The following is a 115343-nucleotide window of genomic DNA, read 5'->3' on the forward strand; positions in this document are numbered from 1 at the left end:
ATGCACCAGTTTTTCTTCCACCAATGCAATCAAATCATCATCGGTGATTTCTTTTTTGCGGTCGGCCAACTCTTTAAAGCGTTCAAACAACGGGTTGACTTGCTCCTCTTTCAGCTCAAACCCCAATTCCACCATCTTCGTTTTGAAGGCATGGCGGCCGGAATGTTTGCCCAACACCAGACGGCTTTCATTTAACCCGACGCTTTCCGGAGTCATGATTTCATAAGTTTCGCGGTGTTTCAGCATGCCATCCTGATGAATGCCCGACTCATGGGCAAACGCATTGGTTCCCACCACCGCTTTGTTTCCCGGAACCGGCATGCCGGTCAATTTGCTTACCATCCGGCTGGTGCGGTGAATTTCTTTTAAATTGAGTGTCGTTTGCACGCGGTAATAAGCTTCTCTTGTTTTCACAGCCATGGCGATTTCCTCCAAAGCTGCATTTCCCGCCCTTTCACCGATCCCGTTGATGGTGCATTCCACTTGGGACACACCGGCCTCAATCGCTGCCAGACTGTTGGCCACCGCCATCCCCAAATCATCATGGCAGTGCGCGCTCAACCGCACTTGATCCACCCGCGGCACCCGGTTGATCACTTCGCGGAACATATCCGCATATTCTTGCGGCGTCAGATAACCGACCGTGTCCGGCAGGTTAATCACCGTGGCCCCGGCTGAGATGGCAGTGTCAACCACTTCGCACAAAAAGTCGATTTCGGTTCTTCCCGCATCTTCTGCCGAGAACTCAATCTGTGAAAAATACTTTTTTGCATAGGTGATCGCTTCACGGATCCTGGTTTTCACCTGTTCTTTATCCATCTGCAACTTGTATTCCCGATGGATTGGAGAGGTTGCCAGAAATAGATGGAGATATGGGGATTCCGCCGCTTGTAACGCTTCCTTTGCAAAGTCGATGTCCCTTTTCACCGCCCGGGACAAACTGCAGACAGACGCATTTTTCACCACTTGTGCCACTTCTTTGACAGCATTCAGATCTCCTTTGGAGGAAGCGGCAAATCCGGCTTCAATCACATTCACCCCTAACTTTTCCAACTGAATCGCAATCTCCACTTTCTCCCGGGTGCTCAAATTGACACCCGGTGACTGTTCTCCATCGCGCAATGTCGTGTCAAAAATCATGACTGTACGCATACCCGCTTCCTCTCCTTTAAACTCTATTGTTTCACAGGCTCAGCTTTCGTCCAGACCATCAACTTTCTCAACTGACTCCCCACTTGCTCAATCGGATGCTCTTTCCCAGCTCTTCTCAACTCTGCAAACTCTTTTCGTCCATTCTCGTTCTCTTGGATCCACCGGCGGGCAAAGGAACCGTCTTGAATTTCTTTTAAAATTTCTTTCATGGCTTCCCGGCTGGATTCTGCAACCACCCGTTTTCCGCTGACATAATCGCCGAACTCAGCCGTGTCACTGACCGAGTAGCGCATCTGGCTCAAGCCGCCTTCATACATCAAATCGACAATCAATTTCAATTCATGCAAACATTCGAAATAGGCGATTTCCGGTTGGTATCCGGCTTCCACCAGGGTTTCGAACCCGCTTTGGACCAGGCGGCTGACCCCGCCGCACAAAACGGCTTGTTCCCCGAACAGGTCGGTTTCGGTTTCTTCCTTGAAGGTGGTTTCAATCACGCCGGCTTTGGTGGAACCGATGCCTTTACAGTAAGCCAAGGCCATGTCTTTGGCTCTTCCGCTTGCATCCTGATAAACCGCGATCAGGGACGGAACACCAAATCCTTCTTCAAAAACTCTTCTTAACAGATGGCCCGGCGATTTGGGGGCAACCAGGATGACATCCACCTTTTCGGGCGGAACAATTTGTTTAAAATGAATATTGAATCCGTGTGAGAACATCAATACATTTCCCGGTTGCAAATAAGGGGCAATCTGTTCTTCATACACCTTTTTCTGAAGCTCGTCGGGAATCAGCACTTGCACAACATCGGCACGTTTGACGGCTTCATCCACCTCCAGCACTTCAAATCCGTCCGCGGCCGCCTGTTCCCAAGATTTCCCCTTCCGGAGTCCGATCACCACGTTCACTCCGCTGTCCCGCAAGTTTTGTGCCTGGGCATGCCCTTGGCTTCCGTATCCAATCACCGCAACCGTTTTCCCTTGCAACAAAGACAAATCCGCATCTTGCTCATAATACATTTTCGCCATTGTTCCATTCCTCCTTAATTAAAGTGAAACCATTTTGTTTTCAGACACACTGCCTCTGGAAATCGCCGTCACTCCGGTTCGGGCCACTTCCTGAATCCCGTAGGGACGAAGCAGTTCAATCATGGCTTCCAGTTTGAGCGGGTCACCCGTCACCTGGATCACCAGCGATTTTTGACCGACATCCACGATGTTTGCCCGAAAGGGTTCGATCACTCCGGTGATCTCGGCTCTGACCGACGGCGGTGCCGCCACCTTGATCAGGAGAAGCTCCCGTTCAACCGACTGGTCTTTTTCCAACTGTTCCACCTGGATCACGTCGATCAATTTGTTTAATTGTTTTGAAATTTGCGCGATGGTCGACGGGTTTCCCCTGGTGACGATCACCATGCGGGAGTAGGCCGGATTCTCAGTCTCCCCCACACTGATGCTTTCAATGTTGAAGTTCCTCTGCCCGATCATACTGGCCACCCGCGCCAAGACCCTGGGTTGATTGTTGACCAACACGGATAAAACTCTTCTCATCTCAACTCATCTCCCATCACCATCTCATCCAGACTCGATCCCGGAGCCACCATCGGATAAACATTTTCATCCGGTTCGACCCAGAAATCGACCAACGCCGGTCCGGGATGATTCAGGGCCTCATTCCAGGCGGAGACGGCTTCTTCCCTGTTTTTAGCCCGCCAGGCCTTGACTCCGTAGGCATCCGCCAGTTTGACAAAATCCGGACCGCCTGAAAGATCAACGTCACAATAACGTTGCTCATAAAACACTTCCTGCCATTGCCGGACCATCCCCAAACACTGGTTGTTGATGATGGCGATTTTCACCGGAAGATTCAAAAGAGGAAGAAGCGCCAGTTCTTGGGCGGTCATTTGAAATCCCCCGTCCCCTGTCACGGCGATCACCGGGCGGTCCGGCACTCCCAATTGGGCCCCGATGGCTGCCGGAAAACCGAATCCCATCGTGCCAAGACCGCCGGAACTTAACAGCGAGCGGGGATGGTGGAACCGGTAAAACTGTGCGACCCACATTTGGTGTTGTCCCACATCCGTGGTTATGATCGCTTCCCCTTTGGTCGAGCGGTAGATTTCTTCAATCACCCACTGGGGCTTTAATGAACAGCCGTCGTCGCGGTAAGTTAACGGATATTCTTTCTTCCAAAAATCCAACTTCTCCATCCACGCTTTTGAATTGCTCCGCGGCACGTTTCGGTTCACCTTTTGCAAAACGGTTTTGACATCTCCGACCAGCGGGATCCAAGTCTCCACATTTTTTCCGATCTCCGCCGGATCGATGTCGATATGCACGATTTTGGCCCGTTTTGCAAATGTGTCGATGCGCCCCATGGTGACCCGGTCATCAAAACGGACGCCGATGCCGATCAGCAAATCACACTCCAACAAAGCGTGATTGGCGGTGTACGTTCCATGCATCCCCGGCATCCCCAGCCAATACGGATGGGTGCCGGGAAATCCCCCGATTCCCATCAAGGTTGTGGTCACCGGGATCTCCGATTGCTCGGCTAACTCCCTCAGCTCGTCGGCCGCACCGGATGTGACCACGCCTCCTCCTGCCAAAATCAATGGTTTTTCGGCTTTGGAAATGGCGTCGTAAAGTTGTTCAATCCGGGCTTGCTCAGGCTCTTCCGGAATTTTTAACCCGGGGATGTGGACTTCTTCCGGATAGGAAAGCGTTGTTTTCGCATTGGAAACATCCTTCGGAATGTCAATCAACACCGGTCCGGGACGCCCCGTTGTGGCAATTTTGAACGCCTCTTTCACAATCCTCGGCAACTGGGAAACATCCCGGACCAAATAGTTATGCTTGGTGATCGGCATCGTGATTCCCGTGATGTCTGCTTCTTGGAAAGCATCCGTCCCCAGCAAATCCTGGGCCACATTCCCTGTGATACAAACCAAAGGGACGGAATCCATCATGGCTGTTGCAATGCCTGTGACAAGGTTGGTTGCTCCCGGTCCCGAAGTGGCAATGACCACCCCGGGCTTTCCGGTTGCTCGCGCGTATCCGTCCGCGGCATGAATGGCTCCTTGCTCGTGGCGAGCGAGCAGATGTTGAACTTTTTCGTGATATAACGTGTCATAGATCGGCAGTACTGCTCCGCCCGGATAACCGAATATCACCTCTACTCCTTCCCGGATCAAACTGCGAAGCAAAATCTCGGATCCAGTCAGTTCCTCCCTCTTCTCTGCTTCTGACTCAACTGCCTCCGTCGTTCTGGTTTCCACTTGGGGAGCCAACGCTTGTTCCTCCTTTTCGGATGTAAATAAAAAAACCCGATTCACCCCACACGACAAGTGCATGCCGTCATTGGGACGAATCAGGTTCGTGGTACCACCCAATTTTACCGACTTTTCGCAAAGCCGGTCTCAATGGGTACAGACAAAACACCATGACCTGTACCCTGTCGATAACGGGACAACCGGGAATGTACTACTCGATGCAAGCACATTGCATCTTTGGCCACCCGACTCCGAGGTGAGAGAATCATAAGCTCATGGTTCCGGTCTCAGCAAAATCCGGACTCTCTGTAACGCACTCGCTTATGTTCATTCCTCTTCATCGTCTCAATATACTGAATTATCAGGCTTGTTGTTGTTTTAAAACAGCCGCTTGAAAAACGGCAGAAATTTAGGAGACATCAGCGGTGAAGTTTTTTAAGAATTACAATTTCGACTATTTAGATGCTATTATAATCACCCTCTTCACAGGGTGTCAACCGGTTTTTCCGGGAAAATTCATTACAAATTTGTAATCGTTTGCAAATTTTTTAAATAAGTTGAATCACCTCTTTTTTCAGAAAGTGATTCAACCGTTTAAAAATTCCTATACTTTTTTTAAAACAGCCCCGGTATTGGCGGAAGTCACCATATGGGCATAACGTCTTAAAAAACGTCCCTCCACTTCGATGGAAGGTGCTTTCCATGCCGCTTTCCTTTTTTTCATCTCCTCATCGGAAACCAAAAGCTGAAGCGTTCCCTTATCCAAATCGATTTCAATTTCGTCTCCCGGCTCGACCCATCCAATGGGGCCTCCTTCTGCCGCCTCGGGAGAAATATGACCGATGCAAATTCCTCTCGTCGCCCCGGAAAAACGGCCGTCGGTGATCAACGCCACCTCTTTTCCGAGCCCCATTCCCATGATGGCGGAAGTCGGCGACAACATTTCCGGCATTCCCGGGCCGCCTTTGGGGCCTTCATACCGGATGACGACAACATGTCCGGACTTCACTTTTCCCATGGCAATTCCGGCAATGGCCGAATCCTGGGAATCAAACACAATGGCTTTTCCCTTAAACCGGCGAATCGAAGGATCCACCGCCCCGGTTTTAATCACTGCACCGTCGGGGGCGAGGTTCCCGTATAAAATCTGCAGTCCTCCCGTTTCACTGTATGGCTTGTCAACCGATTTGATGACCGCGCGGTCTTTCACTTCCGTTTCTGCAATATTTTCACCCAGTGTTTTCAAGGTCACCGTCGGTCGATCCAGATTCAGCAACCCCCCGATTTTACTCAACTCATGGAGAATGGCCGAAATGCCTCCCGCCCGGTCCACATCTTCCATGTGCCAATTTCCCGCCGGGCTGACTTTACATAAGTATGGGACTTTTTTCGAAAGTTCATTGATGGACTCCAGTGGATAATCGATTCCTGCTTCGTATGCAATCGCCATGGTGTGAAGAATCGTATTGGTGGAACCTCCCATGGCCATATCCAACACCAGTGCATTATCCACCGATTCCTTGGTAACAATATCCCGCGGCTTCAGGTCCGCTTCGATTAAACGGAGAATTTGGCGGGCCGCTTTTCTCGCCAATTCATTTCGTTCCTCCGTACCGGCAAGGATGCTTCCGTTTCCCGGCAAAGCCAATCCCAGTGCTTCCGCCAGACAGTTCATCGAATTGGCCGTAAACATACCGGAACAAGACCCGCAGCTTGGACACCCAAACTGTTCCAACGTTTGCAATTCCCGTTCGTCCATTTTCCCGGCGTGATAAGCCCCTACTCCTTCAAAAACCGAAACCAGATCCACTTTTTCTCCCTGCGGTGTCACCCCGGCCCGCATCGGTCCGCCGCTGACGAAAATGGTCGGGATATTCACCCTCAAAGCCCCCATCATCATGCCGGGCGTAATTTTGTCACAATTAGGAATACAAATAAGCCCGTCAAACCAATGGGCCAACGCCACCGTCTCCACCGAATCGGCAATGATCTCCCGGCTGGGCAACGAATAGCGCATGCCGATATGCCCCATGGCAATACCATCGTCCACACCGATCGCATTAAATTCAAAAGGAACTCCGCCCGCCTCCCGGACGGCTTCTTTCACCACTTCGGCAAATCTATTTAAATGCATATGCCCCGGAATGATTTCAACAAATGAATTGCATATGCCGATAAAAGGCTTGTCAAAATCTTCATCTTTCAATCCGGCTGCCCGCAACAATGCGCGGTGCGGCGCCCGGTCGATCCCTTTTTTAATTTTGTCACTTCGCATTGTTCTCCCCCTTTTTTGATTTTTCATATCAGTTTATAACAAAACGGGACGGATGTCACGACTAAAAAAGGGACCAAAAAACAAAAACAACAGAAATTTATGTTGTAAAATTGAAAGAGAATGGTTTATAATCATGACTAATATTTCACTTCATAAAACAAAATGGGGAATCCCATGAAGGAGAAAGTGATGTTGGACAGAATTGAAATGTCAATGGAATTGGAACAAGTGTTTCGCCTCATTTTACGACAAATCCGTAAAGATTTAACGGAAATTTGGGGAGATCAAATTAACGGGGCTGAATTCGGCGTGCTCAAAAAGCTCCATAAAAGCCCTCAAATCATCACAGCACTGGCCCAGGAATTTGATGTGTCCGTCAGCCACATCACCCATGTGGCGGATCAGTTGGAGAAAAAAAATCTGGTGTACCGGCAACGGTCGCAATTGGACAAACGCGTGGTCGAACTTCACCTGACGGATCAAGGCAAGGAGATGATTCAAAAACTTGCCGACCAAAAATCAGAATACTTTCGGAAAAAGTTTGAAAACTTGTCCACGGAAGAGTTGAAAACCTTGCTTTCCCTGTTGCATAAAGTCATTTAAAAAAACCCCCGGCATCCGGGGGTTTCTCCATCGATCAGTCCGTTATTTTGCGTTTTTGGCAACATTGACCAATTCAGCAAACGCTTTTTGGTCTGTCACGGCCAATTCCGCAAGAACTTTTCGGTTGATGTCCACGCCTGCCACTTTCAGGCCATGGATAAATTTGTTATAAGAAATGCCGTTCATGCGTGCGGCCGCATTAATGCGTGTAATCCACAATTTACGGAAGTCACGCTTACGTTGACGGCGGTCACGGTATGCATACATCAACGATTTCATGACTTGTTGTTTTGCCGTACGGAACAACGCATGTTTGGAACCAAAATAACCTCTAGCCAATTTCAGTACCTTTTTGCGACGTGCACGCGTCACGGTACCACCTTTCACTCTTGCCACAATAAATCCCTCCTGAAGTCTCTTTCTTTAGGCGTTTCTTACAGATAGGAAATCAACTGTCTGATCCGTTTTTCATCACCGGAGTGCATGATTGCACTTTTACGCAATTTGCGTTTGCGCTTCGGGCTTTTTGCCTCAAACAAGTGGCTTGTATACGCATGGGAGCGTTTCACTTTGCCGGTTCCGGTTTTCTTAAAGCGCTTTGCCGCAGCTTTTTTGGTTTTCATTTTTGGCATAACATTGTCCTCCTTCTACTGTTTCGGTGCTAAAATCATGATCATCTGACGGCCTTCCAATTTCGGAGCCCGTTCGATTTCCGAAAGGTCTTCCACTTCCTTTGCCATCCGGTCCAAAATACTGCGTCCCAATTCCTGGTGAGTGATTTCCCGGCCGCGGAATCGAATGGTCAACTTCACTTTGTTTCCTTTTTTAAGGAATTTTTTCACATTGCTTAATTTGGTTTTGATGTCGTTCTCTTCAATCGTCGGGCTGAGGCGCACCTCTTTGATTTGAATCGTTTTTTGATTCTTGCGTGCTTCTTTTTCGCGTTTGCTTTGTTCGTAACGGTACTTTCCGTAATCCATGATACGGCAAACCGGCGGTTTTGCCTGCGGGGCAACATTCACGAGATCGAGATTGGCTTCTTGTGCAAGCTGCAAAGCCTCACGGATGGGTTTGATTCCCAATTGCGTACCGTCAACACCGATCAGGCGAACTTCCCGAGCACGAATCGACTCATTGACTTGGTGCTGATGTTCCTTGCTGATACCTGCCACCTCCGGAAAAAAATTGAAAAATAAAAAAGTGTAAGCGCAGAAAACGCCCACACTTTGCTTCCAATATCCAACAGGAAAATCAGTTGCATCAGAACCTGCCAACTCCGCGTTGACCAGGTGAGAAGCGGGCGCTTCTTCTTGCATGACAAAAATATACTATCACAGAAATAAAACCCGTGTCAAACGTGACGCACGATTTCAAAACGGCCACTTTGAATATATTCTTTTCTCCGGGATCCGTCAAACGGAAAATAAAGGGAAAAGTTTTGTCCGTTTTGTCACCTTTTTTACAGGAGTTTGTCAGTAAAAAAATGTATACTGAAGTTGAGTTCATTGCAATGAAAGGGTGAAACCATGGCTGACCAAACCAGGCAAATTCCGGCGGACGAAAAGAAGACCACAGCATGGATCGTCGCATTGACCATCATCATCAATGCCATCATCGTCGTCCTCTTTTTCATGCCGAAATACCAAGGGTTCGATCATGTGGATTTAACGTTTTTGCCCATGTTAAACGCGATTTTCAACAGCTTTACGACGGTGTTCCTCATTACCGCATTATATTTCATCAAGAAAAAAAATATACGCATGCACCGTCGTTTTATCTTTGCCGCCTTTGGTTCGACTGCTCTTTTTTTGATCACTTATCTGGTTTATCATTCGTTGGCGCCTTCCACTTCTTACGGCGGCGAAGGGTGGATCAAAATTATATATTACTTCATCTTGATCACCCATATCGTTCTGGCCGCCCCCACCGTGTTTCTGGCCCTTTTCACGATGGTTCGCGGCCTGAAGATGCAGGTGGAAAGGCACCGGAAAATCGCACGCTGGACCATGCCGATTTGGCTGTATGTCAGCATCACCGGCGTGCTGGTGTATTTGATGATTTCCCCTTATTATTAAAAAAAGCACCCCTTCACCAAACGGGGTGCTTTTTTCATTGTCATTTTTTCTCTTTGATTTCGGACACCAATTGTTCTATCACTTCATCCAGCAGCTTGGCCCCGAGGTCTCCTTCGGTCCGCTTCCGGACAGCCACGGCGTCGGCATTCATTTCTTTTTCACCGATCACCAGCATGTAGGGAACTTTTTGCACCTGGGCTTCCCGGATTTTATAACCCACTTTTTCATCACGGCCGTCCAGTTCCGCGCGAATTCCCGCATCCCGTAACCGGGCCGTCACTTGTTCAGCGTAGTCATTGAACGCGCGGGAAATCGGAATCACCTTGGCTTGAACCGGAGCCAGCCATAACGGGAAAGCACCGCCATAGTGCTCGACCAATATCCCGATAAAGCGGTCAATTGATCCGTAAATGGCTCGGTGAATCACCACCGGGCGATGCCGCTCATTGTCTTCCCCGACATAGGAGAGATCAAATTTCTCGGGCATTTGGAAATCCAATTGGATGGTGGCGCATTGATGGCTCCGCTTCAAAGCATCCCGGATATGGAAATCGATCTTCGGACCGTAAAACGCACCGTCCCCCTCATTGATCCGGTATTTGATGCCGGACTTATCCAACACGTTCTGCAGCGCGGATTCGGCTTTTTCCCACAGTTCGTCCGAACCCATTGAATCTTCGGGACGGGTGGAAAGCTCGATGGAATAGGGGAAACCAAAAGTGCTGTAAATCTGATCCACCAGTTGAAGCGCGGCGGTCACTTCTTCTTCGATCTGATCCGGCCGCACAAAGATATGTGCATCATCCTGGGTGAAAGTCCGGACCCGGAGCATGCCGTTTAAGGCTCCCGACAACTCGTGGCGATGCACTTGCCCGAATTCAGCCAGGCGAAGCGGCAAATCCCGGTATGAGCGGATATCATGTTTAAATATCAGCATATGTCCGGGACAGTTCATCGGTTTGACGGCAAAAGCGGATTCATCCACATTGGTGAAGTACATGTTTTCCTTGTAATGGTCCCAGTGTCCCGATTGTTCCCACAAGCGCTGGTTCATGATGAGCGGAGTGCTGACTTCTTTGTAACCGGCTTTGATTTGCAAATCACGCGAGTATTGTTCCAATTCATTGCGCAAAATCATCCCGTTCGGCAAATAAAACGGCATGCCGGGGGCTTCCTCCGAAAACATGTATAAGCCGAGTTCTCTTCCCAGTTTCCGGTGATCCCGCTTTTTCGCTTCTTCCAGGAAGTTCAGATGTTCCTCCAACTGGGATTGTTTCGGCCAGGCCGTCCCGTAAATCCTCTGCAACATCTGGTTGTCCGAATCCCCGCGCCAATAAGCTCCGGCAATGCTTAATAATTTAAACGCTTTGATCTTTCCGGTGGACGGCAAATGGGGACCGCGGCACAGATCAAAAAACTCGCCTTGATGATACATGGTGATCACTGCATCTTCCGGCAGGTCACGAATGATCTCCAATTTCAGATGATCCCCGGTTTCTTCATAAATCCGGATGGCTTCCTCCCGGGAAACGACTTTTCGCTCAATCGGCAAATTTTCTTTGACGATTTTTCTCATCTCTTCTTCGATCTTGGGCAGGTCCTCCGGCGTCAAACGAACCGGCAAATCCACGTCATAATAAAATCCGTCTTCAATCACCGGGCCGATCCCCAGTTTCACATCCGGATACAATCGTTTCAACGCCTGCGCCATCAAGTGAGCGGTGCTGTGGCGGTAAACTTCCAAGCCTTCCTCATCTTCCAACGTCAGAACTTGGATTTCGGCACCGTCCGGCACTTCTCTGGACAAATCCACCACTTGGCCGTTGATTTTGCCGGCAACAGCCTTTTTGGACAAGCTCCGGCTGATGGAGTCGGCAATCTCCCCAACCGTGACGGACGATTTATACTCACGAACGGAACCGTCCGGGAATTTGACACTGATGCTCATTTCCATCTCTCCTTTTTTCATCTTCAATAAAAAAAGCCCCTCCCATAAAGGGACGAGCTGGTCGTCGCGGTTCCACCCTTTTTCAACCTGAAACAGCCGGACCAGGCTGTTCAAGGTTCTCTCATCTCAATAACGGCGAGTCCCGGCAACAATTACTGGCATCCAAGATGCGTTCCTTGTTGCAGCTCTGAGGTGGTAAGCATTTTCCGATTGGGTTATGGAGGCTTCCAGCCGCTGACCCCCACTCTCTGAAACCGTCGGAGATGCCCGTGTCCTCATCATTGCTTTCGGATAAAATTTGTTATGTATTATACTCATTCCGTCACGGGTTCGTCAAGCATCTTCCAAAAACGGCCGGGCGGAAGGCTGACATTGGCTGCAGCCGTCACAAGTCATCACTCTTCCTTCAAAAATTTGCATCAGGGTCTTGATCACATTTTCATCCGGACAGGTGGTATGAATGATGATTCGCTCCGGCGTCATGCTTAACAAAATGCTCATCAGGTGATCTTTTTGGGATGCCGTTTGATCGGCCATTTCCATAAAAACCGGCTCCAGGTCTTTGTCCAAAACCGGGGTGCCGTCCGATTTCAGCACATGAAATTGTTGGTTGTCATGGATGACATGCACCAGCCCGATTTTCGGGGGCCGGGACTCGATGAACATGCGCAACAATTCAATAAATTCATGGTATTGCCTTTTCAAACGGTAAGCTCGAATGGCTTCCTCCACACAAGCCATCAGCGTTTTCCGGTATGCCTTCAAGCGAAAGGAAACAAAACCGTCCAAAGCAATGTGATGATTTTCTTTCAAAAATCCGGTGATTTGTTTCTCCAATTTCTCCCGCCGGCTGCGGTATATCACCTGTTGGCATTCCCATGCGCTGGTCTCCAATTGCTCCAACACCTGCTGCTGAATCTGCCTGATTTCCTGCTTTGTGAAATAATGGTGACTGGATTGAATCATTTTGCTGATCCATTTCGGTTCCAGATGGTCACAAATGTAACGGGTCAGGATTTTGCCCACTTGCCATACAATCCGATCCCTTTGTTTCTCATCCATCCACTTTCTCAACCGGATGAGGATGACAAAACGTTCTCCCATCCCCATCTCTTTCATGTCAAAAACCGGGCAGACGGAGCGGATGCCCTCCCGCAAGTCTTGCAAACAGGAACGAAATGGCTCATCTCTCTGATCAAACGAAATCAGATATTTCAACCGTCTCCCCTCCCATCCACGGATATTCTCAGAACCACTTTCCATACCAATATATGTTGCAACCAATAACGGTATACAAAAAAACAAAAGGACCCACAAGAAATAAAAAAGACTTGGTCAAAAAACCAAGCCTTCTCTTCAGAACCATCCGGCCATTTTTACTTCGTTATAAAGAATCAGTCCGATCAAATAAACAAACCCCAGCGCAGCCAACAAAATGGACAGCCTTCCGATCAATTTTTCTTCGCTCCCGCCCGTTTTCACTTTGATTCCAAAAGCTTTCATTGAAAATTTCTTTTTATAAGGCCACAAATAAGGAACACCCGCACTGGTTAACGTATCTGCAAAAAGATGGGACAAATAACCGACCAACACCGGTACGGACATCCACGGTTGAATCGTGTAAAACATCCAAGTAACATAAGCGCAGGTAAGAATCGAATGGGTAACCGACCGGTGAGGGGCATAAGCGACGCCGGCGGCAAAAACCCCCATCAGTAACACCCAAAGAGGCAGGCTTTTGATGAAAAACAACAGAATCATGACCAATCCCAAAGCCGCCAGCGCAAATGACCGGTAGGTCCTGCTCAGCGAAGGAAACAAAAAGTTGTTGATCAGGCTGCCGTCTTCATCGATGTCCGGGAGCAAAGAAGCAATTCCCGCCAAAACAATGGTTAAAGCAAGTTCTCCTACATCATCCGTATTTCCGGAGGCCACGGCCAGTCCGACACCCGATGCCACGCCGATGGCAAAATGTGTTTTTCCTGTCAAACCCTCTCCTCCTATCTCTCTGTATCTGAGGGCAAATGAAGGATTTGCCATAAGAAAACCTTTTTGATCACATATTTAAAATAGCAAATATATAAAGTAAAATCTATTTATTTTCTTAAATTATAAAATGACACCCCGGTACCGGAGTGCCATTGCATCCAAAACCCCAATCAGTTTTGCATCACGAAATCCTTTTCGGTATACTCTCCCTCTTGAAAAACACGCAAGATCTCATATTTCGTGTTCCGTTGCGCCGGAATTTTCCCGGCTTCCCGGATCAGGCGCAAAATGAGATGGTTGTTTACTTTATGAGTGGTGCCGGCAGCCGAAACCACATTTTCTTCGATCATGGTGCTTCCAAAGTCATTGCAGCCGAAGTGCAGTGATTTTTTCCCGATTTCCGGTCCCATGGTTACCCAGGAGGATTGGAGATTGGGGATATTATCCAGCATCAAACGGGCGATCGCCACCGCTTTCAAATATTCTTCAGGCGGCAATTTTTCCCGTTTCAAATTGGTGTTGTCCGGCTGGAACGTCCATACGATGAAAGCGAGGAAACCTTTCGTCTCGTCTTGGGCCTGCCGGATCCGGAGCAAATGATTCACCCGGTGTTCATTCGTTTCGCCAAAACCGATCACCATGGTTGCCGTGGTATGCATCCCCACGCGATGGGCCGTTTGCATGACATCCATCCAGTCCCGCCAAGAACCTTTCAACCGGCTGATTTTCCGGCGAATTTCATCATCCAGGATTTCCGCTCCGCCACCAGGCAGGGAATCCAACCCCGCTTCATGCAACCGGCGGACCACCTCTTCCAGGGAAAGGCCGGAAACTACTTTCATTTTCAGGATTTCAGCGGGCGAAAAAGAATGCATGGTGATATCGGGAAAGCGTTTTTTAATTTCCCGTAACAGATTCGTATAATATTCAAACGGCAAATCCGGATTGGTGCCGCCTTGCATCAGAATTTCCGTCCCGCCCACATCCACGGTTTCCTGGATTTTTTGGAAGATCACTTCATTCGGCAGGACATATCCTTCTTCCGACCCCGGCCGGCGGTAAAACGCACAAAACCGGCAATACGTATCACAGATATTGGTATAATTGATATTGCGACCGATGACAAACGTTGTGATCGGCTCCGGATGCCATTTTTTCATGATCTGGTCCGCTGCCCATCCCATTTTTTCTATCTCATCACTTTCCCACAGAGCCAGCCCGTCTTCAAACCCCAGGCGTTCTCCGGCAAGCGCCCTTTCGATTATGGAATCAATCTTCGACATATCTATTCAACCTCCTAAAGAGTCAGATCGACCGCCAACCCAATCATGTCCATCGTATCACAAATCAAAACGGATGGGGCGGGAATACTGCACAAAAAATCCTCCTGTTTTCAGGCGATGTGAATTCACCCATTGAAAACAGGAGGATTTTTTTTGTTGTGGTGCCGAGGGTCGGACTCGAACCGACACGGTGGTACACCCACCGCAGGATTTTAAGTCCTGTGCGTCTGCCAATTCCGCCACCCCGGCAAAAAAATGGTGGTTCGGGACGGAATCGAACCGCCGACACGAGGATTTTCAGTCCTCTGCTCTACCGACTGAGCTACCGAACCTTATGTAACAAATTGTTGGCGACAAATGATATTATATCATGCAAGCATCAAACATGCAAGATGAATCAGGAAATTTTTTTCTTCTGACACCCCCTGCAACCATTCGTTGATTCAGGGGGTGTTTTTTTTCTCCTTGTTGCCGGCCACAAAGCGCTCATTCATCAACCGAAGTTTCGCGCGAATCTGTTCCTGCTGGTCAGCCCATTCATCTTTTGCCTCTTGTTCGGATTTTGACCGTTTGGATTGTTCCATTTGCATTTGCAACGTCCGGGGCAATGCTTCCGGCTTGTTGCGGGGACTTTTCGGATGGAAAGAACGCGGCTGCTGCTTTTTCCTTTTCGTTTCCCATTCTTCTTTTTTCGCCTGCTCCACGGCCTCTTCCACCGTGGAAATCCCCAGCCGCTTCCAATGGCCCGCAATTTTTTCCACCAAATTCCGCGGCAGTTTATAATCATATTTCAACAAGACATATTCCAAGAGCACATTGACAACCCCCGGCGGCAATCCGTAATGGCGAATCAACGACTCCACGATTTCCACATCGCTGGCCGGGATTCGCCCGCCTTTCTGGTAAAATGCCAAAAGTTGCATGGGGGAAATTTGCGCCAACTGCCGAATGTGCTTTTCTTCTTCGGAAAGCGGCTTATCCGGATCCGTCGGCATCTTTTTCTCCTCTTTTGCCTGTTCCGCATCCGCCTTCTTGGCCACCACGGGCGTGCTGCCAAACTGCATGCAATATTCACTTCGGACAAAAGAACGCAAGCGGTCCAGACGGATTTGCCCGTGACTGGTCACATAAGGATTCTGCAACGCTTTTAAAATCGCCCATTCATCCAGCTGATACAAAAAACCAAGCTCTCTGATTTCTTGTTTTAAATCCTCCGTCCAAACATCTTTTCCCAATAAATGCGCCAAGCGCAACTCCAGCATGGAAAAATCAATGTCCTGCTTAAAATCCGGCCTTTTTCCCTGATGCAGGCTTTCGTCGATTTTGGCCACCGGCACGGTCATTTCTTTTTCCCGTTCAGCTTGTTTGGCCAGTTCTGCCGGCGAAATGCTGTCAAACACATCCTGAAACGAGCGGGTGATGTTTTTCTTTTTTTCTTCCTTCCGGCCAGGTTGAAAACGGGTGTCCCCGGTCAGCCAGTCTTTTAATGCAATGTACCTTTCTTTGCCCAATGAGTTGTAAAGCGTGACACTTAAAATATCACTTTGAAAAAACTTTGCCGGCGTCAGTGGGGGAAGCATTTCGTATTCATAATAAACATGATCTTCTTCCTCTTCGATCTCATACGTATTGATCAGTCCGACACCTTCCAGCAAATGTCTGGCTTCCAACAGTTGATCAAACGTAAAAGAACATAATTGCAATAAATACGAATGAGCATACAACTTGGAAACACCGGCACGGTGAAGGGGAACTTGACAGGCCAGCGTCATGTATAATGAGATGGCAGAAGCTCCGACAATGGGTTGATACAGATGAATCAGCCCAATGAGATCTGCTTGATGGATCGGACGATGGGTGCGGCAACGCCAACCCGCGTCTTTCCAAAACATAGCCATGGTTTGGCCTCCTCTGCACTTCGCATTCGCTAGCATTGGAATATCATTGTAACATAAGAGCCTGCCGGATCATCAAATCCCATTTACCACCAATTCTTACTCAGACCCTTGTTTTTTTTCTTTATCAAAGGCCATTTGCGACCGTTGCAGCAGTTCTTCCAATTCATTGACAAAAACGTTGATGTCTTTAAATTGCCGGTAGACCGAGGCAAACCGCACATACGAAACTTCATCAATGTCAACCAGCCGCTCCATCACCATTTCACCGATTTCTTTGGACGGAACTTCTGCCGCTCCGCCTTGACGCAACTTTCTTTCAATATCCACGACAAGGTCTTCCAGCTTGGCCAACGGAACCGGCCTTTTTTCGCAGGCACGAATCAGGCCGCGAAGCAGCTTTTCCCGGCTGAATTCTTCGCGGCTCCCGTCTTTTTTGATCACGATGAGCGGTTGTTCTTCAATCATTTCAAAAGTGGTGAAGCGCTGTTCGCACTTTTCGCATTCCCTGCGCCGGCGAATCGCCCTTCCTTCATGAACCGGGCGGGAGTCCAGGACACGGCTGCCATGATTTCCGCAAAACGGGCATCTCAACGTTTCATCATCTCCTCCTGACTTCGTCTGCTTTTGCGTCTCTGTGCGAACCACCCTCATTCTGAGCGCAAATGTCATATTTCCATTTTAAATATTTGTTGACAGGATTCAACCCATATTTTGTCACCGGTCCGGACTCACTTCTGATCCAACAAGGCTTCGATCCGGGGGGCAATCTTCTTGGGCGAGGTGGTCGGAGCAAAGCGTTTGACCACATTTCCTTGCCGGTCAACCAGGAATTTGGTGAAGTTCCATTTGATCTCTTTGTTTAACAATCCTTGTGCCGATTGGGTCAGGTATTTGAAAAGCGGATGTTGATTTTCCCCCTTCACATCCACTTTTTGAAACAAGGGAAAGGTGACGCGGTAGTTTATTTCGCAAAAATTGCGGATTTCTTCGTCCGTTCCCGGTTCTTGGTTTCCAAATTGGTTGCACGGGAAGCCCAGCACATAGAAGCCGCGGCTGTGGTATTTTTCATACAGTTCTTGCAACTCTTTGAATTGCGGGGCAAATCCGCACCGGCTCGCCGTATTGACGATCAACAGGACGTTCCCTTCATATTCTCCAAGAGATTGTTCCTTCCCTTGATTGGTGACAACGGTATATTCATAAACACTCATGGTTCAACCTTCCTTTCAAGGATCATGTCACAGCTTCAGCGGCGTTCATCAGACCTTGTAAGCTGTTACAAATTTATTTTCCCAAAAGTGAAAAACCCTAAATAGAGAACATACATTCTATTTGTTTCATTAAATAAACAATCCGTCGAACGCCCGGCAAAAACATCCTATAAAAGGAAAAAGCTTGCAGAATCATTTTCCACAAGCTTTTCATCCCGTCACACTGTCACTTTCGTGTTCATTTTTTCCCCGACATATTTGGCCAAGTCGACGACACGGCAGGAATATCCCCACTCATTGTCATACCAGGCCAGGATTTTCACTTGCCGGTTGCCCATGACCATGGTCGACAAGGCATCCACAATGGATGAATGTTCGTTTCCGTTGAAATCGGAAGAAACCAGCGGCGCTTCACAAACATCCAAAATCCCTTTGAAACGGGTTTGGGCTGCATGTTTCAACGCTTGGTTGACCTCTTCTTTGGTCACCGGTTTTTCCGTATCCACCACCAAATCAATGACCGAAACGTTCGGCGTGGGAACCCGAAGGGCAAATCCGTTCAACTTCCCTTGCAGTTCGGGAATCACCAACCCCAATGCTTTGGCCGCCCCGGTTTTGGTCGGAATGATGGATTGCGCACAAGCACGGGCCCTGCGCAAATCTTTATGCGGATTATCCAGGTTCTTCTGGTCATTGGTGTACGCGTGAACCGTGGTCATCAACCCGTGGACAATCCCGAACGATTCATGCAACACTTTGGCCACCGGTGCCAAGCCGTTGGTGGTGCAGGATGCATTCGAAATAATGTGATGCCGGTCCGGATCGTAATCGCTTTCATTAACTCCCATGACAACCGTGATATCCTCATCTTTTCCGGGAGCGGTGATCACCACTTTTTTGGCGCCGGCGTTCAAATGTTTTTGCGCCCCTTCGCGGTCCCGGAATTTTCCCGTCGCTTCTACTACAATGTCAATATCCAATTCGCGCCAGGGCAACTCTTCGGGATTGCGGTTGGAAACCAGACGGACTTCATGTCCATCGACACGAAAACCGTGATCGGATACCGTCACATCTTTATGATATAACCCGTGAATTGTGTCATACTTAATCAAATGCGCCAAGGTTTCAGCCGGATAACTCGCATTCACGGCAACCACTTCGATTCCCGGAACTTCCATAGCTTTGCGGAAAACCATTCTTCCAATGCGCCCAAATCCGTTAATTGCGATACGAACTGCCATAATGGTATACCCCTTCCCATTTGTCACACGCTAATATTCACTTTTATTATAATAAGTATGTCACATTTTGCAACCAGCAGAAACAAAAAAACCTGTTCCTGTACGGGAACAGGTTTCAAACCGTATTCATTTTTCTTGTTTTCTTTTGTATTCCTCGAATTCCCCTTGGTACAATTGTTTGTACTTCTCATAATAATAACTGACCCTGGTCACATAATGGCGGGTCTCCCCGAAATTCTCCGGAATTTGTGTGACATTTTGCCGTGTGCCGTCCCAAACCCCTTGCTCCAACCATTTGTCGACACGGCCATGACCGGCATTGTAAGCGGCCATGACCGCCACTTTATTTCCTTTGTACCGTTCGGTCAAGTAAGCAATATACCAGCTTCCCAATTGTATGTTGATAGCCGGGTCATACACGTAATCTTTCAACGCTGGTGAAAAGTTTCCGTTTTTGATGATAAAATCCGCAGTATCCGGCATAATTTGCATCAAACCCTGTGCCCCGACATGCGATTCCCTTTTCGGTTGAAACTTGGTTTCCACCCGGATAATCGCCATGATCAAAAAGGGATCGGCGTTGGTTTCAATCGCACTGTTAAAAATATATTCTTCATATTTCAACGGATAGATCATCATGTTAAAAAGCGGGATGGCCACGATGACAAACACCAGCAACAGGATTAAGGCGATCATGATCGTGCGCTTGGGAGGCAGTGCATCCACTGCCGGCTTTACCCACTTTTTGAGATTAGTTGTTTCCATAACTGATCAACCTGTCTTTCCGTCTCTGACAAAGTTCCCCGATTGTCAATCACATAATCGGCATGCTTCTTTTTCTCTTCGATATCCATCTGTGCGAGAATCCGTTTTTCCGCTTCCTCTCTGGAAAGTGCGTTTCGTTTCATTAATCGTTCCAATTGGATTTCTTTCGGTGTATATACTAAAATAACGGCTTCCACCCATTGCGTCAAATTCCCTTCAATCAGCAACGGGACATCCCAAATCAACAAATCCGGATCTTTCTCTTTTTTTATTTTTTCCGTTTTGTCACGCATGGAATCCACGATCAACGGATGCAACAACCGATTCAACTTTTCCCGTTCGGCAGGGTTATGAAAAATTCTTGCTCCCAACCGTTCGCGATTCAGTTTCCCTTCATCATCCAGTATTCCGGGGCCGAATTCCCGGGCAATCCGCTCCAACCCTTCGGTTCCCGGCTCAACCACTTCGCGGGCAATTTGGTCTGCATCGATGATTTCCGCTCCCTTTCGGCGAAACATCTCTGAAACCGTGCTTTTTCCGGTTGCGATGCTTCCCGTCAATCCCACCAACAACGTCCTTCACCACCTTTTCACATGAATCGCATCACTCCGAGCAAAATCAAAATAACCCCCGGCATATATGCCCAGAAACGATTTTTTAAGTTCTTGGCACAGGAAAACCCGATCCACATCCCCAACCGTAAAAACAAGGCACTCATCAAAGCAATCAAAAAGGCTGTGGGAACAGGCGGGAACCCCATCATCGCCGCCCCGATGCCGGCGCCAAAAGCATCCAGGGACAAAGCCGTTCCCAACAAAAACGCTTCGGCGGAAGAAATCGATCCGGAATTATCCATATCTGCCATCACGGGGGTTTTTAACACCTTGACCACCAAGCCAAGGCGTTTGATTTGAAAGGTCCAGGTTTTTATCGATAAACAGGATGGACTCTGCGAACGGATTTCATCCTCATTCGTTTCTTTTAAATTCTTTTCCCCCTGAAAAATGATCCACAAGCCGAGGACGATCAATAAAACGGCTCCGAGTGCTTGGGTAAATACGGGGGAAAACAAAGCAGAAAAAAATTTCCCCATGCACATCCCCATGTATAGCACGGCGCCTGAGCATCCGGCAATGATGACGGTAGATACCAGGGGGATACGAATTTTTCTCAGCCCATAGGTTGTTCCCACTCCAAAACTGTCCAAACTGACCGCAAAAGCCAACGCGATGATCAACCAACCATGCAACATCACTGATCCCCCTCATAAGATAGGCATTTGTTACCCTATCTTATGAAGGAACCATCCATGAGGTCACCGTTGGCAATGGGAACACACATGCGTTCCCCGCCCGGCCACAACCATCCGTTCAATCGGCCTTCCGCATTTGGGACAAGGTTCATGTTTCCGGCCATAAACCTGGATTCTCAACTGGAACATTCCCATTTCGCCTTCCCCGTTCAAATAAGAACGGACGGAAGACCCTCCCAGTTCAATGGCTTCTTTCAGGGTTTGTTGAATGCTGTGGTACAAACGTTCCACTTCTTCTTCCTTTAATGACGAAGCCGTCCGGGTCGGATGAATCGCCGCCCGGAACAAAGACTCGTCCACATAAATATTTCCAAGCCCCGCGATATATTCCTGATTTAAAAGAACCGCTTTGATATTGGTTTTCCGTTTGGCGAGCAACGCCTGAAACCAGGAAAGCTGAAACTCATCCGTAAGCGGCTCCGGCCCCAGTTTCTTCAACGGCAACTGCTCATCTTCTTCCCCGTATGGAAACAAGTGCATGGTGCCAAATTGCCGCACATCCCGGTAGCGGAGCTCGGTACCGTCCGTAAAGTGAAAGATGACATGGGTATGCTTCTCGCAAGGCTCCCCTTGTTCCGCCAGACGATACTTTCCTTCCATGCGCAGATGAGAAACCAGCACCAGCGGATCGCAGACGATTTTCAAAAACTTTCCCCGCCGGCCGATCCCGATGATGGTGGTCCCGGCCAACATGCGCCGAAAGGCCTCTGTGTCATCCGGACGTTTGATGATTCTGGGCAAACGGACCGTCACATCTTCGATCTGTTTGCCGATGACCAATTTTTGCAAAGTTTTTCTGACTGTTTCAACCTCAGGTAATTCCGGCAATCGTTTCTCCTCCTATTTTGCTTCGTACCAGTTGCTCCCGACACTCACTTGCACTTTCAGTGGAACCGATAACCGGACAGCTTGTTCCATCGTATTCTGAACCAATTCTTTCATGACCGTCAATTCTTCTTCGGGAACTTCAAAGATCAATTCGTCATGCACTTGCAAAAGCAACCGGCTTTTCAACCCTTTTTCACGCATCAACCGGTCCACTTTCACCATCGCATGCTTGATGATATCCGCCGCCGTTCCCTGAATCGGAGTGTTCATGGCCGTCCGTTCGGCAAAACTTCTTTCCCCGAAGTTGCGGGCATTGATTTTGGGCAAATAACGGCGCCGGCCCAACATGGTGGTGACATAACCTTCTTTTTTGGCCTTTTCAATCGTGCTGTCCATATACTGCTTGATACCGGGATACGTTTCAAAATAACGCTCAATAAACAACTTGGCCTCTTTTTGCGGAATATCCAGCCCTTGAGCCAGGCCGTATCCGCTGATGCCGTACACAATGCCAAAGTTGACGGCTTTGGCTTGTCTCCGCATTTGATCCGTCACTTCATCTTCCCTGACCCCGAAAACATCCATGGCTGTTTGGGCGTGCACATCTTTATCTTCTTTGAATGCTTTTTGCAAATTTTGGTCTTCTGACAAATGGGCAAGGACTCTCAGTTCAATCTGGGAATAATCCGCAGACAGCATGTACCATCCTGTTTGAGAAGGGACAAAGACCTGGCGGATTTTTCTGCCTTCCTCCATCCGGATCGGGATGTTTTGCAGGTTCGGCTCGGTCGAACTCAACCGGCCGGTGGCCGTAACCGTTTGTTGAAATTGGGTATGGATTTTTCCATCCGGCCCAATCTCTTTTTTTAATCCTTCTATATAAGTAGAATACAATTTTCCAACCTGGCGATAATGTAAAATTTTCTCGACAATTTCATGTTGCGGAGCCAATTTTTCCAAAACATCCGCACTGGTTGAATAGCCGGTTTTCGTTTTTTTGATCACGGGAAGCCCCAATTTTTCAAACAAGATTTCCCCCAGCTGTTTGGGAGAATTGATATTAAACGGCACACCTGCAATGTCATGGATTTCTTCCTGCAACCGGTCCATTGACGCCTTCAATTCCCGGCCCAGCTCATCCAACCGTTCATGGTCCACCCGGACGCCCCTTTGTTCCATGTCAGACAAAATGGAGGAAAGCGGCAGTTCCATTTCATACATAAGCGCATCCAGTTTGGCTTCTTGCACTTGCTCTTTCAACAACGGGGTGAGTCTGTGAACAAACCGGGCTTTCCGCGATAGGTGTTCTGCCAGCTCATCCCCTTCCAATTGACGGCGTTTGACTCCTTTTCCATACACCTCTTCATCCGGCGGCAAATACCCTTCCCCACGCCGCTCAACGATATCAGACAAAGCCGGATGCGAATCAGACGGATCGAGCAAATAAGCCGCCAACAGCACATCAAAAGCCATCCCGTCCACCTGAAGTCCGGCATGTTGTTGAAAGGCGGTTTGAATCGTTTTGGCATCGTAGACAAATTTCGTCTTTTTTGAATCGGAAAGCCAATCGCGAACCATTTGATTTTCCCTCACCAACCCGGCCGGCAAAACCAGCTGGGTTTCACCGTCGGAAACCGCCATGGCCAGAAATTCCCCTTTGATCGGATGCGGTTCGGTCATTTCAACCACGAGCGCCTTATCCCCTTTGGAAAAAAAGGACTCCCACGGGCCGAGCGCTTCACCGGTTTCAATCCGGTGATAAGAAATGCTTTTCAAATCCCGGTCATCCTTCCGTCCTTCTTGCGGGGACAAGCGGGAAAGCAACGTGTTAAACGACAGCTTCTTAAATAACGAAACGATTTTTTCTTCATCCCGCTCTTTCAAAGCCAGATCATCCAATTCCAGGGACAAGGGAACATTGGTAAAGATGGTGGCCAGCTTCTTGCTCAACAGCGCCTGCGCTTGATGTTCTTTCACTTTTTCGCGCAATTTTTTCCCCGGCAACTCATCGGCGTGTTCGATCACTTCTTCCACCGACGGATAGAGACGGAGCAATTTGAGAGCTGTCTTTTCCCCGACCCCCGGAATTCCCGGGATATTGTCCGAAGTATCCCCCATCAAGCCTTTGAGGTCGATGATTTGTTCCGGTTTTAATCCGTATTTCCCGTCGATCGCCTTTCTGTCATAGTGCTCCACTTCCGTGATGCCTTTTCGGGTCAACAACACATGCACCCGGTCATTCACCAGTTGCAGCAAATCTTTATCCCCGCTGACAATCCGGATATCCAGGTCTTTGCGGTCACACGTTTTGGAAAGCGTCCCGATAATGTCATCCGCTTCATAGCCGCTTTCCTCGAAGTAAGGAATTTGAAAAGCATCCAAAACCTCTTTAATGAGGGGAAATTGCTCCCTCAGCTCGTTCGGCGTTTCTTTTCGCGTTCCTTTGTATTCCTGAAAATCTTTGTGCCGGAATGTGGTTTTCCCGGCATCAAACGCCACCAGCATGTGGGTCGGCTTTTCGTCTTCCAGGATTTTCATGAGCATCATGGTAAAGCCGTACACCGCATTGGTATATTGCCCGCTGGCATTGGATAAAAGCGGCAACGCATAGTAAGCCCGGTACGCGATGCTGTTGCCGTCGATCAAAATCAATTTACCCACGCTATCTTCACACCTTTTCCCATCACGTTTTCAAACATAAACCTATTGTAACATGTCCAAAATTCCTCCTTCCAGTCAATTGGTAACAATATGCGAACAAACGATCTGGATCTGCGCCTTTTGGGAAAGGATTCCACAAAAAAGAAGGGGCGGCAACACCCCTTTCCGTTTGTTTGTCCGGCTTTTTCCCTTTTAATCAACTATTCCGCCCGGCAACGCCCCCGTGCTGATCCGGCTCCGGCGGCTTCACATCGCCGGGTTTTTGCCCGTTGTTTCCCGGATGATCAATTCCGGGTTATACAAAATGCGTTGGCTTTGAAACCGGCCTGTTTGGATTTTGTCGATCAACAAATCCACCGCCGAATTTCCCAGTTCGGAGATCGGTTGGACCACCGTGGTCAGACACGGATAGGTGGCCCTTGCCAGAATGGTGTCATCAAAGCCGACCAAAGACAGCTGATCAGGAATTCGTATTCCTTTTTCTTTGGCCCCCAAAATCACGCCGATGGCCAACTGGTCATTGCAGGCAAAAATGGCGGTCGGCGGATCCGGCAAGCGGAAGAAGTCGTCCAAGGCTTTCATCCCGTTGGGAATCGAACCCCTGGTTTTGATCATATACTTCGGTTTCGGTTCAATGCCGTAAGTTTTAAGGGCTTGCAAATATCCTTCCGTCCGTTTCACGCTGGAAAGGGCCCATTGCTCACTGATGATGGCAATTTTCCGGTGCCCGTTTTGCAAATGGTGCATGGTTGCTTCATAGCCGCCTTTAAAATCATCCACAATCACTTTCGGTGCATCGATGGACGGGTCATCCTGCGTCAGCAACACCACCGGCAACCGGTTTTGGATCAATTCGGCCAGGATTTTTTTATTTTGGAATGTGGAACCGATGATAAAACCATCGATCAGTTTGTTTTGTAACAGTTCCACATACTTCTTTTCTTTTTCTTCATTTTCACCGGTACTGCACAAAATCACACTGTAGCCCCGTTCATGCGCCCGGTTTTCAATGATTCCGGCGATTTCCGAGAAAAAGGGATTGGATATATCCGGCACCAACAACCCCACGGTTTTCGTCCCTTTTCCCATGAGCGCCGAAGCCATGATGTTCGGATGATAATTCAACTCTTCCATCGCTTTTTGGACCCGTCTTTTTGTTGAATCGCGCATATTGCCGGTTTGGTTGTTGATCACTTTTGAAACCGTTGCAATGGAAACGCCGGCTCTTTTCGCCACATCATAAATGGTTACTTTCATGTCCTTTGCCCCACTTCAAATCTTCACAATCTCTTTTGGATATAAGATATCATAATTTTTCAAAGACATGGCTGTATTTTTGCCGTGATCTTTTCCCTTTCCCGGCCGGATCCAGGAAGCTTTATTTCCTGGCGGGTGCAATGGATTTCATCCGAACCAAAGAAGCTGTTTCAAACGATTTTTTGCAAGCATAACCAAGCAAAGTGGGCTTGATGCCATCCTGAACGCGAACGGGCGGCCGGCGATGTTCCAAAATGCACCGGATAAATTCTTCCGCCTCGCTCAGATAAGCTTGTTCAAACCGCTCCAAAAATCCGTCGACGCATTGTTTCACCACACCGGTTTCGTTAAAAATCATCACCTGATTTTTCTCTGGCACCGTACCGATCCGGAGAGATCCCTTGGTGCCGATGATTTCGGTTTCAATATGATAGCCGTGTGCACAGTTACGGCCGGCCACAAAAATGCCCATCCGGTTGCCGGAAAAGCGCACCATCGCTGCTCCCGTTTCCGCATCACCCAATCCGGCGAATTCAGGCCGTGCATAACTCCCCCCGATGGCCCAGACTTCTTCCGGCTCCGCATTCAAAAACCAGCAAGCCAGATCAAAATCATGAACGGCCATATCCAAAAAGAGGCCCCCGCTGTCATGATTTTTGGCGTACTTCAAAAAGCTGTCCATCTGTCCGGCCGGATCCAACCCGTAACAACGAATCAAAACCGGATCCCCAATCTCCCCTCTGTCCATCATTTTTTTCGCATCGGAATAAGATCGGTCAAAGCGCCGCATAAATCCCGGCATGAAGACCTGATCCGGATACCGGGAAACGGCTTTTTCCACTCTTTCGGCTTCCGCCGGAGACAGGCCGATCGGCTTTTCGCTGAATACGTGGAACCCGGCTTTCAGGGCCTTTTCGATCTGTTCGCAATGAAACGCCGACGGGGAAGCGATAAAGACCGCTTCCATTTCCCGGTTTCCGAGCATTTCATCATAATCCGTATAGCCATAAGGAATGCCCCATTTTTCTTGCACTTCTTTCACTTCTTCTTCCACAACGCTGCAAACCGCGATCAGTTCGCAACCGGGTATCCGGAAGGCCAGATTTTTCGCATGATGGTAACCCAGCCGGCCAAGCCCCACGATCCCGACTTTCACTTTTCTTTTCTTCATGATGCATTCCCGCTTTCGAAATGGTTTTTTCCATACCGGTCGCCCTCCACTTACAGACCGGTTTTTTGTTTGATGAACTTCCGGGCTTTCAGCGCATATTCCAACGGATTTGCTTTGGACGGATCCTGTTCGGCTTCCACAAGCAGCCAGCCCCGGTAGTTTGATTCAGCCAATATATTGAAAATATCCGTAAAATCAATGCCGCCGTCGCCCGGCACGGTAAACACCCCTTCGCGGACCCCGTCCAGGAAGCTTAATTTTTCTGCTTTTACTTTGGCTGCAATCGGATCCCGGACATCCTTCAAATGGACATGTTTAATCCGGGGCAAATACCGTTTCAACACTTCGACCGGATCTTCGCCGGAAAGATACAGGTGTCCGGTATCATAGAGAAGGAACACCCGGTTTTGATCGGTCATGCTCATCAACCGGTCGATTTCCTCTGTGGTTTGCACCCCTGTCCCCATGTGGGGATGATACACCATTTTCATTCCCTTTTCCCGGGCCAGCCGGCCAAGGCGGTTAAGTCCCTCAGCCAGCCTGTCCCATTCTTCATCAGTAAAACGGGGTTTCGCGGCAAAAACAGGTTGCCCGGTCTTTCCCTGCACGCTGTGCCCCTGTTCGGAAACCACGATGACTTCGGCTCCCATTTCATGCAAAAAATCACGGTGTTGGATAAACGCTTTTTCCGTCCGTTCATATGGCGCTGTGGTCAGATAAGCGCTGAACCAGGCTCCGGCAATTTCCAAATTCCTCAGCCCGAGCATTTTTTTCAGCAATGTGGTGTCGCGCGGATACTTATGTCCCACTTCGGTGCCCGCAAAGCCTGCCAACGCCATTTCACTGATACATTGTTCAAACGTGTTTTCCCGGCCGAGGTCCGGCATGTCATCATTGCTCCATCCGATGGGGGAAATCCCCAGTTTCACCGCGTCATTCTCAAACATCATAAATCCCTCCCGCGATGTCCGTCCATGCCCGGTCTCTTCAGTACTTTCTGGCCTTTTCCAACTCACTCAGGCGCTCCTGATAAGCTTTTTGGACGGATTCTTTTTTTGACACCTCGGCCACTCCGACATGCCACCAACTGCCATAACCCTTTGTCATGGTTTTGGGAAGCACCTTCACATCGATCAAGGTGGATACGCTTTGACGCTTGGAATCTTCCAGCGCCTGTTCCAAATCTTCCATGGTCCGCACCGTGTAGGTAACCGCGCCGTACGCCTCGGCATTTTTGGCAAAATCCACGTTCATGACAGGCCCGTCCAGCCGTTTCGATTTTTGGTCCCGCAAACGGAATTCCGTCAAAAAACTCCCCATCCCGTTGCTCATTTGCAGATTGTTAATGCAGCCAAAACCCGCATTGTCAAACAGGATGACATTGATTTTGAGCCCTTCCTGTATACTGGTGATCAATTCGGAATGGAGCATCATGTAACTTCCGTCGCCAACCATGGCATAGACTTCCTGATCCGGTCTCGCCATTTTCACTCCCAAAGCGGCAGCAATTTCATACCCCATGCATGAATAACCGTACTCCATGTGGTAAGTGTCCGGCCGGGTGCTGACCCACATGCGTTGCAGATCCCCGGGCAAGCTGCCGGATGCACCGACCACGATCGCATCCTCATCGATCCGCTCATTCACTTTTCCCAACACGGCCGTCTGTGTCAAACCCGATTGAAAAGCTTCTTCGTATTCAGACAGCTTGTCATCCAGATGGCCTGAAATTTCCGGCCGGTAGTTTTCGGCATGAGAATCGGTCGACCAAAGACGTTGAAGCTCCTTCTCCCAATCTTTTTTCGCCTGTTCGATTTCCCCCTCGTAACCGGATTGATAACCGGCTTTTTCCAGTGTAATCCGAAGCTCTTCCAGCCCGGCCTTTGCATCCGCCACCATTTTGACGGCATCCAGTTTGGACGCATGAAAATCTGAAATGTTGAGGGTGACAAAATCAACGTGGCGGTTTTGGAACAGCTGTTTGGAGCCCGTTGTAAAATCGGTGAAACGGGTTCCCACCCCGATCACCAAGTCGGCCTCTTTAGCAATGCGGTTGGCCGCCAGGTTTCCCGTGACACCGATCCCTCCCAGATTGAGCGGGTGGGTGGACGGCAAGGCACTTTTTCCGGCCTGTGTCTCGGCAAAGGGAATGCGAAACGCCCGGGCGAACCGGTCCAGCGCCTCACCGGCATCGGAGTACCGGACCCCGCCGCCGCAAATGATCAACGGCTTTTTCTTGTTTTTGAACAATGCCACGACTTGTTTCAATTCCAACTCGTCCGGTTTTCTCCTGATGAAGGTATGAACACGCTTTTTGAAAAAAGATTCCGGATAGTCATAAGCCTCAGCTTGGACATCCTGCGGCAAAGCAATCGTCACAGCCCCGGTTTCCGCCGGATCCGTCAACACACGGACTGCATGGAGCATGGCGGTCATCAGCTGCTCGGGCCGGGTCACCCGGTCCCAGTACTTGCTGACGGGGCGAAAAGCGTCATTGGTCGTCAAACCGGCATTATAAGGCTGCTCGATCTGCTGCAGGACCGGATCCGGTTGGCGGGTGGCAAAGGTGTCACCGGGCAAAAGAAGAAGCGGGATGTTGTTGGCGGTGGCCGTTGCCGCGGCCGTCACCATATTGGCCGACCCCGGCCCCACCGATGAAGTACAGGCGATTAACTTTCTGCGGCGGTTTTGTTTCGCAAACCCGATGGCTGCATGAGCCATTCCTTGCTCATTTCTTCCCTGGTAAACTTTTAAATCCCCCGGATCCTGTTCGAGGGCTTGTCCCAAACCGAGTACGTTTCCGTGACCAAAAATGGTGAAAATCCCGTGAAACAATTTCTCCTCTTTTCCATCCACCATCACATATTGACTGTTCAGGAATTTAACCAACGCTTGTGCCGTGGTCAGTCTCATTTTCTCTCCCCCCTGATCGCCGTTACTTGCGTATGGATCAGACCCAACGGCTGGTCACCACTTTTTTGCGGGTATAAAATTCCACACTGTCTTTCCCGTTGGCATGCAGATCCCCGTAAAAAGAATCTTTCCAACCGGAAAACGGGAAAAACGCCATCGGAGCCGGAACGCCGATATTGACGCCGAGCATCCCGGCATCAATCGATTCGCGAAATTTGCGCACGGCGCCGCCATCCCGGGTGTAAAGGCAAGCCCCGTTGGCAAAGCGCGACCGGTTGGCGATTTTTATGGCTTCATCCAAGTCGTGGACACGGACAATGGAAAGCACCGGGGCAAAAATTTCTTCTTTCCAGATCTTCATGTCTGTACGGACGTGGTCAAAAATGGTGGGCCCCAAAAAATAACCTTTTTCCCGGGCCTTTGGATCTTTCCGCCCGTCGCGGATCAATTTGGCCCCTTCTTTTTCACCTGCTTCAATGTATTTCAGTGTCCGTTCTTTGTGTTGTTCACGAATGACCGGCCCCAGGAAACTGTTCTCATCCATCCCGTTTCCGATCTTGATGTCGTCCGCCTTTTGCACCAGTTTTTGAATCAATTCGTCCGCAACCGCCTCTTCCACCGCCACCACGGCTGCCGCCATGCATCGTTCCCCGGCCGAACCAAATGCGGCATTGATAATCTGCGTGGCGGCATTTTCCAGGTCGGCATCTTTTAAAACGATCGAGTGGTTTTTGGCGCCGGCCAGCGCCTGAACCCGTTTTAAATTGGCTGTCCCCCGTTTGTAAACATATTCAGCCACCGGTTGGGAACCCACGAAGGAAATGCGGGGAACATCGGGATGATCCAGCAAGCCGTTCACCACCTCATGTGCCCCGTGCACAACATTGAGAACGCCTTTGGGCACCCCCGCTTCTTCCGCCAGTTCCACCAGACGGTTGGCGGTAAGCGGCGTCCGCTCGGACGGCTTTAAAATAAAGGTGTTGCCGAGTGCAATGGCGATCGGAAACATCCAGCACGGAACCATCATCGGAAAATTGAAGGGCGTGATCCCCCCGATCACCCCGACCGGATAACGATACACCGACGATTCCAGTTCACTGGCAATGGTGGCGAGATTTTCGCCCATCATCAGGGAAGGAGCTCCCGCGGCAAACTCGACATTCTCCATCCCCCGCTGCACTTCCCCTTTGGCTTCGCGCAAATTTTTCCCGTTTTCCATCGTGATCAAGGCCGCCAACTCATCCGCATGATCGGCGATCAATTGCTGGTATTTGAACAGGATGCGGGCCCGTTTGGGGACAGCAACGTTTTTCCAAGTTTCAAAGGCCTGTTTTGCCGCTTTCACTGCCCGGTCAACTTCTTCCCGGGTGGAAAGAGGAACATACGCAATGACTTCCCCCGTGGCCGGATTGAAAACGGCTTCCTGTTTTCCCGAACCGGATTCCACCCATTCTCCATTGATATAGTTTTTCAATGTGCTCACCACAGTATTTGCCATATGAAAACCTCCAGTAAAATATGAAAATACTTCATCAGATACGACCCTTTGCCGGATCAATCATCCAGCTTTTCCGCCGTCCGGAGAAACGCATCCAACTCTTCCTTCGTCGGCATGGCTTCCGAACAGCTGTGCCGGGATATGACAATCGATGCCGAAGCGCTCCCGTACTCCATCGCCTCCGGAAGATCCCATCCGTTCAACAGGCCGTAGATCATGGCCGCTGCATAACTGTCCCCTGCACCGAACGTTTTGAGCACTTTGGTTTTAAAAATTCCTCCCGTATGTGAATGGCCGTTTTTTGTATAAGCAACGGATCCCTTGGAGCCGTGTTTGATGACCACGATTTTGGCATGATAATCAAACCACTTGCGGGCGGTGTCTTGATCCGTTTTTTTCTCTTTGGCGAATGATTCCATGATGTCAAACTCGTCCCGGGTGCCGATGATGACATCACTTTTTTCCGCCGCCAAATGATAATAAATCGCCGTCTCTTGTTCCGAATTCCAGGTATACGGCCGGTAGTCCAGGTCAAAAAAGACGATCACCCCGTGTTTGCGGGCATAATGCAATGCGATAAACACCGCCTCACGCGACGGGCTTGCGGCAAGGGCCGTGCCGGAAATGAGCATCGCTTTGGCACTTCGGATATAATCTTCCGATATTTCCGACGGTTCCAGTTTCAAATCCGCAACATTATCCCGGTACATCAAAATGCTGCAGTCTTGCGGGCTTTTGATTTCTGTAAACGTCAGGCCGGTCACCGCCCCCGTCTTGTCCACAACGACACCGGAAGTATCCAGATTTTTCTCTTTCAAAAAACGAACGATGAACCTTCCCATCTGGTCATTGGAAACTTTTCCGACAAACCCGACATTCAATCCCAATTGCGCCGCGCCGATTGCAATATTTGCCGGCGAACCGCCCACATATTTGGTAAAAGACCGGACATTTTCCATCGGTTGATTGATCTGGTCCGAATTCAAGTCGATGGCCAGCCTGCCAACAGCAATCAGATCCAAGGGACGGCCGGCTTTGAAACCCAACTGATCCACATCGATCCCCCTAACCTCGCGATTTTGAAAAAAGCAGACTTGCATCCGCAAACTGTTATTTAAGCGCTTAACTTTTGAAAAATAATGATTTCCCTCTTTAAAACTTCTCAAACAACCACTCATGTTCCGGAGCATTTTTAAATTTCCAGGTCCGGACCGGTCCGGCCATCACGTTGAGGTAATAAGACTCATACCCCGGCACCGTTGTGACCGGATGGTAACCCTCCGGCACCAGAACCACATCCCCGTTTTCGATGCACATCGTTTCATCCAGCGAACGGTCGTCATTATAAACCCGCTGAAAGGCAAACCCATTTTCCGGATGAATTTTGTGATAATAGGTTTCCTCCAAGTATGATTCATGCGGAAGATTTTCCGTATCATGTTTATGCGGCGGATAACTTGAAGTGTTGCCGTCCGGGGTGAACACTTCCACCACAAGCAAGCTGTCCGCCTCCCGGTCCTCCGGAAGAATGTCATGAATTTGGCGGAACATCTTTCCGGATCCCCGGTTGGACTGCCTGACCTCTTCCGGGGAAATCAGCCTGGCCGGGAAAGTTCCCTTTCCGGGAGCCGAGCACACCGCCAATTCCAAATCCGTCAATGCTTCCACCTGATAGTGGTCTCCACTGGGAACATAAACAGAATAAGGCGGGATTTTTTCAAAAACACTCATCCGTTTGCCGATGCCCTGAAATTCCTTTTGCCCGGTTTTCACATTGGCTTTTCCTGACAACAACACCAGGCAAACTTCATGGGTGCCGGTTTTTCTTTTCAGCCGGTCCCCTTTTTTTAACCGATAAACCTCCAGTCCCACATACTTCCACCCTGCCGATTCCGGTGACACACAATGGATCCTGCCCTGTTGATCCGGATCATGGGGTTTCAGCAGCAAATGAGACATGATTTCCCCTCCTTTATAACAAATTAAAGCGCTTAACCTATTCTAAATAGAGTATATCGCATCCGTATTTTTTACACAATGATGAAAATACAAGATATATTCAGAAAAAAATCACTCATCCAATCCTCGCACTTTGACAGGTTTTCCGCTTTTAAGCGATGCTGTTGCAGCCTCGGCGATACGTTGGGCCATGATTCCATCTTTAAATGTGGTTTGAATGTCGCTGTCGTTTTCAATCGCCCGGATGAATTCTTTGACTTCCCGGTCAAAGGCTTCGTTGTACCTCTCCAAGAAAAAGTGAAGCGGATTGTCACTTTTTATCCCTTCCTCCGACCAACATTCCACTTTGGATTCCGTCTCGTTGTTCACATGTACCGCCCCTTTGGAGCCAAAAGCTTCCAGCCTCTGGTCATATCCATAAACCGTCCGGCGGCTGTTGTCAATCACGCCCATGGCCCCGTTTGCAAATTTCAACGTGATGACGGCGGTGTCCACATCCCCCCATTCGGCCAGTTTTGGATTGACCAAGGCCGCTCCATGCACAAAAACTTCTTCCACTTCCGTGCCGGAAATAAAGCGGGCCATATCAAAGTCATGGATGGTCATATCCATAAAGATGCCCCCGGAACGCGATACATAATCCAAAGAAGGTGGATTGGGATCTCTGGAGGTGATTTTCAAAACATGCAAATCACCGATGACTTTCTTTTCCACCCATTGCTTTACCTTGCGAAAGTTCCTGTCATACCGCCGGTTAAATCCCAGCTGAAATTTCACTCCCGCGGACTTCACCGCTTCATAAGCCTCCAATGTTTCCTGATCGGAAAAACTGACGGGTTTCTCGCAAAAAATGTGTTTGCCCGCACCGGCAGCTTCTTTGATGATTTCAGCGTGAGTGTCCGTGGAGGAACAGATGAAAACCGCATCCAGTTCCGGATCATGGATCAGTTCTTTATAATTTTTTGTCAATCTTTCTGCCCCGCTTTCCCGGAACCAGTCTTCCAGCTGGTCGGCAAAGAGGTCGGAAACCGTTTTTAACCGGACATTGTCCATCTTTTTCAGATTGTTGACATGCAACTTCCCGATCCGTCCTGCTCCCACCACGCCAACCGTGATTTTTTTGCTCATAAATTATGCAGTCCTCCCTTTCATCTCCGGTACACCCAAGGCCTTACCGGGCCAGTCCCAGCGGTGAAAACACCAAGTATGTCATCAGCACCGCCACCACCGCCAATACCCCGACCCAACCGGCATGTTTCCATGGCGTCAAATCCACTTTGTGTTTGCCTTCCTGCAGCACAAAATGTTTGTCCGCCGGTTTGATTTTCCCGATCCACCATAAGATCAACACATCGGCCAAAAACAGGACGCTTAAGACATACAAGTAATGAATGTGCGACAAAAACAAACTGGCCAAGGCATACGTCACAACATGGAAAGCAAATGTCACTTTCGCTCCGAAAGCGGTTACATTTTTGGAGTAAAACCCCAGGACAATGACCGCCAACAGCGGCATGCTGTACAAGCCGTTAAATTGTTGCACGACGTTATACAATCCGGTGGGCGCAAAAGAAATCAACGGAGCAATGACGATGGCAACCAATCCCACGATGACGGTGACGGCTTTTCCGGCTCTGGCCACTTGTCGATCCGTTGCGTTCGGGTTGAAAACCGGCTTGTAAAAGTCCAATGTAAAAAGGGTTGCCGTGGCATTCAATGCGCCGACAAACGAACTTAAAATCGCCCCGAAGATCACGGCTCCGAAAATCCCGTAGGCCCACCCGGGCAAAACCGCTGCCACCAAACTGGGATAGGCGTCATCCGGGGTGGAAAGGGAATTTCCAAACAAGTTAAATGCGATAATCCCCGGGAAAACAAGGAACAATGCGCCGATGATTTTAAAGAAACCGACATACAAGACCCCTTTTTGTCCTTCTTTGAGGTTTCTTCCGGCAAATGCTTTTTGGACAATCATCTGGTTTGTGCACCAATAAAACAAATTGTTGAAAAACATCCCGAAAAAAAGCGTCGGCCATGGAACGATTTTTGAATCGACTGCGCCGATGGCATTCAACATTTCCGGCGTATTGGTGCGGACCACATGGAATCCGTCCGTGAAACTTCCATTCCCCAGGACGATCAATCCCAACACCGGAATGGACAAGCCCCCGATCAAAAGCCCGACACCATACAAGGAATCGCTGAATGCGCCCAATGATAATCCGCCCATCAAAAGATAGGCCAAACCGATCATCCCGATCATTGCCGAAACCAAAGCAACCGACGCCAAAGCATCGATGCCCAGGGACTGATTCACGCGAAAAATTTTGTTAAACACCAGAGAGCCGGAATACAACACGACAGGCAAAAACGAAATCATATAAGTGAAAATAAACAAGATGGAAACGATTCGTTTGGTGGTGGTGTCATAGCGTTTCTCAATAAAATCGGATACGGTATCCACTCCATACTTCAAATACTTCGGCAAAAAAACCAACGCGAGCAAAACAATCGCAACCGCCGCTGTGACTTCCCAAGCCATGACTTCCATCCCCGCCATGTAACTCTGTCCGTTTTGCCCCACAATCTGCTCCGTGGACAAATTGGTCATGAGAATGGAACCGGCGATGGTGATTCCCGTCAAACTGCGTCCGCCGAGAAAGTACCCTTCGGAGCTGGTATTGTCAACGATGCGGCTTCTCTTGTAGGCAAAAATCCAGATGGCTGCGATGACCAAGATGAAAGACAGAATAGAGAAATAAAACAAGTCGTCTCTCTCCTCTGCTTGTTTTTTGACACAATCTGCAAAAACATCCCCTGAAAAGATCCGTTGTGTGGACAAAAAAACAGAAAACGCTTGATTTACAATAAGTAAAGCGCTTAACTTAAAGACAAAAAAGAAAAGGTTAACCCCATCCGACTCCCTTCCTCCTCTTTATCCCCTCCCTTTCTTTTCTTGCAAACGCTTTCTTACCTTTTAGTATAATTGCAAATATATTTGAAATCAATGTATTTTTAGATTATTTTGTATCATCAGCTTGACAGTTTCATAAAAAAAGAGAGGGCTTTTCAGCTCTCTCTTTTCCTGCAGCTTGCAGGCTCCCCATCCTCATCCACCTGCCTCACACCTCCTCCAAAATGCCATCCTTTTGACTCCACCCATTCAAGAAAAGCATCCACAAACTCATCCAGATCCACGTTTTGATTTTGGTCATTGGCAAAAACACAACCGTCCACCAGTACTCCGATCTGTTTTTTCTTATCCATATCCGTCCATCTCCTCCTCGCCAAGTTTATGCTTTTGAAACCGGCGGCTACTCTTTCATCCGCTCACCGGCACCTCTTTCCGCCCTCTTTCTGGGATTCAACACATCCATCAATCGTTGCCTGAGAAGCCTTTGGTTCTTCTCTTTCACTTTGTTTTTGAGCTCAAAAAGATTGGTTTCCTCAGGATCGATCAGTCCGGTTTTCCGGTAGAATTTCTCGATTTCATCGATCGTTCCCTTAATTTCTTCGGAAACCTTGCCAAACGACTCATCGATCTCCTCTTCCAAGACCAACAAGCCCAGATCCATTTTCATGGCAATCACCAGCTGTTCCAAGCTGACTTTCCTTGCTTTGGAAGCTTTCCTGTATTCATGCCACTCCGTGATCTGCTCCAAAGGGACATTTCCATAGTGTCTCCTGCCCATATTGATTTTGCTTGTCACTTCCAAATAGCAACTTGCCGTCCAATTTCCCAACAGGTCCATCACCGTGGGGGAGACGACCAGGTATTTGCTTCTGCAAAACTGGTAAAAATGCTCGATTTCCTTTTTCAAATTTGCCAGTGCATCATGATAATCCGGCCGGACGGCCGTTCGCTCAAACTCCTGTTCAATCTTCTGCACCTTCTCCCAAATCCGGCTGTATGCCTCAAACTTTTGATCATACACTTTCTGGCTCATGACAGCCGTTTTCGACCGGTTGTAAATATAAAAGGTTGTGACCACCGTGAGCGCTGTCACCAAACTCTGTATCGCTCCTCCATATACCTCCGGACTGTTCAAAGCCTCCGGATCCAGCCCGAGGGATTTGAAAAAATCCTTGGTATGGGGGGAAATAAAAAATTTGAAATTGATGAATAAGAGCACGACAACAAAAGCGGCGATCCCCCATTTCACGGCTCTTTTCCATTTTTGCCTTCTCAAAATCTTCTGCCTCAATTTCCCGTCCATCGGCTCGGGGATGTCTAAAAAAAGCATCATGCATGACCTCCATTCATCGTTGACATGAGACATTATAAACTGCAAAATGTTCCAAAACATCCCCCTTGAACCATTTTTGGGACAACGGGAGCAAAACACAAATGAAAAAACAGGGAACATCACCGTCCCCTGCCTGTCCTTCTTGCTTTTTCCGGTCCCTTCCGGCTTCGAAAAATCCCGCAAAGGGGACCGGAAAAAAACTGTTAATTCAAATCCATTTGTTTACCGGTTTCCATATATACAACACTTTCGGCAATATTGGTGGCATGGTCCGCGATTCTTTCCAGGTCGGATGCAATCTTCATCGCCATGAGTATCTTTCTGAGATCGGTGGCCACCGGTTGTTGGGTTGCAATCAGTTTGACCACGGTATCATCAATTTTTTCTTCCATCTCATCGACATGGTGGTCTTCCCGGATCACTTCTTGCGCCACCGTGACTTCTCTTTTCTCAAAAGCCTTGAGCGCTTTGTGAATCGAAATTTCCACCTGCTCCCCCATCTTCAACAACATGGACTCCAGAGAGAAAAGAGTTAAAATAAAAATTCTTCATTCATTCAACTTCGGCTTTGAAAGTCGTGAAAGACTTCAGAGTATTGGCTTTGGAAATCATCAAAAAAGTCTTTTTACTCAATTGCTTTTGTGCAATTGGGACGATTAAAAGGGGAAATCCCCTTCATATATCACGCAAAATATAGCGGAAATGTTCCACTTCATAATCTTTATGCAATCAAGTTCAACAATTCTTCTCTCCTAATTTTCCTATCACTGCCTGCCGGATAATTTTCCAATAGGTATTGTTTTAAACGATCTGCCTTTGTCCTTTCTCTTCAATAAACTCTCCACCCACTACTGTCATAAATCCAACATCTTCTATTTTTAGACTTGCTTGACTCACTTTCTTGCCATCCAGACTTTCCAAGACTTCATAAACTTTTTCCCAAGTAGGATTTGAAATTACTTTTGATTTATTTTGAATACTTAATTCATAATTTTTCAATATATACCACCTACCAACTTTGTCTTTTATATCCCGGTCTTGGACGAATTATTTCCTTTCCATCAGGTGTTTTAACAATCAATTCATCTAGTCCCACTTCTTCAACTAGATTTTGAACACCTCTACCATCACCACATGGTCCGCAAAATGGACGGTCTACCACTAATGTGGCTTTCCCACCTAGTATCTTTTTGCTCTTTCTATACTTATATAAATGCCAAAATACATCGCCTTCTGCATGAGTATAGGTTTGTCCATTTGTAGCAAATTTCTCCCGGGGGGTACCTAGTTTTCCTATTTTTCTTTTGCCCATTCCTTCCTCAATTCTGAATACCCTCCTACATCAATTCCCCATCCACTTCTTCCCCAAATTTGTACTCCATCCGATTCAAGTACTGCGACGGTATTTCCACTCTTCAATATATCATTTTCTATTAACAAGTTATCCTCTTTTAAAAACGGGATTCCTAATTCTTTTCTTAATTTAGCAACATATTCTAAGCTTAGTTTTCCTTCCGCTTTTCTATATTTTTCTATTGAATTTACCTTCACTATTTTCTGTCCTTTAATAATTGCACCGTTTTTTAGTTTATATCCTTTTCCTTTTAACCCTTCTTTACTTAAATCTGTATATTCTGCTATATGTTTTACATTTTCTCGTCTTTGTTCCAGAGAGAGTGGCTTTGCAGATGAAGAATTTCCACCTGAAGTTACTCCATCTGGAGCATGAAAACAATTAGAAAATGGAATATCAATTAAAGCGTGATATCTCCCCGTTTGCCGAACCGCAACACAATCGCCAACTTTGTTGAAAACATTTTTGACAATCGGGGTTTTGGCCAGTACCGGTTCCAGTGATGCAACGGCTTTATTAATCGCTGGTTGGGCAAAGTGAACCACGGCGACGGAGCCGGCTCCAAAAATTCCTGCCAAAATGGCATTTTTCCAATTGATCTTCCGTCCATGCAAAATATCGTCTGCCACACTGGTGCCGGCACCCTCGACGGCTCCGATGGCTCCGCCTTTACCAAACATTTTCTGAAGAGGTGCCGGCAATTTGGAAACCAGTTTTTGTCCTCCGCGAAGAACAGGCCCCAAGACTTTGGAATTCTTGGCACCCATGATCAGTTTTTGTCCGATACCGCTCGCCAATCCCCGGGAAGCTCCTGCCGTGATGCCTCCGCCGACCAATCCCAAGATGCCGCCAATGGCTACTTCCAAGAAGGTCATTTTGTTAATTTCCCAACCATTCAGGGCCATACTGATCACAAATGACAACATACCACTAAGTACGGCTCTCCCTAACGGTGTGGCAAAGATGCACAAGACGATCCCCAAAATCAAAACACCGGCAAAAGCTATATATTCTTTATATTTTTTCACCCATTCCCAAGCCGTTGACATCGTATCAATCACGACTTCTGCCATTTTGGAGCAAATCTTGGTGAGCCAATCCCAAAAGGCAGCCGCTTTCTCTTTGGTCCATTCCCATGCCCCTGAAATTTTGTCCCCGAACCAATCTCCAACCTTTGACAATGATTCGGTAACAGACAATTGAATTTCTAACTAATTTTTAACAAAAAAAATAAACCTGCTCTTTTGCAGGTCAAGCAATATGCTTCAGTTTTTGTGTATATTAAATTTTCAGGTGTTCGAGTTTTTCAAGATCCATATAATCCCAGAAGAAATTAAAGTTAGGTTGGGCACAAGCTTTACTGAAGTGGAATTCTTTTAATGAATGATCCAACGGACGGGCCAAGAAGGACCCTCTCCTTTCCTCAACCAAACCGGCCTTGAATATATTCTTCCGTCCGGCGGTCCCGGGGCCGGGTAAACAGTTGCCAGGTGTCATTTTCTTCCAACACTTCTCCGTTTAAGAAAAACACGGTTTGATCCGACACCCGGGCGGCTTGTTGCATATTGTGAGTGACCATCACAACAGTGTAATTTTCCTTTAACTGGACAACCAATTCTTCCAAGCGTTCGGTGGAAACCGGATCCAGGGCGGAAGCCGGTTCATCCATCAGAATGATTTCCGGCTCCACCGCCAACACGCGTGCAATCACCAAACGCTGTTTCTGTCCTCCCGACAACCCCATGGCCGACTGGTGAAGCCGGTTCTTCACTTCCTCCCATAAATGGGCTTGCGTCAATGTCCGTTCCACAATCTCATCCAGCTTCTTTTTTTCTTTCACCCCGTGAACACGGGGCCCGTACGCCACATTATCGTAAATGGAAACGGGGAAAGGGTTGGGTTGTTGAAAAACCATCCCCACTTTTTTCCGGAGTTGCACCAAGTCCACTTCCGGTTCATAAATGTTTTTCCCGTCAATCAAAATCCGGCCGTAAGTCTTCACCCCCGGAATCATGTCGTTCATCCGGTTGATGCTCCGGAGCAAGGTGGACTTCCCGCACCCGGAGGGACCGATCAATGCTGTGACTTTGTTTTTCCTGATATTGAATTGAATGTTTTTCAACGCTTGCTTCTCCCCATAAAAGAGATTGAATTGTTTAATGGAGATTTTGTCCGCCATTTGACTCCCCTTCCTTCAACCAAATCGTCCGGTCAAATAATCCCCGGTCTCTTTCTTCCCGGGCCGGGTAAACAGCTCCCGGGTCTCATTCCATTCAATCAAACGCCCCATGTAAAAATAAGCCGTATAATCGGAAACCCGGGCAGCCTGCTGCATGTTGTGGGTCACCATGACAATGGTGAACTCTTCTTTTAATTCCCGGACCAACTCCTCGATTTTGGCAGTGGATACCGGGTCCAGCGCGGAGGTAGGCTCATCCAGCAAGAGGATTTTCGGTTTCACGGCAATGGCTCTGGCAATGCACAACCGTTGTTGCTGTCCGCCGGAAAGCGTCAAGGCAGACTGATGCAAACGATCCTTGACTTCCTCCCACAACCCGACTTTCTTCAAGCTATCCTCAACAAGTCCGTTCAGCTCTTTTTTCTTGGCTCCGTAAATCCGGGGAGCAAAAGCAATGTTTTCATAAATCGATTTGTGAAACGGGTTGGGGCGTTGAAACACCATTCCGATCCGGCGCCGCAAGGCATTGGCATGAATCCCGGGGTCGTTGATGTCAATGCCCTCCACCAAAATTTTTCCTTCCACACGGGCGCCCGAAATCGTGTCATTCATCCGGTTTAAGCATCGCAAAAAAGTGGACTTCCCACACCCGGAGGGGCCGATCAAAGCCGTGACATGATGTTGATGGAAAGGGAGATTCACATCTTTCACCGCATGATTTTCGCCGTAATAAACGTTTAAACCGACGGTTTCCAACTGGACCACCCGATTTTTCGTTTCCAGTTGCCGGCCCTGTTTTACCTTTCCCTTCACAGGCAACCCGACCGTTTGTAACATCCCGCATTCCCCCTTATCGATTGGATGTAAGGCGTGCATGAATCCACCGCCCCAACCAACGGGCAAGCAGATTGAAAATCAAAACAGCGATCACCAGCAAAGCAGAAGCCCCGGCAGCCACTTCCTTGGCATCGGGAATGATCCCTTCGGCATTGACTTTCCAAATGTGAACCGCCAATGTCGATGCCGGGCGGAACGGATTGAACAGTGAAGCCGGTGAGGTAACATCCCAATGGGTAAAGTCCAGCGGAGGCGAAGTCATTCCCGCTGTAAACAACAAGGCGGCGGCTTCCCCAAACACACGGCCCGAGGCCAAAATGGTCCCGGTGATAATCCCCGGCAATGCAGCCGGAAGCAACACTCTGCAAATCGTTTGCCAATGCGTCACTCCGAGAGCCAGACTGGCTTCCTTCTGCTCCCGGGGAACCGAGGACAAAGACTGTTCCACAATCCGCACCATCAAAGGCAGGTTAAAGACGGACAAAGCCAGTGCCCCCGCCAGAAGCGAATATCCCCATCCGGTGTATTGGACAAACACCAACAGGCCGAACAGACCGACCACAATCGAAGGAAGGGAAGACAACACTTCGATACTCAAGCGGATGAAGCCGGTCAGCTTGCCGGGTTTGGCATACTCCGCCATGTAAATGCCGCCACCCAGCCCCAACGGGATGGTGATCAACATCGTCAACACCAGAAGATAAAAGGAATTGAACAACTGCGGCCCGACACCTCCGCCACCGGTCAAAACCGAACCCGGCGCTTCGGTGATAAACGCCCAATCCACCACTTTCAAACCGCGCATCAAAATAAAACCGATCAGTCCGAGCAATATTCCGACGATCAAAACGGCGATCGCATAAAAGATCGCGGTTGCAATCCGGTCGATAACTTTTGCGTTCATGTCAATCTTCTCTCCTTCGGGAAATAAAACGGATCAAAAAAATAAAAATCAGGGTCATGAGTAGCAAAATCAGTGCCATCGACCACAGCACATCCTGTTCGGTTGTTCCTTGGACGGTATTTCCCATGTTTAAAGTGATCACACTGGTCAGGGTGCTGATAGGGGTGGTGAAGCTGACCGGCAAATTGGGGGCATTTCCGATCACCATTTGGACCGCCAAGGCTTCCCCGAACGCCCGGGCCATTCCCAAAACCACTCCGGTCATCAATCCGGGCATCGCCGAACGAACCACCAGCCGGGAAATGGTTTGCCAGCGGGTTGCCCCCAGTGCATAAGAGCCTTCCCGAACCGTTTTGGGGACGGCTTGAATGGCATCTGCCCCGACACTGATGATGGTGGGCAAAATCATCACGGCCAAAACCAGCATTCCGGATAACAAGCCGAATCCGAAACCGCCGGCCACGCTGCGTATCCATGGAACAATGACTGTCAGGCCGATGAATCCGTAAACGACAGACGGAATTCCCACCAACATTTCAGTGACCGGCTGCAAAATTTTCCTCCCCCAACCCGGCGCAATTTCCGTCATAAAGATGGCTGCACCGATCCCGAGCGGGGCACTGATGATCACCGCACCCGCGGCAACCGCCAGCGAACCGGACACAAAAGCAAGCACTCCGTAAAAAGGGCCGCCTTGCTCCGGTGAAATGGCGGGACCCCACTGCAATGAAAAAAATTCAGACAAGGTGATTTTGTTTCGGAAAAACGGGGCAATTCCTTTGGAAGCAATAAACCAGATGAGCGAAAATAAGGTCACGATTAAAATCCACGCACAAAGAAACGTGATGATTTTTCCTTGTTTTTCAATTCTCAACATTTTCCGTTCGGGCTGAATCAGTTCTTCTTTCAGCGAACGTTTTGCGGAAGCAACTTGTTCCATCTTCCATCTCCTTCCTGTCCAATGAAAGGGACAGAATTTGCAAACCCCTGTCCCTTCAGGATGCCGGAAATTATGATTGGATCGGGGTCACCTTGCCTTCAACGTCCCGCTCCACCTTCATTTCGCTGATGGGGATATACCCCAGTTTTTTCACCAATCCGTTTTGCACTTCATCGGACTGGATATATTGGATGAAAGCTTCTTCCAACTCTTTGTTTTTGCCGTTTTTATGGGTGTACATGTGTTCATACGCCCAGATTTTCCATTGATTGGTGTACACATTTTCATTGGTTGGCTCGACACCATCCACTTTCAATGCCTGCACCGAATCATCCACGTAAGAGAAGGCAAGATATCCGATGGCTCCGGGCGTTTCTGAGACGATTTTGAGAACCGTTCCGGATGATTCTTCCTCAATGCCGCCTTCACCGCGGAATTCCTGATTTTCGTTTAATCCGTATTTGGTGAAGGCCGCCCGTGTCCCGGAGCTGGCCGGGCGGTTCACCAAGACTATCGGCTGATCTTTTCCGCCAAGCTCTTTCCAGTTTTTGATTTTGCCTGTGAAAATATCAATCAGCTGTTGCCGGGTCACATCCCCGACCCCGGTATCCGGATGGACAACCGGCGCAATTCCGACAACAAACACTTTATGGTCAACGACTTGATTGGGATCGATTTTTTCTTTTTCTTCAGCGTAAACATCGGAATTTCCGATATCGGCCGTATCATTCATGACCGCACTTAATCCCGCTCCGCTTCCACCTCCCTGAACATTGACTTGCACGCCGGGATTTGTGGCGGTAAAAGCATTGCCCACTTCATCGACGAGCGGTTGCATGGCGGTGGAACCCACCACGGTCAACGTGCCGGACAATTTCCCGTTGCCTGCGCCTTGGCCGTTGCCTCCACAACCTGTCAAAGTTCCGAGGGCGAAAAACAAAACCCCGGCAAGCAAAAAACCTTTTTTCAGCATGGTAAAAGTCCCCCTACTGTCAGGAATGATTCCGTTCAACACTTTGAACTTTAATCTTTTTCTTTTATATACAAATAAAACAGCTGTAAAGATTCTGTTAATCTCTCACAGCTGTTCAGATTCACACGATTTAGTCATCCTTCAGGTGCAGGGGAAAAGTCAACCGGAATGACGTGCCTTGCCCCACCCGGCTTTCCACATCAATCTTGCCTTGGTGCACTTCCACCAAATGTTTCACAATGGCCAATCCCAGACCGGTGCCCCCTGAATCGCGGGATCTGGCTTTGTCCACCCGGTAAAAGCGTTCAAAAATGCGCGGCAAATCCTCGGCCGGTATGCCGATTCCCGTATCGCGAACCACAAGCGTCCATTCTTTGTCATCGCCGGTGGCCCGGACCGTGATGCACCCGCCTGGAGGGGTGTAGTTCATGGCATTGGAAAGCAGATTCAACAAAATTTGCCGGAACCGGTCTTGATCGATTTCCACCTCAAAAGGTTCCGGAATCTCCATGGAAAAGGAAAGCCCTTTGCTGAAGATCCGGTCTTTGACCGTCTTGCTCACATTTTCAAGCAGGGTTTCAACCGGAACCCGTTCCAATTTCAAAGGCATCTTTTTGGATTCGATTTGCGTCAATTCCAGCAAATCGCCAATCAGCCGTTCCAACCGCAAACTCTCTCCATGAATAATGTCAAGAAATTCCCGGCATGTTTCTTGATCGGACATCGCTCCATCCAACAACGTTTCGGCAAATCCCCGGATGGAAGTGATCGGCGTTTTCAATTCATGGGACACATTGGCCACAAAATCTTTGCGCAATTGTTCCAGACGCCGGATGGCAGTCAAATCATGAAAGACCACCACCACGCCGACTCCGTTTTTTTCCACCCACATCGGCGCCAGATTGGCTTCCAGCATTTTTTCTTCCGGATAGTACAAATGGATTTCTTTACGGATTCGCATGTTTTTTTCGGCACACTCGGTAATCAGGGAGCGAATGTCGTAAGGATAAGTTAATTGCTTAAAAGAACGGCCGATCAAATCACTTTCGGGTATCCCGAACATCCGCTCAAACGCCCGGTTGGCCAAACTCACTTTTCCGGTGGCATCAATCATGATCAGGCCGCTTTCCATCGATTCGATGATGCTGTTTAACCGGCGTTCGTTTTTCCGGATCATTTCCATCTGTTTTTGCAAACTGTGGGACATCCGGTTGATCGCCTGCCCCAAATGCGCCATCTCATCCCCGCTTTCATGCCGGATCCGGCGATGAAAATTCTTGCGGGCAATGTCAACTGCCACCTGGGTGATTTCTTCCAACGGACGAGTGACTCCGCCGGCAATGCGGGAACTGAAAAATGCGGCCAAAGCATAAGCAATCAAAAGTCCCAGCACCAGGGAAACCCACACTTGGTGCAACGACTGATTCACTTCTTTGATATCCAAAGACAGCCGGATCGCTCCGACCACTTCTTTTCCTTTTTGAACGGGAACGGCAGCATGCAAATAATCATCCCGGATCGCGGTTCGCACACCCCCTTCTTTCCCGCTTGCCAGTGCATTTTTCACTTCCGGAAGTTGCAGTCCCGTTTTTGAATCCAATGTTGCGTTGCCAAACGGCTTGCCATGTACGTCAAAGAAATTGACGTGCACGCCCAACGTCCGCTCATACAACTCTTTTTGCTTCTTCAAAGCTTGCTGATCCGTCCACTGCACGGTTTCAGCCAACACTTTGCTTTCTTTCTCCAAGCGGTCGGTTAATGAATCCAAATAGGAAGATCTGAGCAGCAAAGCCACAAAAACCCCGGTTCCCAGCACGGAGCACCCGATCAAAATCAAAAAAGACCAAGTGATTTTCGCTCTCAGTGATCTCATCTTTCTTTGGGCCCTTCAAATTTATATCCGATTCCGCGAACGGTTTTGATATAAACGGGGTTGCGCGAATCCGCCTCGATCTTATCGCGCAAATGGCTGACATGAACATCCACAATCCGGGAATCGCCAACATAATCATAATTCCAGACCGCATTGAGCAATTGATCCCTTGACAGCACTTTTCCGCGGTGGCAGGCCAAGTATAAGAGCAACTCAAATTCTTTCGGGGTTAAATCGACCTCCTGGTGATCCCTTAAAACCACATACCCTTCCGGGTCGATTTGCAAATTCCCGATCCGCATCACCGACGGGTTCCCGCGTTCCTGCGCTTCCCTTCTCAACACCTCAATCCGGCGGAAAATGGCTTTGACACGCGCCAAAAGCTCCCGCGGGCTGAATGGTTTGGTCATATAATCGTCAGCACCGAGCTCAAGCCCCAGCACTTTATCCAGTTCATCCGTTTTGGCTGTCAGCATCAAAATGGGAATATGCCTTTTCTCCTGTCTGAGCCTGCGACAGACTTCCAACCCGTCCATTTTGGGCAACATCAAGTCCAACACCACCAAGTCCGGATGGAATTGATCCGCCATCTCCAACGCCATTTCCCCGTCATACGCCACCTCAACCTGATACCCTTCTTTCTTCAGGTTGAATTGCACTAACTTCACAATGGACGGTTCATCATCCACCACCAAGATTTTTTTGCTCATCGCCGTTCGCCCCCCTTTTATTCTCGCCATGAATTATTCCAAATTCTTTCATCTTTTATTTACAAAGCAAATCATAACATAACAAAGTTAAGAAAAAGTAAAAAAAGCACCTTCCCTTAAGAAGGTGCTTTCGTCCTTTGTCAAAAATTATCCAACAGATTGTCCATCATGGGATTTAAGGGTTGCGGCGGCAATACATCAATTTCTCCTTCCGCAATGGTACGCGCATCGCCGGTGACCAACACTTGTAAAGTAATGTTCCGGTCCGCGGGATTCTTGTCCTTCACCGTCAGTGAAAAAGAAATTTCATTTTCCGGATGAAAGGTTTCAGGAAAAGACAAACGCATCTCTTTCACAACGCTTCCGGGTCCCGGCAGCTCTGAAGAAATCAATGCTGAAATCCAACTGACAATGAGTCCGGACGGAACGATCACCTGGCGGTATCTTGTCTGAGCAGCGTAGCTTTCTTTCAGGTAAATGGGATTGCAGTCGTCTGCCGCTCCCAAATAAGCAAAAATATCGCGCAAAATCACCTTTTTCTTGACTTGAATCCCGTCCCCCACTTGAATTTCGTTCCAACCTTTTCCTGTGGTCACTAATTTTCCAAAGTCCAAGCGAACCCCTCCCTATGTATCCGCTTTCATTTTAGCATACTTGAATGAAAATTCATAGAAAAGCAAAAAGACTTAAAAGGCCTTTTTATGCCGGCGGGCAGCTTGATCAATCCGGTTTATGCCTAGTTTTCCCTTCCGCATCGTTTTTTCATGCATCCCACCGCCGTTTTTTGGTAAAGAAAATGCCCGGAGCATCGTCCGACTCCGGGCAAAGGCGCTTGTTATTGCTGTAAAACTTTCATCACGCTTTTCACAGATTCCGCCGATTTGTCCAGGGCTTTCTTTTCCTCTTCCGTCAAATCGAGGACGATCACTTTTTCCAAACCGCTTCCGCCCAAAATGGTCGGCACCCCGAGATACAAATCGTTGTATCCGTATTCGCCCTCCAGATAAGCAACCGCCGGCAAAATGCGTTTTTTGTCTTTCAAAATCGCTTCGGCCATTTGAACCAGCGAAGCGGCCGGCGCATAATATGCGCTTCCGTTCCCCAACAAGTTGACGATCTCTCCGCCGCCTTTGCGTGTCCGTTCCACAATGGCATCCAGACGGTCTTGGGGAATCAGTTTCTCCAACGGGATGCCGCCTGCATAGGAGTAACGCACCAAAGGCACCATGTCATCCCCGTGGCCTCCCAAAACAAATCCGCTGACGTCTTCCACAGACACGTTCAATTCCTGGGCAACAAAAGTGCGGAAACGTGCCGTATCCAACACGCCGGATTGGCCGATCACACGGTGTTTCGGGAAACCGGAGGTACGGTAAACCTCATAGGTCATGGCATCAACCGGGTTCGTCAACACAATGATGATGCAATCCGGGGAATATTTAACCACTTGTTCCGTCACGGAACGGACGACTCCGGCGTTAATGTTGACCAGGTCATCCCGGCTCATTCCCGGTTTGCGCGCCACTCCGGCCGTGATGATCACCAAGTCGGAATCTTTGGTATCTTCATAGTTGCTGGTTCCGATGATGTTGGCGTCAAATCCTTGGACAGGACTGGCTTCCAACATGTCCAACGCTTTTCCTTTCGTGGGGTTTTCCGCTTTTGGGATATCCACAAGTACAACGTCACCCAATTCTTTTTGTGCAAGCATTAATGCTGTTGTACTGCCGGTAAATCCCGCACCGATGACAGAAATTTTTCTGCGTCGAATGGCCATTTGGCATCCTCCTCAAATATTACAAGTTTTGAATCAGGTGGTCTGCAAACTCTGAACATTTGACTTCTGTTGCTCCATCCATTAAGCGGGCAAAGTCATACGTAACGGTTTTGTTGCTGATGGTTTTGCTCATGGATTGGTAAATGAGGTCCGCCGCTTCTTGCCATCCCAGATGTTCCAGCATCAAGACGCCGGACAAGATCACCGAACCCGGGTTTACTTTATCCATTCCGGCATATTTGGGAGCCGTGCCGTGTGTCGCTTCGAAAATGGCGTGACCGGTTTTGTAGTTGATGTTGGCTCCCGGCGCAATTCCGATTCCGCCAACTTGTGCCGCCAATGCGTCGGAAATGTAATCCCCGTTCAGGTTTAAGGTGGCGATGACATCATATTCGGCAGGACGTGTCAGGATTTGTTGCAAGAAGGCATCTGCAATCACATCTTTTACGATGATTTTTCCTTCTGCTTCGGCTTTGGCTTGCGCTTCGTTGGCAGCTTCCGTTCCTTTTTCTTCTTTGATGCGGTCATATTCGGCCCAGGTGAACACCTGATCTTTGTAATCGCGCTCAGCTACTTCATAACCCCAATTTTTAAAGGCCCCTTCGGTAAACTTCATAATGTTTCCTTTATGTACCAAAGTGACACTTTTCCGTCCATGTTCAATGGCATAATCGATGGCCGCTTTCACCAACCGCTCGGTTCCTTCCGAAGAAACCGGTTTGACCCCGATTCCGGCCGTTTCCGGGAAGCGGATTTTTTTCACGCCCATTTCTTCTTGTAAAAATTGGATGACTTTCTTCACTTCTTCGCTTCCGGCTTCCCACTCGATTCCGGCATAAATATCCTCGGAATTTTCCCGGAAGATGACCATATCCACATCCTGCGGTTTTTTCACGGGAGAAGGAACACCTTCAAAATAACGAACCGGACGCAAGCATACATACAAATCCAATTCTTGCCGCAACGCGACATTCAATGAACGGATGCCGCCACCCACGGGTGTGGTCAACGGGCCTTTAATGGCAACGAGATATTCACGAATGGCTGTCAAGGTGTCTTCCGGCAACCATTCTCCCCATTGGTTGTAAGCTTTTTCGCCGGCATACACTTCATACCAGGCAATTTCTTTTTTCCCTTGATATGCTTTTTCAACAGCGGCATCCAAAACCCGTTTGGCCGCCGCCCAGATATCGGGACCGGTTCCGTCGCCTTCGATGAAAGGAATAATCGGATTGTCGGGGACTTGAAGCTTTCCGTTTTGTACTGTAATGGGTTCACCTTTTGTTGGCGCTTCTAACTGTTTAAACAATGCCATCTTTCACACTCCTTTACAATAATCCGAAAAGGGACAGGAGAAAATGGCCCGTCCTGCCCGAACATCTCACTGAACAGGTGCTGGCAGGCATCGATTCAAAGAAAAGCCGGCTACCCGTCCACCTTCACCATTTTATTTTAACAAAATTCAGTGGATCTTGCGAGGTGGGGGAGTTCTGCCCCATCCCGCCACCGCATCAACGGGATGGGGATGATGCCTGAATGAAAGAGAATTGCCTTTTACCTGTTTTCAACCGGAACATAACGTTGGTTGGTCGGCCCCACATACTCCGCACGGGGACGAATGAGACGGTTGTCCCGATATTGCTCCAAGATGTGAGCGGTCCATCCGGTTACACGGCTCATGGCAAAAATTGGCGTGAAAAGATCCCGCGGAATGCCCAAATAAGTGTAAACCGAAGCGGAATAGAAATCGACATTGGGCTTGAGCCCTTTCTTCTCGGTCACCAGTTTCTCGATGGAGGTGGACATGTCGTACCATTTGGTATCCCCGTGTTGAGCTGACAATTGACGGGACATTTCCCGCAAATGTTTGGCGCGCGGATCCCCGTTTTTGTAGACACGATGACCAAAGCCCATGATTTTTTCTTTCCGGTCCAATTTGTCTTGGATCACCGTTTCGATGCGATCCGGGCTCCCGATTTCTTCCAACATGGCCATGACCCGTTCATTGGCTCCGCCATGCAACGGCCCTTTCAAGGTCCCGACCGCTGTCGTCACCGCCGAATAGATATCGGAAAGCGTTCCCGTGGTCACCCGGGCGGCAAACGTGGAAGCATTCAGCTCATGGTCGGCATGGAGCACAAGCGCTTTATCAAACGCTTTCACAGATACGTCGGAAGGCTCTTCGCCCGTTAACATGTACAGGAAGTTTGCCGCAAAGCTCAATCCTTTTTTGGGAGCAACCGGCTCCAATCCTTGGCGGATTCTGGCAAAGGCTGTAATGATGGTCGGGATTTTTGCCGTTAATTTGATCGCTTTTCTTTGATTTGCTTCCAGACTGTTGTCATCGGCTTCCTCATCATACAGGGCCAATGTGGAAACAGCCGTGCGCAACACTCCCATGGGGTGTACATCTTTCGGATACGCTTTCAATTGTTCATAAATGACATCCGGGATTTCCGCATAATCCTCAAAATTTTCCTTTAACTCGTCCAATTCCGACCGGGTCGGAAGATGGCCTTTCCACAATAAGAAAGCCACTTCTTCAAACGTTGCATTATCGGCCAGGTCATCAATGTTATATCCACGGTATGTTAAAACCCCATCAATAATCGAACTGATCTCGGAAGAACACGCCACGATACCTTCAAGACCTTTTGCAACCGTCATATGATCGCTCCTTTACTCAAAGATCTATGCCATGTGGGACACTACCTTTATTGAAAACGGTTAAAATTTTTTAATGAATGAACCATCATTCTCTTTACTAATTATAAAACATCTTTTTCAATAAAACATCATTTGTTCGTATTTACACAAATTTTGGACTTTTCTATTATCCTTGTTTATCAAATAATAATATTTAGCTAAATCATAATAAATATTATTATTTAAATTTATACATTTTGTAATTTTGGTAGTGCCCGGCTTTTTATATCGATTTTCATTTTATCATAAATTGAACAAATTATCACATCAGTTATTCACCATTGTTTATAATTGAACAAATTCAACGAATATTTTGCTTTGATTTTCTCCATGGATTGTCTTTTTCCATGGTATAATAAAACCTCAAAGAACGTTGTAACTGGGAGGTCCGCGTCAGATGGTTTATCCTAAGTGGATGGGAATCATTCTCCGGTCCCTTCTGGTGATCGGCGCACTGCTGGGTACATATTTATTGGTTTCATTCACCATGCCGCTGGTGTATCCCTTTGTGATCGGCTGGTTGATCGCCATGCTTATCGAGCCGATGGTCCGCTGGCTGAACAAAAAGGCCAAAATCCCCCGTTGGGCAGGAGTGACATTGATCCTGTTATTGCTTCTGAGCTTGTTGTTGACGCTGATTATTTTTTTGGTAGCCGAAATCGTGGTTGAATTAACGAAACTGGCGGACTTCCTGCCGGTGATTTTCGATAAGGTCGGCCAAACTTTTGTTCAGACATTCACGAAAGAAAACACTGATGTTCGCCGGATCATTGATACAGTGCAAACGTACCTGGAAAAAAATCCCGAACATGAACAACGCATCTCCCAAAGCATCCAGGAAAATATCGGGGTGATTGCCGATAAAGGAAGCGAATTCATCACCGGAATCCTTGTGGCCATCGGACAGTTTATCAGCAATCTGCCTTATTTAATCACGGTCCTTGTCTTTATCACGCTCGCCGCACTGTTTATCGGTTGGGACTGGCCGCGCTTACGAAAAAAAATATTATGGGTGATCCCCGTTGACATACAAAAAACAATCCGTACCATTTTAACGGATTTAAAAAAAGCGTTACTCGGATTTGTCCGTGCACAACTTGCACTGGTCACCATCACTGCCGTGATCATGTTGATCGGGCTCACGATATTAAAAGTTCCGTATGCCTTTACCATCGCATTTATCATCGGGCTGGTGGACTTACTGCCTTATCTGGGTGTCGGCGCCGTTTTGGTTCCCTGGATCATTTATTTGTTTTTGACCGGAAACCTTCAATGGGCGATCGGTCTTTCCATCACTTACGGAATCATTATCACCGTCCGTCAATTCCTTGAACCCAAATTGGTGGCAAGCAGCATCGGCATTGATCCGCTGCTCACCCTGATCTCGTTGTTTGTCGGCTTAAAGCTGTTTGGCATGATCGGGCTGATCCTGGGACCGGTTACGGTGGTGATTTTAATGGCTCTTCACCGGGCTCGTGTCTTCCAAGATGTCTGGAAATACATCCTCGGTCATCAACCGCCGGTTCTCCGGCAGAAAAAGGATTGACAGAAAAAACCCCATCCCCAAGCAAACAAGGAGTCCGAATCGGACTCCTTTTCAATATCTCCGGTACCATATGATTTCCCCGCGTTCGATTTTCTTCTTCAACCATCGGATGATCCAATGCTTGACAATCGCACGGGTATAAGGAAAGACCAAAAGAAAACCGGCCGCATCCGTAAAAAATCCGGGCGTGATGAGCAAAATGCCTCCGCTCAAAATACAAGCCCCGTCAAGCAAAGCTTCGCCGGGCAATTCCCCGTTTTGCATTTGGATCATGGCCAACCGGTACGTATTCCAACCTTCCCGTCTGGCAAAATAGGCTCCCAGCACTGCGCTCAAAAAAACGAGCATGATGGTCGGCAGGGCCCCGATCCATCCTCCGATTTCAATGAACAGCCAGATTTCCAATGCCGGGATGACGATGATCGCACCGAGAAGAAACAAAAACAGATTTCTCATTTTCCTTCCTCCGTGAAACGGATGAACCAATCATAAAGCTCCGGAACCGCTTTCTTCAAATTCACCCGCTTCATGTTCCGGTCCACCCATAAATGAGAGGATTCCCCTTTTGCCAGACATTGGCCGGTCTCAAGGTTTACCACTTCATAAGAAAAAATGATTTTCCACTTGTTCCAGTCTTTGATGCTTGTCCGCACAACCACCAAATCATCATATTTGGCAGAATACAGATATTTGCAGTGAATATCCACAACCGGCAGCAAAATGCCTTTCTCTTCCAATTTTTTATATGAAAATCCGTGTTCCCTCATGAATTCGGTACGCCCCGACTCAAACCAAACCAGATAATTGGCATGATAGACCACGCCCATTTGGTCCGTTTCCTGATAACGGACACGCAGCTTCGTTTCGGCCGTCTTTTTCATCATACGGATTCCCCCTTCGAATTGCACCGGTGACTTTTGACATATTGTTTTATTTGTCAACCTTTTTTTATAATAGCCTTAGCATAAATCAAACGGGAGCTTTCTTTACACATATTTTAAATCTTCCTCTCACATAATGTGAGTAACCACCCTCTTCATCCAACTCATATACAAACAAGGAGGGAAATCAATGAGCCGCAAAAAGAAGAAAAAGTTGCGCAGGAAACTTCGCTGGTGGGTCTTTCCGCGTTTGGGTCTGGTTCCATTTTCATTTTAATCATAACCGTCTTAAAGAAAAAGCGCTGGCTGATCCAGCGCTTTTTCTACAGAACGTTTGCCCTTCCTGAGTAAATTTGTCCGTGTTCCCCATCGACAGTCACTTCACTTTCGTTTGCCAACAGTTTCACGGCGTCTTTCACTCCCACAACCACCGGAATGCCCAAGCTGACACCAACCACCGCAGCATGCGAAGTCAAACCGCCTTCTTCGGTAATGACAGCCGAAGCCTTTTCAAATGCTTCCATCATGTCTTTATCCGTGCTGTGTGTCACAATGACGCCGCCTTTGACCATCTTGCGATTCAACTCATCCGCATTTCTTGCCACGACCACCGGACCGGTCACGACTCGTTTGCCGATTCCCTGTCCTTGAGCCAACACGCCGCCAATCACATGCACTTTCATCAAATTGGTGGTTCCTGATTTTCCGACTGGCACCCCGGCCGTAATGACGACCAGATCCCCTTGTTTCACGTATTGGTTTTCCAATGCCGTGGAAATGGCATAAGTAAACATTTCATCCGTTGTTTCCGCATTGATTCCCTTGATGGGATAAACTCCCCACACCAGCGATAATCTTCGCAAGGTCGATTCATTGGGCGTCACGGCAATCACGGGTGTTTTCGGGCGGTATTTGGACACCATGCGTGCGGTATATCCGGTTTCGGTCGGGGTCACGATCGCCGAACATTCCAATTTGTAAGAGGTATGCACCACGGCCTGGCTGATGGACTCGGTAATCGTGTGGCTGATCTCTCTGATTTTTTGTTGAAAACGTTCTTGATACCGAAGCGATGATTCCGTGCGAACGGCAATGCGTGCCATGGTACTGACGGATTCAACCGGATATTTCCCGGCTGCCGTTTCCCCGGACAACATGATGGCATCGGTTCCGTCCAAAATCGCATTGGCCACGTCGCTGGCTTCCGCCCGGGTGGGCCTTGGATTGCGTTGCATGGAATCCAGCATTTGCGTCGCCGTGATCACCGGTTTGCCCAGATGGTTGGATTTTTTGATCATTTCTTTTTGGACAATCGGCACTTCTTCAACGGGAATCTCCACTCCCAAATCGCCACGGGCCACCATCAAACCGTCACTGACATCCAAGATGCTGTCCAGGTTGTCAATTCCTTCCTGGTTTTCAATTTTGGAGATAATCGGGATATTGGCTTGGTGCTCCTCCAAAATTTCCCGGATTTCCAAAACATCCTGGGGCTTTCTCACAAAAGAGGCCGCAATAAAATCGACTCCCTGTTCAATTCCGAAAAGAATATCTTTGGCATCTTTCTCCGTGATGCCCGGAAGGTTTATTTTGACTCCCGGGATATTCACCCCTTTGCGGCTTTTTAAAACACCGCCATTGTCAATGATGCATTCGATCTCGGAGCCATGAACCCGTTCCACGGTTAATCCGATCAAACCGTCATCAATCAAAATCGTGGCGCCCGGTTGGACATCCTGCGGCAACCCTTGGTAGGAGACGGAAATCCGTTTTTCATTCCCCAATACCTGTTCGGTTGTTAGTGTGACCTTGTTTCCGGCAACCAATTCAATCTCCGGCTTTTCCAAATCACCGGTGCGGATTTCCGGGCCTTTGGTATCCAGCAAAATCGCAATATTTTTTCCTTCTTCTTTCGCCGCTTGCCGGATATTTTCAATCCGCTGTTTATGTTCTTCATGAGAGCCGTGGGAAAAATTCAAGCGGGCCACATCCATGCCGCTTTGAATCAGCTTTTTTAGCACCGGGATCTTTTCACTCGCCGGACCAATCGTACAGACAATCTTTGTTTTACGAAGCATCCTGCTACTCATCTCCTCATGTTAAATCGATAATATCTTTGCCAAGTCATATAATTCCATATCGGGTTGATGCTTCATGGAAAAAGCCTCATCAAAGTCAATTCCGACCAATTTATTATTTTGAATCGCCACCATTTTATCCTTTTCTCCTCCACGCAAAAGATCGACCGCTTTAGCTCCCATCCGGCTGGCTAAAACACGGTCGAAAGCAGTAGGAGATCCTCCGCGCTGCACATGTCCCAACACGGTCACTCTTGTCTCAACGCTGAGTTTTTCTTTGATTTTCTCTGCAAATTCGACGCCGCTGCCCACACCCTCAGCAACAATGATGATGCTGTGTTTCTTCCCGCTTTCCGCTGCTTGTTTCAACCGGTTAACCACATCATCCAGATCATACGGCGATTCCGGAATCAAGATGGATTCGGCCCCGTCGGCCAATCCGGACCAGAGGGCAATGTCCCCCGCATTTCTTCCCATCACTTCGATTACATAAGTGCGCTCATGGGAAGTGGCGGTATCCCGAATCTTGTCAATGCAGTCGATGACGGTGTTGACTGCTGTGTCAAACCCGATCGTGAAATCCGTACCCGGAATGTCATTATCAATGGTTCCGGGAACCCCCACAGCAGGGAAACCCAATGCCGTCAATTTTTGGGCTCCCCGGAAACTGCCGTCTCCGCCAATGACCACCAATCCGTCGATTTCATGCTTTCTCAATTGCTCGACCGCTTTTTTCCGGCCTTCCTCTGTTTGAAACTCTTTGCAACGAGCACTATATAAAATGGTACCGCCGCGATGAATGATATCCCCGACCGATCTTAAACTCAACGGGCGGATATCCCCGTTGATCAAACCAGAATAACCGCGGATCACTCCATACACTTCCAGGCCATGATAATGTCCGCTGCGCACAACGGCACGAATGGCGGCGTTCATGCCCGGAGCATCACCACCGCTTGTAAGTACAGCTATACGCTTCATTGTTCAAATCACCTCATCAGATTCAGTATATCCCAGCCCTCAGGGACAAAAAACGTCCAACCGGGACAAAAAGAGAAACCGTCAAAACGGCTTCTACTTTGTGACCATTGAAGTAAATTCTCCGATCTTGGAAAATTTTTGATACCGATCCTCAATCAGTTCGTCTCCTGAGAGCAAAAGCAAAGATGACAGATGTTTGTTTATTGCTTGTTTAATATATTTTGATTGTAACATGGGATCTTGGTGAGCTCCACCTTTTGGTTCTGAAATAATTTCGTCAATGACTCCTAATTTTTTCAAATCTGCTGAGGTTATCTTCAAAGCTTCGGCTGCTTCCTGGGCTTTTGCCGCATCCCGCCACAAAATGGCTGCGGCCCCTTCCGGCGAAATCACCGAATAATAAGCATGCTCCAGCATCAACAAGCGGTTGCCGACACCGATGCCGAGTGCGCCTCCGCTTCCCCCTTCACCGGTGGTGACACAGATGATCGGGACCGAAAAACCGGCCATTTCCCGCAAATTCCTGGCGATCGCTTCACTCTGTCCCCGTTCTTCCGCTTCAATTCCCGGATGGGCCCCTTGTGTATCAATGAAGCAAATGATCGGTCGGCCGAACTTGTCGGCTTGTTGCATCAAACGAAGCGCTTTTCGGTACCCTTCCGGATGGGGAAGGCCGAAATTGCGGGCAATTTTATCTTTCGTGTCCGTGCCCCGTTCATGTCCGATCACCGTCACCGGACGCCCGTCCAACTTGGCAATGCCTCCGACAATCGCCGGATCATCCCCGTAGAGCCGGTCCCCATGCAATTCCATAAAATCAGTAAAAATGGTCCGGATGTAATGCAGGGTCGTCGGACGGTTCGCATGCCGGGCAATCTGGATCTTTTGCCAGGTTGTCAAATTCCCGTATATCTCATTTTCCAAACGGGCGGCTCTGTCTTCCAGCTTTGCGATTTCATCCGACAGATCGAGATTTTTTTCCTGCGAAAAATTCTCAAGTTCCTCAATTCTTTTTCTTAATTCAATCAGTGGTTTTTCAAATGGCAATGCATTTTTCATCAAGCTTCCCTCCTATCGGCGTGAAAATCCAAAATCCGTATCAGGGTTTCACGCATATCTGAACGGGGAACCACTTGATCCAACTGGCCGTGTTTCAACAAAAACTCCGCTGTCTGAAAATCATCCGGCAATTTTTGGCGAACCGTTTGCTCGATGACCCGGCGTCCTGCAAAGCCGATCAAAGCCCCCGGTTCCGCGATGTTGATATCCCCGAGGGAGGCAAAGCTCGCAGAGACTCCGCCCGTGGTCGGATGGGTCAAGACAGAAACAAACAATACACGATTCCGGTGCAATTTTTCCAGAGCCGCACTGGTCTTGGCCATTTGCATCAAGGATAAAATCCCTTCCTGCATCCGTGCCCCTCCGGAAGCACAAAACAGAATAAACGGGTACTTTTTCAGAACCGCTTTTTCCGCCGCACGGGCAATTTTTTCCCCGACGACCGACCCCATGCTCCCCATGCGAAAACGGGAGTCCATCACACCCAACACAACCGGATAGCCTCCCATGTTACCTTCACCGGTTATAATCGCTTCATTCAGATTGCTTTTTTCCATATCTTTTTTCAGTTTCCCCTGATAACCCGGAAATTCCAAAGGGTCGGCTGACCGCAAATCCGCGTCATATTCGATAAAACATCCGCTATCCACCAATGACTCAATGCGCTCCCATGCGGTCATGGGAAAATGATAACCGCACGCCTTGCACACTTTCAGGTTTTTTTCCAGCTCTTTTGTAATCAAGATTGTCCGGCATTTCGGGCATTTTTGCATAATCCCTTCGGGAATCTCTTTTTTGACCTGTTCTGAAGGAATGGTTGCGTACTTTTTCTGTTTCCTGAATAAATCTCGTAACACGTTAACACCTTCTCTGAAAGTCTTCTTTTCAATCTGTCAAGTCCAATTCCATTCCACTTGTCGATTCATGATGACTGATTCCGGTCCGAATCGATCGCCAGGCGGCAAAGAGCCGTTCCAAGCAAGAGATGGCGGACCACTCCCGTTTCTCCTTGATTGCATCCACAATTTCCTCGTAGCACGCGATCATCTTCCGGTAAATCTTCTCCTCATCGTCCTTCTCTTTGCTGATCGCCTTTTCAAAACAAACAACGGGATGCCAAACACGGGTTAACAGATAGTTGTCTGTTAACTTGATCAAATAAGCATGAAAATCCATCATCACTTTTTTTGGATTTTGATGATCATAAACCAGCCTTTTCATTTTCTCCACCAGATACTCCAAATGAGCCGTCTGCTCTTTTGTCACCGGGTGTTTTTGAATGAGACGAACCGCTCCGATCTCCAGGATCATCCGCATTTCCATGACGTCTTTCTTGGCATTTTCGTTTTTTAAAATGAATCCTGCCAACAGATCGACAAATTGATGGGCATAGACAGGCTCCAGGAAAGTTCCTTCCCCTCTCCGGGTACTGATCAATCCCAACAGTTCGAGTGAGCGCAAAACCTCCCGAACCGACGATCGTCCGGCATTTAACCGCTCGGACAATTCTCTCTCGGAAGGGAGGCGGTCACCCGGCCTGAGCCCGTCTTCTTCTATCAGTTTGTGTATTCCTTTAAAAATTGCTTCAAATTTACTGGATCCACTCATCGTTTTCATCCATCACGCCTTATTTCTGTCACGGTACATATACTTTGGTCCATTGGATTGTTTTTTGGCGAATTTCCTCCGGATCGACTTGAATTCGCGCCTCACCGGTTTCCATCGCCGCTTTGGCAACTTCCATGGCCACTTTCGGGGCCACACGCGGATCAAAAGGAGCGGGAATCACATAATCCGGACTCAACTCATGTTCCTCAATCAGACTTGCGATGCCATGCGTAGCGGCAATCTTCATTTCCTCGTTGATCGCTTTGGCCCTCACATCCAAGGCTCCCCGGAAAATCCCCGGAAAGGCCAAAACATTGTTCACCTGATTGGGGAAATCGGACCGTCCCGTTCCCACCACTTTCGCCCCGGCTTGTTTCGCTTCTTCCGGCATGATTTCCGGAACGGGATTGGCCATGGCAAAAATAATCGGGTCTTTGTTCATGGATCGAACCATTTCCGGCGTCACCGCACCGGCTACCGAAACACCGATAAACACATCGGCGCCTTTCATCACATCGGCCAATTCCCCGCGCAGCATCCGGTGGTTGGTCATTTCAGCCACTTTTTCCTTCACGGGATTCATCCCGTAGGGACGCCCTTTGTAAATGGCACCTTTGCTGTCACACATCACCACATCGCGGACGCCCATATTGAGTAACATTTGAATAATGGCAATACCCGCGGCTCCGGCACCATTGGCGACAACCCGGATTTCTTCCATCTTTTTGCCAACCACTTTCAAAGCGTTGATCAACCCGGCCAAAGTGACAATGGCGGTGCCGTGCTGATCATCGTGAAAGACCGGGATGTCCAGTTCTTTTTTCAACCGCTCTTCAATGATGAAACAATTGGGAGCGGCGATATCCTCCAGGTTGACCCCGCCAAATGTGGGGGACATAAATTTGACCGTCTCTACAATTTTATCGATTTCCGTCGTATCAAGGCAAATCGGAATTGCATCGACACCTGCAAACGATTTGAACAGGACCGCTTTTCCTTCCATCACCGGCAGGGCAGCTCCCGGACCAATATTCCCCAATCCCAACACGGCGGTGCCGTCAGTAACGACAGCAACCAGATTTCCTTTCATCGTATAATCATAAATGACGCCCGGATCCTTGTGAATTTCCCGGCAAGGTTCGGCAACACCCGGTGAGTAAGCCAAACTGAGATCATACGCCGACTCGACAGGAACCTTTGATTGCATCGTGAGCTTTCCGCGCTTTTCCCGATGCAACCGCAATGCTTCTTCGCGCAAATTAGCCAATACCGATTCGCTCCTTTTCTCCGAATAAGTGGTCTGACCACTAATAAGTCACATTATACCAGAACAGCCGGGGAAGTGAAAATGGCTGTTGTTACTTTGTATAACCCCTCACAAAGCCTGTGCTTGTCTCATCGGATGCGCACGGTTATTTTTCTTTATTTTCAGACTTTTATCCATCGTTCCGGATGCTTCCCCCGAAAACCATTATTTTGTCAACAAAACCTCCTCCTTTTGTTGATCCCACCGGATTTCCAGCGTCAACCGATCCGTCTCCTCCACCGGGGAAATGTCTTTCAAAACCGAATTCATGACCGCCTGGCCATTGCCATCCAAAAACGTTTTCTCCTCGCTTAAAACCTTTTGCCCGGATTTCAACTGATAGTGAACCGGCCCCACAAAAGCCGCTTCTCCGCCGATATACCGGATCATCAGTTTTTCTTCGCTGGTGTTTTCGCTTTGATGGTATTCCACCGCCGCTTCCCAGTGTTTCGTTTTTCCGGATAAACGGTCTGTCGCTTCCGGATGGGCACAAGCCGACATCAAAATCAAACCGGCCAAAAGAGAAAGAATGACCGGAAACCGGATGTTTTTCATCTGCACTCCACCTTTCTGAACCATCTTTTCCTATGTATCCAATCAGCTTTTCATCCCGCTGATCATTTTTTATATTTATGTTTTTATACATTTATATAAACAAAATCTATGATCTTCCGCAGGAGAAAAGCCCGCATCCGAGCTTTTCCGGACTTCCTGTCACAACACCAAACCCATTTCTTTTTTGGCTTCTCTATGAAACCAACATTCCCCCTTGGTGATCAATCCCAAAACATATTCCCTCACTTCCCGACGCTGCAAAGTCAAAAAACTCAAATCTTCGCCCATCCACACTTCCCATCCGGGTTCTTCCGCCTGACGGTTCACCCTGATATCCAACCCGTAATTCACATCAAAAAAACGCCAAACTTTTTTTGATGCAAACACACTTTCCAAATAATCATCTATCCCGGATTCAAACCGTTCGTACACAGGCTCCAGTTTTTGCGCAACCAATTTTCCACTCGTGAAAACTTCTTCTTTTTTTATTTCATTTATAAGTGAAACGAAAAAAATCTTTTCTTTTTCGAAATGGATACAGTATCGCTCATGATACACAGGATCCATCAGTTCACGGGTCTCTTGCTGTTTCCACAACCTGCGAATGGCCTTTTTCATCCCCATCCTCCTTGTCAAATATAAAAAAATATTCTAAAAACAATTTGTGAATGATTTCGTCTACTTTTATTATAAACAATCAGGGGAATTTTTCATTAAAGAAAGTAAATAAAAAGAAAAACTTGTGAACAAACATGCAAAAAGAAGTGTCCGCCTCCCGGCAAACACTTCTTTAAAAAGATCAAGGTTGATTTTTCATATATGGATTTGTATCGGGATGTTGATGAGCAATCCGCGCGGATGCCGCCGCCGCCACGCCGGCGACAATATCATCCAAAAACACATGAATCTGTTTCCCGTGGTTATTTAATTTCTCCATGATCCCGACTTTGTTTTTATCCAAATAACCAAAACTGGTCAGACCGATGGTTCCATAGACATTCGTAATACTGAGTGCCAGAATTTCATCAATTCCGTACAGCGGTTCATCCACTTCCATGATGGTTTGAAAAGGCTCGGGCAACTTCTTTTGTTCTGCGAGCATATCCAAGGACACACCCGTGATAATGGCATGTTGCACTTCCCTTTTTTTCAATACGGCTTTCACATTTTCAACGCAGGTTTGAAGTGACAAATCCTTGTTGTACGGTGATTGCAACTGATAAACGATCTCTGCGATTCCTTCGACGGTAACCCCGCGCTTTTTCAGCAACTTCAAGGAATGTTCATAAAACAAAATCTCACCTTCTCTTAGCGGCTTGCCGCCTGTTTGTGCCTTCCGTCTCTCTTTTGACCCGCAGCCCTTCTTCTCCGACAATTTGTTTCAGTTGGTTGACACATGCCTCCGTCAATGCGATCCCGTATTGTTCAACCGGCAACGCACGCACTTTTTTCAACCGCTCATAATAAAGATAAACGGGAATCCGCCCCCGGTTTTGAAGAATGACTGCTTTTAACCGGTTTAATCTTTCCGCTTGTTCCAACTCCGGAGTGATGCGCAGATACAACCCCCGCGGAGTGTCCGATCGGCGTGCTTTCACCGCTTTCAAATCCATCAATGCATCCACAACCACTTGAACCCGGTCATCCGGGTCGGTTTGGACACTTCCTTTGACCAGAACCATCGCTCCGTCTTGCACATCATCCCGGTATCGGGAGAAAGCTTTGGGAAACAAGATCGTTTCCACTTCGCCGTGCCGGTCGGCAAGCGTCATAAAGCCCATGGGTTCCCCTCTTTTGGTTTGAATAACTTTCAATCTGGTGACTTGTCCGGCAATCCAAACCCGGCTTTTGTTCGGCAGGCCCCTTAATTCCTGAATCGTATGGGTGGTGGTTTTTCGGATCTCTTCTTGATAAACGTCCAACGGGTGGCCCGACAAATACAATCCCAAAAGCTCTTTTTCCTTTTCCAATTTTTCTTCCCGTGAGTAAGGGGTCACCCGGCTTTGGGACAGGTGAAATTGAATGTCCTCCCCGTTTGAACCGGAAAAAGCAAAGCTTAACTGGTCTTTGTCGGCCAGTTGTTTTTCCAACAACGCCTGTTCCATGACATCGTCGAGAACGGATAAATTTTGCGCCCGATGCCCCGGAAACGAATCCATCGCCCCGCATTCGATCAACGATTCCAAGACGCGCCGGTTGCAGATTCGCAAGTCCACACGCCGGCACAAATCCAACAGATCCTTAAACGGACCATCTTCCCGGGCTTCAATGATATTGCGGATGGCTGCAGCGCCGACATTTTTGACGGCCAACAGCCCGAACCGGATCGCCCGGCCTTCCATCGTAAACGTCAGTTGGCTCTTTTGAATGTCAGGAGGCAGAACCGGCAAATTCATCCTTTTCGCTTCCTCAATATATTCGGCCATTTTGTCATGATTTTCCATCACGGTGGCCAAAAGCGCCGTCATGAATTCAAGCGGATAATTGGCTTTCAAATAAGCCGTTTGATAAGCCAGCACGCCATAGGCCGCCGAATGGCTCCGGTTAAACCCGTAATCGGCAAACCGGACAATCAAATCATAGATTTGTTCTGCTGTCGATTTATCATAGCCTTGTCCGATGCAACCTTTGACAAACGCCTGCCGCTGTTCCAGCAACAAGCTTTTTTCCTTTTTGCTGACCGCCCGGCGCAAGATATCGGCCTGCCCCAGCGAAAAGCCGGCCATTTTGGCGGCGATTTTCATGATTTGCTCCTGATAGACAATAATCCCGTACGTGCTTTCCAGGATCTCTTCAAGATCCGGATGCAGATAATCCACCTTTTCCAACCCGTGTTTGGCGCGGATAAACCGCGGAATCTGTTCCATGGGACCCGGACGGTATAAGGCGAGCACCGCGATCAGGTCCTCAAAATGGGTCGGCTTTAATTCTTTGAGTACTTGCCGCATCCCGAAAGACTCCAACTGGAAAACACCGACGGTCTCACCCCGGGACAACATCCGGTAGGTGGCCGGATCGTCATATTCCATTTGCGAAAAATCCGGTGTCTGTCCGTGGGTTTCTTTGATGAGACGAAGCGCATTTTCAATAATGGTCAAATTGCGAAGCCCCAAAAAATCCACTTTGAGAAGGCCGATCTTCTCCAAGACTTCCATCGGATATTGCGTCAGCGGAATCCCTTCACTTCCTTCCTGTAACGGAACGAAGCGGGTCAGGGGTTCGCTGGAGATGACCACTCCGGCGGCATGAGTGGATACATGCCGCGGCATCCCCTCCACTTTTTCCGCCGCTTTCAACAATTTGCCCATCGCCGGATCCAAGGTTTGCTGTTTTAACCGTGGTTCGGATTGATAGGCCTTCTGCATGGTCATCCCGGGGCTTGCCGGAATCATTTTTGCCAGCCGGTCCACCGACGGATAAGGATAATCCATCACACGCCCCAGATCCCGGACCGCCGCCCTGGGGGCCATGGTTCCGAAGGTGATGATGTGCGCAACGTGATCCTCGCCATATTTTTTGACAACATAACGAATCACTTCATCCCGCCGCTCATAGTTAAAGTCAATATCGATGTCCGGCATGCTGATCCTTTCCGGATTTAAAAACCGTTCAAACAACAGTCCGTACCGGATAGGATCGATCTGGGTGATGTTCAGCAGATAGGCCACAAGGCTTCCGGCAGCCGAACCGCGTCCGGGACCGACAGCAATCCCGTTTTCATGCGCAAAACGGACAAAATCCCAAACCACCAGAAAATAATCGTTCAAATCCATTTGATCAATGGTTTCCAATTCATAGTGAAGTCGGTTGAAAATTTCGTCGGTGATTTTTTCATACCTTTCCTCCGCTCCCTTTAAACATAGTTTTTTCAAGAAATCTTTCGCGCTCATCCCGTCCGGGACAGGGAAGCGGGGGAACCATTTTTGCCCGAGCGGAATCGTCACATGACAACGCTCGGCAATTTCGGCTGTATTCCGGATGGCTTCCGGCACATGCCGAAAGCGCTCCTTCATCTCATCTTTCGACTTTAAATAAAATTGATCCGAACCGAAACGAAACCGATTCTCATCATCCAATTTACTGCCTGTTCCTATACATAATAAACAATCATGAATTTCATGATCATTTTTTTCCACGTAATGGACATCGTTGGTGGCAATGAGTGGAATCTTGAATTCTTCCGCCCACTTGATCAGCACCCGGTTCACCTGCTGTTGTTCCGGCAATGCATGATCCTGCAGTTCCAGATAAAAACAATCTCTCCCAAAAATATCCAAATATTCCCGGATCAAACGCCAGGCTTTTTCATATTGGCCGTTTAAAATCGCCTGCGGAATCTCCCCCTTCAGACAAGAACTGGTTGCGATCAAACCGGCCGCGTGTTTTCGAAGCAAATTCCGGTCGATTCGCGGTTTATGGTGAAATCCCCGCAGATGGGCTTCGGTACATAAGCGGATCAAATTTTGGTATCCTTCATTGGACTCGGCAAGGAGCAGCAAATGGTATGTTTTTTGCTCCTTGAGGGGCGGTTTTTTCGTGTAATCGTCCGTCAAGTACATTTCACAACCAATGATGGGTTTGATTCCTTCTTCCAGACAGGCCCGGTAAAAAGGGATCACACCGTACATCACACCGTGATCACTGATGGCCAATGCCTTCATCCCCAGTTGTTTTGCTTTGGCAACCACCTCTTTGATCCGGACCGCCCCGTCCAACAAACTGTATTCCGTGTGAAGATGCAAGTGGACAAAATCATCCGGTTCCACATCCATCACCTCCCATCTTTCTCCCATTATATCAAAGAAGGTCGTCCTCATATTTTACAAGAAGCGCTCATAGGGTGAATAGAAGAAACCGAATGGAGGACGGTTAAGCGATGGAACAGGAATTTTGGACCACAGCCATTTTGGATTTTCTGATTGCATTGGGCGTTGTGTTGGGCGGAGTCATGTTGGGAGGACTGGGTGCTTTTGTGGCGGATGATTACCCGATGTACAAAATGTTGCGGTTGTCCGAACAGCTGAAAATCTGGGCCATGGTTGCCGCCATCGGGGGAACGTTTGACACCATCAAAAATTTTGAAATCACCATTTTGGGAGGACAATTGAATTTAGCATTCCAACAATTGATTTTTATCGTCAGTGCTTTTTTGGGCGCCCACACAGGAACCATCCTGGTTCGTTGGTTGATCCAAGGGGAATTTTAAAAAATGTCCAATGGCGTTTGGCAAATGCTGAAAAAAAACCGCCGTTCTTTTGTAATGTTCCTGTTGGGCGTTGTCACGGGCAGCAGTATTTTTCTGATTGTCTACGGACAAAAACTGGACGGTTTGCTTTCCGAGAGAAACACCATCTATTATGCAAACAACCAAAAATACAAAGAAATCCTGAAATTGGAGAAAGAAATTGAGCAACTGACCAAAAAAGGAAACCGGCGGCAAGACGAGGAAGAACGAATCAAAAAAATCGTTGTGGAGGTGGATGCCGAACAGCCTTTTATCTCGGACGCCGTCAAAACGCGGATCGAGAAAAAATTATCCCCCTTTCTGGACAAATCCATGCAATGGATCAGCAACAATCCGGATATCATTGAACTGATCCTCGAAAAAGAACAAGTCACCATTGATGACACCCAACGCACCAAAGTGGAAGTTCACTTAAAATATGTCTCGTTGTACAATGAAACGCTGAAAATCTGGCTGGAAGCCAAAAGCCTCAACAATGACGTGGCAAACACGAACGGTTGATGCAATGCTTTAAGATATACGATATGATGTAAAGGAAACCGGCATTTTAGCCGTAAAGGCAAAACGCCTTGTTCCATCTTGGACATGACCAAACGCCGCATGCGGTTTCAGGAGGTATTATCAGTGGAAGCCCTTGTCATCCTGTTGATTTCATTGATATGCATCAGCATTTTTGGAACTTTTTTCAACAGCATTTTATCGCGTCGCCAACAAGGAATATCCAAACATCTTCACCGGGCCCGGATGAATATCCATATGGGGGTCATGTTTGTCTCCATCGCCCTGTTGCAATTTGTCACTATCCAAACGACAACGATACAGGGAGTGTTCATCGCCATCATTTTTGTGCTGGGCCTGATCAACGGATATTACGGAATCAAAAACCATCACTATTTCAAACAACTGAGACAAGAAAAACAAGAAGCCTCACAGTCCTGAAAAAACAAAAAGGCTCAAACCTGAAGAGATTTGAGCTTACCATGACGGCATGGGCAATGAAGTCCATGCTTTTTTTAACGGTCGATGGCGTGCGCTGTGATGAGCGCTTTGGCCACAACTTGTTGATCCAATATCATTTCCACATCCATTTTCGCCTGTTTCCGCCCCAGATCCAAAATTTTGGGTTGGATTTTTACGTTGCTTTCGATTTGAACCGGTTTTAAAAAATAAAGCGTCACATTTTGGATGGTGAGATCCCCGCGCCGTTTCCGGCGAAGGGCACGAATGGCGGCCTCTGTCATCAACGTGGTGCACACCCCCGTGCTTAACATCCCCAAAGAATCCGTCATTTGCGGGGTGATTTGACCGCTGAATACGGTTTCTCCATTGGTTCCCTCTTCCGAGAACCCGCGAAAACTCAATTCCTGGATCGTTTCGCCGACTTGCGGCTGTTTTTGCATATAGTGCAACGATTTGATCACATCTTCGCGGCTGATCACCCCGATGATTTTCCGGTAATCATCCACGACCGGCAACAATTCAATGCCTTCCCACACCATTTCATGGGCGGCGGAAGCGAGGGATGTCTTTAAATTCACCGTGATCGGATTTTTGGTCATCACTTTTTCAATTTTCTCATCCGGGGGAAATCCCATCACGTCTTTCGCTGTCACCATCCCGACCACGCGGTCTTTGTCATCGGTGACCGGATACCGGCTGTGCGAGGTTTCCCGCAACAACTCGTGAAAACGGGAAATGGTGTCATCCGCCCGCAGATAAACGGGACGATTGGATGTTTTGATCACATCTTCCACCATCAAGATCTCTTTTTTGATCAGCCGGTCATAAATCGCCCGGTTGATCATCGTCGCCACCGTAAAGGTGTCATAACTGCTGGAGATCACCGGCAACTCCAGCTTGTCCGCCAGCTGCTTCACTTCATCGGTTGCATCAAACCCGCCTGTAATCAGCACGGCGGATCCTCTTTCCAGCGAAACCCTGTGCACATTATCCCGATTTCCGACGATGAGAAGGTTCCCCGGTTCCACGTAACGCATCATGGCTTCCAATTTCATGGCTCCGATCACCATGCGGTTCAACGTCTTGTGCAAACCGGCCCGGCCGCCAAGAACACTTCCGTCCACAATGTTGACCACTTCGGCATATGTCAATTTTTCAATATCGGAACGTTGCTTTTTCTCAATACGCACCGTTCCCACCCGTTCAATGGCATGGACAAGCCCCTTGAGCTCTGCGTCTTTAATCGCTCTGTAAGCGGTTCCATCGCTCACGTTCAATTCTTTGGCAATTTGCCGTACAGATATTTTATGTCCCACTTCCAAGCTCTCAATGTATTTGAGAATTTGCTCATGCTTTGTCGCCAATTGCCTTCCCTTCCTTCGCCGTTACTGTTACACCTATTATATTACAAAACGGGAGACAGAAAAAATAAAAAGGAGCTTTCCAAGAAAACTCCTTCCTGTTTGCAATAGAAACAGTCTTGCCAAATAGAAAGAAACAGATCAATACCCGGTGATCTGACGGTGTTTTAGGGTTTTCTTCAGTTCCAACATTCTGAAATATTGCCGGATCATTTTTTCTTTGCGTTCTTTTTTCAACAACCGTTTCATCTCCAAAATATTGGCCGCGATATTCAGGGATAACCCCGTCAACCACATCAGGGAAAAAAACGTTCCTCCCCCTCCATGGAGATCAAAGGGAAGCTTGGGGACGGCAATGATCAAAAGGGCCACACTGATTCCAAGTTCAATCATCCATTTACCTTTCAATTCCCTTCCCCCCCTCACCATTTACCAACAATATATTCTTTTGTCTTTTTATATAGCACCGGCTTATCAGCCTTATGAGCAAACAAAAAAAGAGACGGCTTTAAAACCGTCTCTACCAAAGGGGGTTTTCATCTTCGTCTATTGTAGTGGAAAAAGATTACGAGTCAATTACAGTAAATTTACAAATCGTTATCTTAGAGGGTGAATGTTTCGCCGACGCCAAGCACACTGCCGCTCATACCTTTGGCATTCAGTTTCTCCACAAAAGCGCCGGCATCTTGCCGGATCGGCGGGAACGTGTTGTAATGCATCGGAATCACATGCTTGGCCCCGATCCATTCCGCAGCCGTCAGCGCATCTTCCGGCCCCATGGTGAAATTGTCCCCGATGGGGAGAAGGGCCAAATCGATTTCTTTTCCTCTTCCAATCAGCTTCATATCAGAGTAAAGCGCAGTGTCCCCTGCATGGTAAATGGTTTTACCTTCCAAGGTCAGCACAAAACCGGATGGTGGTCCCAAATAAATGATTTGTTGTTCTTCATTTTTGACAAATCCGGAACCATGCAGCGCATTCACCATTTTGACATGGCCAAAATCAAACGAATAGCCTCCGCCAATGGACATGCCATGGGCATTCACCCCTTGGAAACCGAGCCAGACGGCCAATTCATGGGGGGCGATCACGGTCGCTTGATTCCGCTTGGCAATGTCCACCGTATCCCCGACGTGGTCATCATGACCGTGCGTCAATAAAATCCAATCTGCCTTGATCTCTTCCGGTTTCGCTTTCGCCAGCGGATTGCCGCTTAAAAACGGGTCAATGACAATGCGGTGTTTCGGGGTTTCAATTTCAAAACAAGAATGTCCGTGATATGTAATGTTCATCCGTCATCCTCCTTCTTTGCAATCCTTTCAACCTGTCTGACCATCCCGGGAAACCGTGACCGTGGACAAGGTCATCCTTCCACCCGTCCGGCTTCAGCCCCCCCTCTTTTTCATCCTAACGATTTTCCCGCTTTTTTTCCATCCCTTCCGCCGAAGCCAAGCCTGTTTTATTCACCATGCGGTTGACGCCCACATACCATACATTAGTATTTTACAGGCGGAAGGGGATTGTCATGGGGCTGGCACAAGTACAAATTCAAATCTTGTCGCAACATCAGCTTCCTCACCACATTGATCTGGTGATGAGTCAGGCTTTGGCCAAAAAATTGGAGATAAAAACCCCGGTTTTCTCAGTCGCATTTGGTTCAGCCATCGCAAAAGGACGAGTCGCTTTCAGTCGCATGAACCATAAACTGATTTGCATCAGCTCTGAGCTTGCCGAGCAATTGAAAATGAACCCTCAGCCATGGATTCGGGCCCATTTTGACGCACATTCTCTCCGCTTGCGATTTGGACCTGTTTTTGGCATTTTGATCAATGCCCATCCACAGGAAAAGCGTGCTCAACCTTTTGGCCTGATGACCAAATTTCTGGATGAATGCATCACTGCCGGTCAGATGAGAGGAATCCGGGTCGCTGTTATCACGCCGGAACACATCGATTTAAACCGGAATGAAACGACCGTCTGGATCAAACAGAAAAACCGGTGGCAATGTACAAAATACCCGCTCCCGGATGTAATTTACAACCGCATCAACTCACGCCGCTTCGAGCAACAAGAATCTTTGCAGAAAAAAATGTCCCTGTTAAAAAACCTTTTCCGGATCCCCATCTTTAATGAGAGGTTTTTGGATAAATTACAGGTTTATCAAATCCTGGTCCAAGATGAAGCAATCCGTTCGCGATTGCCGGAAACCTATTCATTCCGCGATCCGAGGGCCTTATCCCTCTTTAAACGATACTCCACCGTTTATCTCAAACCGACCAACGGCAGTCTGGGAAGCGGGATCATCAAGATAACCCATTCCAAAAACAGGTGGATTTATCAACTGTCCACTCCAGGGGGAACGGTTCGCCGAACCTTGAAGAACCATTCCAGCCTGATGAAATTGTTAAAACAAAAAATCAGAAGCCAGCCTTACATCGCCCAACAGGGACTCAGGCTGATGAAATTTGACTACCGGCCGGTAGACTTTCGCATTTTGGCACAAAAAACCAAGGAAGGGGTTTGGAAAATCACTTCTTCCGTTGCGCGGATTGCCAACATTCAACATATTGTATCCAATCTGGCCCGTGGAGGTACAATCCGCAAAGCAAGTGATGTTTTGAAGGAATTGTCCTATCCAAACAAACCGTCCATCCACCAACTTCGGGCCGCCGCACTTGACATCGCCAAAACGTTTGAACGTTTGGCCGACGGTCATTTCGCCGAACTCGGAATCGATCTGGCCATTGATGTGCACGGAAAAATCTGGCTGATTGAAATCAATTCCAAACCATCCAAAACCGATGACACCGTGATTAATCCAAACAGCCATTTTCGCCCGTCCGTGTTGCGGTTGATCGACTACGTGCTATACCTTTCCAAGCAAGGAAAACATCCTCCCGCCCCTTCTCCTTCGACGACTTCCGGGATCATGAGGAGGCAACGGCGATGACCGATCAAAAAAACAGGCTTGGCATAATGGTTTGCTACGGAAACAACCAAAAACACCCTCCGTTTAAAGAGCACACATTCTTTGAACAACTGACACTCGAAGGAAAAAAGCAGGGGCTGGAAGTCTTTATATTCAATCCGGGCCGGATTCATTGGAAAACCAGAACGGTTCCGGCTTGGCATTATCACAATCAGCGTTGGAAACAACAGACGGTTCCGCTGCCGTATTTGATCTATGACCGTTGTTATTATGTCAACGCCCGGCATTATATGAAGTATAAACCCCATGTTCAAAAAATCACCCAAGACCCGCAAATCCGGTTGCTTGGAAGAGCTTTGGGCGGGAAATACCAAACCTATCTCATCTTGAAAGAGCATCCGGAAATCCGGACTTATCTCCCGGAAACCAAGCGGTTGACCCATGCACAAGAGCTGTTCTCTTTCCTCCGGAAACATAACCGTGTTTTGATCAAACCCAATGGCGGCAGTCACGGAAGAGGAGTGGTCGCCATCGAACAAATCCCCCCCTCCTCTTTCTTGCTGAAAGGGCGGACGAAATTCAACCGGCCTTTTTCCGTTCAATTTGAAACCCTGGTCCAACTCAGCCATTGGGTGGAACAAACCATCCGGGACACCCGTTACATCCTTCAACCTCTTTTGTCGCTGAACACACCGGATGGACGCCCGTTTGATGTCAGGATTCTGGTCCAAAAAAACGGACAAAAAAGATGGGAAACAACGGGGCATGCCATCCGGACCGGCCAACCCGATTCCATCACCTCCAATTTGCACGGCGGCGGGCAAGCTTTACCGTTCCAACCTTTTTTAAAGCAGCATTACACCCCGCAAGAAGCAGCCAAAATTTCCTCGACCATCAACTATCTGAGTGAAATCGTGCCCCCTTTTATCGAAAGCCGTCACGGTCCTCTGGTAGAGCTGGGAATCGATATCGGCATCGATGAAAACAAAGATGTCTGGATTATTGAAGTCAACTCAAAACCCGGGCGGTCCGTTTTCTTAAAAACCGGAGAACTGGAAGTGCGGCGGCGTGCCATCCAGTTTCCCATTCAATATGCGAATGCCTTATTGAACAGCTAGGAGGGTCAGTATGAAATCAATCCTTTGCCAAATACGAATTCACTCCAAAACTCCGGCCAAAGCCATTGTGATCAGCCAGGCATTAGGGAATTTATGGGGATGCCAAAGCGGGCAATCCATTAAAATTCAACTTGGAAACAAAACGATGATCACCCGGGTGATCATCGCTCCACTGGCCGGAAACAAGATTTTCCTTTCCCCGGCGGTCGCCAGACAGTTGCTCTTCCCTTACACGGGAACCATCCGGGCCCTGTTTACCGACAAAACGTTGAAATTCGGACCCGTGATCGGCATCCTCACCACCGGTTTCCGCCACCACCCGGAACAACCTTTCGGCAACCGGACCCAGTTATTTCGTAGTTTCATTCAAGCGGGTTTTGACGAAAAACCATTCATCTATGTCTTTACTCCGGAAATGGTGAATTGGCAGAATCAAACCGTCCGGGGATGGTACTTCTTCCAAAATCGTTGGCAACCCTTGCTCTCACCGTTTCCCGATGTCATTTATGAACGGATTCCCAATCGCCGGGCTGAATCCATGGCCCAGGTTCAGTCCTGTTTAAACCGCTTCAAAAAAAACACCGCTTGCAAAATCTTCAACCAAGGCTTTTTCAACAAATGGTCCATCCATCAGATGCTGAACCACCATCCGGCAACATCCACTTTCATGCCCGAAACTTACATGCCCCCCACTCTGGAGATCATGGAAAGAATGCTGAAAGAGCATCGGATGGTCTATTTAAAGCCCAGTGGCGGCAGTTTGGGGCTGGGGATTTTCCGCATCACTTACCACCCGGGAAAAGGTTACTATTGCCGGTTCCACAAAGGGAACAAAAACGTCCTTCACCTGTTCCGGTCTTTAAAAGCGTTAATCAGCCATTATTTTGGCAGCATCCACTCTCCCCGGTTCAAAAAATATCTCGTTCAGCAGGGGATCCGGTTGATCCGGAATAACCACCGACCTGTCGATTTCCGTGTTCACATGCACAAAGACAGCAAAGGGCACTGGAAAGTGGTTGCCATCGGCTCCAAGGCAGCCGGTTTCGGTTGCGTCACAACACATGTCAGGACCGGAGGCTCCATCATCCGGACGGATGAACTGCTTCTTAAAACATTCCATCAGCATGCCTCTGAAGTGAAAAAAATGATCATCCGCTCCGCCATCACCATTGCCGAAACATTGGAAGAACAGATTGACGGAACCCTGGGAGAGTTGGGGCTGGACATCGGGGTAGACCGCAACGGCCGCGTTTGGCTTTTTGAAGTGAATGCCAAACCGGGCAGGCACATCTTCTTGCATCCGAGTTTGCGCGAAGCCGGGCGCATGTCTGCAAAATATATAACCGATTATTGTTTAAATCTGACCAACTTCATTTAACAAAGGGGGAGCGCCATCTTATGAAATTACCCAAAGCCGGCTGGCTGTCCATCGTACCAAACAAAAACACCCTGGAATTTGTTCCGCTCAGACGATATCCAAAAAAACAGTTTCCCGGCATGGTTTCTGCCATTATCGGCCGTCACACGAAAGCGAAAATCAGATTCAACCCCCACGGCAGGCCCAGCCAATCCCATCACACGCCCGCCCGCCTCAGGCATTTGTCCCGGAAGAATCATTATCAAGCCGGTCCTTTTGTCGCCATATTAACCTCAAACAATAAAAAGCCGTTTGGAGGAAATCACCAAAATTTCGCCGACTTGATCCGGACGGGAAGAGAAATGGGCGTCACCGTGTTTGTCCTTACGCCCCAAGGCATCGGCAACCATTCCACCGTCAACGGATATCTGCTGGATCCTCATTCGGTGAAACCGCGGTGGAAAGCGGCCCGGCTGCCCTTCCCGAATGTCGTGTACAATCGCATCCCCAACCGGATGATTGAAAAAACCCCGGAAGTCCGGCAAACCATCCGGCAACTGCAGCAAATGCCGGGCGTTTACCTGTTTAACCCCGGCTTTTTTGACAAATGGACGCTGTACCAACAGCTTGCCGCTTCTCCCGACTTACACCGGCTGTTACCGGAAACCGTCCGGCTTCACCACATGGAACAATTGGAGAGCATGGCCGCCAAACATCCGGTTCTTTATTTTAAACCGGTCGAAGGAAAAGCCGGCATCAAAATGATGCGCCTTGACAAAAAAAAGCAGCACTATGAACTCTCCTACCAGACCACCAGGGAAAAAAAGAAATACCGGGTGCGGACCCTGAAAGAAGTTTGGGATTTGTACAACCGGCTGAAACAAAAAACCGCCTATATTTTGCAACAAGGCATCCCGTTGGCCACCTTTCACGGCCATCCGTTTGACATCCGCATTTTGCTCCAGAAAAACGGCACCGGCCGATGGGGGTTATCAGGGATGGGGGTCCGGGTGGCCGGCGAACGGGCAATTTCCACCCATGTTCCCATGGGAGGGCACATCGAAAAAATCGACACGGTACTTCAATCCGTGTTTGGCAGCGAAACAGATCGTATCAAAGAACGGATCGAACAAGTCGGCATCCGGACCGCCCGGTGGATTGAAAACCAACAAAACGCCCTCCTGGGGGAAATGTCGATGGATCTCGGCATTGAAAAAGACGGAAGCCTTTGGATCTTTGAGGCCAATTCCAAGCCGATGAAATTTGACGAACCCAACATCCGGAGACGGTCTTTGCGCCGTTTGATTGAATACTCATTGTACCTGAGCGGATTTTCACATACATCGGAGGGGACGGCGACATGAAAATTCATGCATTTCCGCCGCAATCGTTGGAGCGGATCCGAAAACCCCTGCTCCGCTTTTTGAGACGATACGGAGACGGGAGAATCACCCATCAGGCGATGCGGTGGTTCCACCGGTTGACGCCTGGAGAATTGAAGGAAGGAACTTATATCGCCGCCGCTTATGACGAAAAAAAAGTGGCGGGAATCATTGTCTTTGGAAACTACGGAATTGAAGAATCTTTCATCGCGGTCCATCCGGATTACCGCCGGAAACGGGTGGGGGAACAACTTTTGAAGCAAGCGATCCAATCCTTGGGGAAAGTATATGCCCGGGTCGCTTCCGACAACATCCCCAGCTTAAAACTGTGTTTTTCATGCGGATTGATGGCTTTTTCGCTATGTAAAGGCCCGACCGGAAAAGACACCCTCTGGCTGGGCGGGGGAAATTTCGATCCGGCGGACGTGTTGAAGAAATCCGAACCGTCTGTCAGAATCCCGGTTCCGGAAAATTAAACAAATGACTGCTCAGAAACAAGATCTGAGCAGTCATTTTCATTCGTTGGAGCGACAACGAATATTTTCAACGGATGTTTTTTCCGAATTTACCGAATCACACGTTTACTGAATCACACGTTGGGCTTTGACAAACCCTTCTTTCAACCAGCGGTCGGACAAATCGTCATACCGGACACCACCCGGTCCCCAGGTATGCAAGATTTTGTTGTTCCCGGCATAAATGCCCACATGGCCGATCCGGCCCGGATTGCTGCTCAGCTCAAAGAACAACAAATCCCCCTTTTGGATTTCACTGAAAGGAACCGTTTGTCCAACCGTTGATTGTTGACGGGAGTTACGCGGCAAATCAATGCCATTTTCTTTAAACACATGTTGAACGAAAGAAGAACAATCAAAGGTTTTGGTTTGTCCTGATTTAGCGCCAAACTGGTAAGGTGTTCCCAAATATTTTTCTCCTGTTGCAATAATCTGGTCTGCTTTGGTCGTAGCTGTTTGTTCTGTATCCGTTTGCCCGTTATCGGACGGTGCTTGTCCAGTTTGGTTTTCAGGAACCGTGGTTTGTCCGGACGGTTCTGAAGCTTCCGGATTTTCAGGCTGTGCATTTGCCGTTTTTCCCTTGAACGCCCAACCAAACTGTTTGAAAATCTGGGAAATCAAGGAATGGTTGGCCGTTTCCAAAGTGGCGGCATGTGTGATGCCTGCCGGAAGTCCTGTAGAAATCACAAGAGATGCTGCGACAGTAATTCCCAATTTAATAAATTTTTTACTGTTTTGCATCAAATCCTCCTCTTCCATTTTTGCCGCTCCCAAAGCTAGGTTCATACTAACATAAATCCACGCTCCTTTAATATGTAATAAATGGTTATTCTTAGGAAACCCGATGAATACTGGCGTTGTGCGATTTTGATTTGACATGTTTCCATTTTTCATTTTGATGCATATACCTAAAAGAGAGTGGAAAATGCCCGATAGAAAGGAGTACGACCTTTGAAGAAGAGAAAGTCTCATTCAGCCAAAAAAAGGGAACGTCCCTCTCCTTACATGGCCGATGAACGAATTTTGGAGGAACTCATTCAATTGGAGCAAGCAGAATTGAAAAAGAAACGGAACAAAACCGGTCTGTTGGAAGACATGGAAAACACCGCGGAACTGTCCGATTTATCCAAACCTTTAAAAACTTCATCCACCCAGACCCGGCAAAGCCATTCGCCGATTTACACCAATGACATCGCCGACGCCGCCGTCACGGAGGAAAAAATCGCCAACCAGTCGATCAGCGGGAAAAAGATCAAACCGGACAGCATTGGCACCGATCACCTTGAACAGGCGACCGTAACCGAATCCAAATTGAAAAATGAAGCCGTCACCTCACAAAAAATTGCCAAAAATGCAGTCCGCTCCTTCCATCTGGATCATGATTCCATTGAAGGAAGCCACATCAAAAAAGATTCCATTCAAGCCAAACACATTAAAGACAATGAAATTCCCGGCAGCAAATTATCAGACGGCAGCATCAATGAAAGCAAACTCAAAGAACGCTCGATCCAAAGCAAACATTTGTCACTGGGCCATATTTTAAATGAGCATTTGGCCGATCAGTCCATCAGCGGCGAAAAATTAAAAAGCGGTTCCATCCGCACCATTCATTTGGAAAACGAAGTCGTGAACCAAGCAAAACTGGCCGATGAATCCGTCTCCGAAAGCAAATTGCAAAACGGCGCTGTCACCAGCGACAAAATCGCATCTCAATCCATCGAATCCCAACACATTCAACCCGGCTCCATTCAAGGTTCCCACATTCAGGAAAAAGCCATCAGCCCCCACCATTTCGGGGAACAATCCATCCCGGGGGAAAAAATCACCCATCAATCCATCACCGGACAACAAATCCGAAATCAATCCATTCACAAAGATCATTTGCAGCCGGGCATCATCACCCATGAACATTTGACCCCGGATTCCGTCAAAGAACAACACATCGCCCCAAACAGTGTCCATGCCGAAGCCATTGCCGAAGGCGCCATTCAGGAAAAACATCTGAACAGGAAAATCATCGGCGAAGAACACCTGCAAGAAAACAGCATCAACAAACGCCACATCCAGGAAGCAAGCATCAATGAGCAACATTTGGCCAATCATTCCATTTCCGGTTCCAAGTTGATCGACCATTCGATTTCCACTTCCAAACTGGCTCCGGAATCGGTATCCACCGACAAAATCAACGACTTTGCCATCACTTCGAACAAACTGGCCAACGGATGCGTCACGTCCGAAAAAATCGGACACCACACCATTTTGCGGGAACATCTGGGAGAACAGATCATCCAGTCCAGACACATTGACCGGGGGCAAATCCAACACAAACATCTGGCGGACGAATCCGTCTACGGGGATAAACTGGCCAATGAAAGCATTCAGGGAAAACACATCGGATCCGCCACCATCAGCGGCCATCACATCGCACCTTTTTCCGTCCAGTCCACCCACATCGTCGACGGAGCCATCACCAAAGAAAAACTGGACCACTCCGTCATCGAAAACCAACATATTGCGGATCAGTCCATTGAGGACCATCACATCAAAAACGGGCAAATTCACACACGGCATTTGAAAGATCAAGCAGTGACCGCAGAAAAAATCGGAGAAGGCGAAATCGATTCCCGCCATCTCCACAGCGAATCCGTCACCTCCCGCCACATCCGGGAAAAACAAATTGGTCCGGAGCACATCAAAGACCAGTCCATTTCCAACGAACTGATCCAAAATGAAGCGATCCATGCCCGCAACCTTGGAGAAAAATCGGTCGAATCCCGACATCTTGACGCTGAAGCCGTATTATCCCGGCATATCGGGGAAAAGCAGATCCAAAGCCACCATCTGCAAGACCAATCCATCGGCGAAAATCACATTGAGGACGGGGCAATCAACGCAAAACATCTGAAACACGGCGAAATTCACACGGACCATTTAAAAGACCATGCCATCGTCAGCGAAAAAATCGCCAATCACCAGATCAAATCCCGTCATATTCAAGATAAAGCCGTCAACGCCGAGCATATTCAGGATAAGCAAATCAGCGCCCGGCACATTCAGGAACAATCCATTTCCGGGGAGCTGCTCTGTGATGAAACGGTTTCTTCCCGGCATTTGACATCCGACTCCATATCGTCCCGGCATCTGTCCGCCGCATCCGTCTTGTCTCACCACATCGGGGAACAACAGATCCAAAGCGGACACCTGGATGAAAACTCGATTTGCGAACATCATCTGAACGAGGAAGCTGTCGGGTCATTGCACATCTCAGCCGGTGCCGTTTTGTCACGTCATATCAGAAAAGAACAGATCCAAGGCCACCATATTGAAGATACAGCCGTCTCCGGCCGGCACATCCAAGAAGAGGCCATTCAATCCGGGCACATTCAGGAAAAGCAAATCGAGTCGAAGCATATCGCGGAACAATCCGTGGCATCCGGACACATCCAGGATGAAGCCATCGCGGCCCGCCATCTGGCCCAAAATGCAATCTTGTCCCCGCACATTTCAGCCGGTGCCGTTTTGTCCCGGCACATTGAAAAAGAGCAAATCCAAGGCCACCATATTAAAGATACGGCCGTCTCCGGCCGGCACATCCAAGAAGAAGCCATCACCAAAGCCCATCTTCAAGATGACGCGGTCGATGCCGGCAAACTGGCTTCGCATTCCATCTTGCCGCGCCATATCGCAGATGATTCCGTGCGCTCCTGGCACATTGCCCAACGGCAAATCCAGGAAATGCACATTGAGCAAGGAGCCATTTCAACCGATCTGCTTCAAGATCAAGCCGTTCATTCCGACAAGTTGGCATCCCAGTCCATCTTCCCCCGCCATATCAACGATGATGCGATTTTGTCCTGCCACATCGCCAAAAAACAAATCCAGGGAACACACATTGAATCCGGCGCCATTTCTGCGGAACATCTGACGGACCAAGCAGTGACCACCGAAAAAATCGCTGATCAAAGCATCGGCTTGGAGAAATTGAATTTCCGTCCGCTCCTTGCGGATGAACAACCTGCCACGGTTTCAGGCATTGCCCGCTTCCAACTGAAAGAAAATATGTCCGGACGGACGTTTCAAATCCCGTTGGCCACTCCGATTAAATCGCCCTATGCCGTCGTGGCCATCACCAATCATCCGGAATGCCTGGTGACACTGAAAGAAAATCACGCCGACCACTTTGTCATCCAAATCGACCGCAATCATGAATCCACGACCTCCATCGAAGGATTGCTTCACTGGTTCGCCCGACAAACCCCGGTGGATGACATTCCTGCCGCCATCCCGGTTCCGGACACAGACAATGTCGCAAGCGAAGAGAAAAAACCGGAAAACGCCAATTCCGACCATCATCCAAAAACGGTGAAACAGGAAGAAGAAGATGAACAAAACCACAACCCATTAACGGATGACCCGGTCCAACCCTTTCTCCCGTTAACCATTTCCTCTGCAACGGACATCGCGGAAACCGAAACAACCGTGAAAGAAAAACAGCTGGAAGAAGAAGAAACGGAAACGCCGGATAAAGAGGAAATGGAAACCCGGGGTGAAGAGGAGCCGGAAACCGGATCGGAAGCCGGAACAGAAGATGCTCAACAGGAGGAGCCGCGTTCCGGTGAATAAACAAAAATGTCCGCTTCAACCCCGAATTGAAGCGGACATTTTTTCACAAATAGCGCCGTGTGCATTTTTTCCCGTTATAACAAAAAACCACTTTTCTCTCTTCAATCACTGTCTCCAAATAGACCGGGCGGCCCCATAATGCATAAACATGCGGCAACGTTTTTTCCAGATATTTCGTATCCAACTCAACGCCTTCATACCGGTGGAGCAAATACAACCCTCCGTTTTCCGCATAATCCCCGTCTTTCACCACAATGAACGGATGTCCCCCGTTGATCCGGCTCATCACCAGCTCATCCCGGACCGACTCCCAGTTTTTGTCCGTGATTTTCCACTCGTCGCCTTTGCGTTGGAATACATACAAATCCAGTTTTTCCACCAACTCTTCGGTCAGGTAATTCCGCAAAAAGGAAATATCGGAATCCAACTCACGGACTTCAAAGATTTTTTTCCGCCCTTGCCCGGGCTTCATCCCCAACTCCCTCTGCTCTTTTTCGGTTGGATGATCCCACCGGCGTTCAATGTCTTCAAACATCTTCAATCCCAGGTAATACGGATTGATGGATGTTTTGGAAGGTTGCAAGACAGAGGCATTCAAACTGGCAAATTCAATCGCCTCTTCTTCATTCAAATCCAACTCGCGCATGATGCGGATGTGCCAGTAGGAGGCCCAACCTTCATTCATGATTTTGGTTTCCAGCTGCGGCCAGAAATACAACATCTCATTGCGCAAAATGGTCAAAATGTCCTGATGCCAATCTTCCAGCACCCGGCTGTGTTTCATCAAAAACAGAACCAAATCTTTTTCCGGCTGTTCAGGGAATTGTTTCTTTTTTGGAGAAGGCTTCGGAGGTTTTTCCGGTTGATCCAATTCCCACAAGTCATCATAAGGAGTGGAAGGTTTGGAAGGGGTTGACGGATTCGCTTTCTTCCGGTTGGCTATTAAATCCAACAGGCTCGGATTGATGTGCTCTTGAATGGCGAGGGCATGATCCAAAAATTCCTCCACCACTTCTTTCCCGTACTTCATTTCATATTGGCGGATCCGCTCCGCGCTGGCGGCCATTGTCTCCACCATGTCTCTGGAAGTTGCCGAAAAACGGACGTTGTTCTTAAAAAAGTCGCAATGCGCCAGGACATGAGCCACGATCATTTTGTTTTGCGTCAAGCTGTTTCCCTTGAGCAAAAAAGCATAGCAAGGATTAGAGTTAATGACCAATTCATAAATTTTGCTTAAATTTAAATCGTATTGCAGTTTCATTTTGTGAAAAGCTTTGCCGAAGCTCCAATGTGAAAACCGCGTCGGCATGCCATAGGCACCAAAAGTATATATAATGTCTGCCGGACAAATTTCGTATCTCATCGGATAAAAATCAAGCCCGAAACCCTTGGCTATCTCTGTGATTTCGGCAATCGCCCGTTCCAACGCCTTGTGGTCCACACTCATCTCGCATCTCCTTCCCGAAAAGGAATTCCTTTCTATATCTGATTCAGACCCACATAGAACTGGAACGACTGCTTTCATGGAAGAACGAAATTTATATTAATATATAAGTATATTTTACTAAATTTTCCGTAAAAATTCAATCTTTCCGGTTGCAGGATGGCACCCTCCCCGCCCTTGTTTAATAAAATATAATGACAATATGTCCTTTAAGAAATTTCAACACAAGATCAATTGACAACCCTTTCTGCCAAGCGTTATACTTGACAACGTTCAAAACCTTATATTGTCATGGTTTTATCTCTGTTAGGTGAGGTTCCTGTTCGGAGATACGCTACTGCCCAAAAATGTCGAGAGACGCCAATGGGTCAGCAGAAAAGATCGGAACGAAGGTCTTTTCTAATGTAGCTGGTTGTTACAACCTATGCCGTGCAGTGCCAAAGCTCGATGAGGGAGATAAAGGCCGGCTCATGCTTCAATGGGCTTGTTTTGCTCTGTCTCCCGCTCTCATCGTCAGTGGGAGTTTTTTATTTTATAAAAGGGGGGAAACGAGATGAGTCAAGCAGCTTTCGTCAAGGAAGAGTTGCAAAACCTGTTCTGCTCCGAAAAAAAAGAAACGCGCTTGTTGGAGCTTTTGCGCCAAATGCAACCATACGATTTGGCCGAGATTTTCCGAGATTTGGATGTGGATCTCCAACGGGAACTCATCACCCATTTATCTTTGGCTCATGCCGCGGAAGTTTTGGAATATCTCGAGCCGGAAAGAACCTATGAGTTGCTGAGCCGCATGGACGAAACGGTCACCTCGTTATTGATCAAGCAAATGTCCAGTGACATGGTGGTGGACCTCCTGCTCGCCATCCACCCGCTGCAAGCCGAAAAGTTGCAACGGCTGCTCCCGGCGGATTACCGGAAAAAGATCAAACAGCTAATGACTTATCCGGAGGATACGGCCGGCGGCTTGATGACAGTGGATTATGTATCGGCCCGGGCCTATTGGACGGGGGAACAAACCATCCGGCACATCCGGAAAGTGGGTTATGAAGCGGAGATTGTCTCCTACATCTATGTCACCGACCAACGTGGCAAACTTTTTGGCGTGGCTTCACTCAAAGAAATCATTTTGGCCGATCCGAAAACCCCGCTTTCCGACATCGCCAAAACCGATATCATTTCCGTTCCGGCCGAAACCGGACAGGAAGAGGTCGCATCGGTTTTGTCCCGTTACGGTTTTTATGCCGTACCCGTCGTGGACCGGCAACACCGGTTGATCGGAATCGTCACCTACGATGATGTGGTCGAGGTCATTCAGGAAGAAGCAACCGAAGACATCCAAAAAATCGGAGGAAGCCAACCATTGACCGAACCTTACTTCAAAACCTCCATCTGGAGTTTATACCGGAAACGGATTGTCTGGCTCTTCATTTTGTTTGTCGGAGGTGCTTATACCGCAACAGTTTTGGAAAGTTACCAGAGCACGCTGGATCAAGTGGTTGCCCTATCCTTTTTTATCCCTTTGTTAATCGGGACAGGCGGAAACACCGGTTCGCAAATTGTCACCACACTGATCCGGGCCCTCGGTGTCGGGGAAGTCAAGTTTCAAGATTTGTTCCGTGTCATCAAAAAAGAACTCCTCACCGGAATGTTTCTCGGCATGTCGCTGGGACTGATCGGCTTTATCCGGGCTTGGATCATGGGCGTCACCTTTGACGTGGCTTATGTGGTCGCGTTGGCTGCGATGTTTATTGTCATCTGGTCGTCCGTGGTTTCCGCAGCATTGCCGCTGATCCTGAGCCGGCTGAAAGCAGACCCGGCGGTCGTTTCCGGACCATTGATCAGCACCTTGGTGGATGGAACCGGATTGATCATTTACATGACGATTGCCAAAATGATATTGGAACTTTAAAATCTGATGAATCGAGGTTGATGAAACTTTGAGTACCGATCAAAGTTCTGATCAGGAGATGAAGGCAGGTGCCTTTGGTTAATCCTCTGTGAAACAACACCAGGACCAAACCAAAAGCACCTGCCTTTTAGTATGCAAGAAAAAAGAATTTCAGAAGGTTTTGATATTTTTACATAGAATTATTCATATGGATAAAGATTGCCTTCTTTTATCAATTGAATAGTTTCAATCTTTATCCAATTCATTATATTTTTGAAAGGAGTGCCTTTGTTCCCATGCTTTCCCGTAAAAAACGGTGGTTTTCCCTGACTGTCTCCCTGATGCTTTTGGCGGCCTTTCCGATGACCGGCTTTGTCAACAGCGCAACAGAATCCTTGGATGAAAACCGTTTTTCCACCACCGGATTCTACCACATCCCTGAAGTCAAAAGCAAAGAACAACGAACCGAAATTGCCCGGACCGGTGCATCCATCGAAGAGGTCGGAGCGGATTATGTGAGAGTGCTTGCAACCGACACGGAACTGAAAAGCCTGAAAGAAAAAGGCTTTCAACCCAAAGCCGAGCCGGTGTTGGGAACCCTCGATTTCCCCGATGCCGACTCCCGCTACCACAACTATGACGAAATGGTTAAAGAGATTGATCAAGCCGTTTCCGATCACGGCGACATCGTCCGCAAATTCAGCATTGGAAAATCATATGAAAACCGTGACCTGTGGGCGGTGAAGATCAGCGACAACGTTCAAGAGGATGAAGACGAGCCGGAAGTTCTCTACGCCTCCCTGCATCATGCCCGCGAACATTTAACCGTTGAAATGGCTCTTTATCTGCTCCACCTGTACACCGACAATTATGCCACCGATCCGAGAATCAAAGAGATTGTCGATTCCCGGGAAATCTACATCCTCTTTAATATGAACCCCGACGGGGGAGAGTACGACATCTCCACCGGCAAATACCAATACTGGCGCAAAAATCGCCAGCCCAACAGCGGATCCTCTTCCATTGGCACCGACCTGAACCGGAACTACGGTTACCAGTGGGGTTGTTGCGGAGGTTCCAGCAGCAATCCGTCCAGCGAAACCTATCGCGGACAAGCTCCTTTTTCCGCACCGGAAACTGCTGCTCTCCGCGATTTCGTCAACAGCCGGGTGATCAACGGGGAACAGCAAATCAAAACGGCCATCAGTTTTCACACCTACAGCGAATTGATCTTGTGGCCCTACGGATACACCTACGAAAACACCCCGGATGACATGAGCGCTGATGATTATCAGGTATTTAAAACCATGGGGGAAGCCATGGCTGAAACCAACGGTTACACCCCCCAACAATCCAGCGACTTGTACATCACGGATGGAGACATGACCGACTGGGCATACGGCGAACATAACATCTTCGCCTTCACGTTTGAAATGTATCCGAAAGGAACCTCCGGCGGAGGCTTTTATCCACCGGATAAAGTCATTGAACGCGAAACGGAACGGAACCGGGAAGCGGCTCTTTATCTGGCGGAACAAGCCGATTGTCCCTATCGGGTCATCGGAAAAGAGGCACAATATTGCCAAGCTAAGGATTAACAATATAAGATTTAAGATCCTTTCTCACAAAATCTGTGACGGCCCATGTCCGGCCGTCTTTTTTTTGCGCATGAAAACCAAAACATTGAAACACACTAACCATGAAGGTGATACCATGTGGGAATTTATCGTGGAGCATATTCCGGATAAGAAAATATTCATTTTTGCCATATTGATTCTCGTGATTCCTTGTGCCGTGACCCGCCTCTTTCAATGGATTCGTTCATGAAAGGATGACTGACATTGATCAAGCGCCATTTCTACCGGAAACGGAAAAAAGACACGCATGAAAACAAACAATCTGCCGATACGGATCGTTTGAAAAACAACCTTGAAACCAATGTGAATTATTTCAACAAACTGACAGAACAACATCCGGACTTGACCATCCGTTCCTTTCGAATCGGCGGGACCAACATCCAGGCGGCCTGTTTGTTTATGAAAGAAATGGTGGATGAGAAAACCATCAACGAACAAATTCTCGACCGTTTGATGCACAACTGGGATGAATTCACCACCGGGGAAACCGAATTCATCCAGTCGGATGAAATCATCCACTTGATCAAAAACCACGTTTTAAGTTTCTATAAGCTCAAAGTAATCCAAAGCTATTCGGAGATTTTCACGCATTTGATCCGGGGATCCACGGCGGTGTTAGTGGACGGATGCGACCAAGCAATTGTAATGGCCACTAGCAAGAAGTTGACAACCAGCTTGGGACCCTCCGAAACCGAAGCAATTGTCCGGGGACCCCAAATCGGTTTCACCAACTCGCTGGAAGTCAATTTGGCGCTGCTCCGGCAAAGTTTGGCCACGCCGAATCTTACTTATAAGTCCTATGTTCTCGGAAGGCGGACACAGCGCAAAGCGTCAGTCGTCTACATCCAGGACCTCGCAGACCCGGAATTGGTCAAAACGGTGGATCAACGCATAAAAGAGATCGACATCGATGAAGTATTGGACACCGGTTATATTGAGCATTTGATCGAAGACAACACCTTTTCTCCATTTCCGCAAGTGCAAGACACCGAACGTCCGGACCGGGTGGCGGGGGCGCTGACAGAAGGACGGGTGGCGATACTTCTGGACGGGACCTCCTTTGCCCTGATTGTACCTGTCACGTTTTGGATGTTTTTGCAATCGCCGGAAGACTACTACACCCGTTGGATTCCGGGGATCCTGCTACGTTACTTGCGGTACATGTCTGCTTTTCTGTCGATTTCCCTGCCGGCTTTCTATATCGCCTTTACCTCCTTCCATCAAGGGCTGATCCCGACAAGGCTGGCGATGAGCATTGCCGCCACCCGGGAAGGTGTGCCTTTCCCGTCGGTTTTGGAGGCGTTGTTTATGGAAGTGGCAGTTGAAGTGTTGCGGGAAGCCGGGCTCCGTCTCCCCAAATCGGTCGGCCAGACCGTGGGTATCGTCGGCGGATTGGTGATCGGGGAATCCGCTGCGCAAGCTGGCATTGTCAGTCCCATCTTGTTGGTGGTGGTTGCGGTGACAGCGATCTCATCCTTTGCCATCCCCCAATATAACGCCGGGATCGCTCTCCGGTATTTGCGCTTTGTGCTCATGTTATTTGCCGCCTTTTTCGGTTTGTACGGGATCATCATCTTTTTCTTGTTAACAATGACTCATCTCGTCCGCTTGGAAAGCTTCGGATTCCCTTACTTGGCACCGATTGCCCCCATACGAACCCAAGATTGGAAAGACATTTTGTTCCGGGCGCCGCTGAGTCGCACAAACCGCCGTCCGGTCACCTTAAAACCCCAAGACCCGGTCCGGCAAAAACAATGAAGGATGTGTCGTGATGCTAGACAGCAATCGGAAACAGATCACCACCATTCAAACATCGATATTCATCGCCTCGGTCATTCTGGGAATGGGCGTCCTAACCCTTCCCCGGAATGTCACGGAAGACACACAAGGGCAGGACGGTTGGATTTCGGTCATTCTTACAACCCTGATTCTTCTGTTGATGGGATGGTTGATTATCCGGTTGAACCGGTATTATCCGGATCAAACTTTTTTTCAATACAGCACGCAAATCTTTGGCAAATGGATCGGCAATTTGGCCAATTTGATCTTTCTCTCATATCTTTTTATCACTGCCGGATATGAATTGAGAGGCATGGCCGAGGTGACACACTTCTATTTGCTTCCCAACACCCCGCCGGCTGTATCCATATCGCTCATGGTGTTTGTCGGGATTTATCTGATGACCGGCGGAATCGTTGCCGTCGCCCGGATGTTTGAAATTTTGCTTCCCATCACCCTCTTCTTTTTCTTTGTCGTATTGGCCACCAGCTTTAAAGTGTTTGAATGGCGAAACATTCTGCCGGTCATGGGAATGGGGGTGGAACCGGTGATCAAAGGGATTCACGGTTCATCCCTGACGTTTTCAGGTTATGAATTCATGTTGGTGTTAAACGCATTCATGCAACGAAAAAAAGAAGCATGGAAAGCGATTTCCGCCGGGATTTTGGTGCCCGCACTCTTTTACGTTGTCATTGTGATTGTCGTGGTGGGCGGATTGGGACCGGATCAGACGATCACCCTCACTTTTCCGACCATTGAATTAATCCGCTCCTACGAACTGACAGGCATATTTTTCGAACGATATGAAGTGTTTTTGCTGGCCGTCTGGATCTTGCAAATCTTCGCCACCTATGTGAGCATGCAATACATCTTTTGTCTGGGAATTTCCCAAATTACCGGAAAAAACATCCGCTTTTTTATCTACGGAGTCTCTCCCTTGATCTTTTTGATCGCATTCCTGCCGGCGGATATCAATGAATTTTTTAACTTGGGCACCATTTTGGTGCACATCGAGCTCTTCGTGGTCTTCATCATTGTGCCGATCGCACTGGTGGTTGCCTGGATCCGCAACCGGCGTTCAAGACACCATAATTAACGGAGGTCAACATGAACGGAAAAAGGCGACTGTTTGTCAGTTTGATTCTCGTAAGCCTGATCATGCTCACAGGCTGTTGGGACTACCAGGATATTGAAGAAACTTCAGCCAATATCGGACTGGCCCTTGATCTGGGTGACACAGAGACCGGTGAAGTCCGGATTGAAGGGGAAAAACCGGTGATCAACGCCACCCTTCAAATCATGGATCCGAAACAACCCTCCAGCGGAGAAGGGACAATCGATTATGAAAATACAACGATCACCGGAAACACCTTAGGCAAGATGGCTGTGGAAGTCGCTTTATTCAACCGGGGTCCGCTCATTGGACAACACCTGAAGATCACGTTGATCGGGGAAGAATTGGCCAAACGCATGAATTTTCGAAACATGCTGGGCTATCTGCTTCGAGGCCAGTATGTCCGCTTAAGCAGCACCATCCTGTGCACGAAAGGAAAAGCGGGAGAGTTTCTGCAGAGCGATGATAAAAGCAAAGGCAATGAATTGCCGGCTCTTAAAATTCTCAGTATCGCAGACAACACCAAATATTCGCTTCGGATATTAGAGCCGGTGACGTATGGAAGAGCAGGGAAATTTTTGGCCAGCAACCAAAGCTTTTTGCTCCCCTGCATCGCCAAAAAAAATGATGAAATCGTACTGGAAGATGCCGCTGTCATCAGCGGGAGAAACAAAAAATTGATCGGTTTCATGAATTCCGAAGACATTGCTGGGGTCAACTGGATCACCGGAAAAAAGGGAGGCGGCGTGTTAAACGTTTATGATGAGGATCAAGCCATTTTCGCCGTCAGGATTTTTAACATGTCCAGCAAAATCAAACCCCGTGTGGATGGTGACAAAATTTCTTTTGATGTCCACGTGAAAACCGGAGGTTATTTGACGGAAGACTGGATTGAAGAAGAAGACGCCACGGATCCGAAATATCTTGAACGCTTGGAACAAAAGGCAGAAGAAAAAATCGTCCATCAAATGCGTTCGGCATTGTATAAAATGCAAAAAATTTATCAGGCCGATGTGGCCGGTTTCGGAGACGCTCTCCGCATCCATGACAACAAATTGTGGCAACGCATCAAGAATGAATGGGAAGTCAAATGGTTTGCCGACGTTCCGATTCGCATTAAAGTCGATCTCAATTTGCGGGACTACGGTGTCAAAGCCAAAGACGAGTGATCCTCCTCCTTCTCACGCCAAAGATATGTTATATTGTTAAAAAATAAAGGAGGAGAAAACCATGCATGCACAAATCATCCGCCAATTTGGTTCCCCGGATGTGTTTGAACCGGCAACCCTCCAACGACCGGCGGTGTTGCCCGGACATGTCCTGATCCGTGTTGCTGCCACCAGTGTCAATCCGATTGATACAAAAATCCGAAGCGGAGCCGTGCCGAATGTTGCCCCCGAACTGCCGGCCGTTTTACACGGCGATGTGGCCGGTGTCATTGAAGAAACCGGGGAAGGGATCACCTCTTTTCAAGTCGGGGATGAGGTTTTTGCCTGTGCCGGAGGCTTTAAAAACACGCATGGCGGGGCTCTGGCCGATTACCTGCTCGTCCGCGAAGAGTTGGTGGCACCAAAACCCCGCACACTCTCCTTCCAAGAAGCGGCCGCCCTTCCCCTGGTGTCGATTACCGCCTGGGAAGCCGTTTTTGAGCGGGGACGGATTCAGGAAGGACAAAACGTGTTGGTTCATGCCGGAACCGGGGGCGTCGGCCATATCGCCCTGCAACTGGCCAAACTCACCGGTGCCACGATACATACCACCGTCTCCACAGACCGGAAAGCAGAAATCGCCAAAAGGTTGGGAGCCGATCACCCCATTTTTTACCGGCAAAGCGAAGTGGATGACTATGTCAAACAATATACCGGCGGCGAAGGCTTTGACGTGGTGATCGACACCGTCGGCGGAGCCAATATCGACCGCTCTCTGCAAGCAGTCAAAATCCACGGCCATGTCGTCACCATCGCAGCCCGTTCCACGCATGATTTATCCCTCATGCACAACAAAGGATTGACCCTGCATGCCGTCTTTATGATCCTCCCGATTCTCACCGGCAAAGGCCTGCAACGCCATGGTGAAATCTTGAGACAAATCAGCCGGTGGGTGGATGAAGGAAAAATCAAGCCCTTGTTGGATGAAAAAACTTACGCTTTTGCAGAAGCGGCTGAAGCCCATCGACGGCTCGAATCGGGCCAGGCGGTTGGAAAAGTCACTCTGGTCAACGAAAACTTCTCCTGAAAAAAGAGGCGGAAATGCTCCGCCTCTTTTTACCGCTTCAAAGGGATTCTGCCACCGGGCGAATCACGGCCCTGACCGGGCTCCCGTCCCCTCCGAGAATGGGAAGCGGCAAAGCGATCAATTCATAAATCCCTTCTTCCACATTGTCCAAAACCGCCCCCTCCAAAATGTGGATGCCTGCATCCCATAAAGCATGGTGTGCCGGCAACGTCTTGCTGTCGATCGGATCCACGGACGGAACATCCAGCCCGATCAGGCGGATCCCCTGTTTTTTCAGATACGGGACCGCATCCGGATCCAAATGACAAATTTCTTCGGGAAACACGTTCCGATCCCGCCACGAATCGGTCCGGATCAGAAGGCGGCTTATCCCGCCCCATTCTTTTTCCATCAGGTCCTCCGCCTTGATTTTTTCTCTTCCCGGCAAATGAATGACCCTGGCTTTGCCGATATAAAGATTCACATCCAATTCGTTCACCTTGCTCCCCGCCTCGTCAAAGTGAAAAGGGGCATCAATATGGGTTCCGGTATGGGTGCTCATTTGCACCTGACCGACATTGACCGATCCGCTTTCTTCTTTGGTGTAAGTGAATTCATATTGAAACGGGGCATCTCCCGGCCAAACCGGGATTCCGGAGTGAAGGGGCTGGGAAATATCAATCCAGGTCATCAAGTCACCTCTTTCGATTCAGTGGGGTAATGTTGATACTTTTTCTCATCCATAATCTGCTTCAATCGTTTCATGGCTTCACAAACATCGATGAACGAGTTGTATAAAGCCACCGGAGCCAATCGTATCACATTTGGCGGGCAAAAGTCACAGAGATGACTCCCTCCGCCTTTGATTATGAATATATCGGGAAGGACGGCGATTGGTATTGCTTCCAAGAACGAGGCTATGGTGCTCCCGACTCAGAAAAGATGAAAGATTTCAAAAAAAGACATCCGCAGTTGGGATGTCTTTTTTTCCTTTATTGGAGTCAATGATTCATCCTTTTAAACCGCTGTCCAACAAGGTGATTTTCACGCCGGATAAGGGGAAAAGCCGGATTTGCATGGTTTCCCGGTCTTTGAGCGCAACCATGTTTCCGTCATGGGACCAATTGGCCAAATATCCGCGATACGTTTGGCCCTTATACTCCAACTCCACCAGTTCATACGGCTGCAACAGTTCGCTCATGGAGAACGCCTCTTTGTTCAGTTTGGTATCCAACGGAAATTGCAATTGAAACCGGTTTTCATAAACTTGGAAACACCGGGTCAATCCTTCCATCCGGTAAAATTCCTGCGTCATGCAAGAAACGGGAATCTTAAACTTGGGTTCTGATTTCAAGACTTCTTGCACCTCATCCGAAACCGATTCCACGATCAGCTCGATATGTCCGGAACACTCTTCATAATCATAAATCAATTGCCCGTGCAAAAACGGGATTTCTGTACGGGATATTACAATTTTGCGCAACAAATAACTTTCTTTCATAATGGCTCTCATTCTCCCTCTGTACTTAATTTTATTATAAACCAACGGGCTTTGGCTTTTAAGCACCAACCCGGAACCGGAAAATCCGTGCAGGGATCACTCCTTCCAAAAGAGAAGTCATTGGAAAACCATTCCAAAAAGGAGTATCGTATGTCAGTCCGCAGATACCACTTATTGATCGATGAAATCAAACGGGATATCGAAGAATGCGAAAAACAAATGTTTTATCATCTTGATGAAATGCAGCGCGCCAAACACCAAGGGAACAAAGAGGTGGAACGCCATCACCGGCTGGAACAATTGAAATGGGAACGCAAGCTTCGCGAAGCCACCCGCGCATTCATCCACACGGAACAAGCCTTGGCCAAGGCGGTGGAAGAAGAACATCTTCACCGTTTTCAGGAAGATCAGGCGCGTCGCGAGGGAAAAAGCCGGAACACGTGGCAATGATCCTTCTTTCTCCGTTTCAAAGGATGTTTTTATCACCGCTTGCGCACAATAAAAAACAACCGAATGAACGAGAAGGAGGATTTTTCGATGTTCCGAAAAAAAGCCGGTGAATACTTGGTTGATCTGCTGATCGATTGGGGAGTGGATCATATATACGGAATGCCCGGGGATTCGATCAACTCTTTGATCGAGCCAATCCGGAAAGCCAAAGACAACATCAAATTTATACAGGTCCGGCATGAAGAAGCCGGTGCGTTGGCCGCAGCCGCCTACGCCAAATTAACCGGAAAATTGGGCGTTTGCACCGCCATTGCCGGGCCGGGGGCCATTCATCTGTTGAACGGATTGTATGACGCCAAGTTGGATCACGCTCCCGTTTTGGCCATAACCGGCCAAGTTGAATCCGATTTGATCGGAATTGACTATTTCCAGGAAGTCAATCTGGATCGCCTGTTTGACGATGTGGCCGTTTATAACCAGCGGATCATGTCGGCCGAACAACTGCCGGCGGTGGTCAATCAGGCCATCCGGACCGCCTATGCCAAAAAAGGGGTTGCCGTTTTAACCATTCCGGACGACATTCCCCGCTATGAAGTGGAACGGGAAGTGCGCACCACCACGTCGTTTTATTGCAAACAGGAAATCCGCCCCGATAAAAGCGATCTTCTCCAGGCCAAAGAAATCCTGTTAAAAGCGAAACGGCCGGTCATCCTGGCCGGAAAAGGAACGAAACATGCAAAAGAAAATCTGATCCGCCTTGCGGAAAAAATGGCCGCGCCCATCATTCTCAGTTTGCCGGCCAAAGGCGTGATCCCCGATGAACATCCCCTTTGTCTCGGCGGTCTGGGGCTGATCGGGACGCGTCCGGCTTATGAAGCCATGCAAAACGCGGACACCCTGATTCTGGCCGGCACGTCGTTCCCGTTTACCGGCTTTCTGCCCCGGGAAGCGAAAACCATTCAAATCGACACGGATCCCACCCAAATCGGAAAACGCATGCCCGTGGATATCGGACTGGCCGGCGACGCCGATTACACATTGGGCTGGCTCATTGATCAGGTTCCTTATCAAACAGACCGCAGCCATTTGGAGACCCATCAAAAAATGATGAAAGACTGGTGGGACCATCTTGCGAAACAGGAAGAAGCCGATGAGGTTCCGATCAAACCGCAACGGGTGCTGAAAGCTTTGCAACAAGTCGCCGATGATGATGCCATTTTATCGGTGGATGTCGGCAATGTGACGGTATGGGTGGCACGGCATTTCCGTATGATCCGGCAACAATTTCTCACCTCCGCATGGCTGGCCACTCTGGGTTGCGGGCTTCCCGGAGCCATTGCATCCAAAATCGCACATCCGGATAAACAAGTGTTTGCCATCTGCGGGGACGGGGGCTTCGGCATGACGATGAACGACTTTGTCACCGCTGTCAAATATGGGCTTCCCATCGTGGTGGTGGTCTTGAACAACCACAAAATCGCCATGATTAAGTTTGAACAGGAAGTGATGGGCAATGTTGAGTTTGGAACCGATCTGACCAACCCGAATTTTGCCCGCTATGCCGAAATCTGCGGCGGGATCGGCTACCGGGTGGAAACCCCCGATCAACTGCTCCCGGCCTTTGAGCAAGCGGTCAGGCAGAAAAAGCCTTGCATCATCGACGTGGTGGTCGATGCCGACGAAGCGCCCATGCCGGCCAAGATCACCTTTGCCCAAGCTGCCGGCTACGCCAAGCACATGGTCAAAGAACTGTTCGCTCAGGGAAAAACCGATGTTCCTCCTCTGGTTTAAGTCCAGGCATTGAAAGCCTGTTTTCAATCCAAAGCCACAAAAAATCTGAAAAAAGAAGGAACAGACAAGGGAGGAGTAGAAAGTTTTATAGTTACAACCTACTTTTACGCTGGAGAGGAAGGAAGAAACCCATGAAATGGATGGCCATTCACGGAAGTTCACGGAAAAATGGAAACACGGAAAAACTGACACACTTTGTACTGGAAGATATACCGGCAACGCATCTTTATCTCCGGGAATACTCCATCCGTCCGATTTTGGATCAGCGCCATGACCCCGACGGCTTTGATCCGGTGGATGATGATTATGACCGCCTCATTCAACAGGTCATGGAGCATGACGCCATTGTCTTCGGAACGCCTTTATATTGGTACGGGATGAGCGGACACATGAAAAATTTTATTGACCGCTGGTCCCAAAGCTTACGCGATTCCCGGTATGATTTCAAAGAAGCCATGCGCGGAAAACAAGCTTACGTTGTGATCACCGGCGGGGAAAATGCCCGGTTGTTCGCTCTCCCGCTCGTACAACAGTTTGATTTGATCTTCAAATTTATGTCGATGGATTTCAAAGGGTATCTGATCGGTTACGGAGGCAAACCCGACGGAATCCTGCATGATGAAAGAGCATTGGAAGAAGCCAAACAACTGAATCAACAACTGAAACGAATCCATGCCGGATAACATTTTTCATTCGCAAGCCCCAGTTCCTCTGCCCGGGGCTTGCGTGTATTCCACGGCCATGTTTCTTCTCCTTTTAACTTGCGGCCACAGGCGGCTGATTTTTAGTAATTTTCAATAAAATATAACCTAATTATTTTATATTATTAGCGACAGGATTCCTTTGCATGGAAGAAAATTGAAAGGGCCTTTGGATTGAAAATCATTAGCATCCATTTTTTCATGAGGTGATATCTTGATCCAGATTGCCAGCACGCTTGGGAATGCTTTGAGATCTTATGCCCAATTCCATCCGGATCAAGAGGCGCTGGTTTCTCCCGGTTTTCGCATCCGCTACCGGGAGTACGAGGAACGAACCAACCAATTTGCCCGTTATTTATCCGGGCAAGGGGTCAAAAAAGGAGACCGGGTTCCCCTTTTGACCGGAACCAATGCTTCGTTCGCCCTCAGTTTGATGGCCTTGGCCAAGATCGGAGCCGTCGCGGTTCCCCTGAACCATTACTGGAAACCGGAAATGATCCGGTGGGCCATCGATGATCTGGAAGCGGACTTTCTCCTGGTGGGAGATCAATTTTATCCCTTGATTCAAACGGAAGCCGAAACCGGAAAAATCCGCCACACCATCGTTTGTGAACAGAACAAAGTAAGTCCAGGCCTTTTGAGGGCGTTACAAAAATATCCGGACACTTCGCCAGTGGAATCAGTTGCACTTCCCTTGTTCTGGACAGGTATTCACGTCATCTGGTGGCGACTCCTTCCTTCCACATTTCAGCGATTGCACCGGTCTGTTTACAATCCTTTTTGGGTGTAACCCTTGTTTTCCCGCCGGAACTCACTGCTGAATCCTTGTTACAGACCATCGGCAAAGAGAATGTGAACACCGTCTTGTTGCCGCCTCATGCACTCGGCATTTTACAATCCCTTATTCGTCAAAGCGATTCTGCTTTTTCCTCTCTCAAACGTTTCCTCTCCGAAGGGACCAGAGTGCCCGAAAATGTGATCAAAAGTGGCGAATCACCGGACTTTGAGGAGGTTCAAGCTTATGGAGCCACCGAATTAAACGGGATCATCTCCATATGGAATCCGAAAATGGGTCTTGATAAAATCCATACCGTCGGAAAAACGCATTTATTCCCGGAAATCAAAATCCTGGACCCCGAAACCAAAAAAGAGCTTCCACCGGGTGAAACCGGGGAGGTTGCCATTCGGGGCCCGCAACTTTTCACCGGGTATTGGAAAAAGCCGGAGGAAACCAAAAAGCTTTTCATCAAGGATGGTTCTTGACAGGAGACGCCGGGAGAATGGATGAGGACGGGTTTCTGGAAATCGTGGACCGTTATAAAGATGTAATTTATTCCCCCGAAATCGGCGGGATTTTCCCCGCTGAAGTGGAACAAGTGATCCGGGAACTCCCCGGCGTGGAAGATGTCAGCGTCACCGGGGTCCTTCATCCACAATGTTCGGAAATTCCCTGCGCTTTTGTAAAACCCGTCCAAGGGGCTTCACTTACAAAAACAGAGATTCTCCAATACGTACACCAAAAACTCGGTCCCCACAAACTCAAGGATGTTTTCTTCTGCAGGCAACCGCTTCCCCGCAATGCCAACGGAAAAGTGGACAAATCACAGTTGCGCCGGATGTATCAGCAACTTGTAAACGCTTCGGAAGAATAACTATCTTTGTTGAAACCTGACCGGCTGCTGCATCCGCCCGTTCCATGATTTCCCGGACGATGGGCGATTTGGCGTCGGCATAGTTTTGAATATGCCGCCACTTCTTTTTTTTTCGTTTGACTTGTGCATACTTCTTCCGGTCTGCTTCGTGGGTACGCAACCATTCCCGAAGCCGCAACATCCGGTCAACTTCCTCCGCGCCCGAACTGAAGACATGCGGATTGATATCCGTATCCGGTCCTTTGAACAGACGATGCTCATACCACTCCGGCTCCCGGATCCGCAAGAGATAACCGGCTTCCTCCAACGCCGGGACATAAGCCGATTCATCTGTGAATCTTTCACCACCAGCAGGATGTCGATGACAGGCTTTGCACACAGTCCCGGCACGGAGGTGGATCCGACATGCTCCAAACGCAACATCTTGTCGCCAAGTGCCAAGCGGATTCGTTTGGCTTCCCGTTCAAACAACTCCGGCCAGCGCGGATCATACTCCTCGAGATGGATGGTCGCATTGTGGGTTTCAACTCCCCCACGGTAACTTTCTGAAGCTCTTCGTCACTCATGGGCTTGCTTTTTTGATCCTGTCCATTTCCCTCAACCATGATGATTCACTCCTTTTCCAAGCATCTTGACACCGATTACAGGAAGAATGTCCATGATCCCATCAATTCTCTTCTTTGCTATGGATATTCAATTTTTGCCGGGCATTCCATGGTACCACTGATCACAATCAATCTGCATGAAACCTTTTTTGAGTGCAAAAAACCCCGGAGCGGCAACCCCGGGGTTTGTCTTTTTATGACAAAGCCAGTGCGTTGGTCACTTTTCCATATTCGGAAGCGTGCGGACGGTCCACATCGTCTTCATATCCGTAATCCAGCATCCGGTTGCGGTTGAGACAAAGTTTGGTGAATTTCGGCCGGAGCAAATCAAACAACCGGAAACGTTCTTGGAGTTCGGGGAACCGCTTTTGGTAAGCCAGGATGGTGTCCCGTACTTTTTTCCAGAAGACTTCTTCCGGATACTGATGATATTGTTCCAACAGATCCGACAGATAGCGCATATGGCAGATAAACAATCCGGTGAAAATAAATTGGCAAAGCCCTTCCGGCTCTTCACTGCGCAACACCTGTTTCAGATCTTCCGGCAAATCTTTCAATTCCTCCAGCGGTTCCCGGCTCACGTTGACATCATCGACAAAGTCTTTCATGGCCAGGCGGGTCGGAACGGAATCTTTCAACACCAAAATGGTGTTTTGCCCGTGCGGGGAGAAAACCACCCCATAGCGATACAAGTAATGGAGCAACGGCGGCAAAATGGCTTCAAACAAACGATCCAGCCATTCATCCAAGCTGAGTCCCGATTTTTCCACCAACCGGGAGACAAACGGTTTGCCTTCCCCGTCCACATGCACCAGAGCCGCCAAGGTGATCGGTTTTTCCCCTTCTTCCATAAAGTTGTAAATGCTTTCCCGCCAAATGCAACCCAACATCTCCAAATATTGATACGGGGCTCCTTTAAGCTTGGCATAATAGGGATGATCATAGTTGATGCTGGCCACTTCCCCCGGTAAGATCAACCGGCACTCCTTGTGCAAATACGGATCATTTTTCCATATGTTCCAGATGTATTCCGTGATTTTGGGAGCCAACACGGTTCTTTCGCCGGGCAATCCACGGTAAACCAAGGTGTTTAAAATGCTCATCGGCAACTTGACGTGATGCTTCTCTTTGGAACTTGTATTGACAAAGGTGCGAATCGATTGTTGCGGCAGATATTCATCTTCCCCGGTTCCCAGCAGGATGATCCGGTTTTGCGCGAGTTCTTCCGCAAAAAACGGCACAATATAATGATCCCACTGCCAGGGATGCACCGGCATGAAGTAATAATCTTTGTCATCCAAACCGTTTTGGATGAGGACTTGCCGGAAGGATTCCACCTGCTGTTCTCCCAGTTCTTTTTTCACCAGCTCCTCGTATTCAACACCGGTGACCGAATGAAAATCGGCTCTTTCTTTATGCACGGCAATCCAGGACAGTTTAGCCTTATTTTTCTGTTCGGGGGCATAGTTCAGGTAATCTTCATGGCTAAACCCGATTCTCCCCTTGTTGTAAGTGATCCACGGATGCCCTTCCATTTCCCCTTCCAGCTCGGCATAATCCAATTCGGTCAAATCCAGCTGTTGGTTTTTCTTTTTTTCAAGGATATATGCATCCGCCACCAGGGTGTGGGTGTATTCCCGAATCAAATGCCCCGCCGTCATTGAATTCATGCCGATGGTGCTTTGGATGTCCAGCAAAAATTGAATCGGATTGTCGGCCGGTTTCACCTCCCCGTTTTCCTGTCGGTAAATGGTGTCGCCATGAACCCGGTAACTGTCAAACAACCGTTTTTTCACTTCGAAAGTGTACGTGACACCGCTTTTCAGCTCCAAACGGCAACGTTGATTCTCCCCGTCCGCCTTTTCCATATCCGGATGAATGATGTCTTCATACATAAACTCGGCAATCATCTTGGTTAACAAATTCCGGGAAACGGTCTCCCATGTTTCCGGTTGAAAACTTTTCAGTGTATTCATGATGCATCCCTCCCTTTTATACCGGTAAAGAGGACGTTTGATGTGCATCCTCTGTGGTGTTGATTTCTTCCGGGACTCCGAATTGCTGAAAAACATTCCGCTTTTGAACCGGGTAAATCTCCCTTCCGGTCAGTGTATTGATAATCACGGAGTTCCGGTATGCCCCGAGACCCAGATCCGGTGCCCCCACCCCGTGGGTATGAAGCTCCGCATTCTGCACAAAAATCTCATTTTCGGCCTCTTGGGTCTTTTTGAGCCGGTAATCCAATGACACCTGATAACGTTGCTTCTCATCCCAGGCGATCAGGCCGGACAAATTCTTGACACAGGATGGGATCTGATGCTGATAACCCGTTGCCAGAACCACCACTTCACTTTCATGCGTGAAGGTTTTGTTTTGCTCACGGTGGTGACAAGTCAGGCGATATTTCTTTTCTCCCGGCACCGGCTCGATTTTTTGGATTTCCGTTTGGGCCAGCATCCGCACCGCCACATGTTGATTTCCCACCGTCCGTTCGTAAAGAAGTTCATAAATATCGGCGATGGTGGCGGCACTGATGCCCTTGTACCACAAATCCTGGGTTTTCAGCCGCGCTTCTTTCACCTTTGGCGGCAGGGAATAAAAGTAGTGAATGTAGTCCGGTGAAAAATGTTCCAGCCCCAGTTTGGAATATTCCATCGGGAAAAATCCGGTGGAACGGGTCAGCCAATCCAGCCGGTAGCCGTGATTTTTTTGTTCCTGAAGCAAGGTGTAAAAGACTTCCGCCGCACTTTGCCCCGATCCGACCACGGTAATCGATTCCGCTTCTTTTAACCGGTTAAGCCGCTCCAAAAAGTGGGCCGAGTGAAAAATATCTTCTTCCGGCAACCCTTGGAACGATGGAGGAACAGACGGAACACTGCCGACGCCGAGGACCAGGTGTTTTGCGTGATAAACCGAAGTTTGTCCGGTCAAAGGCGATGTGACTTCCACGCGGAAGTACGTTTCACGGTCTTTCACCCAATCGATTTTCGTCACTTTTTGCCCGAACCGGCAGGTTTTCAGGCTTTGTGACACCCAACGGCAATATTCGTTGTATTCCCGGCGCGGAATCAGAAAGCGCTCCAAAAAGTAGAAATGATAAAGTCTTCGCTGTTCCTTCAGATAATTCAAGAACGTATAGCGGCTGGTCGGATCCGCCATCGTCACCAGGTCGGCAAAAAAAGGTACTTGCAATGTGGTTCCTTCCATTAACAGACCCGGATGCCAGTCAAAGCGGGGTTTCTGCTCAAAAAACACCGCTTTGACTTCCGTCACGGGATCAAGCAATGCCGCCAGCCCCAAATTAAAGGGGCCAAGCCCGACTCCGATCAAATCAAACATCTCATTCGACTCATGCTTCACCATGGTTCCATCTCCTTTGAAAAGTGTCCCGGCAACAAAACATCAAAGCCGCCCGCTTATCCGGCAGATCAATCTCCCGTTGAAATTCAAATCCGCATTTTTCAAAGATATGGATCATTTTTTCATTTCGGATATCCGGCTCTGCAACCACTTTTTGCGTCGGTTGATGCTGAAATAACCGGTACGTCATGGCCCTTAACAGGGGTAAAGCATATCCTTTCCCCAAAAACGAGGGCGGACCGATCAAAAGATGAATCCCCTGGTCTTCGGGATCATAGTCATAATATTTTCCGAGAATATCACCCCGGACCCAATAGGTTTCCCAATAACTCATGGGGGTGCCGTCAAGGGAACCGATATGAAGGGTTTGGTGTGGATCCGCCAGGAATTTGCGCAAATGCTCCCGGTATTGATCAAAGGGAATGTTTAAATTCCAAAACGGAATGACATGCGGTTGGTGCATCCACTCATGCAGCCTGTCCAAATCTTTTTCCATCTCCACCCGGCGAAACGATATCACTTTGCCGATATCGGGATCCTTGATCGCAAACGTTTCAGACATGACTGGGTATTTCATCGCAAACCTTCTCTCCTTGCCGCAAGGGATTTTGAATTTGAACATAAACCGACTGGCTTTCCATCGGCCCCACCAGCTCGTCCATATCATGAAGACGGGTGAGCAGATTGGCTTTCCCCGGAAGCCATTCATCTTCCAGAAGGCTTTCAATCAAACGGGAAGGTTTTCGGTTCTTGGGCAACCATTTTCGAAGCGCTCCGGCAAGCTCCTCCAACAGCACCTTTTCGTTCGCCAGGCCACATGCCCCGAAAGCATTGATCAGCCCGAATAAATGATTGATAAAAAAGTAGTAGCGGAAACGCTCATCGGCCACGGCATCGGCACACAGGGTATGGCTTTTTTCATTAATGCCCGGAAGGATTCCTTGCAGTTTGGCAAAAGTCGATTCACAGTAGTAATAGCCCTGGTTATCCCGGTAGAAAAATTGGTCCGGATATCCGTTTTTCAGCTTTACCAGGCTGTTTTGCTGATGGGCCTCCAGTGCAATGCCGTACTCCGAATACAACCACATCAGCGGTTCAAACGAAATCGCCAGGTATTTCTTGAACCAGTCGATGCTCACTTGTCCGGGATCTCTGCCTTCCCTTTCTGCCACCTCTTTGATCACTGCGGCCAGGCGGGGTTCAAATCCGGGCAGGGCATCTTGACAAAGCCCGGCAAGCAATGTCACGTCTTCTTTACCACCTCCCTGAAACGGGTTTTCACGCAAAACCACTTCAAACCCCGACTCATCCGCACCGGGAATCTCAATCGTGATAAAGGCAGGGTCTTTGACCACATGAAATCCGGGATATTTTTGCTTCATACGGTACCCGATCTCACTGTCCAACAGGCGGGTCACTTCCACTCCCCTCTCCAACTCCTTATACAGATTTTGCCGGACGGAGTTGGTGATCTTGATCCGGACAGAAAATTTCAACATAAAGGAAGATTCCGGATGGTAGACCGTGCGGATGGAAGCGGTCGGATAATAAGCTTTTCCCAGGACCCCCAGATCTTCCAATAACCCCTTGTCCATCAACGACCGGACCCGTTCATCCTCCAGCAAATGTTTGGCTTGCAACGGATGGACGGGCAAAAGGGAATATTCATCCTCTTTCAGATACTTTTCTTTAAAGGACGGATCCACTTCTCGGTCGTTCCAAAGCTCTTTTTTGATCCAATCCGTCGCAGACTCCGGCAAGTTGCTCCCTTCTTTGACAATGGAACGGTGAGCACGGAAATAACGCAGGGAAAAACGTCCCTTCAATTCAGGAGAATAAGTCTTTTGCTCCTGCTCCGGAATGCCTTGCCGACTTTTCGGCGTCGGATGCAGCAAATGTCCGAAAATGAGGGATTGTTCGGCATCCAAATAATCAAAGTGCGTGCGGTACAGTTCTTCTGCATCTTGATATCTCTGCGCCACAAACGTTTCCATTTCATGGCAGCTTTGGATCACGCGAAGAACCAGCTCATCCGGAAAGACATTCAATTTTCGTTCAACGGTCAATTCTTTGGTCAGCATCGTCACCAGCGTCACATAATCCAGCTCCCTCAGTTTCCCGCCTTCTCCGATCCGGTAAAAGAACGGGAAGTAAAAGAGATGCCGGCCGGTCAAGGACCAGTATTTCAGCGGGGCGATAATCTCCATCTGATGGTGCTGTAAGGAAACAACCAAAAATTCTTTTGCCGGCGAATCGACCGTTTTTTGGTTGTGAATCCGGTGTTTTTCCCACTCATCCTTGGCATACCGTTTGAATTGCCGGGTTTCTCTGAGGTAACAGTTGAAAAAGGCCAGCATGCTGGCTTGTTCCGCAATTTTTTTAGCCTCCATACGAGTCTTTCTCTCTCCTCTCTTCTTCCAGTTCCAATCCGGTTTTCCTGACTTCCTCCAGTATTTCCGTCAAAACGGGAAGCGTGATCCGGGGATTGATGATCGTCAGTTTCAGCGAAGTCAGCCCGTCCACTTTGGTCAAAGCCATCACCGCTTTCCCCCGTTGCATCAACGTTTGGCGAATATCCCGGTTGATCCGATGAATATCCACGGTTTGATCACGGGGGACATAACGAAAAACCAGGGCATTCATTTGGGGCGGATCATTGACCAGTTGCAAGTGTCCGGTCCGCCGAATCCAGTCCGCCGCCTTTTTGGTCACCTCTATCGTATGGTCAATCATCCCGGCAAATCGTTTTTTTCCGACTGCTTGCAAAGAAACAAACAGTTTTAATGCATCGAACCGGCGGGTGGTTTGCACCGATTTATGAACCAGATGAGGAATTCCCGACCTTTCATCTTCTTCTGAATTTAAATAATCTGCATGCCGCTTGATCAGTTGAAAACGGGACCCGTCTTTTAACAAAAAGGCTCCGCAACTGATCGGCTGATAAAACAGTTTATGAAAATCAACGGCCAGTGAATCCGCCCGCCCGATTCCGTCCAGACGGTGCCGGTGTTTTTCGCTCAAGGCCAACGCTCCGCCGTAAGCGGCATCGACATGAAACCATGCACTTTCCGCTTCCGCCCTGTCCGCAATCCCTTGCAGGGGATCGATGCTTCCAAAATCGGTGGTTCCGGCCGTCGCCACGATGGCAAACAAATGATAACCATCCTTTTTCAACCGGCTGATCTTTTCATCCAAGTCCGTTAAACTCATCTGATACTTGGCATCCGTTGTCACCGGCACCACTGCATTTTCTCCCAATCCGAGCAAGGCGGCCGATTGTTTGATCGTAAAATGCGCGATGTCCGAACAGAGAACCTTCATTTTTCCCGCCGCCGGCGGCAATCCTTGATGCATCCCGTTTATATTCAGCTTCTGTTTCAAGAAGTGATCCCTTGCCAACAGAAGTCCCATTAAATTGGACTGGGTCCCCCCGCTGGTAAAGACGCCGTTCCCCTGACTGTTTCCGTAAAAAACGGAACACAGCCAGGAAACCATTTTTTCTTCCAGGATAGTGGCGGCAGGACTTTGATCCCAGGAATCCATCGATTGGTTGGTTGCGCTGATCAAAAGCTCCGCAGCCAAGGCCGGTGTCAGCGGGGGACAATGAAGATGTGCGGAACAAGCGGGATCATGCACCCGGACGGAGTGTCTTAAAATGTGATTTCCGACATCCTCCAGCACTTCACCCAAATCCCGACCCTCTTCCGGACAAACCGGCATGTCCTTGAATAACGAAACCAGCTCGTCAATCCCGGTTCCGCTGAACGGTTGGTTCAACGATGCGTAATGTTCATACAATACCGTTTGTGCAGCTGATATCGCTAGTTGGTATGAAGACCACGCTTCCGGTGTATGTCCCAAAAACAAGTCTTTTACCGGCAACTTTGTCATCATGTTGCTCTTCAATTGCCTTCCCCCTTAAGCCAGGCCTTTTGATTGTTCGGCAGCTTGTACTGCTTCCGCAAAAATTTCAACAATGCAGTCGATCTGCTCCGATGTAATGATCAGCGGAGGCAGGAAACGGACCACACTTCCATGACGACCTCCCAACTCCAAAATGAGTCCGCGGTCAAAACACTCTTTTTGAATGAGCCGGGCCATCGCCGGGTCGGTTAGATAACTTCCCAAATGATCCGGTTCCTGTTGAGGATCCACCACCTCGACACCGATCATCAGGCCGCGGCCGCGCACCTCGCCGATCACATGGGATTCTTTTTGAACCTTTTTCAACCTGCTCATCAATTTTTCTCCCATTTCACGGGCATGTTGTTCAATTTGATTTTGGCGGATATAGCGGATCGTTGCCAGTCCGGCAGCCATGGCCAATTGGTTTCCGCGGAACGTACCCGCATGCGCCCCGGGAGCCCATCGGTCCAACGCCTCATCATACACCACCACCGCGAGCGGCAGCGAACCGCCAATCGCTTTGGACAAGGTGATCACATCCGGTATGATGCCCGCATGTTCGAAAGCAAACAGTTTTCCGGTACGTCCGATACCGGTTTGAATTTCATCCACAATCAACGGAATTTGATGCTTCCGGGTGATGGACCGGATTTCGCGCACCCATTCATCCGGCGCCGGGATCACACCGCCTTCGCCTTGGATAATTTCCATGATCATCGCCGCCGGGGCGGGAATGCCGCTTTCCGGATCTTCCAGTGTCCTCCGGATAAACTGACTGCCAATTGAAGCTCCTTTTTCCCCGCCTTGTCCAAACGGGCAACGATAAGAATACGGATAAGGCAAAAAGTGAACATCCGGCATCAATCCCGGAATCGGATCTTTCGGCCCTTTATTCCCCATCAGACTGAGCGCCCCGTGGGTCATACCGTGGTAACCGCCCTGAAATGCCAGAACACTACGCCTTCCGGTGGCAGTTTTCACGATTTTGAGCGCCGCTTCCACCGCATCGGCACCGGCCGGACCGCAAAACTGAATTTTCGCTCTTTCCCTGAACTCGCGGGGCAAGCTGTCAAACAGCTCCTCCACAAACTCATCTTTTACCGGAGTGGTCAGATCCAATGTATGTAAAGGCAACCGGTCTTTGAGCGTCTGCTCAATGGCTTCGGTCACAACCGGGTGATTGTGCCCCAATGCCAACGTCCCGGCTCCCGCCAGACAGTCAACGTATTTTTTCCCCTCTACATCCGTGACATAAATGCCGTATGCTTCCCGGATGGCAATCGGGATTCTCCGGGGATAAGAACGCGCATTGGATTCTGTTTGTTCCTGATGCGCGAGATAATACCGATTGGTTTGTGCATGTGTGATGCTCATTGGTGATCCCCCTTGGGCTCAGCTTAATATTGATAATGATAATGATTATCATTATCATTTATCCATCGACTATATTAACATGAAGTTTGTTTTTCTGTAAACGAATTTCCGTAAATTTTTTATCTTTTATGAAAGACTGGTTGCGTGTGCTCCTTGGTTTGCGGTTTGATCAGACAAGCCATCACAATCATTCCCGACAAAACCCACAGGCAACATTCGAAAGGTACAACCGGATGAATTTCATATAAAAACGATCCGGCAACGGGACCGGCCATCGCCCCGATGCCATTGGCGACCCCGCTCAATCCGGCCGCCGCCCCTTGCGACTCCTCCCCTGCATTTAATGAAATGGCACTTAAGCACCCGGGCAGCATCAGGCTTACCCCCAATCCGATTCCCGCAAAGGAAAGAAGCATACCGGACATCGACACACTTTGCAAAAAACCGAAAAATCCCAAAAACATGACCGGCGCTCCCAGTCGAAGCAACCAGGTATTTGAAGGGTTCCATAAACGTACAATCACCATTTGTCCCAAAAATGCCGCCGTTCCCATGGCAAACATGGAAAGACTGATCCATTGAGCAGCTGTTTTCACATTGACACCCAACTGGTCCGTGAAATACAGACCTGCGGTGACTTGCAAGATGACAATGACCAAATGGACCAAAACCGTCATCAACAAATAAGGAAAAATGCTGCGGTCAAACGGGCTGAGTTTTTCTGTATGCGGTCGGGATTCTTTTCTTCTGACAGGCTCGTCAGGTTCCTTTCTCATCCATATCCATCCCATGACCAGAGGGAAAAGCGCGGCAAAATAAACCGGAACCGTCCAGTCCCACAAAACAAGGATACTTGCAAATGCCGGGCCCAATATCATCCCCAACCCATTGGCAGCTCCGAGAAGCGCCATTCCGGAAGTTCTTTCTTTTACATGGGTCAGATCAGCCATCAATGCCTGGGCCCCGGTTAAAACCGCACCAAAAACCACACCGCCATACAACCGGATCAACAAGAGAAACGCAAACAAAAGCGAAAAGGAAATCCAGTTTGCAAACCCCAATTGAATGACAAACGCAAACAGCAGATAAGCAAAGGAAAAATGAAAAACGCCATGTACCAAAAGCTTTCTCCGTCCATGTTTTTCACAATAATCCCCCCACACCAGGCTGGATACAAACAAAGACACCGCAGCAATGGCAAAAACCATGCTGATCTGTGTCTCATCCAAACGCAATTCCCTCAACATGGGAGCAATAAGGGGATTGACCATCGACAAGCCAAAATATGTACTAAACAGTGTGAAAAATAATAAATAATGATGTCTCATGGTTTACCACCTTAATAACCGCAAACGTGATATTGATAATGAGAATTATTATCATCATAGCTTGTCCCAAAGTATGGGTCAATACACGCCATCCCTCTTTCCTCCGTCAAAAAAAGCTGTGCAGAAGATCTGCACAGCTTTTTTCACTCTTTTTCACTTTATTTCAACAAATTCATCACATCAACATACTCGTAGCCGAGATCACGGGCCACCGGAAGGCAGGTGACTTTTCCTTCCAACGTATTCAATCCTTTGGCCAGTGCCGGGTTGTCCAAGGCCGCTTGGCGATATCCTTTATCCGCAATTTGCAATCCGTAATTGACGGTGACATTGGACAAAGCCATGGTGGCGGTACGCGGTACCGACCCCGGAATATTGGGCACGGCATAATGAAGGACTCCGTGTTTGACATAGGTCGGTTCATCATGGTTGGTGATCCGGTCCACGGTTTCAATTGATCCGCCTTGGTCTACGGCAACGTCCACAATGACCGATCCCGGTTTCATTTGTTTCACCATTTCTTCGGTCACCAAGCGCGGTGCACGGGCTCCCGGAATGAGAACCGCTCCGATCAGCAGGTCTGCTTTTTTCACTGCTTCGGCAATGTTGTACGGGTTGGACATCAGGGTGTTCACTTTGCCTTGGAACAGATCATCCAATTCCCGCAAACGGTTGGCATTGATGTCCAGCAATGTCACATTGGCTCCCATACCAACTGCCATTTTGGCTGCGTTGGTTCCGACGACGCCGCCGCCGATAATGACCACTTCACCGGGCAATACGCCAGGAACGCCGCCCAAAAGAATTCCTTTTCCGCCTTTTACTTTTTCAAGATATTGCGCTCCGATTTGAACGGACATTCTTCCCGCCACTTCACTCATCGGGGTTAACAAAGGCAGGGAACGGTTTTCCAATTGGATGGTTTCATAAGCGATGGCCACGACTTTGTTTTTCACCAATGCTTCCGTCAGTTCGGGAGCGGCGGCCAGATGCAAATAAGTGTACAAGATTAATCCTTCTCTGAAATATTGGTACTCTTCCGGCAATGGTTCTTTTACCTTCACAACCATATCTGCCGCCCACGCCTCTTTGGCGGAGCCAACGATTTTGGCGCCGGCATCCACATAATCCTGATCCGTGAATCCGCTTCCTTCACCGGCCGTGGTTTCTATCAACACTTCATGCCCGTGATTGATATAAGAAGCAACCGCCGCAGGGGTCAAACCCACCCGGTTTTCATTATTTTTTATTTCCTTGGGTACACCGATAATCATGAATATCACCTTTAATTTCCGTTTGTAATTCGTACGCCTCCAGTATAAATTATTTATTAAAGCGGTTCCAATAGACACCATGTCATAAATCTGTCCGCCCTTTTCTTACACTCTATCCACAGAAGGTGAATCACATTGGCATCACTCATTTTGCAAGATATCCTGAAACGTCCGACATTTGCCGAGGCCAAGGTGGTTGCAGGCCATAACGGGTTGAACCGGCGGGTCCGGTGGGTTCATATTTTGGAAGTTTCCGAGTTTGACACGTTGATCAACGGCGAAGAAATGATTCTGGCCACAGGCATCCATTTTCAATCTTCTTCGGCTTCTCCCGCCCGTTATCTGGAAAAATTGATCCGGCTCAATGCTTCCTGTTTATGCTTGGAACTGGGATACTACTTTCACACGATCCCGGATGACCTGATTCAAATTGCCAACCGGCATGACTTTCCGTTGATCGTGTTTCCCAACGACATCCGCTTTGTGGATATCACACAAGATTTGCATTCCGTTCTCATCAACAAACATTTTCAGATACTGAAAAACCTGGAAGCCCTGTCCCGTGAGTTGCACCGCTTGAGCCTGGAACCCAACGGCACCAACAAAATTTTAAAAATGCTGTATCACAAAACCCATTCACCCATTCTCTATCTGCCTTTTAAAGATCAGCCTTCTGTATTTCCAAAAATGGAACCCGAAAAAGAAACCGAACTCATTCAGTTTTTAAAAGATAAACGGACGGCTCCCGGCATGGAAACATCAGAACACCGGTCGGCCCGGTATTGGCCGTTTCAAAATCAATATATCCTGCTGCAGCCGGTAAGTGCCATGGGACAAACCTGGGCACACATCGGCATGATTTTGAAACAAAAGCCAACCCGTTACGAATTTTTGATTTTGGATTGGACCTCCTTGGCGATTGCTCAAGATCTTTTGCGCAAACGGTATATGGAAGAAAGACGGTTGCACTCTGAAAATGTATGGGTGGATGATCTGCTTCACAACCGGCTCGACGAATCCCAAATCCACCATCATTTGGGGGCCGATTTTTACGGACTGAACCATAAAAAAAGCTTTGTCTGCCTGATCGAGTGGCTTCCCCGCGCCGAAACCAAACAAGAACGGCGGGAAGTGGAGGAATATCTGCAATACGATTTTCCGATCATCATCCGCGCCATTTTTGAGCAACATCACTTTTATCCGCTGATCACCCGGAGCAACCAAAAGATCGCCATCATCGCATTCGATCTGGAATCTGATTTCTCTTGGAAATCCCGCGTTTCAAAGCTGTTGAAACAATTAAAAAAACAGTCCGGTTTCCTGTTCAAAGCCGGGGTGGGACAACGTTACAACGGGTTTGCTTCCATCAGCCAAAGTTATCAGGAAGCCCGCCAGGTTTTGGATCTGAACGCCCGCCAAAGCAGTGAATTCACCTTTTATGATGAATTGGGCGTTTTCCAGCTGATCATGAATTTAAAAGATAAAGACCAGCAATTAAAAAACTTTATCCATCAACATTTGGGACCGGTCATCGAACACGACCAGAAAAGAAACAGCCATTTGCTCTACACGCTCAAAGTTTACCTGGATCACAACGGATCCAAAAAAGCAGCCGCCGACCATCTGTACATCGCACGCCAATCGCTCTATTACCGGTTAGAGAAACTTCAAGAATTATTGGGGGACGGCTTTTTGACCACAGAAAATCAGCTGACGCTGCAGACCGCGTTGAAAGCATGCCAGTTGATCTATCCGGAATTACTGACAAGCCGTGGCGAAAACACGAAAAAATAGCTTCCCGAAAACAACCGGACGCGTCCTTTGGTCCCCTGTGGAATCCAAAAAACGCGTCCGTTTTTCTCCGGATGATCGGAAACTGCTTGTCCGTTGTTAAACTTTGGACAACGGAATGAGTTCCCAGCCGTTTTTCATACTCAACCGTTCCTCCGACACGGCCACGATCATTTGTTCAAAGATGCCTTGCCAGTTTAGCTGCGGTCTGACCAAAAGACGGCGGGCAATCAGGACATTATCCATCGCCAGCATGATTTTCCCGGGAGAATGCCTCATGCTCAAACGTTCGATCCCGGAATCGCGAAAAATTTCCGTCTCCCCTTTCAATGAATTCATCAAAATGTCCCGGTAATACAAAAGCAACACATCCAACAAAAACCAAGCTCTCTCTTCCTTCACTTCATCCAACAGCCACGATTCGGAAAGGGTGAGCAATGCATCTGGACTGCCTGACAAAATCCGGCCCCCCCACTCTTTCACCTGATGCACCACGGACGCATAGTGTTTGATTTTCCCGTCGTCATACGCTTCGCCATCCGTTTCCAATGAACCGGAAAGTCGGGCAAAGACGCCGGCAAGTTCCTCCGGAATCCCCTTTTTCAAAAGCTGTTCTTTTTTGACCGATGGCGGAATCTCGGAAAAACGGACCAATTGGCAACGGGATTTGATGGTTGGAATCACATCGGACAAATGCCTGGTGATGAGAATGACCACCATGGCGGATTGCGGTTCTTCCAAAAATTTCAACAAGCTGTTGGCGGCTTCATCCCTCATTTTTTCGGCTTCCTCGATGATGGCGAACCGGGTCACGCCTTCCGGGGCGCTGTAACGAAAACGCGATTGCAACTGTCTCAACTGCGCAATTTTGATTACATTTCCCTCCGGAAGGATCTTCAACACTTCCGGATGATTGCCTTGCGCAATTTGAATGCAAGAAGGACACCGGTCGCAGGCATCCGCTTCATTCCGTTCACAATTGGCGGCTTTGGCCAGTTCCAAAGCCATTTCTCTTTTCCCCGTGTTTTTGGGGCCGTAAAAAATATATGCATGCGCCAACCGGTTTCGTTGGATCGCGTTTTTCAGCACCTCTGCCAGATGAGGTTGCAGGGAATTTTCAAAAGACATGGCAACGCCTCCCCGCGCGAACATTCTCTTCATTCATCTTTGCATTTTCCACGCACAAAAATCAAGCGATCATTAAAAAGATCCGCACATGGCCTCCGGGAGACAACCATCCATTGAACCCGCCCGTTCCCGGATCGACAAAACCCGTTGGCATTTGGCAGAATTCTCTTTGTTTCCGATAAAAACCAAGCACTTTTTTGTTTTGTATTGATAAATTTTAGTAACCCGAAATATTATTGCTTAAGCCGGAACCAGCGGAGCAAAGAAACCTTGATTCGCGGAAAAGACGATCGGTACAATCTAATTAGCGGCCTGCACAGCTGAATTCCACCCAAAACAAACCGCAACAATCCATGCAAATTTATGATAAAACTACAATGGGACCTGATTAAACAACATAGAAAGGAAATGAATTATGCCTTTTTTACGTTTTAAAGGTTTTCCGAAGGAAACCCTGAAGCAATTGGCCCCGCAAATTGTCACCGACTTTGCCAAAATGGCACAAGTCCCTGAAGAAAAAGTAAAAATTGAATTGCTTCAGGTCGAACCGATTATCCAGTCACCGCGTTCACTGGAAATCCTGATGTTTCCCCGGGACAAAAAAGTGCATGACCAATTGGTTGCCAAACTCCATCAATTATTGGAAGAAAAAGGTTTTTCAAATACACACATTTTTTTCATTCTCCTCTATCCCTCCCTCTATTACAAGAACGGACAACCTCTGGAGAACATTCCTTCTCCCCCCTTCCTGCATTCATACTGAGGAGCATCGATCCGGTCAGCTCGCCTGGTATCACAGGTGAGCTGATTTTTTGCCCATATATTCATATAAAATATAAATTTCTTTTTATATCTAATATTATTTTTCTTGCAAACAGAAAGCCGAACCCCGTATACTGAAAGTACTTTAAGGAGGTTATTGAATGAAAATTGCATTGGTCACAGACAGCACCTGTGATTTACCCTGTGAAATGGTTGAAAAACTCAACATTCACGTTGTCCCGCTTCGCATCCATTATTCCGGCGGAGAATTCCGCGATGGAATCGATATCACTTCCCGGGATATCATAAACCGCCTCGAACACGAAGTCCCCAAAACATCCATGCCTTCCCCCGAAGATATCACCCGGATCTATCACTCTTTACAAGAGCAGGGATATACCCACTGCATCGTTCTGACAGTCTCCGCTTCCCTCAGTGGCACCCACAACACCTTCCGTTTGTGTGCACAAGAGATTTCCGGCATGAAGATCGATGTCATTGATTCCAAAGGGGTTTCTTGGATACTGGGATTTTTGGTGCTGGAAACGGCCCGGCTGATCCAAAAAACAAAGAATTATGAGGAAATCATCCGGAAGATCCACGAAACCAAAGAAAAAATTAAGGCCTATTTTATCCTGGACACGCTCCAATACGTGCAAAAAGGCGGGCGAATCGGGAAAGTGGCCAAGTCTCTCGGATCGATGCTTTCCATCAAACCCGTCATCACTTTTGATTCGGAAGGAAAACTGCACACGCACTCGGTGGCACGCGGAAAAAAACAAGCCCTCAAAAAGCTGATGGTCCCCGTTTACGAGCATCTGTCTTCCACACGCGCCCGGATTGCCGTGTTGCACACCCAAGCTGAAAAGGAAGCCGAAGCGCTGTTGAATCAAGTGAAAAACGCCGGAAATGTTTCCGAAACTTATCTGGGATGGATCAGCCCCACTCTGGCAGTCCACGCCGGCCCCGGTTTGCTGGGCATCGTCATCCATCCCCAGGATTGACATGACCTCATCCACTTTCTGTGTTTTCAGGAGTGGATGTTTTTTGCACAAAAAAAGGGCGGGTCCCCTCTCAACTATATTTTTGCAGATAATGTGTCATCGCCATTAAAGGCCAAACATACGGATAGCTGTGGTAATACACATAAAACTGCCCGGAAAGACCCGCTCCCGCCGGATAAGACCATTCTTCCCCACGTTTCTCCATCATTTCCAACAAACAAGCCATCCCCTTTTCAATCGCCGGTGTCGGATGGTCATGGTAGGCGATCAAAGCATCCAATGCCCAAGCCGTTTGCACCGGAGTCGAAAACGAAAGGGGAACAAACCGGTCCTCCGCATCACTGTAACAAGATTCTCCCCATCCCCCGTCGGGACGTTGCTTGGAGAGTAAAAACCGAATCCCTTTTTGCACGGAAACATGGGTTTCGGGCACTCCCACCGCAGCCAGTCCTTTCAGCGCCGCCCAAGTTCCATAAATATAGGAAACGCCCCATCGGCCAAACCAAGAACCGTCGGAATTCTGGTGATGATAAAGCCAACTCCATGCCCGCCTGACTTCGGGGCGGTCGATGGTCCAGCCAAGCTCCGATCCCAAAAAATGCAAAACGCGTCCGGTCAGATCCGCAGTGGACGGGTCGCCCCAAACTCTTTTTTCATTGCGGGCAGGCAACAACTTGAGCCACATCTTGTTCGTGTTTCGTTCAAAAGCAGGCCATCCGCCATCCCGGTTTTGCATGCTCAACAACCATTGCAATCCCCGTTTCCATTCATCCTGCGCCCAGCCTTCCCGGACAGCCGGAGCAATTGCATGCAAACATTGAACCGTATCATCCACATCCGGATTGATCGTATTGGTGTCGGAAAATCCCCATCCGCCCGGAATCGCATAACGATTCTTTAAACACCAGTCTCCGCACGATGTATGCTGTTTTAACAAAAGATAATTTCTTCCTTTCTGTATCACACCATGCCCGGGCGAAAGGCCCGCATTTTGCAATGCCGTCATCACCAGGGAAGTGTCCCAAACCGTCGAAGTTGCCTCCTGCAAATGAGCGCCCTCTTGAAGAGGAAAAATCATCCGGTCCAATCCTTCCATTGCCTTTTGGATCAACGGATGATCAGGCGGATAGTCGAGAGACAACAAAGCAAAAATCATCAAAAAGGTACTGGTCATATAACTGTACAGCGTCCCGTCTTCTTCAATGCGGGAAAGCAAAAAGTTCTCTCCCCAGTAAAGGGCCCGCTGATGGACATTCTTCTTAAAAAACGTGGAATAAGCCGTTGTTTCCACCGCGGGAAGCAAATCCTCTTTGGTCCAAAAATAATCCG

General features: G+C 48.5%; 103 protein-coding genes, 2 tRNA genes, 2 pseudogenes, 1 riboswitch and 1 other annotated feature (2 of these 109 cut by a window edge). Of the genes and pseudogenes, 27 read left to right on the forward strand and 80 right to left on the reverse strand.

Features of this window, described 5'->3' with window-relative positions:
- From I8U23_RS09795 to ilvD, 5 genes are all read right to left on the reverse strand, one after another.
- Positions 1–1152, reverse strand: the 5' portion of a protein-coding gene (locus I8U23_RS09795) for a 2-isopropylmalate synthase (protein ID WP_049719798.1). Its footprint begins 399 nt before the window's first position; only the first 1152 of its 1551 coding nucleotides appear in the window; it begins with the start codon at positions 1150–1152; the stop codon falls past the left edge of the window.
- A 23-nt stretch (positions 1153–1175) separates the two neighbouring features.
- Positions 1176–2180, reverse strand: a complete 1005-nt coding sequence (gene ilvC, locus I8U23_RS09800; RefSeq protein WP_037993406.1) for a ketol-acid reductoisomerase — start codon at positions 2178–2180, stop codon at positions 1176–1178.
- Between the two features lie 18 nt (positions 2181–2198).
- Entirely contained in the window at positions 2199–2702 is a 504-nt protein-coding gene (ilvN, locus tag I8U23_RS09805; protein ID WP_037993408.1) for an acetolactate synthase small subunit, read from the reverse strand.
- Positions 2699–4504: a biosynthetic-type acetolactate synthase large subunit gene (gene ilvB / locus I8U23_RS09810; protein WP_082240557.1), complete on the reverse strand. Its 1806-nt coding sequence runs from the start codon at positions 4502–4504 to the stop codon at positions 2699–2701. Before ilvB ends, ilvN begins: the two co-directional genes overlap by 4 nt.
- A 523-nt stretch (positions 4505–5027) precedes the next feature.
- Complete coding sequence (gene ilvD, locus I8U23_RS09815; RefSeq protein WP_037993412.1) at positions 5028–6698, reverse strand: dihydroxy-acid dehydratase; 1671 nt, start codon at positions 6696–6698, stop codon at positions 5028–5030.
- A 192-nt stretch (positions 6699–6890) separates the two neighbouring features.
- On the opposite strand from ilvD, the gene I8U23_RS09820 reads away from it, so the two are divergent.
- Positions 6891–7301, forward strand: coding sequence for a MarR family winged helix-turn-helix transcriptional regulator (locus I8U23_RS09820; protein WP_165489704.1), 411 nt, complete (start codon positions 6891–6893; stop codon positions 7299–7301).
- Between the two features lie 42 nt (positions 7302–7343).
- Here I8U23_RS09820 and rplT read toward each other — a convergent pair whose 3' ends face one another.
- Genes rplT through infC form a run of 3 tightly spaced genes read right to left on the reverse strand, consistent with a single transcriptional unit; the run spans position 7344 to position 8473 of the window.
- The gene (rplT, locus tag I8U23_RS09825) at positions 7344–7697 is read right to left on the reverse strand and encodes a 50S ribosomal protein L20 (RefSeq protein WP_037993413.1); all 354 of its coding nucleotides are present in this window, start codon (positions 7695–7697) and stop codon (positions 7344–7346) included.
- A 38-nt stretch (positions 7698–7735) separates the two neighbouring features.
- Complete coding sequence (gene rpmI, locus I8U23_RS09830; RefSeq protein WP_037993415.1) at positions 7736–7933, reverse strand: 50S ribosomal protein L35; 198 nt, start codon at positions 7931–7933, stop codon at positions 7736–7738.
- Between the two features lie 15 nt (positions 7934–7948).
- Positions 7949–8473: a translation initiation factor IF-3 gene (gene infC / locus I8U23_RS09835; RefSeq protein WP_181732024.1), complete on the reverse strand. Its 525-nt coding sequence runs from the start codon at positions 8471–8473 to the stop codon at positions 7949–7951.
- 16 nt (positions 8474–8489) lie between these two features.
- Positions 8490–8619, reverse strand: a sequence feature (ribosomal protein L20 leader region).
- A gap of 208 nt (positions 8620–8827) precedes the next feature.
- Here infC and I8U23_RS09840 point away from each other — a divergent pair.
- Complete coding sequence (locus I8U23_RS09840; protein WP_037993416.1) at positions 8828–9376, forward strand: DUF420 domain-containing protein; 549 nt, start codon at positions 8828–8830, stop codon at positions 9374–9376.
- A gap of 40 nt (positions 9377–9416) precedes the next feature.
- Here I8U23_RS09840 and thrS read toward each other — a convergent pair whose 3' ends face one another.
- The 41 genes and pseudogenes from thrS to citZ all read right to left on the reverse strand — a co-directional run bounded on the left by thrS (position 9417) and on the right by citZ (position 51771).
- The gene (thrS, locus tag I8U23_RS09845) at positions 9417–11324 is read right to left on the reverse strand and encodes a threonine--tRNA ligase (RefSeq protein ID WP_198050996.1); all 1908 of its coding nucleotides are present in this window, start codon (positions 11322–11324) and stop codon (positions 9417–9419) included.
- A 333-nt stretch (positions 11325–11657) separates the two neighbouring features.
- Positions 11658–12542: a putative sporulation protein YtxC gene (ytxC, locus tag I8U23_RS09850; RefSeq protein ID WP_198050997.1), complete on the reverse strand. Its 885-nt coding sequence runs from the start codon at positions 12540–12542 to the stop codon at positions 11658–11660.
- A 138-nt stretch (positions 12543–12680) separates the two neighbouring features.
- Positions 12681–13313 (reverse strand): metal-dependent hydrolase, encoded by a 633-nt coding sequence (locus I8U23_RS09855; protein ID WP_049719795.1) that lies wholly within the window; start codon positions 13311–13313, stop codon positions 12681–12683.
- A 170-nt stretch (positions 13314–13483) separates the two neighbouring features.
- Positions 13484–14596 (reverse strand): cyclic dehypoxanthinyl futalosine synthase, encoded by a 1113-nt coding sequence (mqnC, locus tag I8U23_RS09860; RefSeq protein WP_198050998.1) that lies wholly within the window; start codon positions 14594–14596, stop codon positions 13484–13486.
- 159 nt (positions 14597–14755) lie between these two features.
- Positions 14756–14845 (reverse strand) — tRNA-Leu (locus I8U23_RS09865).
- A 7-nt stretch (positions 14846–14852) separates the two neighbouring features.
- Positions 14853–14928: transfer RNA gene (locus tag I8U23_RS09870), tRNA-Phe, on the reverse strand.
- Positions 14929–15039: 111 nt separating this feature from the next.
- Positions 15040–16494, reverse strand: a complete 1455-nt coding sequence (locus tag I8U23_RS09875; protein ID WP_037993419.1) for a replication initiation and membrane attachment family protein — start codon at positions 16492–16494, stop codon at positions 15040–15042.
- A gap of 96 nt (positions 16495–16590) precedes the next feature.
- Positions 16591–17085, reverse strand: coding sequence for a transcriptional regulator NrdR (gene nrdR / locus I8U23_RS09880; protein WP_037993421.1), 495 nt, complete (start codon positions 17083–17085; stop codon positions 16591–16593).
- 137 nt (positions 17086–17222) lie between these two features.
- Entirely contained in the window at positions 17223–17705 is a 483-nt protein-coding gene (locus I8U23_RS09885; RefSeq protein ID WP_198050999.1) for a glutathione peroxidase, read from the reverse strand.
- A gap of 218 nt (positions 17706–17923) precedes the next feature.
- On the reverse strand, positions 17924–18946 hold the full coding sequence (locus I8U23_RS09890; protein WP_037993424.1) for a glyceraldehyde-3-phosphate dehydrogenase: 1023 nt from the start codon (positions 18944–18946) through the stop codon (positions 17924–17926).
- 126 nt (positions 18947–19072) lie between these two features.
- The gene (locus I8U23_RS09895; protein WP_049719793.1) at positions 19073–19711 is read right to left on the reverse strand and encodes a lytic transglycosylase domain-containing protein; all 639 of its coding nucleotides are present in this window, start codon (positions 19709–19711) and stop codon (positions 19073–19075) included.
- Positions 19681–20277 carry a dephospho-CoA kinase gene (gene coaE, locus I8U23_RS09900; protein ID WP_309485138.1) on the reverse strand — a complete coding sequence of 199 codons (597 nt, stop codon included), beginning with the start codon at positions 20275–20277 and terminating at the stop codon, positions 19681–19683. Before coaE ends, I8U23_RS09895 begins: the two co-directional genes overlap by 31 nt.
- Positions 20278–20300: 23 nt before the next feature.
- Positions 20301–20963, reverse strand: coding sequence for a sporulation membrane protein YtaF (gene ytaF, locus I8U23_RS09905; RefSeq protein ID WP_121873949.1), 663 nt, complete (start codon positions 20961–20963; stop codon positions 20301–20303).
- Positions 20964–21026: 63 nt separating this feature from the next.
- Positions 21027–21851 (reverse strand): DNA-formamidopyrimidine glycosylase, encoded by an 825-nt coding sequence (gene mutM, locus I8U23_RS09910; RefSeq protein ID WP_037993430.1) that lies wholly within the window; start codon positions 21849–21851, stop codon positions 21027–21029.
- Between the two features lie 12 nt (positions 21852–21863).
- Positions 21864–24512: a DNA polymerase I gene (gene polA, locus I8U23_RS09915; protein ID WP_198051000.1), complete on the reverse strand. Its 2649-nt coding sequence runs from the start codon at positions 24510–24512 to the stop codon at positions 21864–21866.
- Between the two features lie 246 nt (positions 24513–24758).
- Positions 24759–25769, reverse strand: a complete 1011-nt coding sequence (locus I8U23_RS09920; RefSeq protein WP_198051001.1) for a LacI family DNA-binding transcriptional regulator — start codon at positions 25767–25769, stop codon at positions 24759–24761.
- A 121-nt stretch (positions 25770–25890) separates the two neighbouring features.
- On the reverse strand, positions 25891–26940 hold the full coding sequence (locus tag I8U23_RS09925) for a Gfo/Idh/MocA family oxidoreductase (RefSeq protein WP_198051002.1): 1050 nt from the start codon (positions 26938–26940) through the stop codon (positions 25891–25893).
- A gap of 50 nt (positions 26941–26990) precedes the next feature.
- Positions 26991–27887, reverse strand: coding sequence for a myo-inosose-2 dehydratase (gene iolE, locus I8U23_RS09930; protein WP_049719789.1), 897 nt, complete (start codon positions 27885–27887; stop codon positions 26991–26993).
- A 40-nt stretch (positions 27888–27927) separates the two neighbouring features.
- Entirely contained in the window at positions 27928–29853 is a 1926-nt protein-coding gene (gene iolD, locus I8U23_RS09935) for a 3D-(3,5/4)-trihydroxycyclohexane-1,2-dione acylhydrolase (decyclizing) (RefSeq protein ID WP_049719788.1), read from the reverse strand.
- 37 nt (positions 29854–29890) lie between these two features.
- The gene (locus I8U23_RS09940) at positions 29891–31351 is read right to left on the reverse strand and encodes a CoA-acylating methylmalonate-semialdehyde dehydrogenase (protein ID WP_049719787.1); all 1461 of its coding nucleotides are present in this window, start codon (positions 31349–31351) and stop codon (positions 29891–29893) included.
- Positions 31352–31407: 56 nt separating this feature from the next.
- Complete coding sequence (iolC, locus tag I8U23_RS09945) at positions 31408–32406, reverse strand: 5-dehydro-2-deoxygluconokinase (protein WP_198051003.1); 999 nt, start codon at positions 32404–32406, stop codon at positions 31408–31410.
- A 97-nt stretch (positions 32407–32503) separates the two neighbouring features.
- A complete protein-coding gene (iolB, locus tag I8U23_RS09950; RefSeq protein ID WP_049719785.1) occupies positions 32504–33310 on the reverse strand; it encodes a 5-deoxy-glucuronate isomerase in 807 nt (268 codons plus the stop codon).
- A 111-nt stretch (positions 33311–33421) separates the two neighbouring features.
- Positions 33422–34438 (reverse strand): inositol 2-dehydrogenase, encoded by a 1017-nt coding sequence (gene iolG / locus I8U23_RS09955; RefSeq protein ID WP_198051004.1) that lies wholly within the window; start codon positions 34436–34438, stop codon positions 33422–33424.
- A gap of 43 nt (positions 34439–34481) precedes the next feature.
- Entirely contained in the window at positions 34482–36077 is a 1596-nt protein-coding gene (locus tag I8U23_RS09960; protein ID WP_049719783.1) for a solute:sodium symporter family transporter, read from the reverse strand.
- 302 nt (positions 36078–36379) lie between these two features.
- Complete coding sequence (locus tag I8U23_RS09965) at positions 36380–36577, reverse strand: hypothetical protein (RefSeq protein ID WP_049719782.1); 198 nt, start codon at positions 36575–36577, stop codon at positions 36380–36382.
- Positions 36578–36624: 47 nt separating this feature from the next.
- Entirely contained in the window at positions 36625–37557 is a 933-nt protein-coding gene (locus I8U23_RS09970; protein ID WP_049719781.1) for a type 2 periplasmic-binding domain-containing protein, read from the reverse strand.
- A 203-nt stretch (positions 37558–37760) separates the two neighbouring features.
- The gene (locus I8U23_RS09975) at positions 37761–38057 is read right to left on the reverse strand and encodes a phosphate signaling complex PhoU family protein (protein WP_232335521.1); all 297 of its coding nucleotides are present in this window, start codon (positions 38055–38057) and stop codon (positions 37761–37763) included.
- 301 nt (positions 38058–38358) lie between these two features.
- Positions 38359–38556 (reverse strand): hypothetical protein, encoded by a 198-nt coding sequence (locus I8U23_RS09980; protein WP_198051006.1) that lies wholly within the window; start codon positions 38554–38556, stop codon positions 38359–38361.
- Between the two features lie 10 nt (positions 38557–38566).
- A complete protein-coding gene (locus I8U23_RS09985) occupies positions 38567–38869 on the reverse strand; it encodes a hypothetical protein (protein ID WP_049719778.1) in 303 nt (100 codons plus the stop codon).
- Positions 38851–39984 carry a hypothetical protein gene (locus I8U23_RS09990; RefSeq protein WP_131470841.1) on the reverse strand — a complete coding sequence of 378 codons (1134 nt, stop codon included), beginning with the start codon at positions 39982–39984 and terminating at the stop codon, positions 38851–38853. The genes I8U23_RS09985 and I8U23_RS09990 overlap by 19 nt, the downstream gene beginning before the upstream one ends.
- 350 nt (positions 39985–40334) lie before the next feature.
- Positions 40335–41069 (reverse strand): annotated as a pseudogene (gene pstB, locus I8U23_RS09995) (phosphate ABC transporter ATP-binding protein PstB); the annotation flags it as partial.
- A gap of 36 nt (positions 41070–41105) precedes the next feature.
- Positions 41106–41927 carry a phosphate ABC transporter ATP-binding protein PstB gene (pstB, locus tag I8U23_RS10000; protein ID WP_082240562.1) on the reverse strand — a complete coding sequence of 274 codons (822 nt, stop codon included), beginning with the start codon at positions 41925–41927 and terminating at the stop codon, positions 41106–41108.
- 13 nt (positions 41928–41940) lie between these two features.
- Positions 41941–42831, reverse strand: coding sequence for a phosphate ABC transporter permease PstA (pstA, locus tag I8U23_RS10005; protein WP_198051007.1), 891 nt, complete (start codon positions 42829–42831; stop codon positions 41941–41943).
- Position 42832: 1 nt separating this feature from the next.
- On the reverse strand, positions 42833–43771 hold the full coding sequence (gene pstC, locus I8U23_RS10010; RefSeq protein ID WP_049719774.1) for a phosphate ABC transporter permease subunit PstC: 939 nt from the start codon (positions 43769–43771) through the stop codon (positions 42833–42835).
- Positions 43772–43841: 70 nt separating this feature from the next.
- Positions 43842–44744, reverse strand: a complete 903-nt coding sequence (locus I8U23_RS10015; protein ID WP_198051008.1) for a phosphate ABC transporter substrate-binding protein PstS family protein — start codon at positions 44742–44744, stop codon at positions 43842–43844.
- Between the two features lie 130 nt (positions 44745–44874).
- Positions 44875–46617, reverse strand: coding sequence for a two-component system histidine kinase PnpS (gene pnpS / locus I8U23_RS10020; protein WP_037993447.1), 1743 nt, complete (start codon positions 46615–46617; stop codon positions 44875–44877).
- The gene (locus tag I8U23_RS10025) at positions 46614–47327 is read right to left on the reverse strand and encodes a response regulator transcription factor (RefSeq protein WP_037993448.1); all 714 of its coding nucleotides are present in this window, start codon (positions 47325–47327) and stop codon (positions 46614–46616) included. Before I8U23_RS10025 ends, pnpS begins: the two co-directional genes overlap by 4 nt.
- 140 nt (positions 47328–47467) lie before the next feature.
- Positions 47468–47941, reverse strand: coding sequence for an FAS1-like dehydratase domain-containing protein (locus I8U23_RS10030; RefSeq protein ID WP_037993451.1), 474 nt, complete (start codon positions 47939–47941; stop codon positions 47468–47470).
- Positions 47942–48162: 221 nt separating this feature from the next.
- The gene (mdh, locus tag I8U23_RS10035) at positions 48163–49104 is read right to left on the reverse strand and encodes a malate dehydrogenase (protein WP_037993452.1); all 942 of its coding nucleotides are present in this window, start codon (positions 49102–49104) and stop codon (positions 48163–48165) included.
- 19 nt (positions 49105–49123) lie between these two features.
- Positions 49124–50419: an NADP-dependent isocitrate dehydrogenase gene (gene icd / locus I8U23_RS10040; RefSeq protein WP_037993454.1), complete on the reverse strand. Its 1296-nt coding sequence runs from the start codon at positions 50417–50419 to the stop codon at positions 49124–49126.
- A gap of 239 nt (positions 50420–50658) precedes the next feature.
- The gene (gene citZ / locus I8U23_RS10045; RefSeq protein WP_198051009.1) at positions 50659–51771 is read right to left on the reverse strand and encodes a citrate synthase; all 1113 of its coding nucleotides are present in this window, start codon (positions 51769–51771) and stop codon (positions 50659–50661) included.
- Positions 51772–52207: 436 nt separating this feature from the next.
- Here citZ and ytvI point away from each other — a divergent pair, with 436 nt between their 5' ends.
- Positions 52208–53356 carry a sporulation integral membrane protein YtvI gene (gene ytvI, locus I8U23_RS10050; protein ID WP_037997610.1) on the forward strand — a complete coding sequence of 383 codons (1149 nt, stop codon included), beginning with the start codon at positions 52208–52210 and terminating at the stop codon, positions 53354–53356.
- 51 nt (positions 53357–53407) lie between these two features.
- Here ytvI and I8U23_RS10055 read toward each other — a convergent pair whose 3' ends face one another.
- The 12 genes from I8U23_RS10055 to I8U23_RS10110 all read right to left on the reverse strand — a co-directional run bounded on the left by I8U23_RS10055 (position 53408) and on the right by I8U23_RS10110 (position 66596).
- The gene (locus I8U23_RS10055; RefSeq protein WP_037997612.1) at positions 53408–53812 is read right to left on the reverse strand and encodes an FxsA family protein; all 405 of its coding nucleotides are present in this window, start codon (positions 53810–53812) and stop codon (positions 53408–53410) included.
- A complete protein-coding gene (locus I8U23_RS10060; RefSeq protein ID WP_156473310.1) occupies positions 53809–54240 on the reverse strand; it encodes an acyl-CoA thioesterase in 432 nt (143 codons plus the stop codon). Before I8U23_RS10060 ends, I8U23_RS10055 begins: the two co-directional genes overlap by 4 nt.
- Before the next feature lie 320 nt (positions 54241–54560).
- Positions 54561–56315, reverse strand: coding sequence for a pyruvate kinase (gene pyk, locus I8U23_RS10065; RefSeq protein WP_198051010.1), 1755 nt, complete (start codon positions 56313–56315; stop codon positions 54561–54563).
- 21 nt (positions 56316–56336) lie between these two features.
- Positions 56337–57296 (reverse strand): 6-phosphofructokinase, encoded by a 960-nt coding sequence (gene pfkA, locus I8U23_RS10070; RefSeq protein ID WP_037997618.1) that lies wholly within the window; start codon positions 57294–57296, stop codon positions 56337–56339.
- Positions 57297–57389: 93 nt separating this feature from the next.
- Complete coding sequence (locus tag I8U23_RS10075; RefSeq protein ID WP_037997620.1) at positions 57390–58355, reverse strand: acetyl-CoA carboxylase carboxyltransferase subunit alpha; 966 nt, start codon at positions 58353–58355, stop codon at positions 57390–57392.
- Positions 58355–59212 (reverse strand): acetyl-CoA carboxylase, carboxyltransferase subunit beta, encoded by an 858-nt coding sequence (gene accD / locus I8U23_RS10080; RefSeq protein WP_037997623.1) that lies wholly within the window; start codon positions 59210–59212, stop codon positions 58355–58357. Before accD ends, I8U23_RS10075 begins: the two co-directional genes overlap by 1 nt.
- 28 nt (positions 59213–59240) lie before the next feature.
- The gene (locus tag I8U23_RS10085; RefSeq protein ID WP_052186870.1) at positions 59241–59963 is read right to left on the reverse strand and encodes a FadR/GntR family transcriptional regulator; all 723 of its coding nucleotides are present in this window, start codon (positions 59961–59963) and stop codon (positions 59241–59243) included.
- 28 nt (positions 59964–59991) lie between these two features.
- The gene (gene ystJ / locus I8U23_RS10090) at positions 59992–61230 is read right to left on the reverse strand and encodes an NADP-dependent malic enzyme (RefSeq protein ID WP_276319275.1); all 1239 of its coding nucleotides are present in this window, start codon (positions 61228–61230) and stop codon (positions 59992–59994) included.
- Positions 61231–61434: 204 nt separating this feature from the next.
- Positions 61435–61824, reverse strand: a complete 390-nt coding sequence (locus tag I8U23_RS10095) for a hypothetical protein (protein ID WP_037997629.1) — start codon at positions 61822–61824, stop codon at positions 61435–61437.
- Between the two features lie 159 nt (positions 61825–61983).
- Complete coding sequence (locus I8U23_RS10100; protein ID WP_037997631.1) at positions 61984–62442, reverse strand: hypothetical protein; 459 nt, start codon at positions 62440–62442, stop codon at positions 61984–61986.
- A 181-nt stretch (positions 62443–62623) separates the two neighbouring features.
- Positions 62624–63118: a phosphatidylglycerophosphatase A family protein gene (locus I8U23_RS10105; RefSeq protein WP_037997633.1), complete on the reverse strand. Its 495-nt coding sequence runs from the start codon at positions 63116–63118 to the stop codon at positions 62624–62626.
- A gap of 4 nt (positions 63119–63122) precedes the next feature.
- Positions 63123–66596 (reverse strand): DNA polymerase III subunit alpha, encoded by a 3474-nt coding sequence (locus tag I8U23_RS10110; protein ID WP_198051011.1) that lies wholly within the window; start codon positions 66594–66596, stop codon positions 63123–63125.
- Positions 66597–66700: 104 nt separating this feature from the next.
- Between I8U23_RS10110 and I8U23_RS10115 the strand changes: the two genes are divergently transcribed.
- From I8U23_RS10115 to I8U23_RS10125, 3 genes are all read left to right on the forward strand, one after another.
- Positions 66701–67030, forward strand: coding sequence for a YtrH family sporulation protein (locus tag I8U23_RS10115; RefSeq protein WP_037997636.1), 330 nt, complete (start codon positions 66701–66703; stop codon positions 67028–67030).
- Positions 67031–67033: 3 nt separating this feature from the next.
- On the forward strand, positions 67034–67570 hold the full coding sequence (locus tag I8U23_RS10120) for a sporulation membrane protein YtrI (protein ID WP_037997638.1): 537 nt from the start codon (positions 67034–67036) through the stop codon (positions 67568–67570).
- Between the two features lie 123 nt (positions 67571–67693).
- Positions 67694–68008, forward strand: coding sequence for a YtpI family protein (locus I8U23_RS10125; protein WP_037997641.1), 315 nt, complete (start codon positions 67694–67696; stop codon positions 68006–68008).
- 74 nt (positions 68009–68082) lie between these two features.
- On the opposite strand, the gene I8U23_RS10130 is transcribed toward I8U23_RS10125, so the two are convergent.
- The 3 genes from I8U23_RS10130 to I8U23_RS10140 form a co-directional block, all read right to left on the reverse strand.
- On the reverse strand, positions 68083–69393 hold the full coding sequence (locus tag I8U23_RS10130; protein WP_037997643.1) for a DRTGG domain-containing protein: 1311 nt from the start codon (positions 69391–69393) through the stop codon (positions 68083–68085).
- Between the two features lie 138 nt (positions 69394–69531).
- Positions 69532–69798 (reverse strand): hypothetical protein, encoded by a 267-nt coding sequence (locus I8U23_RS10135; RefSeq protein ID WP_049719769.1) that lies wholly within the window; start codon positions 69796–69798, stop codon positions 69532–69534.
- A 194-nt stretch (positions 69799–69992) separates the two neighbouring features.
- Positions 69993–70682, reverse strand: a complete 690-nt coding sequence (locus I8U23_RS10140; protein ID WP_037998109.1) for a metal-dependent hydrolase — start codon at positions 70680–70682, stop codon at positions 69993–69995.
- Between the two features lie 233 nt (positions 70683–70915).
- Here I8U23_RS10140 and I8U23_RS10145 point away from each other — a divergent pair, with 233 nt between their 5' ends.
- The 5 genes from I8U23_RS10145 to I8U23_RS10165 are packed head-to-tail and all read left to right on the forward strand — an operon-like array spanning position 70916 to position 76652.
- Positions 70916–72340: a YheC/YheD family endospore coat-associated protein gene (locus tag I8U23_RS10145; RefSeq protein WP_049719768.1), complete on the forward strand. Its 1425-nt coding sequence runs from the start codon at positions 70916–70918 to the stop codon at positions 72338–72340.
- Positions 72337–73437 (forward strand): YheC/YheD family endospore coat-associated protein, encoded by a 1101-nt coding sequence (locus I8U23_RS10150; RefSeq protein ID WP_049719767.1) that lies wholly within the window; start codon positions 72337–72339, stop codon positions 73435–73437. The genes I8U23_RS10145 and I8U23_RS10150 overlap by 4 nt, the downstream gene beginning before the upstream one ends.
- A 10-nt stretch (positions 73438–73447) precedes the next feature.
- Positions 73448–74815 carry a YheC/YheD family endospore coat-associated protein gene (locus tag I8U23_RS10155; protein ID WP_198051012.1) on the forward strand — a complete coding sequence of 456 codons (1368 nt, stop codon included), beginning with the start codon at positions 73448–73450 and terminating at the stop codon, positions 74813–74815.
- A 20-nt stretch (positions 74816–74835) separates the two neighbouring features.
- On the forward strand, positions 74836–76158 hold the full coding sequence (locus I8U23_RS10160; protein ID WP_049719765.1) for a YheC/YheD family endospore coat-associated protein: 1323 nt from the start codon (positions 74836–74838) through the stop codon (positions 76156–76158).
- Positions 76155–76652 (forward strand): GNAT family N-acetyltransferase, encoded by a 498-nt coding sequence (locus I8U23_RS10165; RefSeq protein WP_049719764.1) that lies wholly within the window; start codon positions 76155–76157, stop codon positions 76650–76652. Before I8U23_RS10160 ends, I8U23_RS10165 begins: the two co-directional genes overlap by 4 nt.
- Before the next feature lie 105 nt (positions 76653–76757).
- Here the strand turns inward: I8U23_RS10165 and I8U23_RS10170 are convergent, their stop codons facing one another.
- A complete protein-coding gene (locus tag I8U23_RS10170; RefSeq protein WP_165489706.1) occupies positions 76758–77432 on the reverse strand; it encodes a C40 family peptidase in 675 nt (224 codons plus the stop codon).
- Positions 77433–77642: 210 nt separating this feature from the next.
- Between I8U23_RS10170 and I8U23_RS10175 the strand changes: the two genes are divergently transcribed.
- Complete coding sequence (locus I8U23_RS10175) at positions 77643–81314, forward strand: WIAG-tail domain (protein WP_198051013.1); 3672 nt, start codon at positions 77643–77645, stop codon at positions 81312–81314.
- A 43-nt stretch (positions 81315–81357) separates the two neighbouring features.
- Here the strand turns inward: I8U23_RS10175 and I8U23_RS10180 are convergent, their stop codons facing one another.
- Positions 81358–82761, reverse strand: a complete 1404-nt coding sequence (locus I8U23_RS10180) for a SpoVR family protein (RefSeq protein ID WP_198051014.1) — start codon at positions 82759–82761, stop codon at positions 81358–81360.
- Positions 82762–83053: 292 nt separating this feature from the next.
- A riboswitch (M-box (ykoK) riboswitch) is annotated at positions 83054–83220 on the forward strand.
- A 91-nt stretch (positions 83221–83311) separates the two neighbouring features.
- Here I8U23_RS10180 and mgtE point away from each other — a divergent pair.
- The 6 genes from mgtE (at position 83312) to I8U23_RS10210 (ending at position 91408) form a co-directional block, all read left to right on the forward strand.
- Positions 83312–84664, forward strand: coding sequence for a magnesium transporter (mgtE, locus tag I8U23_RS10185; protein WP_037994408.1), 1353 nt, complete (start codon positions 83312–83314; stop codon positions 84662–84664).
- A 275-nt stretch (positions 84665–84939) separates the two neighbouring features.
- Positions 84940–86241, forward strand: coding sequence for a M14 family metallopeptidase (locus tag I8U23_RS10190; protein WP_198051015.1), 1302 nt, complete (start codon positions 84940–84942; stop codon positions 86239–86241).
- Between the two features lie 243 nt (positions 86242–86484).
- Positions 86485–88038 (forward strand): spore germination protein, encoded by a 1554-nt coding sequence (locus I8U23_RS10195; protein WP_198051016.1) that lies wholly within the window; start codon positions 86485–86487, stop codon positions 88036–88038.
- A 13-nt stretch (positions 88039–88051) separates the two neighbouring features.
- Positions 88052–89155: a GerAB/ArcD/ProY family transporter gene (locus tag I8U23_RS10200; protein WP_198051017.1), complete on the forward strand. Its 1104-nt coding sequence runs from the start codon at positions 88052–88054 to the stop codon at positions 89153–89155.
- 11 nt (positions 89156–89166) lie between these two features.
- On the forward strand, positions 89167–90342 hold the full coding sequence (locus tag I8U23_RS10205) for a Ger(x)C family spore germination protein (protein WP_198051018.1): 1176 nt from the start codon (positions 89167–89169) through the stop codon (positions 90340–90342).
- A 61-nt stretch (positions 90343–90403) separates the two neighbouring features.
- Positions 90404–91408, forward strand: a complete 1005-nt coding sequence (locus I8U23_RS10210) for a zinc-dependent alcohol dehydrogenase family protein (RefSeq protein ID WP_198051019.1) — start codon at positions 90404–90406, stop codon at positions 91406–91408.
- Between the two features lie 37 nt (positions 91409–91445).
- On the opposite strand, the gene kynB is transcribed toward I8U23_RS10210, so the two are convergent.
- The 3 genes from kynB to I8U23_RS10220 all read right to left on the reverse strand — a co-directional run bounded on the left by kynB (position 91446) and on the right by I8U23_RS10220 (position 92888).
- Entirely contained in the window at positions 91446–92078 is a 633-nt protein-coding gene (gene kynB, locus I8U23_RS10215) for an arylformamidase (protein WP_037994396.1), read from the reverse strand.
- Positions 92078–92296 carry a kynureninase/PvdN C-terminal domain-containing protein gene (locus tag I8U23_RS13795; protein ID WP_483316380.1) on the reverse strand — a complete coding sequence of 73 codons (219 nt, stop codon included), beginning with the start codon at positions 92294–92296 and terminating at the stop codon, positions 92078–92080. Before I8U23_RS13795 ends, kynB begins: the two co-directional genes overlap by 1 nt.
- A 100-nt stretch (positions 92297–92396) precedes the next feature.
- Positions 92397–92888: a hypothetical protein gene (locus tag I8U23_RS10220; RefSeq protein WP_198051020.1), complete on the reverse strand. Its 492-nt coding sequence runs from the start codon at positions 92886–92888 to the stop codon at positions 92397–92399.
- A gap of 150 nt (positions 92889–93038) precedes the next feature.
- Between I8U23_RS10220 and I8U23_RS10225 the strand changes: the two genes are divergently transcribed.
- The 6 genes from I8U23_RS10225 (at position 93039) to I8U23_RS10250 (ending at position 97482) form a co-directional block, all read left to right on the forward strand.
- The gene (locus tag I8U23_RS10225; protein WP_037994390.1) at positions 93039–93338 is read left to right on the forward strand and encodes a hypothetical protein; all 300 of its coding nucleotides are present in this window, start codon (positions 93039–93041) and stop codon (positions 93336–93338) included.
- Positions 93339–93425: 87 nt separating this feature from the next.
- Positions 93426–95129, forward strand: a complete 1704-nt coding sequence (locus I8U23_RS10230) for a pyruvate oxidase (RefSeq protein WP_198051021.1) — start codon at positions 93426–93428, stop codon at positions 95127–95129.
- A 131-nt stretch (positions 95130–95260) separates the two neighbouring features.
- Positions 95261–95812 carry a flavodoxin family protein gene (locus I8U23_RS10235; RefSeq protein ID WP_037994386.1) on the forward strand — a complete coding sequence of 184 codons (552 nt, stop codon included), beginning with the start codon at positions 95261–95263 and terminating at the stop codon, positions 95810–95812.
- Between the two features lie 232 nt (positions 95813–96044).
- Positions 96045–96620 (forward strand): AMP-binding protein, encoded by a 576-nt coding sequence (locus I8U23_RS10240; RefSeq protein WP_062842858.1) that lies wholly within the window; start codon positions 96045–96047, stop codon positions 96618–96620.
- Complete coding sequence (locus I8U23_RS13620) at positions 96554–97093, forward strand: AMP-binding protein (RefSeq protein ID WP_170151198.1); 540 nt, start codon at positions 96554–96556, stop codon at positions 97091–97093. Before I8U23_RS10240 ends, I8U23_RS13620 begins: the two co-directional genes overlap by 67 nt.
- Positions 97094–97110: 17 nt before the next feature.
- On the forward strand, positions 97111–97482 hold the full coding sequence (locus I8U23_RS10250; RefSeq protein ID WP_175413206.1) for an AMP-binding enzyme: 372 nt from the start codon (positions 97111–97113) through the stop codon (positions 97480–97482).
- Positions 97483–97510: 28 nt separating this feature from the next.
- Here I8U23_RS10250 and I8U23_RS10255 read toward each other — a convergent pair.
- From I8U23_RS10255 to ald, 9 genes and pseudogenes are all read right to left on the reverse strand, one after another.
- A pseudogene (locus I8U23_RS10255) lies at positions 97511–98087 on the reverse strand (GrpB family protein); the annotation flags it as partial.
- Between the two features lie 194 nt (positions 98088–98281).
- Positions 98282–100063, reverse strand: coding sequence for an IucA/IucC family protein (locus tag I8U23_RS10260; protein ID WP_198051022.1), 1782 nt, complete (start codon positions 100061–100063; stop codon positions 98282–98284).
- Between the two features lie 16 nt (positions 100064–100079).
- On the reverse strand, positions 100080–101450 hold the full coding sequence (locus I8U23_RS10265; RefSeq protein ID WP_198051023.1) for a lysine N(6)-hydroxylase/L-ornithine N(5)-oxygenase family protein: 1371 nt from the start codon (positions 101448–101450) through the stop codon (positions 100080–100082).
- Positions 101437–102024 carry a GNAT family N-acetyltransferase gene (locus I8U23_RS10270; protein WP_037994377.1) on the reverse strand — a complete coding sequence of 196 codons (588 nt, stop codon included), beginning with the start codon at positions 102022–102024 and terminating at the stop codon, positions 101437–101439. The genes I8U23_RS10265 and I8U23_RS10270 overlap by 14 nt, the downstream gene beginning before the upstream one ends.
- Positions 102002–103837, reverse strand: a complete 1836-nt coding sequence (locus I8U23_RS10275; protein WP_037994375.1) for an IucA/IucC family protein — start codon at positions 103835–103837, stop codon at positions 102002–102004. The genes I8U23_RS10270 and I8U23_RS10275 overlap by 23 nt, the downstream gene beginning before the upstream one ends.
- The gene (locus I8U23_RS10280; protein WP_198051024.1) at positions 103827–105353 is read right to left on the reverse strand and encodes a pyridoxal phosphate-dependent decarboxylase family protein; all 1527 of its coding nucleotides are present in this window, start codon (positions 105351–105353) and stop codon (positions 103827–103829) included. Before I8U23_RS10280 ends, I8U23_RS10275 begins: the two co-directional genes overlap by 11 nt.
- A gap of 12 nt (positions 105354–105365) precedes the next feature.
- Positions 105366–106727, reverse strand: coding sequence for an aspartate aminotransferase family protein (locus I8U23_RS10285; RefSeq protein WP_198051025.1), 1362 nt, complete (start codon positions 106725–106727; stop codon positions 105366–105368).
- 119 nt (positions 106728–106846) lie between these two features.
- The gene (locus tag I8U23_RS10290; RefSeq protein ID WP_037994371.1) at positions 106847–108055 is read right to left on the reverse strand and encodes an MFS transporter; all 1209 of its coding nucleotides are present in this window, start codon (positions 108053–108055) and stop codon (positions 106847–106849) included.
- A 158-nt stretch (positions 108056–108213) separates the two neighbouring features.
- The gene (ald, locus tag I8U23_RS10295) at positions 108214–109329 is read right to left on the reverse strand and encodes an alanine dehydrogenase (RefSeq protein WP_037994369.1); all 1116 of its coding nucleotides are present in this window, start codon (positions 109327–109329) and stop codon (positions 108214–108216) included.
- A gap of 135 nt (positions 109330–109464) precedes the next feature.
- Here ald and I8U23_RS10300 point away from each other — a divergent pair, with 135 nt between their 5' ends.
- Complete coding sequence (locus I8U23_RS10300) at positions 109465–111123, forward strand: PucR family transcriptional regulator (protein WP_037994366.1); 1659 nt, start codon at positions 109465–109467, stop codon at positions 111121–111123.
- Between the two features lie 96 nt (positions 111124–111219).
- Here the strand turns inward: I8U23_RS10300 and holB are convergent, their stop codons facing one another.
- The gene (gene holB / locus I8U23_RS10305) at positions 111220–112248 is read right to left on the reverse strand and encodes a DNA polymerase III subunit delta' (RefSeq protein WP_052186662.1); all 1029 of its coding nucleotides are present in this window, start codon (positions 112246–112248) and stop codon (positions 111220–111222) included.
- Positions 112249–112663: 415 nt separating this feature from the next.
- Between holB and I8U23_RS10310 the strand changes: the two genes are divergently transcribed.
- Both I8U23_RS10310 and I8U23_RS10315 read left to right on the forward strand, forming a co-directional pair.
- Positions 112664–113011 (forward strand): DUF1904 family protein, encoded by a 348-nt coding sequence (locus I8U23_RS10310; protein ID WP_198051026.1) that lies wholly within the window; start codon positions 112664–112666, stop codon positions 113009–113011.
- 160 nt (positions 113012–113171) lie between these two features.
- Positions 113172–114014, forward strand: coding sequence for a DegV family protein (locus I8U23_RS10315; protein WP_198051027.1), 843 nt, complete (start codon positions 113172–113174; stop codon positions 114012–114014).
- 70 nt (positions 114015–114084) lie between these two features.
- On the opposite strand, the gene I8U23_RS10320 is transcribed toward I8U23_RS10315, so the two are convergent.
- Positions 114085–115343, reverse strand: partial view of a terpene cyclase/mutase family protein gene (locus I8U23_RS10320; RefSeq protein ID WP_049719746.1) — the 3' portion only. The gene runs 634 nt beyond the window's last position; 1259 of the gene's 1893 nt are visible here — the last part of the coding sequence; its start codon lies beyond the right edge, outside the window; the stop codon is at positions 114085–114087.

It is taken from the genome of Thermoactinomyces sp. CICC 10735, from assembly GCF_016055175.1.
GTDB classification, from domain to species: Bacteria; Bacillota; Bacilli; order Thermoactinomycetales; family Thermoactinomycetaceae; genus Thermoactinomyces; species Thermoactinomyces vulgaris.

Coding starts and splice junctions, on each gene's coding strand:
- citZ (WP_198051009.1), bottom strand. CDS start 51,771: ATGACGGTTGCAAAAGGTCTTGAAGGTATCGTGGCGTGTTCTTCCGAG.
- ilvB (WP_082240557.1), bottom strand. CDS start 4,504: ATGCACTTGTCGTGTGGGGTGAATCGGGTTTTTTTATTTACATCCGAA.
- I8U23_RS10120 (WP_037997638.1), top strand. CDS start 67,034: ATGTCCAATGGCGTTTGGCAAATGCTGAAAAAAAACCGCCGTTCTTTT.
- thrS (WP_198050996.1), bottom strand. CDS start 11,324: ATGAGCATCAGTGTCAAATTCCCGGACGGTTCCGTTCGTGAGTATAAA.
- I8U23_RS10190 (WP_198051015.1), top strand. CDS start 84,940: ATGCTTTCCCGTAAAAAACGGTGGTTTTCCCTGACTGTCTCCCTGATG.
- I8U23_RS10230 (WP_198051021.1), top strand. CDS start 93,426: ATGTTCCGAAAAAAAGCCGGTGAATACTTGGTTGATCTGCTGATCGAT.
- I8U23_RS09975 (WP_232335521.1), bottom strand. CDS start 38,057: ATGGGGGAGCAGGTGGAAATTTCGATTCACAAAGCGCTCAAGGCTTTT.
- I8U23_RS10225 (WP_037994390.1), top strand. CDS start 93,039: ATGTCAGTCCGCAGATACCACTTATTGATCGATGAAATCAAACGGGAT.
- pstB (WP_082240562.1), bottom strand. CDS start 41,927: ATGTTACAAACGGTCGGGTTGCCTGTGAAGGGAAAGGTAAAACAGGGC.
- I8U23_RS10165 (WP_049719764.1), top strand. CDS start 76,155: ATGAAAATTCATGCATTTCCGCCGCAATCGTTGGAGCGGATCCGAAAA.
- I8U23_RS10200 (WP_198051017.1), top strand. CDS start 88,052: ATGCTAGACAGCAATCGGAAACAGATCACCACCATTCAAACATCGATA.
- rpmI (WP_037993415.1), bottom strand. CDS start 7,933: ATGCCAAAAATGAAAACCAAAAAAGCTGCGGCAAAGCGCTTTAAGAAA.
- I8U23_RS10155 (WP_198051012.1), top strand. CDS start 73,448: ATGAAATCAATCCTTTGCCAAATACGAATTCACTCCAAAACTCCGGCC.
- I8U23_RS10140 (WP_037998109.1), bottom strand. CDS start 70,682: ATGAACATTACATATCACGGACATTCTTGTTTTGAAATTGAAACCCCG.
- ytvI (WP_037997610.1), top strand. CDS start 52,208: ATGGTTTATCCTAAGTGGATGGGAATCATTCTCCGGTCCCTTCTGGTG.
- kynB (WP_037994396.1), bottom strand. CDS start 92,078: ATGACCTGGATTGATATTTCCCAGCCCCTTCACTCCGGAATCCCGGTT.
- I8U23_RS10235 (WP_037994386.1), top strand. CDS start 95,261: ATGAAATGGATGGCCATTCACGGAAGTTCACGGAAAAATGGAAACACG.
- I8U23_RS09920 (WP_198051001.1), bottom strand. CDS start 25,769: ATGAAAGTAACCATTTATGATGTGGCGAAAAGAGCCGGCGTTTCCATT.
- I8U23_RS10250 (WP_175413206.1), top strand. CDS start 97,111: ATGGATGAGGACGGGTTTCTGGAAATCGTGGACCGTTATAAAGATGTA.
- pstA (WP_198051007.1), bottom strand. CDS start 42,831: ATGAACGCAAAAGTTATCGACCGGATTGCAACCGCGATCTTTTATGCG.
- I8U23_RS09895 (WP_049719793.1), bottom strand. CDS start 19,711: ATGGAAACAACTAATCTCAAAAAGTGGGTAAAGCCGGCAGTGGATGCA.
- I8U23_RS09985 (WP_049719778.1), bottom strand. CDS start 38,869: ATGGGCAAAAGAAAAATAGGAAAACTAGGTACCCCCCGGGAGAAATTT.
- iolE (WP_049719789.1), bottom strand. CDS start 27,887: ATGTTTGAGAATGACGCGGTGAAACTGGGGATTTCCCCCATCGGATGG.
- I8U23_RS10285 (WP_198051025.1), bottom strand. CDS start 106,727: ATGAGCATCACACATGCACAAACCAATCGGTATTATCTCGCGCATCAG.
- I8U23_RS10015 (WP_198051008.1), bottom strand. CDS start 44,744: ATGCTGAAAAAAGGTTTTTTGCTTGCCGGGGTTTTGTTTTTCGCCCTC.
- pnpS (WP_037993447.1), bottom strand. CDS start 46,617: ATGAGATCACTGAGAGCGAAAATCACTTGGTCTTTTTTGATTTTGATC.
- I8U23_RS10260 (WP_198051022.1), bottom strand. CDS start 100,063: ATGAATACACTGAAAAGTTTTCAACCGGAAACATGGGAGACCGTTTCC.
- I8U23_RS10075 (WP_037997620.1), bottom strand. CDS start 58,355: ATGAAAAATGCATTGCCATTTGAAAAACCACTGATTGAATTAAGAAAA.
- ilvD (WP_037993412.1), bottom strand. CDS start 6,698: ATGCGAAGTGACAAAATTAAAAAAGGGATCGACCGGGCGCCGCACCGC.
- I8U23_RS10145 (WP_049719768.1), top strand. CDS start 70,916: ATGGGGCTGGCACAAGTACAAATTCAAATCTTGTCGCAACATCAGCTT.
- I8U23_RS10220 (WP_198051020.1), bottom strand. CDS start 92,888: ATGAAAGAAAGTTATTTGTTGCGCAAAATTGTAATATCCCGTACAGAA.
- pyk (WP_198051010.1), bottom strand. CDS start 56,315: ATGCTTCGTAAAACAAAGATTGTCTGTACGATTGGTCCGGCGAGTGAA.
- I8U23_RS10025 (WP_037993448.1), bottom strand. CDS start 47,327: ATGAGCAAAAAAATCTTGGTGGTGGATGATGAACCGTCCATTGTGAAG.
- I8U23_RS10210 (WP_198051019.1), top strand. CDS start 90,404: ATGCATGCACAAATCATCCGCCAATTTGGTTCCCCGGATGTGTTTGAA.
- I8U23_RS10180 (WP_198051014.1), bottom strand. CDS start 82,761: ATGAGTGTGGACCACAAGGCGTTGGAACGGGCGATTGCCGAAATCACA.
- I8U23_RS09965 (WP_049719782.1), bottom strand. CDS start 36,577: ATGGATAAGAAAAAACAGATCGGAGTACTGGTGGACGGTTGTGTTTTT.
- iolG (WP_198051004.1), bottom strand. CDS start 34,438: ATGAGCAAAAAAATCACGGTTGGCGTGGTGGGAGCAGGACGGATCGGG.
- mdh (WP_037993452.1), bottom strand. CDS start 49,104: ATGGCCATTCGACGCAGAAAAATTTCTGTCATCGGTGCGGGATTTACC.
- I8U23_RS09840 (WP_037993416.1), top strand. CDS start 8,828: ATGGCTGACCAAACCAGGCAAATTCCGGCGGACGAAAAGAAGACCACA.
- holB (WP_052186662.1), bottom strand. CDS start 112,248: ATGTCTTTTGAAAATTCCCTGCAACCTCATCTGGCAGAGGTGCTGAAA.
- icd (WP_037993454.1), bottom strand. CDS start 50,419: ATGGCATTGTTTAAACAGTTAGAAGCGCCAACAAAAGGTGAACCCATT.
- I8U23_RS10290 (WP_037994371.1), bottom strand. CDS start 108,055: ATGAGACATCATTATTTATTATTTTTCACACTGTTTAGTACATATTTT.
- ytaF (WP_121873949.1), bottom strand. CDS start 20,963: ATGTTGCATGGTTGGTTGATCATCGCGTTGGCTTTTGCGGTCAGTTTG.
- mgtE (WP_037994408.1), top strand. CDS start 83,312: ATGAGTCAAGCAGCTTTCGTCAAGGAAGAGTTGCAAAACCTGTTCTGC.
- ald (WP_037994369.1), bottom strand. CDS start 109,329: ATGATTATCGGTGTACCCAAGGAAATAAAAAATAATGAAAACCGGGTG.
- I8U23_RS09875 (WP_037993419.1), bottom strand. CDS start 16,494: ATGGCTATGTTTTGGAAAGACGCGGGTTGGCGTTGCCGCACCCATCGT.
- iolD (WP_049719788.1), bottom strand. CDS start 29,853: ATGAGACTGACCACGGCACAAGCGTTGGTTAAATTCCTGAACAGTCAA.
- I8U23_RS10270 (WP_037994377.1), bottom strand. CDS start 102,024: ATGAAATACCCAGTCATGTCTGAAACGTTTGCGATCAAGGATCCCGAT.
- iolB (WP_049719785.1), bottom strand. CDS start 33,310: ATGTCTCATTTGCTGCTGAAACCCCATGATCCGGATCAACAGGGCAGG.
- I8U23_RS10160 (WP_049719765.1), top strand. CDS start 74,836: ATGAAATTACCCAAAGCCGGCTGGCTGTCCATCGTACCAAACAAAAAC.
- I8U23_RS10095 (WP_037997629.1), bottom strand. CDS start 61,824: ATGAAAAACATCCGGTTTCCGGTCATTCTTTCTCTTTTGGCCGGTTTG.
- I8U23_RS09970 (WP_049719781.1), bottom strand. CDS start 37,557: ATGATGCTTTTTTTAGACATCCCCGAGCCGATGGACGGGAAATTGAGG.
- mqnC (WP_198050998.1), bottom strand. CDS start 14,596: ATGTCGAAGATTGATTCCATAATCGAAAGGGCGCTTGCCGGAGAACGC.
- pfkA (WP_037997618.1), bottom strand. CDS start 57,296: ATGAAGCGTATAGCTGTACTTACAAGCGGTGGTGATGCTCCGGGCATG.
- I8U23_RS10110 (WP_198051011.1), bottom strand. CDS start 66,596: ATGGATGTGGAACCGGATGATTTTGTCCACTTGCATCTTCACACGGAA.
- I8U23_RS09990 (WP_131470841.1), bottom strand. CDS start 39,984: ATGGCAGAAGTCGTGATTGATACGATGTCAACGGCTTGGGAATGGGTG.
- I8U23_RS09885 (WP_198050999.1), bottom strand. CDS start 17,705: ATGAGTGTTTATGAATATACCGTTGTCACCAATCAAGGGAAGGAACAA.
- I8U23_RS10100 (WP_037997631.1), bottom strand. CDS start 62,442: ATGAAAAAGGCCATTCGCAGGTTGTGGAAACAGCAAGAGACCCGTGAA.
- ilvC (WP_037993406.1), bottom strand. CDS start 2,180: ATGGCGAAAATGTATTATGAGCAAGATGCGGATTTGTCTTTGTTGCAA.
- pstC (WP_049719774.1), bottom strand. CDS start 43,771: ATGGAACAAGTTGCTTCCGCAAAACGTTCGCTGAAAGAAGAACTGATT.
- ilvN (WP_037993408.1), bottom strand. CDS start 2,702: ATGAGAAGAGTTTTATCCGTGTTGGTCAACAATCAACCCAGGGTCTTG.
- I8U23_RS09890 (WP_037993424.1), bottom strand. CDS start 18,946: ATGGCAGTTCGTATCGCAATTAACGGATTTGGGCGCATTGGAAGAATG.
- I8U23_RS10170 (WP_165489706.1), bottom strand. CDS start 77,432: ATGCAAAACAGTAAAAAATTTATTAAATTGGGAATTACTGTCGCAGCA.
- I8U23_RS10315 (WP_198051027.1), top strand. CDS start 113,172: ATGAAAATTGCATTGGTCACAGACAGCACCTGTGATTTACCCTGTGAA.
- I8U23_RS10205 (WP_198051018.1), top strand. CDS start 89,167: ATGAACGGAAAAAGGCGACTGTTTGTCAGTTTGATTCTCGTAAGCCTG.
- I8U23_RS10150 (WP_049719767.1), top strand. CDS start 72,337: ATGACCGATCAAAAAAACAGGCTTGGCATAATGGTTTGCTACGGAAAC.
- I8U23_RS09940 (WP_049719787.1), bottom strand. CDS start 31,351: ATGGCAAATACTGTGGTGAGCACATTGAAAAACTATATCAATGGAGAA.
- I8U23_RS10265 (WP_198051023.1), bottom strand. CDS start 101,450: ATGGTGAAGCATGAGTCGAATGAGATGTTTGATTTGATCGGAGTCGGG.
- I8U23_RS10055 (WP_037997612.1), bottom strand. CDS start 53,812: ATGAGAAATCTGTTTTTGTTTCTTCTCGGTGCGATCATCGTCATCCCG.
- I8U23_RS10085 (WP_052186870.1), bottom strand. CDS start 59,963: ATGAGTGGATCCAGTAAATTTGAAGCAATTTTTAAAGGAATACACAAA.
- I8U23_RS10275 (WP_037994375.1), bottom strand. CDS start 103,837: ATGGAGGCTAAAAAAATTGCGGAACAAGCCAGCATGCTGGCCTTTTTC.
- I8U23_RS10060 (WP_156473310.1), bottom strand. CDS start 54,240: ATGATGAAAAAGACGGCCGAAACGAAGCTGCGTGTCCGTTATCAGGAA.
- I8U23_RS10310 (WP_198051026.1), top strand. CDS start 112,664: ATGCCTTTTTTACGTTTTAAAGGTTTTCCGAAGGAAACCCTGAAGCAA.
- I8U23_RS09925 (WP_198051002.1), bottom strand. CDS start 26,940: ATGAAGAAAAGAAAAGTGAAAGTCGGGATCGTGGGGCTTGGCCGGCTG.
- I8U23_RS10115 (WP_037997636.1), top strand. CDS start 66,701: ATGGAACAGGAATTTTGGACCACAGCCATTTTGGATTTTCTGATTGCA.